Raw genomic sequence first — 111,766 nt, forward strand, 5'->3', positions numbered from 1 at the left:
GAACGTGGCGGTGGTCAGGATCACCAATCCCACGAACAACGCCTTAGTCGCGGCGGCGCCCACATAGCCGATCACGATCTCGATGAAATTCACCGGAGCCGAGAGCAGTTCGTAGATCGTGCCCAGGAACTTGGGGAAATAGATGCCAAAGGACGCGTTCGAGATCGACAGCATCACCACCGACAGCATGATCAGCCCCGGCACGATGAAGGCGCCGTAGGAGACGCCCTCGACCTCCTGGATGCGACTGCCGATGGCAGTGCCAAACACCACGAAGTACAGCGAGGTCGACAGAACCGGTGACAGAAAGCTCTGCGCGAGGGTGCGGAAGAACCGGGCCATTTCGAACCGGTAGATGGCGGCGATGGCGGACCAGTTCATGCGGCATCTCCGGACACGAGGTTGACGAAAATCTCTTCCAGGCTCGATTGCCGGGTCTGAACGTCACGCAACACCAGCCCCGCCTCTGCCACGTCATTCAGCAAAGTGGTGATGCCAGTGCGATCGGCATTGGTGTCGTAGGTATAGATCAGCGCATCGCCCTGCCCGTTCAGCACCAGATTGTGGTGGGCCAGACTGCCGGGAATGTCCGAGATCGTGCGGGTCAGCATGACCTCGATCTGCTTCTTGCCCATCTGCGCCATCAAGGTGTTTTTGTCCTGCACCAGCATCAGTTCGCCCTTGTCGATCACACCGATCCGGTCGGCGATGGCTTCGGCCTCTTCGATGTAGTGGGTGGTCAGAATGATGGTGACACCGGCAGCCTTCAACTCGTCGACGATGGCCCACATATCCTTGCGCAGTTCGACATCAACGCCGGCGGTGGGTTCATCCAGAAACAGCACCCGCGGCTCGTGCGCCAGAGCCTTGGCGATCAGAACCCGCCGCTTCATGCCGCCCGACAATTCCTTGATCGCGTTCTTGCGCTTGTCCCACAGCGACAACTTACGCAGAATCTCCTCGATCCGCGCGCTGTCCTGCCCATAGCCGAACAGACCGCGTGAAAACCGTACGGTGTTCCAGACCTTCTCGAACGGCTCCAGCGCAATTTCCTGCGGCACGAGGCCGATCATGCGCCGGGCTGCACGAAAGTCCGTGAGGATGTCGTGCCCCCCTACTGTGACGGTCCCAGACGTGGGCGTGGTAATCCCGCAAACCGTCGAGATCAGGGTTGTCTTTCCCGCCCCGTTCGGGCCGAGCAGGGCCAGGATCTCGCCCTCTTCGATGTCCAGCGATACGCCTTTCAGCGCTTCGAACCCGCCGGCATAGGTTTTGCGCAGATCCTTGATCGAGAGAATTGTCGTCATGCGTTTTCCCAGTTCTGGCCGGGACAGTATCGCGCCAGAGGATTGCCGAACAGACCAAATCCGCACAGTCCTCTGCGCGCAAACGCAGGTTTCACTCGCGCCCGGTCAGGCGACCCAGCCAGCCTTTCTTTTCCCCCTCGGGGGTGTCTTCGCCGCCCTCTTCTGGCTCTGCAGGGCCTTCAAAATGCTGCTGAAGGTTCGAGAAGAACTGGTCAGCCATCTTTTTGGCAAAGCCGTCGATCAAACGGCTGCCTAGCTGCGCCAGCTTGCCGCCAACCTTGGCGTCCACGTCATAGGCCAGAACCGTTCCACCGCTGTCACTGGCGCTGAACGTGACACTGGCGCTGCCCTTTGCAAAACCCGAAGCCCCGCCTTTGCCCTCACCGGCGATGGTCAGGTTTTGACCCTCAACCATGTCGGACATCGTGACGGTGCCTTTGAACGTGGCCTTTACCGGCCCGACCTTCTGCACCACGGTCGCCTCGTAACCGTCCGTCGGATTGCCCGAAACCTCTTGCGCACCGGGTACGCAGGCTTTCAGCACCTCGGGGTCCAGCAGGGCCGCATAGACATCGGACGGCGCCGCCTGAATTTCACGCGTGTCACTCATTTGCATGGGACCACCCCCCTTTTTTAATTGCCTGGTATTCGACCAAAGACCTATCCACGAACTGCCGTTGCGGCAACCGTGTTCCACACATTATCCGCCGCCCCCGGCATCCTGAGCCCGCATGTCGGCGATCCGTTTCTGCACCAGTTCCAGATGCAGACGGGCATCATACTGCCCTTGCCGGTAGGCCGCTGGCAGCCTTAGGTCCGCCAGCTTTTCGTCCAGCACCTGCAACTGGCCTTGCATCCGCACGAGGTCTTCCGCGGAAGGGTTGTCGGCCAGGTCCTGTTCGATCAGACGAATTTCCGGGTAGTGCTGCCAGACACGCCATCGTTGGAAATAGGCGTAGATGCGCGGCAACAACCGGACCAGCGGAAGGACGATGAAAAAGAACGGCAGGAACAGAAGGAAAACCCGATTGACCTGCGCCGCCACCCAGTAAGGCAACCAATCATGCCAGGTGGATGGCCCTTCAAGTATCAGTTGCCGCGCAGTGTTGTTGAGGGGCAATGCGGTCCCTTCGATCCCCGGAAAGGCCCCGGGGTCATTGATGATGCCCTGAGCCTCGTGCAAGGCTATCGCCGCCATCGTCAGCCGGTTGACCAACGCCGGATGCAGTCCCGGCCGCACAACCAGTCGCGCCTCGAGAGCGATCAGATCTACCGGGCGCGGCGGCAGAACCGGGTTCAGCGACATACCTCCGGTCGGTACGGTCACCACAGTGGCATAGGACAAACGACGCGAAATCGCCTCGACATGTTCAAGGTTCAGCACCTTCAGTCCCGGCACCTCGTACGCGGCCAGCAGGTAGGGGGCTTCGATCGGCGCAACAAAGACGGCGATGTCCAACGTTCCGTCCAGCAAGGCGTCGGCCGCCTGGTCATAGGGCAGTGCAACATGCACGTTATCCTCTTGGGCCAGCCCGACCGCGCGCTCGAAGTCGCGGAATGCGTCCGCGGTGCCGGACCCGGGCGCACCGCTGTTGATGCTCAACCCACGCCATAACGCGGGATTGGGCGGAATCCACGCATCCTCGCGCGCCATGAAAATCATCGGCTCGAAAAACACGGTCCCGATGGCCTGCGCCCGATCCGGGTCAACTTCGATGCCGCCCTGCAAGAAGGCCACATCCACAGCCCCGTCTTCCAGGAGACGCGCATTTTCGACAGACCCTGCGGTTTCGACGATCTCGAGCCGAACCTCATCCTCAGCAAGGATATCGGAGTAGTCCTGCGCCACTTCGATATAGGCACCACCCGCCGGTCCGGCTGCCATGCGCAGGTCGCCGGGCGGGTGCAGCAGAAGGATGATTGCCACCAGAACCGCCAAGACCATGGCGGCACTGATCGTGATCCAAAGACGCATCCTACCCCTCGCTGATCCACCCCGGACAGCACGCTACGCCGCTGGCCCCAAGCTGGCAAGTATTCCGATGTGTTTGCTGGTTTTTCCCGTTCCGGATCAGACCGATGCCAGACGCCGCGTCGCTGCCGGTCGGTCTTGCATTCCTGCTGGGCCCCGGCCAGCATCGCCGCGAGGGAGTGCTGCTCATGCTGAACGGAATCCGTGTTGTCGAAATCGAGGGTCTTGGCCCCGGCCCGTTCGCCGCCATGATGCTGGCGGATCTGGGGGCCGATGTCGTGACCATCCACCGCAAGGGGGGCGCCGTCACACCCGGCATGCCGGACCGATCCGTGCTGGACCGGGGCAAGCGCTCGATCGCGCTTGACCTCAAGGACCCCGGCGACCTCGAAACCGCCCGGCGCCTGATCGCAACTGCCGATGCGTTGATCGAAGGCTTCCGCCCCGGCGTGATGGAGAAGCTGGGCCTGGGGCCCGAAGCCTGCCACGCGCTGAACCCGGCGCTGGTCTATGGCCGCATGACCGGCTGGGGCCAGGACAGCCCGCTTTCCGACACCGCAGGACATGATCTGAACTACATCGCGCTGTCGGGGGCACTCTGGTACGGCTCACCACCGGGCGCCGAGCCGATGACCCCGGCCACGCTGGTCGGCGATATCGGCGGGGGCGCGATGTATCTGGTCACCGGCATACTGGCCGGGCTGCTGAACGCGCGCACAACGGGCACAGGCACGGTGGTCGACGCCGCCATCTACGACGGGTCCGCGCATATGATGAACCTGCTGATGAGCCTGCGCCAGACCGGCAACCTGTCCGACACGCGCGGCCAGAGCCTGCTGGACGGCCCGCATTGGAGCCGTACCTACGCCTGCGCGGATGGCGGCTTTGTTTCGGTCCAATGTCTCGAGCCGAAATTCTACGCCCAATTCCTGGAAATCCTGGGCCTGTCCCAAGACTCGGCGTTCCAGCGACAATACAACAGCACGCACTGGCCAGACCTGACCCGGCGCCTGGCGGAAATCTTCGAAACCAAACCGCGCGACCATTGGGCCAAACTGTTCGAAGGCTCAGACGCCTGCGTCGCACCGGTGCTCAGCCCCGACGAGGCCGCAACCCATCCGATGAACACCGCCCGCCAAACCTGGCGCGCGGCCGACGGCACCCTGCAGGCCGCCGCCGCCCCGCGCTTCTCCGCCCATCAATGGCAGCCGAAACCCAGCCCGACCCGCGGCCAACACACGATCGAAATTCTGAACGAACTTCAGGCTCTCAAAAAGACCTGACACATCCTTCATCTGGCCAACGGCCAAGGGGGGCTGGCCCCCTCCCGCGCCGCCTACCCGCCGCGCACCGTGTCGATCATCAACTGCACGTTCTCCGGGTCGGCATCCGGCGTGATCCCGTGACCCAGATTGAAAATATGCGGCCCCTTGGAAAAGGCGCGCAGGATGCGGCGGGTCTCATCCACCAGCGCCTGCCCGCCGGTGACCATGTGCGACGAGGCCAGGTTGCCTTGCACGCAGCCATCCACCTGCACATGTTCGGCCGCCCATTCCGGCGCAACCGAGTTGTCCAGCGCCACGCAATCGACACCGGTGGCCTTTGCGAAACCGACATAACCCTCGCCCGCCTCACGCGGGAAACCGATGACGGGAATGCCCGGGTGGCGTTCCTTGAGCGCCTGGGTGATGATCCGGCACGGCTCGACCGCATATTTGGTGAAGGCCTCACCTTTCAGCGACCCGGCCCAGCTGTCGAAAATCTTGACCACCTCGGCCCCCGCTTCGATCTGAGCCGACAGGTATTCGATCGTGGCCGCGGTGATCCGGTCCAGCAACGCCTCGAACAGCGCGGTGTTTTCCTCACGCAGGGCGTGGGCAGGGCCCTGATCAGGGGTGCCACGCCCGGCAATCATGTATGTCGCAACGGTCCACGGAGCGCCGGCAAAGCCGATCAGGGTCGTTTCGGACGGCAGCTCGCGCGACAGGATGCGCACGGTTTCATAGACGGGCGACAGGGTCTCGTGAATCGCATCAACCGGCTTCAACGCATCGAAATCCGACTGCTGCGTGATCGTCGACAGGCGCGGCCCTTCGCCGGTGACGAACCAAAGATCGGCACCCAGCGCCTGTGGCACCAGCAGGATGTCGGCAAACAGGATCGCGGCATCGAACCCATAGCGGCGGATCGGCTGCAACGTCACCTCGGCCGCCAGATCGGGGGTGTAGCACAGCGACAGGAAATCGCCCGCCTGTTCCCGCGTCGCGCGGTATTCCGGCAGATAGCGTCCGGCCTGTCGCATCATCCAGATCGGCGGCGTGTCCAGTACCTCGCCCGCCAGCGCCCGCAGCAGTTTCTTGTTCTCGGCCATGTCAGCCCCCACTATTCCGGTTTGCGCAACGGGTCCGCCTTCAGCGGCAAAATGTCAAGCGTGGCCCCCATTGTCAGGGCAATGTGACGCGACTAAAGCTGTGCCCATGACTTTGACCCTGCCCACCCCCGCATCGCCGCTGAAGATCGGCACCCGTGGTTCGCCGCTGGCGCTGGCCCAGGCCCATGAAACCCGTCAGCGGCTGTGCGATGCCTTCGATCTGCCGGAACAGGCGTTCGAGATCGTGGTGATCAAGACCACCGGCGACAACCGCGCCATGATCGACGCGGACCGCCCGTTGAAAGAGATCGGCAACAAGGGTCTGTTCACCAAGGAAATCGAAGAGGCGATGCTGGGCGGGGACATCGACATCGCCGTGCACTCGACCAAGGACATGCCCGTCGAACAGCCGCAGGGGCTGGTGCTGGACACGTTCCTGCCGCGCGAGGACGTGCGCGATGCCTTCATCTCGCCCCGCCTCAACTCGATCCATGACCTGCCCGAAGGCGCGGTCGTCGGCACCTCGTCGCTGCGGCGGCGGGCCCAGTTGCTGCACCGCCGACCCGATCTGAACGTGGTCGAGTTCCGGGGCAACGTGCAGACCCGGCTGAAGAAGCTGGCTGATGGCGTGGCCGAATGCACGTTTCTGGCCATGGCCGGCATCCGCCGCCTGAACATGCAGGACGTCCCTGCCACCGCGATCTCGCCCGACGACATGCTGCCGGCTATCGCGCAGGGTACGATCGGCATCGAACGCCGCGCGGACGACCACCGGGCCGCCGAGATGCTGGAAGCCATTCATCACTCTGAAACGGCCTGTCGCTTGGCGGCCGAGCGCACGTTGCTGGCCGCGCTGGACGGGTCCTGCGAAACTCCGATTGCCGGCCTGGCCGAACTTGCCGATGGGCAGTTGCGCCTACGCGGCGAGGTCCTGCGCCCGGATGGATCGGATGCCATCACCGAAAGCCGGACCGGTTCGACGGAGGACGCAGCGGAAATGGGCCGGGCCGTGGCGGCAGAACTGCTGCACCGTGCCGGGCCCGGATTCTTCGAGTGGAGAAATTTGTAAAAAGTTTCTGCGAATGTGAACTGCTTCACTGTCGCCCCGGTTGAAATCGGGCATCAATGTGTCATCCCGATTGGGAATGTGGATCAGTCTCGAGTGTATCGAAGTTTTAGTTCGTGATTTTGTAGATAGTATTCGAGGGGGCGAGACTGAGAACCCTGTCCGATCGAAACGGGTCGTGCCTTTGAAAAAAGGCGCGGCCCGTTTTGACTCTGCGGCTCGCAATGGGTCCCTGTCATCCCGGAAACCGGTGCACGTTGCCATGATGACTGAACATCGCCTGGCCCGAGCGGATGTCGAACCGGAAATCAGCCGACCTTCCCGGCAAGGCCGCATAGAACGCGCGCAGGCCCGGTTCGACCAAGCCTGCTTGGGCGCTGCAGGCTTCGCTCAAGCGCTGTATTTCGTCGTGAGACCGCCGTGCACGTATCGCAGTGATCAGATCCTGATGCATCTCCTGCAGCTTCTGGAAATCCGCGCTATGGGCCAACGCGCTGTCACCGACCAAAGCAAAAATCGGCTCCAGTTCGGTCTTGCCTTTCAGATGAACAAGCCCTGCTTCGAGCATCGCGAGATCGGCGCCAGCGGCCTGTGAGACTGAGCTTGAGATCAGGATGTCATATTCGACCTGGCGGCAACTTTGCTCGATTCGAGCGGCGACGTTGACCACATCTCCGATCACCGTGTAGTTGAATCGCCGCCGCGAGCCGATGTTGCCGACACAGGCCATTCCCGTGGCGCATCCTGTCGCCAATGCGATCGGAGGATGCCCGCGCATCGTGTCCGATGCGTTGAACTCGGCCAGAGCTCGCCGCATCTGCAACGCAGCCTGCGCCGCCAGAAGCGGGTGCCGTTCCACCGGAACCGGCGCGTTCCAGAACGCCATGACCGCATCCCCGATGAATTTGTCGATGGTGCCTTTTTCGTGCAGGATCCGGTCTCCGATGACCGAGAACAGTTCATTGAGCAGCGCGACCAGGTCCGTGGCCGACACCCGCTCGGACAATGGTGTAAACCCGCGAATGTCCGAGAACATGACCGTGATTTCCTGCGTTTCACCACCCAGTTGCAGTTCGTGTCCGGTTGCATCCATCTCGTCCAGGATCTCGGGCGCGACATAGTGCGAGAAGATCCGCCGGATCACCCGCTTTTCCCGCTCGGTCGATATGAACAGATAACCGGACAACAGCCCGAAATTGGCCATCCCGCCGGCAAGCGGGAAGGTTGCATCGAACAGCACGGACTGGTTCTGAAACGCCAACCAACTGACCCCGACAACCACGGCCGCCGCGATGCCGCCGGCCATGAACGAGGCAACCGCACCAAAACTGGACATGACGACCGTGACGACGACTCCCAGGATGATGAAAGCCAGAAGCTCGAGGGCGGCGGTGACATCCGACCGGGTCAGCATGTCGCCCAGCAGCGCCTGCTCGATGACTTGGGCGTGGATGGAGACGCCGGGAACGGACTCTCCCAACGCAGTCTGATGCATGTCGAACAGACCTGCCGCCGACGTTCCGATCAATACGATCCGGCCTTCGATCTGGCTGCGCAGAACCGAATCGTCTGCGGATTGCAGTATGTCATTGGCCGACAGGTAGAGCCCGGGATCATCCGGTCTGTACCTGACCCAGACCTCTCCGTTTTCCGTTGTGGGCAGGACCAGACCCGCCAATTCGACCGACAGGACGATGCCGGCCTCGCCCTGAGCCCCTTCGATGAAGATCACCGGCTCGCCCGTCGCGACCCTCAGAGCCTCCAGCCCAAGTCCGGGCAGAACACCGCTTGGCCCCTGCCACAAGACCGGAACCCGACGCACCACGCCCGTGCCGCCCAAAGGTGAAACATTCACACCGCCGATCCCGGTTGCATCCCGGTCCAGCGGTGGCGCCAGCGGAGTCCAGTGGGGCACGGACACCAGCCCGGCGGCCGGGTTTTCGCCGATCTCCACGATCCCGGCCTTCGGGGCAATGTCCTGATCCCCCCCGGTCAACCGCGCCGCCACACCCATCACGACGGGCCAGTTCGAAACCTCGGCCCCGAACAAGATGTCATTGTCCAGTTGGGCGGCCTCCTCTTTGGCGCTGAGAATGTCAGCCAGGGCTGGATCACTCAGCAGCCGCGACGGTGAATACCGATCGGGCTCGGCGAACAACATGTCAAAAGCGATTGAAGCGGCGCCATACTCGCCCAAACGTTCGACCATCTGCGTCAACAGGGTCCGGGGCCAAGGCCATTGGCCCCAATTCTCGAGCGACGTTTCGTCGATATCGACGACCCGGACCGGCAAATCGGGATCGAAGGCGCGCGGGGACAACCGCTGCAACACGTCGAAATAGATCAGCCGGGACATGCGGACCGGATAAGGGTCCAATACCCGCAGCAGACAACCAAACAGGATCAGACCCAAGCCCACCAGCCGAAAAGCACGGCGCCGTCCGGCTTTCTCGTGCTGCCTGACACTCACGTCAACCTCTGCTCGCCAGCAACGACATGGACAACGCTCTAGCCATCGCCGCCGGACCCAAAGACACCGCCGCCAGTATCCCGCCGATCATCGGCAGTTTCGGGCCGGTCGCCCGACCTGTCGAACTGCCCGACCGGATCCGGTTGTTCGGGCGGCGCGGCAACCGCTGCCTTGACCTGCCTCTGCGGCGGAGCGGACCGGCGCGGTTCGGGCGCGTCCGATTTTGCGCGCGGCGCAGGTTGGGATTCACCCGAGCAACCTTCGACATCCACCTGCAAAGGCGGTTTGAGGTCTTTCTGCGACTGAATGAAAGGAAAACCGCTGACCACGGCCTTATCATACATCGCCTGGTCGACCGGGCGCCCGACCGCACCACGCTGGCTGGTTGCATACAAGCTGCAAATCCGGCCCGTCGATCGGCAAGAGCCGCCGAGGCCACACATCTGAACCGTGCCGTGCAGCACGAGCATCGCGCTTTGGTTTCCCGGCGCGATCCACATGTCAAATACCGTGCCCCGCACCGCCATGGTGGCCGTCGGCGTCTTGATGGAGTAGGCGCGTTTCCTGCTTTTGCCCGAGATGAACCGGAAGCTTCCGCCCAGCGCCTCGACAGCAAAGCTCTTGGCCTTGCGGTTGCCGCGCAACATCTTCACGTCCAGAACCATCCGCGCATTGGGACCAACCGCGATCTTCGTGTCATCCACAAAGACAAGCTGAACCACGCCATTCGCATCCGTGACGATCGAGTCGCCGGACAACACCTCCATGCCATTTCGCAGGGGCAGAGTTTTGCCGCCACGGGTCACGTCCGCCCCCTGTTTCACGCTGATTACGGTTCCGATATTTGCCCAACTGAGGGCAGGAACGCAAAGAACGAAAAAACCAACCAGAACAATCTTCAACCAAGCCAAAATGCCAGCCCTTCCCCCAAAAAGGTTACTGTCGAGCGCGGATGCGCTCACTGCCCGGCCAGCCTCTGAAACTGTTTTTTGGATCAATCAAAATGACTAAAATCTTAGCAAATATGCATCCATTGGCATGTAATTGGCAAGGTTTCTGTTCTTATGCCTGTTCCGCGGAGAAGCTGAGCCGCCGAGTTTAGTCAAAAGAAACGGCCTTTTCTGCAGGTCAAACCACCTGACACTGGTGATCCAACAGAGCGCGTTCCAACGCCAAAGGCAGGCAACCTCTCCAATTGGTTCAGCCGTTTGCGACACCCATCATTTTGCAGATGCAGTTCCCTACCGCACCTGGCTCGCCAAAATTTTTGTGTCCGATTACGTACTCTGGCTGTGCGTACATTCTCCGGCCAACCGACGTTGGGACAGCGAAACCAAATCGAAGCAGAACGCGAATCCACGCATGGTTCTTGAAAATCCAACAGCAAGACATAGTGACCACGCCTTTGCCCAAGCGGGTGCAGACCCAAGCGATTCCAAGCGTTTTCAAGGGCTTCGCCCAATCCGGCAAAAATTTCCGGTGGTGCAGGAATTGGCCTTGTATTTCCGTCGCTTGCACGGCTATACCCGTCGGCGGAGACGTGGCCGAGTGGTCGAAGGCGCTCCCCTGCTAAGGGAGTAGGCGGGAAACCGTCTCGAGGGTTCGAATCCCTTCGTCTCCGCCACCATCACCATTGCAAAACTTGAAGCGCCCCCGGCAAGCGCCGGAATTTTTCCTGTTTTCAAAGGGGTTTGCGGATTGGGTCCGAACCTCTGAGACGGGCTGCACCCCGGTTTCGGTCTCTGAACCGCCCCGGGTCTCTGGCCGAGCGAACCTCGCGCAATTCGGTTCGGTGTGATTTTCACAAGCGTTTTCAATGCCCTGAGTTTCAACCCCGCCAGAACTTCGCCCCCTGTTTCCAATGCCTACAAGCGGAACATGGCCCGAACAAACAGGAGGCGTAGTGGCTGGGGCTGGTGGCAGGCTCGCGCGTGGCGGAGCGGGGGGCTTGCAGCATGGTCTTTGCTCGGCGACGGCTAATCGCCTCAGTTAAACCTCAAGCGCATCGTTAATACTTTGATGCACGTTCTCCCGTTTAGCCCTGAGTGCCTTGTCACGGTGTTGTATGAGCGGTGTGGCAAAGCGTCGGACGCCTCCTTGATCCGATTTAAGCCAAGCACCCAAGTCAAGGTGGTGAGCCAAGCGAACTCGGCTTCAGCACAGTTTTGACCCTCGCTCGACTGTGCTTGGCTGATCGCATGGCAGCCAGTCAAAAATGGGCGCATTGATATAGCCAGAAAATGGCTTATATCTGATGGCACGAATTGGCTGAGGATGTCGATATGCGCACAGCACACATGGAACATCGGATGCGCCAGCGTGGTATCTCCGAGGAAGAGATCAGCGTGATCCTTGAACTCGGTGAGTGGAACGCTCGCGCAGACCGCCTTGTCTTGTCTGGAGAGGCATGCGCCCGGGAGGAAAGGGCTCTGAGGAAGGAAATTGCGGCGCTCGAACGCAAAGCCAAGAAGCAGCGTGACCTTTGGAGGAATGAAGGATGACCAGCGAAGAAATCGATCGAAAGCGGATGAGACTGAAAGTCCTTGAGCGTCTGCGCCGGGCTGGTGGGGCGACCCTGGTTGTCGGGGATGACGGAGCAACCCAGATCACCGTCTTCCGCAACACCAAACGGTTCCGTTACAATGCAAAGAGATACTCCCGTGGCTGAAGAGCATACTCGGTCCTTCAAGACAAAGCGTGGTGAATTCACAGCCCGCGTTCAGCAGAACAAACTGGCTGAGCATTCAAATGAGGACGTAAGGCACAACAAAAACGAGCGAAAATTCAACATTCGAGTAAAGCAGGATGATCTGTGCCTGCTAGACGCTCTGGCAAAGTCCCACGGAGTGACGCGATCAACGCTGATCAACCAGATCCTGCATGACATCCTGCGAGATGAGCTAATGAGCGTCGAAGAGGATGATGCGCGGGTCCTGTTGGCGCATGTGGCAGACTTGTCCGCATCGTACGATCAACTCTCTCTGCCTTGGGTATATGACGCACTCGGGCCCAACTTTCGACACATGCTTCATAGTATGCTGGAATACAGCAACGCTCATGGCCAACCTCCGGAAGTGAGTATGCCAGCAGGGTATCAGTATACGGAAGAAGACTATCGTAGCCCCACCTATCTCGGCCTGCGTGACAAACTGAAAGGTCTGGCGAAGTGACCAACGGAATTTTGTCAAAACTGATCCATGAAATTGGCGAAACGCAAGCAGATGCACGTGCCGACAGTTACTCTATGGTCAATGTTCGGCCCGGCGATAAGGTGGCGGTAATGCTTGACCTCCTCTCGAAGCTGGCAGGCAAGAGTCCCTCCGCGCTGGTTACTGACGAGATATCGCGCCGCCTGGCCGACTATGCTGCGTCTTCTTCAAACAACGTGGACGCGATCTTGGATGCTGCAGAGCATGCCCTTGAGCGCGAAAATGCCTACGGTTTTCAGGAAGGCAGTGCGCTCGACTATCTCCAGAAGGCTAGCATCCTAGAAATTGAAGACCCCATCAAGAAGCAAATGGGGGAAATCCTCATTTCGTCCAAAAAGAATTGATATCGGGGCGGATATTTCAATGATTCAGCGAGTAGTTTATCCGCCTCTGGCAGAACATCCCCAGCTCCGGCAAAGCCTCACTGAGGGGGAGAAGAAAGTCTTGGATGTCTTTAACAGTCGCCTGCCGAGGGATTGGGAGATTTACATCCAGCCGCACCTCAATGGGCTCAGGCCGGACTTCGTGCTCCTGAACCCAAATGGCGGCATCGCGGTGTTCGAGGTGAAGGACTGGGATCTTCGTGCAATGCGGTATTTCACCAAAAAGGACGAATGGGGATATACACTCTGGGCTGAGCGCGACGGCAAGGAATTCTGCATTCAAAAAGAGAATCCCATCACGAAGGTCAACCTCTACAAGAAGGAAATATTCGATCTGTACTGTCCAAGGCTTCAAAAGGGGAATGGCTGGGCCGCGATCACGGCCGGCGCAATTTTTCCTTTCGCTCGGGCGGATGAAATAAAGAATCTCTTCGAGCCGTTCCTCAAGTCGACATCCGGCGACAGATACGCCAGATATCAGCCCGTGAGCGGGATAGAAGAGCTGTCCTCGGGAGACTTGGAGACTATCTTCCCGGAATCTTCGCGAACGGGCTCGCGAGTGATGTCAGAAGACCGCGCGCAAGATTTACGCGGTTGGCTGGTCGAACCAGATTTCGCTTCGACACAGAGGAAACCATTGGTCCTGGATCGGAACCAGCGTGCCTTGGCAGAAACTCGGACTGAGACGGGATATCGCAGGATCAAGGGCCCTGCTGGTTCCGGAAAGTCCCTAGTGCTCGCTGCACGCGCAGCACGTCTTGCGAATGAAGGGAAATCGGTACTCGTAGCTACCTTCAACATCACGCTGTGGCATTACCTTCGGGATCTCATCGTTCGTGATCTTGACGCCCCTCATCGCATCAGGAACATCCAGTTCACGCATTTTCATCTCTGGTGCAAACACGTCTGCCACAAGGTTGGCTGGGAGCATCGGTATGACGACCTGTGGAAGTCAGTACTTTCGGATGGGCGGAAAGAAGATGTTCTCAACGTTGCGCTTCCCCGCTTGGCGGTGGAAGCAGTCAATCAGCCTGGCGCGAGCAGGTATGACGCGATCCTTGTTGACGAAGGGCAGGATTATCGCCCGCTCTGGTGGAACGTGCTGCGCCAGGCGTGCAAGCCGGATGGTGAAATGCTTCTAGTGGCCGACGCCACTCAGGACGTCTACGGCACAGCAAAGGCATGGACGGACGATGTCATGAAAGGTGCCGGGTTCTCCGGTGGCCGGTGGGCACAACTGAATGTCAGCTACAGGCTACCCCCGGACGCCCTGAACCTGGCACGGAACTTCGCCGAGGCTTTCCTGCCGAAAGAAGTCATTGATCTTCCTGAGCCGGAGCAAGGATCGCTAGACCTGTACCCCTGCCATCTTCGCTGGGTGCAGTGCGAACCAGAGAACGCGGAGAAGGTCTGCTCGGACGAGGTCCTCTACTTGATGCGTCAAACCGGAAAGAACGGTTTGGCCAATGCGGATATCACGATGCTGGCCGGAGATATGAAGTCTGGAGCCAGCGTTGTGAAGCGCCTTTCGGAATATCGCATACATGCAGTTGACACCTATGGCGAAGATCATCGCCGCCGAAAAATGGGGTTCTACATGGGCGATGCCAAGATCAAGGCAACGACCTTGCACAGCTTCAAGGGTTGGGAATCGCGCCTCCTCGTCGTCTACGTCACCGAGGCTGCGCACGCCGATAGCTTGGCTTTGGTATATGCTGGATTGACCCGGCTGAAGAGAAGTCAAGAGGGGAGTTGGCTAACGGTCGTATGCTCGGCACCCGAGCTATCAGAGTACGGGCGGACGTGGCCGCAGCATAAAGACATCACGACGTCAAGAGCATTGGACGAGAATCCCTACATCAAAGCAATGGACGGTATCATCAGGATTGGGTCGAAGACTTAATCTCTTTCGATTTAACGCTGTTGATGCGGTTGTGGATGGCACCTACCTCTTCGGCGCGACGCTGCTCTACAAAGTCAACGCCAGCACGTCCGCGCGCATGAGCGGGCGGCTCGTGCTGAACGGGACGACGGAGATCCGCGGCTCGCGCGGGCAAATCAGCGGCGCGCATGTCTCGGAGGCGACGGCGCTGTGGCTCCAGACGATGGTGCCGCTGACGGCGGGTGATACCGTCGAGGTGCAGGGGTATTTTCGGGTCGCGGACGGCTATTTTTCCGCCGATCATACTTCATTTTGGGGCTGCAAGGTCGGTTAAGAAGGCACTGAGTTGAAGCATCTCAGGATAACTGAGTATTTTTGGCGCCGATTTCGATTGCGGGTTCGTTGGATAGAAGCCATGCCGACAGGCGTTCTGTTGACACAGCGATTTGGTCTGGCTTCCGAAGAGCGCACTCCCACACTGTTGCAACACGCCACCCATCTTCCATTAGCTTCCCTTGAACCGCTTCATCCCTGGCGACATTCGCCTTGAATTTCGCCTGCCAGAACTCGTTGCGGGTGGATGGGGTGGTGGTGTAGCGGCACCCTCTATGACGATGCCAGAAACAGCCATGCACGAAGACAACAGCGCGATACTTCGGTAGAACGAGGTCCGGTCGTCCATAGACTTTCCTCGAATGGAGCCGGAAGCGGAAACCGCGCGCGTGCAGCGCCCGCCTGAGCGCAAGTTCGGGCTTGGTGTCCTTCCCTTGAATCCCGGCCATCATCCGGGACCGGGTCTGCTTATCCACGATATCTGTCACATGCATCCTGGCTTTCGTCTCTGAACCTGGTATACACCGGCTGGATGGAATACGTCAGGAGCCTAATTTGCCTTCGACTTTCGGTATTGTTGATCTTTTTGCCGGGCCCGGCGGACTGGGTGAGGGGTTTGCCTCCCTTGTAGAGGACGGCCACGCACCGTTCCGGATCGGCATCTCGGTCGAGAAGGAGGCATCGGCGCACCGGACGCTTACACTGCGCGCGTTTCTGCGCGAGTACCGGTCACGTCATGGCAGATTGCCGAAACAGTTCATCGATTTCCATGCGGGAGAAATTCCTGAACCGGACTGGTCAGAAGTCGATGCGTCTGCTTGGCGATTGGCCGCCGAGGAGGCCCGCGGTCTCGAGCTCGGCATCGAGGCCGCAGCAACAGCGATCGATGCCGCCATCGAGAAGCTTAAGTCCGGGTATGACGACACGATCCTGATCGGCGGCCCGCCGTGTCAGGCCTACTCCCTCGTTGGTCGGGCCCGGTCCAGGGGAAAGGTTGGTTATGTGCCGGAGGAGGATGAAAGGCACTACCTGTTCCGCGAGTACATCAGGGTGCTCGATAAGCTTCGGCCGGCAGCCTTCGTGATGGAGAACGTCAAGGGCATGCTGTCCTCGACGGTCGAGAGCAGGCTCGTGTTCGAGATGTTGATGGAGGACCTTACCTCCCTCGGCAGCGGCCATGGCCATCAATACGAGCTGCGGGCCATTCGGGTCGAAGACGGCATGGCCAGCCTGCAGGAGGCGATGCGTCCCTCGGACTTCGTCGTGCGTGCCGAACAGTTCGGGGTTCCGCAGCGGCGTCACCGGGTAATCATCGTCGGGATCCGGTCGGACCTGGCTGGCAAGGCGGCGGGTGCCAGCATGGCCGTCTCCGAGCGGATGCGAACGGTCAGTGACGCGATCGGCACGATGCCGCGCCTGCGCAGTGGTATCAGTCGAGGGGCGGACAGCGCGGCAGACTGGCGGCGGGAGGTTGTCGAAGCTGCGAGAATGCTGGAGCGCATTCACCCCGGCAAGGATGGCGAACCGCTCCACGAGGCATTTACTACTGTTGCAAGCCGCTTGGCGAAAGAAGCCCCAGTCAGTCGAAAGGACACACGACTTGGCGAGGGTTATGGAGCTTCGAACGATGAACTGCTGCGTTGGCTGGAGCGTCCGGAACTTCGCGCAATCGCCCAGCACGAGACGCGTGGACACATGGCGTCTGATCTTGGCCGCTACCTCTTCGCCTCCGTGTTCGGGGACGTCCGCGGCTACAGCCCCAAGGCCGCTGATTTTCCGCTTGTGCTGAGCCCGGATCATCGCAATTGGCACAGCGGAAAATTCAACGATCGTTTCAGAGTCCAGCTGGCTGAAGAGCCTTCGACTACGGTGACCAGCCACATCTCAAAGGACGGTCATTACTTCATCCACCCCGATCCTCTGCAGTGCCGTAGCCTGACGGTTCGTGAGGCTGCACGCCTTCAGACATTCCCCGACGACTACATTTTCATGGGCAACCGGACCCAGCAGTACGTCCAGGTCGGAAACGCCGTGCCGCCCTTTCTGGCACGTCAGATCGCGGAGATGCTGCTATCTTGCCTGAGTTAGCTCGGATTGCCCGTGATACATGACTTAGTCTGCGATCGCTTGCCGGAGGATCGTCACGTGGTCAGTCAGTTCTGGCAACGCAGCACAATGCTCAAGAAGGTGGTTCAAGGCATTCCTTTCTGATCGACCAAGTTTGACGTTCCTTTCTCCAATCCTTGTCAGCGCGCGGCTTGACTTTGGTGATAACCAGTTGCGTCCTGCCGCAATCTTGCGGATCTCAACGACCGCAAAGCGGATCGCCTTCTGCGTAGGCCGCTTCGCTTCGACAGGCAGCTCGACGGTCTGCTGCTCAAGTTGGTCGGCCACGCTGGCTGTCGCCGCCTCGTGGTTTGCGACCCTGCTCTCCGGGCATGGCGGCTCAGGTCTGTCTTTCGGCATCTGGCCTCGGAACAGCCATTTCCTGAGTTCCATTGAGTCACCTCGATGGAGAACCAAGGTGTCGGCGACATTAAGAACATGCTCGATGGCAGCTCTCTCGCGCTTCGAAAGTCTAGTGGAGCGAGTCGCAGCCTTGCTCAGAGCTGATGCTGATGCCCGCCAGCGCCTTTGCAATGCAAAGGCTTGCAGCCGTTCCAAGGCCCCCTCGACGAAAGCTTGGTTTGTTTCGGACTCTTTCGTATTTTCTCTTTCCGGCGAGTGCCCCGTAACGCGATGAAAAGCGGGTTTCACCGGCAGTTCGAAGTCGAATTCCTCAAGGCTCCAATCTGCTTCTGTGTGGTCCCAGCTGACCGTGTCCACCTTTTGGAAGGTTCCTCGAGCCGCCTGCCTATGATTGGACTTGAAGAAACACTCTGCTGTTGTCTCGGCTTCGAAGTCGAGGTCTGGAAGAATCTCCGGAAACGCTTCGTATTCCTGCTCTTTGGCGGGCAACTTTGGAGTCTTAGCTTCGGACGGATCATTCACAAGCACATGGGGGCTGACTGACTCAAATCGGTTCCCGGTTTTGGTGGCGATTAGCGCTTCCGCGCGATCGATCTCAAGCTTCGCGCCGGATACCGATCGATGACTTAATCGATGCACCAAGGATTGTAACTTGCGAAGCAAGATCAGCTCTCCATTTGGCCTTTGAGACTAAGTGGCTTTGCAGGTTTCATCGGCGGGAATTCTCTACGCGCTTCGCTGATCGCAACTCTTGAATTGAACCCTGTGGAGAAGGGAAATGCGCAGATCGGACTTTCGTCCACGTGTCTGCACGCTTCGCCACTTCCGAAATCTGCTGGCCCGGCGCGATCCTGTTGAACTCAGCGTTAACTATGACTGCCCAATCCCAGAGCAGATCTCGCAAACCGTCGGAAATACCTTGCCGCATCCATATCTGTTCGAGATCGAGCTGGTCACCAAGTCGATCCGCGACCACCGATACGACATACGTTGCGATGTTTATCCAGCCCTGGCGGAATATCTCCTTGGCTTCCTTGGTCTTGATCATGCTTTCGACCGCTTTGAACAGAATGACCTTTGCGATCACTTCCCGATACCAGCGGCCATCGAGGGGGCTAGGTACAATGGTCGGATCATCATCGAGAGCAGCCATAAATGCTGCGAAGTTCTTCTCGCCTGCCATAGCGACCTGGTTCGGCTTGCAGCGCCACGCTTCGTGGTACTTGGCGACGTCGTTCTTGGTCAGCTTGCGTTTCGGCGGGATCATTTCCTTCAGCTTCCGCCTCTTCGCCGGCGTGGTGCCTTCCCTCAGTAGCATGACGTTGTAGGAGCCAGCTGCTCGCTCGTAGAACCATCTCGTCGCCCCGTCGGGGCACCAGATCTCATTTGCAAGTTTCTCAAGCTCTCGATGGAACGGGCGATTAGCCGAGAGGTCGGACATTTTCACGGCGTTCTGACTATTCGCATAGCGCGACACGTTGCTGATCAGTTTCTCGCGCGATTCGTCCTGTGATCCCTTGAGGATGATGATTTTTGCCGGAACCATGACATGGCTTAGATCAATGGTGCGATCGTCGCGGGATGCGAAATAGATGGTCGAGGTCGTCTGTCCGCCATTCACGATCTGCAAACCCTTCAGAAAGGACAGGCCTAGGTTCCCGTCCTCAGTCCGCTCGAAGGCCGCTTCGTCGCAGACAAGCACAAGGCCATTGTTGAAGGCGAGAAAATGCTCCGGTTCCTTTCGCAACGTTTCGACGATTCCCTTGTTGACCGCGCGCTTGTTCCCCAGAAAGGTTCGAATGTTGGCTTCGAGCAGTGTTGTGCCGTATCGCAGATAGAGATCCCTGATCAGCTGTCCAGGAATTGCAGCAAGGGCATACTCGTAGTCTGCGTCAGGATCGGGGACGTGAACGCAGGGAAGCGCCCGTCCGATCGACTGGACGAAACTGACCGCCAGTTCGTCTCGCGGCTTGCCCTCGGTGTGGCGGTACAGTCGCTCGATATCCATGGCCTCAACGGCCACCATTTTCTGGTGAACCTCCTTGTTCGAGAACCGCTTGGTCTTGGTCTTGCCATCGGTGATTACGAACACGCGAAGCCGGTCGATCTCGCTCCAGCGAGAACGAATGGTGGCAACCAGATCCCTGACCGGATGCGTCGGATCGATCCTTGCTTCGAGATTGCCGCTCGCTGCTCGAAATAGAAAGCGAACGCCCTCGCTGGCGGTCCCGGTGGCATCCGAGTCCCTCAAATCGTTCAGTTCTTCGGTCCCAAAATAGTGTGTCACGAAGAGGTCGAGAGCGGTTTCATCAGAGCTGAGCGCATAGCCTGTAATACGTAGTTTCGCGTTGCCGACCTTGCCGCTCCAGTGGCAAACGGTTGGCGTCTCGCAGATCCCGGTTTCTGCGACGTGCTCCATGACCATTTCTGCAAAAACGAGCTCCTCCGAAGGAAATGGGCCTTCGCCGGCCTCAACACGCTCGGCGATTATGGTCTGCAGGTCGGAGCGAAAGTTGCGGTGAAATTCATCGAGGCTCATGTCAATCCAGTCCAAATTCGTTGATCAACTCTGCAAGTCCGCTCGAGGGAACTTCGAGCGCGTCAAGGTCGAGCACATAGGCAGCCGAACGGATGGCAGCGGGAAGTGCAGTGCGCGTGAGGCGCGGCATGTCACCGTCCGCGCGGAATGCCCTCACGTCCTTCAATGTCAGTGTCCGCTCGTAGAGCGCCGCATGCTCGTCGAGGTACCCCATCACCATGAGCAACGATTCAAACCCGCGCTGAGCTCCCGCCAATCTGAATCTTTCTCTGAGTTCCGTCACCAGATCGACAAGCGTGATCCCATCGGCATTCTCCTCGAAGCGAAAGGCGCAAAGGAAGATGGGAGCTCTATCGCCATCCAACTGCTCGATGCTATTGATCCGCGCAAGGAAGCTGCCGGTCCGAACCGTGCTCTTCACCTCTATCGCGCCACCCCGAACGTGGAAGTCCTGTGCAGCCCGCAACGGTCCCTGCCAGCAGTCGAGTGCACCTGCTCCTAGGGAGGTGTCCGCGAGCAGCCTGAGCATCCAGAGTTCGCCGAGCAGGCCGATCTGCGCATCGGGCGAAAGAGGGCGGTGCGTTCGAGCCATGAAAGCCTGCCACTCCCTCACCCTTTCGAGGAAGGTCTCCATGACATCGCGGCCCGCGCTGTTGGCTGCTGTCTCCAGAGTCCTCAAGACATCAACGACCATGATGGCGAAGATGTCGGGGGAGCCTTCCGGCCGCCTGACAAGAGCAATCGCCGTCTTGCCTGCGAATGCGGACTGACCCTCGATGCAGGTTACATCGAAGCCCTTGCCTTCAGGAAGCCTTGCCGGGTTCACAGGCCACGATCCCGGAAAGGAGACGATCAATGCCTCCCGTCCAAGCGGGAAGTGACACCCCGCCTCGACAGAGACGGCGCCCATATCGGTGAGATGCACAAATCGCCAGTCTTCCGCCGCTTCCTGCCGTGCTAGCGCTCGCCAGGCGCGCGCAATCCCATCTTCAGTCCACCCAGTCATTGAGGCCTCCCCAAAGTACGCTGTTGGCGATGTACCTCGAGTTGGAGACCCTTCTCTCGGAGGTACTTGACGGAAAGCTGATAGCCCAAGCGACGACGGGATCGGCGTCCTTCAGTTCATCGACGCCCGCACCCTCGGGATCGAGCAAATAAAGCATGAGCAGACCGCGTTCCCGGCGAGCAGGGATTCCTGCTTCGGGTACGCCGTATCCCAGAACGTGACGGATTTGAGGGCCTCTCGGTTCGGACGGTGGCTCCTTGCCTTCGTTTCGCTCCGTGTCGTTGCGCCAGGTCTGCTGGCTGAGATCAAGTGCTGCCTTCCATTCCGCCTCGGTCAGATCGATGGCCTGATCGCGCGGCGAGATCAGGGTCTTGATCGAGTATCGATCAGCATGTTCCGTCGTGCGTTTTCGTTGGAGCATGTTGACCGAACAACCGCCTACCGAGCGATACTTGTCGTCCGGGCCGCTGTCCTTGCCGATCAGTGCGACCGTCCAGGTTGTCAGCTCACCATCCTTGTTCATCTCCTCGATGAAGTCCGCGATCAGCGGACTCATGATCCGGAAGCTGGCGGGGTGGGTTCTGTAATCCCGCAGGAACGAGACCACACTCAGGGCGGGTACGTTTCGCCAGAGGTGACCGTTCCATTTCTGACCTCGTGGGATGAATTTCTGATCGTTCAGATCCGTCGAAGGACCGAGCGCGTTGATGAATCGTTCTGTAGCCTTGAAGTTCGCCGTGATGTCGTCCTTGCGGTTGGGAAACACGATGGTCTGAATAAGATCGCCCGAATAGGTCAGTTGCATCGCGCGCGCGTTTCTCATCTTGGCTCGGGAAGTTACCGTGAGTACGGAATGTGATTTCACCCGGAGACCAAACTGCTTTGGCGTGGCGCCGGCCGCAACCATGTTGTCAAACTCCTGGCGAAGCTCTTCTGCGGCGTCGGCGATATGGCCGAACCATTCAACCATTTCCTGTGATGTGTAGAGGCGGCAGACATCCAGATAGCCGTCACGGTAACCGAACCATCGCCCCATTTGCATGAGTGTGTCGTACATGCGCGCGGTCCGAAGGAAGTAGCTCGTGCAAAGACCCTCCAGCGTCAGACCGCGCGCCAATTTGTCGCCGCCGATGGCAATCACCTTGAGGCCGGTGCCCTCATTTTCGGCGTAGTCGAGTGCGTCCTTGGCTGTGCCGTTTATCTCGCGGACGCGAATGTCGGATAGCACGTCGGGGAGGACGGCGCGAATGTCGGACCACGAGAAGTCCTCCAGCGTTTCGCCTTCTACGAGGGCAGAACGGATACGCTGCATCCCTGGCAAAAATGTTTCTTGATACTCCGTGCGCATGAACGGTTCGATATCCTCCAGCCCGATGCCGCGGGTGTAGCGGCCCTTCAGGTCTCGCACGTACTCGGCGACCTGGTTGACGACGGAGTTCTGTACCGAGGTAAAGCGGGTAACATGAACGAGCATCGAGGAGTGTTTGCTGCCTTGTCCGCGCAGTTTCCTCACGGCACAGGCATAGACGAAGGAGCGGATCGCTTCTGCGAGCGAGTCCGGGACGCGGTCCTCCCCTTGCCATCGCGGCAGGTACCCGTTCTTGTGCCGTGGCGGCATCCACGGCTTGAATTCATCGTCCGAAAGCGGGCGCACCAGCGGCAAGTCGTCCGGCGTGCTGGCAGCTGATCCGAAGACACGGCCTGGCCCGACATAATTCGAGGGCGCCGCTAGGCTGGTGATAAAGGCCGCTGGGAAGAGATCCGGCCCGTACTCCTTCGTCTCGCCGCGGTCATGAATGAAAATGTTCGCGAAGGGCGTCGCCGTGTAGCCGACATAGGCCTTCCGCGAGAAATGGTGGAGGATAGATCGGATCAACCTGTTGATCGTCTTGGGCTCATGTTCGAGATCCGGGTTGCCGAATTCGTCCACCACATCTTCACCAGTATCGACCGAACCATGGTCCGACTCGTCGTCGATCACCAGAAGCGGCAGGTTAGTGACTAGCTTTCGACCTGTTTCGGGGTCGACGTGATTGGCCACACGATTGCGGATCCAATGCAGCAGGCGCTCCAGCACCGTCTTGTTCTTCTTGACCACGAACAGCCACGGTCGCTGTTCCGGACTGATGTTCATCTTCGCGGCAACGGCTGTATTGAAGTCGCCCTTGTCGCTGCGGTTTGTCGCAGCATTGGGACGGACCGACATGTCCTTGTCGATCAGTCCGACCCCCACCGCCGGGAGCTCGTCGGCGTCCGCGATGGTGGCAAAACCGAGGAATCCCTCGTCGAGGCGGATCTGGGTCTGTGCTCGCAGGTTGTTGTGCAGGCCGGCGAGCACAATGATGATCTTGTAACCGGCATCAGCGGCCTTGCAGATCAGTCCGGTATAATTGCCTGTCTTCCCCGACTGAACGTGACCCACGACCAGTCCGCGACGGTCCCATGCGTCTTCCCGGAGCGGGTCCTCAAGCTGCGAAAGGACTTCGTCTGTAGAGACGTCAAGTGCGTCGAGGGCCGTCCAGGGGATTCGGGCTTCCATGTATTCCGCGTAGCGCTGCCAATAGGTCCAGCCTTTCTTCCTTTCTGCGTCAAGCCACGCGACATGGTCCTCGCCGCTCGACAGGGTGGCATTCACGCCCACAGTGCGGCTTGAACGGCGGATCAGTTCGTCAACGAGTGCGTCTCGATCTACAAGGGCGAAATCGTCCTCCATCATGATCGACAGCTTGGTCAGTTCCTTCTCGATCATTTCCGGCGTGACGGGGCTCTGAGCACGTTCCGCAGCGAGGCGGAGCATGTTCTGGGCCATGGAAAGGATTGAATCAAAGGCCTTCTGGCTTGAAATCGTCATAGCGCGTCTTTCACTTCAAGGGCTGCAACCAGGTCTAGGTGCTGGTCGAATGGGGGCGTACGGCCGAGCCGCTCGCGCGCCTCGGTCGGGCTGAGCCCACGGAACTTCACCAATGCTTCAAACACTGAAGACAAAGTCTCCATCACTTCTTGGTCGGACGCTCCGGTGAAACCAGTCCTCGGCGTCTCCTTGTCTTCCGCCGTATCCAGCCAGATGCGCTGAACCGGCACGGTCTCTTCTATCAGCCTCAGAAGAGCGAGAATGTCCGGTTTGAGTGGGCCTGCGCGATCGAGAATCGAGGCGACAAGATCATGGTCACGAGCGATCCGATAAGAGGTTCCTTGGGTTGAGCGCCGCACTTGCCAAGCTTCTGCGACCGCGTTCGAGCGCGCCCCTGAAGCCGGGGTGACGTGTCCCCGGTGGGCGAAGACCCGCCGCGCCGTGTCGCGTGTTTCTGTTGCGAGACGATGAAGCTGAGCTCGCAGGCGCACCGGTGGGCTTGCCGTTGATTTTAAGACATTGATCTTCCAATCGGCGTCCGCGCTGTTCGGTATGTCGAGACGGATTCGGGCGAGCCGGTGGGCTTCATCGCGTGGCCATGGTTTGCCACCATCTCCGAGGCCAAGCCATCCTCCAGCTAGAAGGAGACGCTTGTTGCGGTAGACGTAGAAGCCCTCCTGCTGCGTCCATCCTCCTGGTCCCGCAGCCACTTCCTGTTCCGCAGGTTTGAGCATGTCGCGATGCGGAAGGACGTGGCATTGCACGGTCACACCGGTGGTGTGGAGGATCCGATACTCGGGGCTTTCGAGCGCCTTACCGGGATGACCGACGAGGTATGGATCCCAAGGCTTGATCTTTCTGCCATTGAGCGTCAAGCGCAGCATGGGATTTTGGCCATCAATGAGCCGATGAAAAGTCATCGCAAGATGTGCTTCCACGCGATCCGCGAGCTCGATCATGTCAGTGGCCGCGAAGCCATCGGTCACGATACGGTCCAGTTTTTCCCAGAGAACGACGGTGCCATGGGCCATTTCTTCCAGCGGCTCAAGCAGATGCTCTGATCCCGGTGCCGGCCCCTCGAACAGTGGCCACTCGGCCCCGGGTTCCTGACCGATGAGGTCAAGGTCCCAGCGCAGACAGACGACCGGTCCACCTTCCTTCCGACTGGCGACGGTCAAGCGACGAGCCTGAGAGAAGCTGGCCGTCTTCAGGCCCAACCCGAAGCGCCCAAGGTCAGTGGCGGCGCGTTCAGCCCTCGGATCGCGAGCACCAAGACGCATGCCGGCCTCGAGAGCCGCGTCGTCCATGCCGTCGCCGTCATCGACGATTCTCACCCAGCTCTCCGGACCGGCCCACTCAAGATGAACGGCAACTTCGCGTGCATTTGCGGCGATGGAATTGTCGACCAGATCGGCGAGTGCGGTGGGGGGCGCGTAGCCGAGCCCGCGCAAAGATTCGAGCATCGACCCGGCATGCGGGGGAGCATTTCTCACAGTCATTGGCATTGCCCCCTGTCGGATTCTGCTAGACCGAGGCGGCTCAGCTTGCCAATAACTGCATTTCGGCTGGTTCCCCCCAGTTCCTGCGCAATCTCACTTGCGCTCATACCGGCTGCCCAGAGTTTTTTGAGGCGATCCACCCGACTTTCGGACCAAGACGTCAGTGTTTGACTCTTTTCTTTTGGTTCCGCTGAACTTAGCTGCTCTTGCGCGATCGAAGAGGAAGACTTTGACCCGCGTCTGTTGTCGTAGCCCAGCAACTCCTGGAGCCGACGCTTGCGGCCCGGGTGGGAAAGTCGATCGAGGCCCTTCGCTTCGATCTGACGAATGCGCTCGCGCGTCACGCCGTAGATCTGACCGATTTCCTCGAGGGTCATGTCGGTCTCGCGCCCTATCCCGAAGCGCATCCGGATCACATCAGCCTCACGTTCCGGCAAATCAGCCAGTGCTTCTGTCACGATCCTTTCGGTTTCCGCCTGGTCGAAGACATCCACTTCTGAAGGCTCGGGCAGCAGGTTGTCCCAGTCGTCAAGGCTTGCAGGATATTCGGCTTCACGCGGGATGCCGCGGAACTGTCTGACCTCGTCGATTGTCCATTCGAGCTCTTCGGCGAGTTCTAGGTCGGAGACGGCGCCGCCGACCCGAACGTCCAGCCTCTCCAAGGCGCCATCGAGCTTGGTGATCTTCTCGTTCCGATGCACGGGGATGCGGATCGCCGCGCCTTCATCAGCGCGCCATCGCGTGATGGCCTGTCGCATCCAGTAAGTGGCGTAGATGAGGAAGCGATAACCACGTTCGGGATCAAAACGCCTCGTGGAACGTTGCAGCCCCATGAACGCGACCTGGAACACGTCCTCTGGATCCTCACCCTCTTCCACGTTCCGCGAGGCAAAACGCCGGACGTAAGGCAAATGCTCGCGGATCAGGCGCTCGGTGGCGGATTCGGAGATCAGAATTTCGGTTTCCAGCTGACTGGCCGCGGCTTGGCATGCGGGGACCTGTCCCAATCGGCGGACTAACTCCTTTTGGAATGACAGAGACAGATCCAATGCTTCGAGCGCAGCGAGGGCCTCTCTTCGTCGTTTGCCATCCATCACCCGGCCAGTGGTGTGCCATGACCTCAAGGCTTCCACGGCGGCCATTACCTCGGAAGTATCGGCATGGCCCAGGCGCGAGGGAATGATGGTTCTCAGAGAGACCGAGCTGGGGTTTTGCACCCCGTCGCGAATGCTGTCCATGACGTCGAGGATCATTTGGACGGCGATCTCGGAACCCAGGATGCCCAGTTGGAGTTCCTGCTTGGCCCGCATCATGGGCTCCAGCAGTTGCAGCTCGTCTTGTTTGTCCATGACGAAGCGCTGAGTGCCGGGAAGCCGCGTCCGACGTGTGAGTGTAGCCTCGATCGCATTAGTGAGGTCGTCGGGCGAAATGTCCGGGAGGGCGTCCCAGAGACCAGCATCCTGCCCCGGATCGAGGTCGAAGCCCGCTGCTTCGAGGTTGCGCCGGAGATTGGTGCACAGTTCCTCGAGATCACCATTCCCTTTGCAATGGGCGACCAGGCTGTCAATGTCGTCGAGAGAGCACCACCCTTTCGCAAGAATCTCCTCTGCCCAAGTTTGGCAGAGCTCTGGATCGATCGATACCCGCGTGCCGGTCTGGACGACTACTCGTTTGACCGACTGGCGACCGCGGTTGCGGACCTGCAGAAAGGCACTCTCTGCACCATGGTCGGCCGCGGTAGCGGCGGTGGAGCCGATACCCTCCCCGGCGATTGGAGCAGGTGAGAGGTCGAGGTCCCATTCGCCGTCCTCGGCATCCGATACTACGGGAGACGGGCTGACAATCGCTACAAATGTTCCCGATGCCGTGTCGCTCGCGTTTTGATCGAAAAAATCCTCGGGTTCTGCCTCAGCCTCAAAATCCAGCAGGTCATCGAGGTCGTCAGTCATATCGGCTGGCTCCGTCTCCGGAACCACATTGAAACGATTCTCTCGGACTGCATCCGGTCCGACAACGACAGTCTCCACATCAAATGGAACCACGCATTTGTTGACCGACTCCATCTCCGCCGACCCTGCGACAAGCGAATACAGAAGCTGCGCGGCGAGATCGTGGCCTTCGGCGAACGCCACTTCGGCCGGCGTCTGTTGGTCGTGGTTCAGTGCGTCAACGTCGGCACCGGACCGAATGAAGAGATCACAAACCGCAAGGTTACCCATCCGCGCAGCAAGATGGAGCGGCGTATCGCCCTTCGGATCCGCTACGTGGAGGCGAGACGATGCGGCAAAATCGCCAAGTTTCTCGAGTTGCCCTTCTGTGATCAGCCGAATCTCGGAAGGTCCAAGTACATGGCCTTCTCGTGCGCTTGTCTCCCGGTCGCGAAAGCCAAATTTGCGGGACAGTCTATCCATGATTTTCATGAATGACCTCCCGATTCAGAAGCACGATCTGTTGATCCTGCGCCTTTCGCGCCCCCGGATCGGTATCAAGCCCAAGCCGCCGGAGTGCATAATAGAGTAGCGCGCGCCGGACCTTGATCTTCGCCTTGCCGCCGCGCATGCCATAGTCGAGCGCGATGACCTTGGCCTGCGTGTCCGAGAGCTCGGGGTGGGGGCCGACTTCCAGCGTGACCTCAGAATGCCAATCGTGATCATCGCCGGGCGAGACCTCGGCGTCTCGCGAGCCACGGATTTTGAGCATTCGCGAGAGCAGGAAGTCCTTGAAGCACTCGTCGGTCAGGCAATACGCCCGGGCGTGCCAGCGAAAGCCGTCGAACGCTATGGCGTGGGGCGCGATCCAGCGCCAGCTCGGTTCGGGACGGGACAGACTTTGGTATTTCACCTCGATCGCTTCCGACTGGCGAATGGCGCCGACGACTGATCGGAGCGTTGCGGGATTGACGCCGCGAACCGGCGTCGGTGCGGATGCAAACGGCGGAAGCTCCGTGATCCATGCATCTTCACGGTCAAGGATGCCATCGGCGACAGAACGCAGCTGCGCCAGATACTTGCTGGCATCAGGTTCGCTGAAATGGGCCTTGAAGTCTGGCGTGCGGACATAGGTCCGGGCGCTCTTGTCATAGACCATGTTTTCGGGTGCCAGGCCGATGTAGCGGTTCAGGTCGGCGGACGCCTGGTTCACGGAAACTCCGAACTGATCCATCAGGTCGCTGCGGTTCACGCGCCCCTCCCAAAACAGGCGGAACTCGATGAACTCGAGCCGTTGCTCGACGCCCCAGCGAAGCTCCGCCTTGCTGTCTTCCACATCACTCTCCCGGCTTGGCCGATGCGCATGGTAACTATGCGCGCACATTTTCTGTGCTTGAGGCGATGCTAGCGGAGGAGTTGAGCGCAGGCAATCGCAAATCGCGTGATGGGATGGACGCGGCTTGGGTACGTCGGTTCACATAAACCTATGCCATCAAGCCGTTTTTTCGTTATTCTGCGCGTCAGTCACAGAAGGATGGATTTCGTGCCCAACAAGCAGAACGGGAAAAGCACAGGGGCAAATGGCTCCCACCAGATCGGATCAGGTGAGGATGAGACCGGCCGGAATGAGTCGGGAAACGGCAATCGCGACTCATTCGATCGCCTGAAATCGGTACTTGGTCGTGCGTTTTCTGCGCCCGAGGAGGAATACAAGCCGTTGAGCGTTTCTGATGTGATCGCCCGAAATCGCGAATGACCAAATCGGCGTGCTCGAATTGACCTCCCCCGGGTTGTGGGGTCTCCGAGCCGGGGGAGGCGGTCAACCAAGCGGCACACGCGGTTACCCCGCGAAGTCAAGCTCCGCGATCTGATCTCGTGTCCTGCCCAGAAGCATGGCGCGTTCGAACGCCAGGATGTCTTCCAGCCGATACACCACGCGTCCGCCGATCTTCATGTAAACTGGCCCTTCGCAGGCCCACCGCCAGCGCTCGAGCGTTCGATGGCTGATCCTCCAACGCGCCGCCAATTCCTTCTGGTTCAAGCAAGTCGGTTGCATGTGTTACTCCTTTCGCACAACTCGGTTTGGTTGCTCGCAAACCAAGGCGTGAATGGAAAAACGAGTAAAGTCAGAAGTTTGCGCGAATTCCGCATGCTGCCCGAACTTCCGGAGAGGTTGCGAGTATCAGACAACACCCGCCTCGATTCCTCGATTTGTCATCGGCCACCGGTGGCTACGTTGAGACGGGATTTTCGGTATTCCTTCCCCTCCGCCATTACCCATTAATACGGCTAAGATAGTGAAGGGCTTGCTTGCAAGTTCTACTCCTTTGCCGCGCGCCTTCGCCGGTGCTCCGCCAGCTTCAAGCACCGTTTGGCTGATGATCCGCCAACGGGCCTCAACACTCAGCGTTTCAACAACAGAATAAAGAAGATCCCTCCCAAAAGACCCGTGACGACGCCAACTGGGATGTCCTCCGGGGCCATTGCAGTTCTGGCGACTACATCCGCCCAGAGCAGGAACAAAGCCCCAAGAATTGCTGACAGAGGGACGACGCGTCGATAGTCTCCGCCAACAAGGAACCGCACGATATGCGGAACCATCAGACCGACGAAGCCGATCATGCCCGAGAAGGCCACCATGACTCCGGTGATCAGCGCGCCAGCTGCAAAGACACCAAGCCGAAACCGCGCCACCGCAATACCCAGCGAGCTTGCAGTCTCATCCCCGATGGTCATCGCGTTCAGCCTGGCAGCCTGAAACCACAACCAGGTACCGCATGGCAGCAGGATCGCCAGCGGGTAGATCAGGTATGACCATTGAGCCAACCCCAACCCGCCCAACGTCCAGAACACGACCGTATGAGCCGCCTTGGGATCGCCGAGGAAAATCAGAATGTTGGCACCAGCCATGATGGCGAAAGACACCGCCACACCGGTCAGGACCAGGCGGTCCGCGCTTGTGGCGCCGGCCCAGCGGGCAACGCTCAGGACCGTCAGCGTGGCCGCCAGGGCACCCAGAAACGCCATGACCGGCACGGTCAGAAGCCCCAGAAACAAGCCGGTATGCAACAAGGCAAGAATGGCTCCAAACGCGCCGCCGGCCGAAATGCCCAGCAGGTGCGGATCGGCCAGCGGGTTTCTTGTGACCGCCTGGAGGGTGGCCCCGACTATCGCCAGTCCGGCCCCGACCATGACGGCAAGCAAGGCGCGCGGAAAACGGATTTCCCAGATAATCGCGACGCGGCCCTTTGACCATGTCGGCTCGTCCGAGGATAGGCCGGCTTCGTGCAGCAACACTCCCCAGACGGTCTTGGTGGGCACCGAAATGGCCCCCACCGAGATCGCAAAGGACAAGGACACGACCAACACGACCAGCCCCACCAGCATCGCTGCCCAGAGCGGAAGTACCCGGCGCGCCTGCACTACGCGCATTTAGTTGCCGACCGAGGCAGCCGGGCCCCAAAAGCCATGGGCGAGCTTCCGAACCGCCTTTATGTTGCGCGGTCCGGGTGTGGCCTCGACATATTCCAGGACCACGAAACGATCGTTCTTGACCGCGTCCAGATCTGCAAATGCAGGATTATTGACCATGAAGTCCCGCTTCTGCTCGGCGGCGACGTCGCCATAATTGACGATCACAATGAGTTCGGGGTTGCGATCGACGACTTCCTCCCAGGTGACGGTCGCCCAGCTTTTCTCGAAATCATCCATGATGTTGACGCCGCCTGCGGCCTCGATCAGAGCGGTCGGCATGGCATAGCGGCCGGCAGTGAACGGCGTATCCTCGCCGCTGTCATAGACAAAGACACGCAGCGGTTCGTCCGAAGGATTCAGGCTGAATGTGATCTCAGCAAGTTCGGCCTTATATCCCTGGACCAGCTTTTGCGCCCTGTCTTCGACACCGAAGATACGACCGAGGTTCAGAAGATCGTTGTACATGTCGCTCATGCTGGCTTTGGGCTTGTCGCCGATATGGATGCAGCTTTCAGTCAGTTCGTAGACTTTGATTCCGAAAGGTTCGAGCGTCTCTGGCGTCACCTCGCCACCCACTTTCATCCCGTAGTTCCAGCCCGCGAAATAGAAATCGGCATCTGCGCCGACCAGCACCTCTTTGCTGGGATACTTGGCCGACAGCTCGGGCAGCTGCTGCACTCCGGCGCGCATGTCCTCGTCCAACGTCTTCCAGCCGGAAATGCCGGTATATCCCACCATTCGGTCGGCCAGGCCCAGCACCAGCATCATTTCCGTCAGGTTCACGTCGTTCGAGATCGCCGCCTTGGGCGGTTCGTCAAAGGTGACGGTTCGATTGCAACTTTGCACGGTGGTTTCCGCGATCGCGGTATTGGCGGCCAAAGCCAAGCCCAGGACTAGGGTGGTCGGTTTCATTCCAAGCTTCCTTCTGGTTGGGGATTGGGGAGTTGATAGGTCAGGTGAGGTTTGTGACTGAGGCTGAGTTGCTCTTGCCGGGCGGTGACATCGAACGTGTCAGAGACCAGCCTGTCACTCAGCACTGTCTGGGTTGGGCCAAAGCCGCAGGGTCGACCGTTCTTCAGAATCAGAACACGGTCGCAGACATCGGCGGCCAGGTTCAGATCGTGCAGCGAGGTGACGATCGTCAGGTCGAGGTCCCGGATCAGCCGCAACACCTCTAGCTGGTTGCGGATGTCCAGGTGGTTGGTAGGCTCGTCCAGCACAAGAATCCGGGGCTCTTGGGCAAGGGCGCGGGCGACCATCACACGCTGACGCTCGCCGCCGGACAGAGTGGCCAGCCCACGGTCGGCAAACCCGTGCAGATCCATTCGGTGAAGCGCGGACTCGATGATCTGGTGGTCACGACTGCCGGGCGTGGACAGGCCTAACCGGTGCGGCACACGTCCCAACGCCACGACGTCGCGCACGGTCAGCGCGAAATCCGAGGGCTGCTCCTGCAGCACGGCGGCAACCTGACGCGCCAGCGCCCGGGGGGCCATTCTTTTGACGGACACGCCGTCCACCAGAATGTCGCCCGAGGACGGACGGTGATAGCCGTAGATCATCCGCAGAAGGGTTGTCTTGCCGGCACCGTTCGGCCCCACAACCCCCATGACCTGCCCGCGCATCAGCGCAAAACTGGTCTCGTGCAGCACCAACGGCGCTCGTTTTCGCGGCGCCCAGGTGACGGTATCCACCGACAGCAAAGGCGCGCTCATGAGGCGCAATCCGCATTTTCCGAAGACGCAGCCATCGCGGCTGGAATGCGGGCCAGCGTCGCGTGGCGAAGCCCGGCCGGGCGGTCGACCGAGCTGCACCATCCATCGCGCAACTGCTGGTACAGCCGGGCGAATTCCACCAATGCCCCGGTCTCTTCAGACGTCAGGCCGCCAAACAGGTAAGATGCCTTGCCCGGCGCGTGATAGGCGACGGTACAAGGTCGGGTGCACCCGGCCATGCAGGCCGCACCGGAAACGTCAAAACCTGCCAAACCGTCGTCTTCGGCCAGCGCGGCGCGCAATCGTCCGATCAGGTCAGGCCCGGGGCGTACGGCTGCGCTCTTGGGTCGGCAAGATAGGCAAACCGTGATGTGATGTGTTGATTGTCGGTTCATTTCGCCCTCCGCGAAATCGCGGGGCGGAAAGGGAACCAGTCATGTCAGCGGCGTAAGCCGAAAATGCCATCTTGGCCTCCTTCCGGGACACCCCGCCCGGGTTGAGTTGCGTTTGATGATGGCAGGTCTCCTGACTCGCGGTGTATGGCTTGCCCCGCCTTCCCAGACCTATCGGCCCAGTGGCATCCGGGGGTCGCACACCGCCTACAGTTGCGGGGGCAGTCACGGAGTTGGCGTCAGAACGGCGCCGCACCGTATTCCCTTTTACCCGACCGCCGAAACGATCGGGAACCATCAGCGCAAATCTCATCCATGAGTCGGGTTGCACTGTCAACGACGTTCTGGGCGGGTGCGTAATGGAGGTATCCAGGCGACCCTTCGGCACCACCTGAGCGACAGACCGGGCCGCGAATCACGTCGTTTTGACCAACTGGATTAAGATAGCTCGGAAGGTCCCGAAACACGGCGGCGCAAGCGGGCCGACTGCCAAGCCTCCGTGAGCGGCCTCGCCTTTTCCCTTTGAATGCAGAAGCCTATCGTTGGCAAGCGTACAAAATTTACGCGCGGAAAAATCATTGATTTATCCTGTGATTGATTCAAACATACGAATTCGACACAACTTTAGCTTTACCTCCGTTGTTGTCGCTGTCGCCCGTTTCGTCGGGCCCTTCCGACTGCTGGAGTGAGTGCTGGCGGTCGGAAGGCATTTTACGAAGATCAGCGTTGGGAGGACGCAGTGCCGGGATTAAATTTACGAACCCTTCCGCGAAAGTTCGCACCGGCTTTTGCCCGTGATTTCATCACGTCAGCACGCTTTGTTCACGGTCCCGGGGATCGGCAGGATATCTGTCTGCCAGCCATGTCATTGGCCGCAAAATCGGGGACCGCTTAGACGTGAGCACGCAAAAAGGACCACCTATTCCACAAGCATCAGCGAACCCAAGAGGAGAAGAAAATGATTAACAAAGTTATGATGATTTCAGGCGCGACGTGTTTCGTACTGCTAGCGGCGTGTGACGACACCAGCACGTCAAGCGCACCTGCCGAACTGACCCCCGCCCAACAGGCGTGTCTGCGAGACGTGGCCAAAACAACAAACAATTCGCAAGTGGTCGTGCTCTCATCCGCGTTCAGCGAGGCTGGAACACAAGTTACCGTTGGGGTTGGAGAGGATCGGGCTCCGTGGAATTGTATTGCCTACAGTGATGGCGCGACAGCTGGTATCGAGTTCCTCGGCGACGAAGGCGCGTTGTGACCGGTTTGATGCGTAGCCGAAATCAGCTGCGCAGCACTGGCTTGATACGCTGAGGTCCGGCTTGGTCTGCAGAATAACCATCATCGCGTTCGCGACCCTTTACCTGTTGGCGTTGTTTGCGTTTGTGACGGGCACTTTTGGCTGGTTTGGACAGGAACGAGACCCATTGTCCGGCGTATTCCTTTTGCCGCTGGGTCTGCCTTGGGTCCTTGCGGTGGACCTTTTCTCAGAGTCGGCCAAACCGTGGCTCGCGGCGATTGCACCGGTGCTCAACCTGTTGGCACTGGTTTTGATATGCAGATGGGTACGTGGTTTGCGCCAGGAATGAAGGCGGAACTCTTTCCCGCAAAATGGGAGGAAAACATGGGAAAAGTGATCTTGGGGCTTGTGATCGGGCTCATCCTCGGCGTGGTTGGAGCGATGACCTTGGGCGGCGGGGCCGCGATGGGTGTCGGCGTTGCGACAGGCTTGTCCGCCGGTGTGTGCACCACATTGAAGGGAGCTCAGGCCGAGAACCTGATCACCGCCGAGCAAGCAGATCAGATCCTCAATCGCGTGAACTCCGAGATGGCATCATTGCAAGGAATTGAAACGACGGACGAGATCGTCGGCAGCGCACAGGCATGCGATGAATTTCTGGCAAAGTTGCGGGAAGCGAAGTGAGGTTTCTGCTCACCGGAAACACAACATTTACGATAGACCGACAGAGGACCTGCTTATGAAACGCAGTTTTTGGAATCTTTTCACACCCGCACTTGCGATCAGCGGAACGGCCGCCCTGGCCATGTCAGACGCCGACGACGCGTGTATCGACCATCTGCGACAGGTCGGTGGACCGGACGGTCAATCCGGTACGATCGAAAGCTCACAGTTCTCGGAAGCCGGCACGCTCGTCATGCTGCGTGACGCCGGCGGAACACTTTGGCGCTGCATTGCGTACAAGGACGGAAGCATTGGCGAGATGTCGGTTGTCGAGGCGATGGATGATGGTGGCGGAGCCATGGACGGCGCTTCCGGGTCTACAGGTAGCCAGCGCGTCACATTCGATGCCGGATCCACCGGCGCCGAGCTCGTCGGCCAACTCGCGCCAGGGGAATCGCAGCAATACGTTCTTGGCGCGAAGAACGAACAGTTCCTTTACGTCCGCGTTGCTCCCCGAAATGGATCCTTGGACTACGTCATTCGCAACCCCGATGGGTCTGAATTGCTGGGATTGATGTCTACGGACAAGGAGTATCGCGGACAGCTGTGGCAATCCGGCGATCATGTTGTCGAGGTCATCAACCGCGGCAGCTCTGCCGTCGACTACAACGTCATTTTTGGAATTGAGTAGGTGATCGACCTGAAACCCTGAACCGCATTTCCAAAACAATCAGGAAGAACAGATGAAATCCAAGACTCTAGTGGCGATCGGCGCGGTCAGTGTCTCTGTGCTTGCAGGATGCGACGAAAGTGGCGGATCAGTGGAAGCAAGTGCTCCTACCGTGGGCAGTTCCAGCGATCTGTCGTCATTTGAAGGCGCAAGAGCGGGTCAGGCTGAAATGGGCATTCAAAGTCTCGGGTTTGAACTCATCCGAAGCGAAGGGCTGACCTCGTACTGGTTCAACAAGGAGACCGGTGCTTGTGCTCGGATCACGACATCTGAGGGAAGATACTCGGACGTAGCGATGCTGCCGTCAGGTGACTGCTGACACACATTCATCAATCCCAAATCTGCAAAAAGGAGCTCCAACTTGCATTTCGACCTGGCACATGCGGCGATTACCGTTGTCGCGTTGATCATCACCAACCTGGCCTTGAAATCGGCCGGTGTGATCAACGAAGAAAACAAACACCAATGGAACTGGAAAGTTGTTCTGGCCTACTTCGTGGTCGTGCTTATCATCAACCTAGTGTGGCCGATTTAATTCTGGAGGGCGAGAAGCCAACCGCCGACCTGACCTGGTTACCGTGAACGCGCCTCTCCGCGGGATTTCCGGCAGGAAAAGCGTGAGCATCGCCGGCTGAAAACAGAAAGGAATACGCATGCGGTTTTTGACGTCCCTCATATTCATCGGTGTTTTGGCAACTGCGGCGAATTCTGACGTGACCAGTCGAAACGGTGGCCCAAGCAACAGCCAGATGCTCTCTAGGGGCAGCGACGGAGGCGTCGACGGCGTCGCTTTCTTTCGCCCGGTCCTAAGCGGCGTTTTGTACCGCTCTGGCTTCAAGGGCGGCGACAAGGGTCGAACGGGCTTGAGCAACGCTCAGCGCGAAACACTGTGCGATGAAGGGTTTTCGGCCGGGTTTTATGCGGATTTCGGCAAGAACACCGAATACGGCCGCACCAGCTGTGGAAACGGAGCCTTTGACTATCAGAGCGCCAGATCGTCCCGCCCCGGCAGTGTCATGGCCGCCATACACCAGGTGATTGAGGACCCTGGAAAGGGTCCTGTCCTGGTGCACTGCATGTGGGGCGTTCATTCCTCAGGCGCCTTGTCGGCAATGGCGCTTGTTCAGTTTTGCGGCTGGACGGAAGACAGGGCCAAGAAATATTGGAATGATGCCCGAAACGGGGCCCCATGTTCGGGCGGGTGTGACCAGTGGATTGACTCGAAATTCTCAAACTTCAGTGTCGACCCCAGTTTGAAGATCTCCGCCGAACAACAGGCCGCGATTTGCCCCAAATGACATCCGGAGGACTATCCAAATGAGATTCAATCTTCTGGGGTCACTGGCTCTCATTGCACCCACAGCCTTGTGGGCGAGCGACGATGTTCGCGGAGAAGCCACGACATTTGATAGTCCCAATGGTGTTACGGAACGCTGCATTCGGATCGAAAAAGTCCCAACGGGCGAGTACAAGAACAGCGATCTTGAGGAAGAAACTGCCTATTGCGAGATCGATTTCTATGCGCCCGAAATCGCCATTTGCCCAAAAACTTGGAGCACCAGCCCGGGAATGGCCGTCTACGATATTTCGGAAGGACCCTACGTGGGGAACCGCTCTGAGTTCGAGAGAAACGCTTGCAAGGAGGGCAAGTCGGCAAAAGAACTGGCCAATGGCAGAGTGGCCAAATTCAAATCCACCATGAACCAGAAGGGTACAAGCGGAACATTTTCCACCTCGTCACTGCTCTACTATCATTTCTCAAGGTATTTCGACGCGACGGTGAAAGTTCCGGTGGCGGTCTGGCGCAGCATGGACGCTAAGGCGCATCTTACCGAGGTTGCAGAGCCCGGCCTTGCGATTTCCGGCGGATCTCATGGCGGGCGCATGAACCATGAAGGCTGGCGGGTTTTCGTGGCTGCGGATGCCGACCCGAACTCGTACCAACCGACGGATGATCTGTTCACTGCGGATCGAACGCAGATATACGGTGTCCTGCTTGATAGCCCCGGTCATCGCTACGGCTCGGAAATCAACGGCACCCGTAAATCCGGTTGGGGCAAAGGCCAGAATCGCGATTTTCAGGAAACACCCGCTTTCCTGGCCTTGCGGTCGTCAAAACCCTTGCCCGAGGCCATTGCAGAGGGTGTCAGGGAAGGCCGAAAGGACCGGCAGATCAACAAGGACCTTGGGCCCGAAGTCAGCGATCAACAGATGGCATTCTGGATGCAGGAGCTTACGGAGATTGTTCTGCTCGACTTCATCTTCAACCAGCAGGACCGTGTGGGAAATATTGATTTCACACCCTACTGGTATTGGGTCGAAGACGGAAAACTCAAACACAAGAAAACGAAGCACCATCAGCCGAATGATGGAGACGTTCCCGCCGGTGCGATATTGATCCGTCGCAGCAATCTGAACGACAACGATGCCGGTGGGCGGGTCGAATATGCCAACTTCGCGAAATCCACTCAGATGCTGGAGAAAATGCGGCATTTCTCTCCAAACACGTACCGGCGCCTGGTTGCGTTGAACAGCGACCTTCAAACGCAAGGTCCGGTTTACGGCTGGTTGTCACAAAGCTTTGGGCTCTCGGACCCTCAGATTGCGCAGGTTGTCAAAAACACCGCGTTGGCAACATCCATCCTCAAGAGCAATTGCTCAAATGGCGATCTGGTGTTTGATTTGGACCCTGCCGCATTCTTTTTGAACAAAAATACCGAGGCGGAGGGCCTGGACTGCAATGATCCGTAAGCGTTCGATCACTGTCGCGGCGTTCGTTTGGGCGGTCGTGCTCGCCTGCAAAGCGGCCGCTTTGGACGTAATCGTCATATCGGATCTGAACGGCAGCTATGGCTCGGTCAAATACGATGCCCGCATCGAAAAGGCGATCAAACGGATAATCGAGATTGATCCCGATCTGGTGATTTCGACGGGCGATATGGTCGCCGGGCAACGCATCCCCAACCTTTCAGACAAACAGGTCAGAGAAATGTGGAAAGCGTTTCACAAGGCGGTATCCGACCCGCTGGAGGCTGCCGGAATTCCATTTGCAGTCACGCCGGGAAACCATGATGCCTCGGCCTATCGCGGGTTTGAGCGCGAGAGAAAAATATACGCCGAGGAATGGGGCCCCAGAAAACCAGACGTCAACTTCCTGATGTCGGATGACTATCCGTTCTTCTACGCGTTTGAAATGCAGGGGATAACCTTTGCGTCTCTGGATGCCACGACCCTAGGGCCACTATCCGGCGATCAGCAGGACCAACTTGTGCAACTTGGGGCTGGTGGAGACCCGATTGTCACGTTCAGCCACCTCCCGCTGTGGCCGTTTGCGATCAAGCGCGAACGCGAAATCATCGGTGACCCGACGCTTGAAAGAATCTATCTGCAAAGCGGCGTCGTTCTGCACCTGTCTGGACACCATCATGCTTTTTACCCTGGCTGGAAAGACGGCGTGGCCTATGTTTCGCAAGCTTGCTTGGGTGGTGGCCCGCGGCGGCTAATCGGTGATCGCGCCAGGTCACCTCACAGTTTCACGCATGTCACCTTCCAGCCGAACGGAGAGTTTGGGATAGCAGTATATCGAGGGCCGGATTTCGAAAGGTCTGTCGACTTCAAGTCGCTCCCGAAAGAGATCAGATCCCCGAATGCGGTGTTGAAACGTTTAGACCTTGTGAAATGACTAGAAGCTGAGTTTCAACTCGACTTTTTCGGGGACCAAATCGTTTATCATCTCTTCGATGCGGGCCTCGGAAAGTCCACCCGAGGTAATGAAAAGCAATGAAATTCGGGATTTGCCGGGTACATGGTGTTTTCTGATCAGCTTCCAGCCGGCGTCGGCGGCCATCGCTTCAATGGCGCTGCTGACGTTCAATGAGTGCTCCTCGTCCGAAGCTTTGAGCGATATTTCAACGCCCTTGTTTCGCCCTCCGAGCCAAATGAAACACCAACAGACAACCGCCACCAGTGTGGCCATCAGCGGCAGGCCCAATCCGACCGCAAGCCCAAGAACGGTTACGACGATCAATTCGACAGTGTCTATCGGATCATCCAAATTGGAGCGAAATCTGAGCAATGCGCCGATGCCGAAGATAACGAACCCGATCATGGACCCGTGCTGGACGACCAGGAATCCCACCGCCATGCCGATCAGCGCATAGAGGAAGAAGAGCCTGGGCATGACGATGTCGCCGACACTTCTACGGGCTTTACGCCGCACCGGATGATAGACGATCAAGCCGGCCAGAGTGATCGTGACCAGCACATCAAGAGAAAAGAAATACAGTTCCTGTTTGCCGCGAAACTGGATCCATCTGCGTTCGATCAGAATTTCCGATTCCGATGCCCCGGCAAGCATCGTTGCCGGGTCGATTTGCGACATCGCCGCAGCGGGCAACAGCAGCATCAACAACACAGTCACAAACGGGAAAATCGTATTCAAATCATCGTCCTTCCTGCTTGTGCCCAGACAGTACACGTCATCACGCGCAAATCGCGCCCCTTACAAGTCAATCCCAACAAGGAGGATCAGGTAAAGAGTTCAAAGCGCATTCTTCCGACATCGCAGATAAGTTGTGATACGAATGCGATAGAGGGGTGTGTCACACACACGAGAAAATCGAAGGGCAGAAAGCACGTGTTTCCGTCAAAGCCTGAAGTTTCACGGCGCTTCTGCAAATTTGGAAGATCCGCTCTTGCGGCCAGCTTCCTAGCGGCAGCGTTTTTGCCTTGGACTGGCTCTGCCTATGCAAAAAGTGCTGATCTGGTTCTGGTCGATAGATTCAAGGTGGCAGACAAATCAAAAGGATTTTCCGAACCTTCCGGTTTGTCGCTGTCCAACGCTGAAGGCTTCCTGTGGTCTGTAAGCGACGCTGAGCCGAAACTGCACCTACTTGGAATCGACGGAGTTTTGGGAAACTTCTTCCAGTTGCCGCCTTTGGCCGGATCAGATTTGGAGGGCGTCGCGTCGCGAAAAGACGGGTCGGTTTTGCTCCTTCAGGAAACCGATCGATCGATATTGGTCGTTCAACCAACCGACCCTATCCAACTGACAAGGGTTCCACTTGCCTCCCTCAAGGGGTACCCGGCCGCCGTCGAACTGCTTGTCGGCAACCCACTGAACAAGGGGCCTGAGGGCATCACCGTCGATCCGGACACTGGGCGAGTATTCGTTGTCATTGAAGGACAACCGCGTCTGTTGCTGGTCGTGTCACCGGACCTGACTGAAATTCAGGAAGTCATCCCTTTGGATCGTGGATCTGGTTTTGTCTCGGATCGCATGAATGACGATGAACTGGATGTAAGCGGTTTGGCTTGGTCCGTGTCAGGTGTGCTGTGGATTCTCAGCGACAAGGGACGCCAGATATTTTTGTACGATCCAGAGACGAGAAAAGCAGATACGATCGAACTGACGTATATGAAAAACGGAGACCGAAAGGTCGTGAAGCATCCCGAAGGGATTGCCTTGGATGAGGCCAAAGGGCTTCTCTACATCCTCACAGACGATGGCGAGAAGTCGCGCCTGTACGTTTTTAATATCCCTGAGCTTTGATCGCTACTGTACGGAACTCACCCCGAAGGGATGACTTAGCCAAGCAAGCCCGCATTGGGTCTAACTTCCTTGATCCGCGCCACTCAGAACCGCTCGTTCAGGTCCGCTCCCAGGCCACGTTCTTGGCCGTAGGAGCGTCCCGAGCAAAACTGCCGTCAGTTGGGCCGGTTCAGTCATCTTGCGAAGCGACTAGAAATCCAGGTTTTCCACGCTCAGTGCGTTTTTTTGGATGAACTCACGGCGCGGCTCGACCACGTCGCCCATCAGCTTGGTGAACAAGTCATCGGCCTCGACCATGTCATCGACACGCACCTGCAGCAGTGTCCGTGCATCCGGATCCAGCGTAGTTTCCCACAACTGATCGGGGTTCATCTCGCCCAAGCCCTTGTAGCGCTGGAGCGACAGGCCTTTTTCGCCCTCTTCCAAAATGGCGCGCAGCAGATCCAGCGGGCCGTGGATGACCTGCGACCGGTCGCGGCGGACCAATGTGGCCGGCAGGTTGTAGACGTCCTGCAGGCTCTGGGTAAAGCTGCCTGTCTTGCGTGCCTCGCCGGAACGCAGCATCGGACCATCCAGCGTGCGGACTTCCTCGACGCCGCGCAGGATGCGCGCCAGTCGGATACCGTGATCCTGAGTGATCCGGCCCTGCCAGCCGCGCTCGTATTCCAGCGCGATCAAGTCCAGCCGCGCCGCGACCTTGTCGGCCACGCCCTGCAGGTCGGCATCCACCGCCCCGGGCACAAAGGCCCCGGCAACGGCGGCCTGTTCCAAGATGTGACGCGGGTAATGCGTCGGGAAGGCGTCCAATACGCGCTTGAGTTGGCGCGCCTCGTCCACCACACGGGTCAAATCCTGACCCACGATCTCTTCACCCGAGCCCAACTTGAGCACGGCGCCCTCGACACCCTGGTTGATCAGATAGTCGTCAAGCGCTGCCTGATCCTTCAGGTAAACCTCTGACTTTCCTCGTGAAACCTTGTACAGTGGCGGCTGCGCGATGTAGAGATATCCACCCTCGATCAACTCGGGCATCTGACGGTAGAAGAACGTCAGCAACAGGGTCCGGATATGTGCGCCGTCCACGTCGGCATCGGTCATGATGACGATCTTGTGGTAGCGCAGCTTCGAGATGTCGAACTCATCCCGGCCGATACCGGTGCCAAGCGCCATCACAAGGTTGCCGATTTCCTGGCTGGACAGCATCCGGTCAAAGCGCGCACGCTCGACGTTCAGAATCTTGCCGCGCAAAGGCAGAACCGCCTGCGTCAGACGATCGCGACCGGTCTGCGCCGATCCGCCGGCCGAGTCCCCCTCGACCAGGAAAACTTCGCTTTTGGCCGGGTCCTTCTCAGAGCAATCCTTGAGCTTGCCGGCCAGATAGTTAACGTCCATCGCCGTCTTGCGTCGGGTCAGTTCGCGGGCTTTCCTCGCCGCTTCGCGCGCCAAGGCGGCCTCGATGATCTTGCCGACGATGGTCTTGGCCTCGTTGGGGTTCTCCTCGAACCACTCGGCCAGCTTCTCGTTCATCAACCCTTCGACAGCCGGTCGCACTTCCGAGCTGACAAGCTTGTCCTTAGTCTGGCTGGAAAACTTCGGGTCAGGTACTTTGACAGACAGCACGCAGGTCAGGCCTTCGCGCGCATCATCGCCGGTGAAGCTGACCTTTTCCTTTTTCGCGATCCCGCTGGACTGTGCGTAGCTGTTGATCGTGCGGGTCAGCGCCCCACGGAAGCCAGCGACATGCGTGCCGCCATCCCGCTGGGGGATGTTGTTGGTAAATGGCAGTACGGTTTCGTGATAGCTGTCGTTCCACCACATCGCGATCTCGACCCCGATATCGTCGCGCTCGCCCTTGATATAGATGGGCTCGGGCATGGCCGGAGTTTTCGACCGGTCGAGGTATTTCACGAATTCCTTGACGCCGCCCTCGTAGAACAGTTCGGTCTCAAGCCGCTCGGCCGGCCGCTCGTCAATCAGGATGATCCGAACGCCCGAGTTCAGGAAGGCCAGTTCGCGCAACCGCTTCTCCAGCGTCTCGAACGAATACTCTAGGTTCGAAAACGTATTGGTCGAAGCCAGAAACCGCACCTCGGTCCCGGTCCGGTCGCCGCATTCGCCGACCACTTTCAGATGCTCCGAGGTTTCGCCGCCCTCAAACCGGGCGAAATGCTCTTTGCCGTTGCGCCAGATGCGCAGCTCCAGCCAATCGGACAGAGCGTTCACCACCGAAACGCCCACGCCGTGCAGACCGCCCGACACCTTGTACGAGTTCGAGTCGAATTTCCCGCCGGCGTGCAGCTGGGTCATGATGACCTCGGCCGCCGAGACGCCTTCTTCGGGGTGGATGTCCACCGGAATCCCGCGACCATTGTCGCTGACCGAGACGCTGGAATCGGCGTGAATCTTGACGGTCACATGGTCGGCGTGACCGGCCAGAGCCTCGTCAATGCCGTTGTCCACGACCTCGTACACCATGTGGTGCAGACCGGACCCGTCGTCGGTGTCACCGATATACATACCGGGGCGTTTGCGGACAGCCTCCAACCCCTTGAGAACCTTGATGGAATCTGCGCCGTATTCCTGATTTGCCTGTGCGTCTTCGGACATGCCGTCAGTACCTATATTATTTTGGTAAGTTATACGTTCTCTGGTGGGGAATGTCACGTCATCCCCCCAGATTTTGTGCCGGTTCTTTCAGCCGCGAGCCGAGCTGATCGGCCGACCTCAGACGGTCACAATCTATCCAGATCGGCGGCGATATCAGCAGCGATTTGGCGGGCATCGACATCGCCGCGCTCGGCCGACAGGCGCAGGCCCAAAAGGTCGGACTGATAGCGCGTCGCCAGCCGCTCGGGATCATGGTCGAGACCGATCTGCCCCTGCGCCTGCGCCTGCCGGAACAGATCGGCGAAACAGGCCTTCATCCGCGACAGATGGGTCGCGGCCAGTTGCGCCAGATCATGGTCCTTTGCGCTCAACTCGGCATAGGTCTTGGCCAGCATGCAGGCCTTTGCAGGCGCGTTCGCGGCCTCGACCACCAACTGCGGCTGGGTCTTGAGCGCACCCAGCGGCCCAAGCTCCTCGGCCAAGGCTTCAAGCCGGGCAACACCTTCATCCGCATAGCGTTCCAGCGTCAGGGCATACAAGGCGTCCTTTGACCCGAAGGCGGCGTAAAAGCTGCCTGGCTTCAACTTCAGCGCACGCTCGAGATCCTTCAGGGACGTGCCCGCCCAGCCCTGGCGCCAGAACAGGTCTCGGGCCTGCGCGATCAGCGCGTCACGGTCATAGGCAGGTTTGCGGGGCATGTGATCACCAATTCTTGAACGATTACTCAAATATATACTTGAGTGATCGCTCAATAAAGCCTATTTCGGACTCAGCCGCTAGAAAAGGAGACCCGAAATGGCCGATTTTCCCTCACATGACCTGAACACCGCCCCTGAAGGTTCGAAACCCCTGCTCGAGAAATCGCAGGCCGCGTTTGGCCGCCTGCCGGGCCTGCACAAGGTCATGGCCGAAAGCCCACAGCACCTTGAGGCCTACCAGGTTCTGCACCACCTGTTCCTGCAGACCGATTTCGACAATGACGAGAAAACGGTCGTCTGGCAGACCATCAACGTGGAAAACGAATGCCACTATTGCGTTCCGGCCCATACCGGCATCGCCAAGATGATGAAGGTGTCCGACGAGATCACCGAAGCGCTGCGCAATGAAACCCCGCTGCCCTCGCCCAAGCTCGAAGCACTGCGGACGTTCACGGTGCAGGTGATGAACCAGCGCGGCAACGTCACCGACGCGCAGTTGCAGGCGTTTTTTGATGCGGGCTATTCGCACCGCGCCGTTCTGGACGTGATCCTGGGCCTGGCGCAGAAAACCATGTCGAACTACGTCAACCACATGGCCCAGACGCCGGTGGACGAGGTGATGCGTCCCTTCCTGTGGGAACGCAAGGTTGGCGAGCCGGCCTGATCCGCTCAGGCGGGGGTGACGGTCGAGCCGTCACCCGCGTCATTGACCACGAAAGACTGCGCCCGGTCGCCCAGTTCGGCGAACAACTCGGGGCCTGTTCCGGTCATCCAGGCCTGCGCCCCCAGCGCGCAGATTTCGTCATACAACGCCGCCCGGCGGTCCGCGTCCAGATGGGCCGCAACCTCGTCCAGCAACAGGATCGGTGGCGCTCCGACCTGCGCGGCCAGCGCCCGCGCGTTGGACAGAATCAACGACACCAGCAGCGCCTTCTGCTCTCCGGTCGAACATTCACTGGCCGCAACGCCTTTTGCGGCAAAAACCCCATACAGATCCGACCGGTGCGGCCCCACCAATGTGCGCCCCGCCGCCAGGTCGCGGAACCGGCTTTCGGCCAGCGCCTCCAACAGATCCTGCGCGCTTTCGGGCATGTCCCCTTCGGACTGAACAAGTTCCAGTTCCGCCGAGGGAAAGGCGGTCTCGGCCTGTTCCTGCGCCGCGCGCAACTGCGCCAGAGCACCCAGCCGCGCGGTATGAATGCGATGCCCGGTTTCGGCCATCTGAGCCTCGAGCGCCGCGTACCAATGCGCGTCACGCACCTGCTCTTTCAGCAGGCGGTTCCGTTCGCGCATGGCCTTTTCATAGATCAACGCGGCCTCGGCATGGCTCGGATCGAAACTCAGCGTCACCCGGTCCAGAAAGCGCCGTCGGCCTTCGGCGCCTTCGATCCAAAGCCGGTCCATCGCGGGCATCAGCCAGACGACCCGCGCCAGCTTGCCCAGATCGATCTGGCTGGCTGCCTTTCCGTCGATCCGGACCTGCCGCGCTGCGCCCCCCTCGGACCAGGTTTCGATCTCGGACCGGCGGCCCTGAACGTCCAGAAGACCGCTCAGCTTCCAGCCCAGCGCCTCGGGCCGGCGCGTCATCTCGGCGGCACTGGCCCGGCGCATGCCGCGGCCGGGTGAAAACAGGGATACCGCCTCGAGGATATTGGTCTTGCCCGCCCCGTTCGGCCCGTACAAGGCCACCGGCCGCCCGTCCAGCGCCATGCGCGCCAGCTTGTGCGACCGAAAATGCGAGACCGTCAATTCGGTCAGGGCCAAAGCCATGACCCCTCCCTTCATTCTTGCACAAACACGCGCGCCGGACGCACCCCGCGCCCGTGCGATCAGACGCGCATCGGCATCACGACATAGACCGCGCTCTGGTCATTGCCTTCGCGCATCAGGGTCGGGTCGCCCGCCGAATTGAACAGGAACACCGCGTTCTCGCGGTCCACCTGGCTTGCGATTTCCAGCAGGTACTTGGCGTTGAAGCCGATTTCCAGCCGTTCGTCGCCATAGGCCACGGCCAGCTCCTCCTCGGCGGCGCCGCTGTCGGGCGCATTCACCGACAGGACCAGCTTGTCGCCGTCCAGCTGCAGCTTTACCGCACGGGACCGCTCGGACGACACGGTTGCCACCCGGTCGACGGCCTGGGCGAACTCGGCCGCGTCGACTTCCATCTTGCGGGTGTTGTTCTGCGGAATCACGCGGGTGTAGTCGGGGAAAGTCCCATCGATCACCTTCGAGGTCAGCGTGATGTCGGGTGTGGCAAAGCGCACCTTGGTTTCGCTGACCGACACCGCGATGTCCATGTCGTCATCTTCCAGCAGCTTGCGCAGCTCGCCCACCGTTTTGCGCGGCACGATCACGCCGGGCATATCGGCGGCCCCGTCGGGGCAATCCGCGTCGATCCGCGCCAGACGATGCCCGTCCGTGGCCACGCAGCGCAACACCTTGCCGCCCTCGGGGCCATCCGTCACGTGCATGTAGACGCCGTTCAGGTAATACCGGGTCTCTTCCGTCGAGATGGCGAATTTCGACTTGTCGAACAGCCGCCGCAGCAGAGCCGCCGAAGCGGTGAAGTTCGACTGGTACTCCGAGGACGCCATCACCGGGAAATCCTCTTTCGGCAGGGTCGCCAGCGAGAAGTTCGACCGCCCCGCCTCGACCGTCAGCCGGCCAGCCGCGCTGTCGGCGGTCAGCGTGACCAGCGCGCCATCGGGCAGCTTGCGCACGATCTCGTGCAGAGTCGTTGCCGCAACCGTGGTTGCACCCGCCTTTTCGACCTGCGCGGGGGCCTTGTCGACCACCTCGATATCCAGATCGGTCGCGCGGAACAGAACCTGATCGCCCTCTGCCTCGATCAGCACATTGGCCAGGATTGGAATCGTGTTGCGGCGTTCCACAACGGATTGGGCCTGCGAAACGGCCTTGAGCAGCGTGCCGCGTTCGATGCTGATCTTCATACCCTCAATTCCTCTGATTTGAGTGCTTACATGGGCGGGACTGGCAAGTTAGCGGTTCAGCCCTGAGGCACAAGGATTTTTTACCGATTTCTGGTTCGGAACGCGCAAACCGTCAAGGTCCCGAGCGGCCCTGTGCCCCAGTTCCGTGGAAATCGTGGAAAAATGCGCACAGAAAAACCGCCCCCGCGCAGGGCCGGGGCGGTTTTCCGAATTGCAGGGGCTCAGGCTTCGAGCGCCCGGCGCAGCATTTCCACATCTTCGGCGATCTGACCGTCGGTCAGCTTCAGCTCTTCGATGCGTTTGACGCCGTGCATGACGGTGGTGTGGTCACGCCCGCCAAAACGGCGGCCGATCTCGGGCAGCGACCGGCTGGTCAGCTGCTTGCACAGATACATCGCCACCTGACGCGGGCGGGCATAGGACCGCAGGCGTTTCGGACCGATGATGTCGGACAGGCGGATGTTGTAGTAGTCGGAAACCTTGCGCTGGATCTCTTCGACGGTAATCTTGCGTTCCGAGGCGCGCAGCACGTCGGCCAGACAGTCCTGCGTCAGTTCCATGTCGATCTCGCGGCCGACCAGCGAGGCAAATGCGAACAGCCGGGTCAGCGCCCCTTCCAGAACGCGCACGTTGGTCGAGATGCGATGGGCCAGGAATTCCAGCACGCCATCGGCGATCTTCAGGTCGGGATAGGTCTTGGCGTATTGCTGCACCTTGTTCTGCAGAATGCCCAGGCGCAGCTCGTAATCGGTCGGGTGCAGGTCAACCACCAGTCCGCATTGCAGACGCGACTTGACCCGTTCCTCCAGATCCTTGATCTCACCCGGCGCGCGGTCGGCCGAGATGATGATCTGCTTGTTCTGATCCACCAACGCGTTGAAGGTATGAAAGAATTCTTCCTGCGTCGAATCCTTGCCGGCGATGAACTGCACGTCATCGACCATCAGCACGTCGACCGAGCGGAACAGGTGTTTGAAATCCATCATGCGGCGTTCGCGCAGGGCCTGCACGAAGCGGTACATGAACTGTTCGGCCGACAGGTATAGCACGTTGAGCTCGGGGCGTTTGGTCTTCAGCTCCCATGCGATGGCATGCATCAGGTGCGTTTTACCGAGGCCAACACCACCGTACAGAACCAGCGGATTGAATGTGACGGGGCCGCCTTCGGAAACACGGCGCGCGGCGGCATGGGCCAGTTCGTTCGGCTTGCCGACGACGAAGGTGTCGAAGGTAAAGCGCGCGTCCAACGGTGCGGCCTGCAGCGACTCGAGCGCCTCATTGGTTCCGTTGCTTTCCGGTGCCAGCTCGATATTGACCGGCTCGGGCTGGTCTTCGACCGGCTGGACCGCGGCGGCGGGACGCGCCGGTGAGTTGGCGGCCACCCGGAAGGCCAGGCGCTGAACCGACTCTCCGGCCGTGTTCAGCTCGTACAGAATGAGGTCTGCAAAATTTTGACTGACGTAGTTCCCCATGAAGTTGGTCGGAACCGAAAATACGGCCACGCCACCCTTCAATTCCTGAAATTCCAAAGGTTCAATCCAAGTCGTAAAATTGTTCCGGCCCACGGCCTTCAGCAATTTGTTACGCAGTTGTCCCCATTTTTCTTGTGTCATCCAGCGCCTCACGCATCCCAATATTTTTGACCTAATCGGCCTTATGATTGTGACCGGTATCCCGGTTCTTTTGCGTTCACTCGCGCGCAGATATTAGGTCGCCGAAACCCCAAGAATCGGCGGGAATATCAGTGGTCACGACGCTTGCCTGTTTGACGGCGACCAAAAAGTACAGCCGCCCAAACCGCGGTTTGCGCCACGCAGTTCTAGTTTTCGACAGGGCTAAGATCATCGGAGTAGCCGAGATCCGCAGCAGATCGTCAAACCGGTTGGCACCGGTTCCCGACATTCGCCCCTGGATCATTCTGATGCCCGTCAGTCCGATCGCAGGAACAGCCTGTCCCCCCAAGCGAGTGAATCGCTGAAACTGTCGTAGCAAGAGGCAGTGGGGCCGGGCAACGAAACTCTGATATTGACTCGGGTCTTTGGGCGAAAGAATCTCTCGGTTTCGTGAAGGCGCGGCATTCTGGCAACAACGCAAAAGGCGCCGCACGGGGCGACGCCTTCGAAACTGGAATGAACCAGCAAGTGTTGACGCTAGGTCAACCCAGCGCTTTGACGCGCGCCGACAGGCGCGACATCTTGCGGGCTGCGGTGTTCTTGTGGAACACGCCTTTGGTGACGCCTCGCATCAACTCGGGCTGGGCCGCGCGCAGAGCGGCGGTTGCCGCGTCCTTGTCGCCGGATGCGATAGCTTCTTCGACCTTGCGCAGGAAGGTGCGGATGCGCGAGCGACGGGCTTTGTTGATTGCATAACGCTTCTCGTTCTGACGAGCGCGCTTCTTTGCCTGGGGCGAGTTTGCCATGTGTCTCTGACCTTTGTTCGGTACGTTTGTCTAGGGTTGCACGTCACGGAATTACCCGCACCGGATCAGAAATCACGAGTGTGAATCGGGCCAAGCGGGCCGCACGCGCATGTATGGTGGCGGTCAATAGCCAAGTTTTCAGTGTTTGCCAAGCCGATTCTTGGCCTTGTTGCCCGCCATGAAAAAAGGCGGGCAGCGCCCGCCTGATCCAACCGTCTTGTCGGCGTCGCCTATTTGTCGCGGAACTGGGCCGCGCGCTTTTCAAGGAATGCGGCCATGCCCTCTTTCTGATCCTCGGTGGCGAACATCGAGTGGAACACGCGCCGCTCGAACAGCATGCCCTCGCTCAGCGGCACCTCGTAGCTGCGGTTGACCGCCTCTTTCGCGGCCATCGCGGTCAGCAACGATTTCTCGGCAATCTTTTGGGCCGCGCCGGTCGCCTCTTCAATCAGCTTTTTGGCCGGCACCACGCGCGACACGAGGCCCGAGCGCTCGGCCTCTTCGGCATCCATGAAACGCCCGGTCAGGTTCATGTCCATCGCCTTGGACTTGCCCACGAACCGGGTCAGGCGCTGGCTGCCCCCCATGCCGGCGATGACGCCCAGATTGATTTCAGGCTGGCCGAACTTGGCGGTGTCGGCGGCGATGATGAAATCGCACATCATGGCCAGCTCGCATCCGCCGCCCAGCGCATAGCCCGCCACCGCCGCGATGATCGGCTTGCGGATCGCGGTGATCCGGTCGTTGGCGTCGGCGAACAGGTTGGTGGTGTAGACATCGACAAAGCTCATCTCGGACATCTCCTTGATGTCCGCGCCCGCGGCGAATGCCTTTTCCGATCCGGTGATGACGATGCAGCGCACCTTGTCATTGCTGTCCGCGTCCTCGAGCGCCTCGCACAGCTCACCCAGAAGCTGAGTGTTCAGCGCGTTCAACGCATCGGGTCTGTTGAGCTTGATTAGGGCGACGTGGTCTTCGATTTCGACGATGATCGTCTCAAAAGCCATGAGGTCTGAGCTTTCGGTTGTTCCGTTCAGGTCCAATTCCTTACCACGCGGAAAACTCGGATCAAGCTATCTTTGGCATTGCGCGCAATAGAAGGTCGACCGCCCAGACTGGGTGATTCTGCGGATTTCGGCCCCGCAGCCCTCGGTCCGGCAGGGCTGGCCCTCGCGCCCGTAGACGTCGAAACTGTGCTGAAAATATCCAAGCTCTCCATCGGCTTGCCGGAAATCACGCAGCGAGGATCCGCCGGCCTCGATGGCCTCGGCCAGCACCGTCCGGATCACCGGAACCAGGGCCTCGACACGCCCGGCCGAGATCTGACCCGCCTTGCGACGTGGCGACACTCTGGCGCGGTAGAGCGCCTCACAGACATAGATGTTGCCCAGCCCGGCAACGATTCTCTGGTCCAGAAGCGCCGCCTTGACCGGTGTGGCCCGGCCGCGGAAGGCGTCGATCAGATAGGTCTCGTTGAAATCGTTGCCCAGCGGCTCCGGCCCCAGCACGGTCAGCAGCTTGTGCTGCTCGGCGGTGGCCGTGGGCATCAGGTCCATCGCCCCGAACCGGCGCGGGTCATTGAAAGTGATGCGCGCGCCGTTGGCCATATGAAACACCACGTGGTCATGTTTCTGCGGCATCGGGTGATGATGCACGAACTGTCCCAGCGGATCGCCCGACACAGTCATGCGGCCCGACATGCCCAAGTGAATCAACAGGGTTTCGCCTCCGCTCAGATCGGCCAGGATGTATTTCGACCGCCGCCGCAGACGCTCGACCCGCTGGCCGGTCAGCCGTGCGGCCATCCGCTCGGGGAAGGGCCAGCGCAGATCCGGGCGGTTCACGTCCGCCCTTTCGATCACAACACCTTCCATCGCCGGGGCAAGGCCGCGTCTTACTGTCTCGACCTCGGGCAATTCGGGCATTAGACGGCTCCTATTCCAAAGGGCCGCATTGTGCCCCGGTTTCCAGGCCCTATAACAGAGACGAAATTCGACGAACGGCAAGGCTTATGTCCGACAACAGCGACAAGACCACTCATTTCGGTTTCGAAACCGTCCCCGAGGCCGAAAAGGCCGGGCGCGTGCAGGGCGTATTCAACTCGGTCGCGTCGAAATACGACGTGATGAACGACGTGATGTCGATGGGCATCCACCGGGTCTGGAAAGACGCGATGATGGACTGGCTGGCCCCACGCCCCGGCCAGCGCCTGCTGGACGTGGCCGGCGGCACCGGTGACATCTCGTTCCGCTTCCTCAAGCGCGCGGGCCACGGCCATGCCACCGTTCTGGATCTGACCGAGCCGATGCTGATCGAGGGTCGCAAACGCGCCGAGGCCGCACAGATGGCCGACAGCCTGGACTGGGTGGTGGGCGACGCGATGGCCCTGCCGTTCGAGGACAACACCTTTGATGTCTACACCATTTCCTTCGGCATCCGGAACGTGACCCGCCCGCAAGAGGCCCTGAACGAGGCCTACCGCGTGCTCAAGCCCGGCGGCCGCCTGATGGTGCTGGAGTTCAGCCAGTTGCCCAATGACGGGCTGCAGAAACTCTATGACCTCTACAGCTTCAACGTGATCCCGCGCATGGGTAAGCTGATCGCGAATGACTACGACAGCTATCAATACCTGGTCGAATCGATCCGCAAATTCCCAGATCAGGAAACCTTTCTGGGCATGGTGCGCGCCGCCGGATTCGAAAACGCGAAATACCGCAACCTCAGCATGGGCATCGCCGCCCTGCATTCCGGCTGGAAGATCTGACGCATGCGCGGCCCCCACAACATCATCCGCCTGATCCGCACGGGCGCCACGCTGGAGCGCACCGGCGCCATGAACGTGGTGCTGGACGCCTTCGAGGCCCCTCGCGCGTTGCGGATCCTGGCCCACGCTCTGGGCAAACCGTTCCAATGGCTGGGCTACAAGGGCGACCCGTCCATGCCGCCGGCGACCCGGGCGCTGACCGCTTTGGGCCCGGCCTACATCAAGTTCGGTCAGGTCCTTTCCACGCGTCCCGATGTCGTCGGCGAAGAGCTGGCCGAACAACTGCGCGTCCTGCAGGACAAGCTGCCCCCCTTTCCACGCGACGTGGCCATGGCCGAGGTGGAAAAGGAGCTGGGCCAACCTCTGGATCAGATGTTCTCGGAGTTCAGCAAACCGATCGCGGCCGCCTCGATCGCGCAGGTCCACAAGGCCAAACTGGCCAGCACAGGCGAGGACGTGGCCGTCAAGGTCCTGCGCCCCGGCATCGAACGCGCGTTCCGCAAGGATGTTGATGCGTTCTATTTCGCCGCCCGGATCGTCCAGCTTTTCGCCCCCGGTGCGCGCCGGCTGCGCCCGATGGACGTGATCGAGCATTTCGACGGCGTCGTCCGTGGCGAACTGGATCTCAGGCTCGAAAGTTCGGCGGCCTCGGAATTTGCCGCCAACACGCAGAATGACGAAGGCTTCTGGCTGCCGCCCGTGGTCTGGTCCCTGTCGGCGCGCCGGGTCATGACGCTCAGCTGGGCCGACGGCATCCCCTTGGGCGACAACGCCGCGCTGGACGCCGCCAACCACGACCGCCGCGACCTGGCCGAGCGGGTGCTGCGCCTGTTCCTGCTGCACGCCTTGCGCGACGGCTTCTTCCACGCCGACATGCACCAGGGCAACCTCAAGGTCGCCGCGAATGGCGACATCATCGCCTATGACTTCGGCATCATGGGCCATATCGATGAATACACCCGCCGGGTCTACGCCGAGATCCTCTTCGGCTTCATCCGCCGTGACTACAAGCGCGTGGCCGAGGTGCATTTCGAGGCTGGCTACGTCCCGGCCGACCAGGACGTCGATGAATTCGCCCGCGCCCTGCGCGCAGTGGGCGAGCCGATTTTCGGCATGGATGCCACCCATATCTCGATGGGCCGTCTGCTGAACTACCTGTTCGAGGTGACCGAACGTTTCGGCATGGAAACCCGCACCGAACTGATCCTGCTGCAACGCACGATGGTGGTGGTCGAAGGCGTCGCCCGCTCTCTCGACCCGCACATGAACATCTGGGAGGTCGCCCGCCCCGTGGTCGAGGACTATATCAAGCAGTCCATCGGCCCCCGCGCCGCCCTGCGTGATTTTGGTAAAACTGCGCTGGTTCTTGCACGGTTCGGGCCCCGCCTGCCTGATCTGGTCGAAAATGCCCTGATCGCCCAGACCCGCAAGGATGACCCCTCCGGGTCAGATTTCTGGCCCAAGGCCATTCCCGCCGTAATCGGGGCCGCCGCCGGGGCAGTGGCCGTCCTGATCCTTTCGGGCCTGGGCTGACAGGCACCCTCGCTTCATCTGGCTGAAAATATCCTCGGGGGGGAATCGCGCCCCGGCGCGATGGGGGGGGCAGACAGCCCCCCTGCCCAGCCTGAAATCAGAGCCGTTCGATGGCGATGGCAATCCCCTGCCCGCCACCGATGCACATGGTGATCAGCCCCTTCGACCCGCCGATGCGCTCCAACTCGTACAGAGTCTTCAGCGTGATGATCGCCCCGGTGGCCCCCACCGGATGACCCAGGGCGATGGCCCCGCCATTCGGGTTCACCTTGGCCGGGTCCAGCCCAAGTTCCTTGTTCACTGCCAGCGCCTGGGCGGCAAAGGCCTCGTTGCTTTCGATCACGTCGAAATCGCCCGCCGACAGGCCGGTCCGCTCCAACAGGTTGCGCACGGCCGGAACCGGGCCGATCCCCATGACTTCTGGGCGAACGCCGGCATGGGCATAGCCTAGGATGCGCGCCTTGGGCGTCAGGCCGGCTTTTTCGGCGGCACCCGCCGTGGCCAGAACCATCGCCGCCGCGCCGTCATTGATGCCCGAGGCGTTGCCCGCAGTCACACGCCCGTCCTTCTGGAACACCGGACGCAACCCGGCCAAGACCTCGGCCGTGGTGGCCTTGGGATGCTCATCGACCTTGAAATCGACCATGTCGCGCTTGACCTTGACCTGCACCGGCGCGATCTGGCTGTCGAAATAGCCCGCCTCAATCGCGGCCGCCGCCCGCTGCTGGCTGGTCAGCGCGAACGCGTCCATCTCCTCACGCGTGATCTGGTGTTCATCGGCCACGTTCTCGGCGGTGACGCCCATATGCCCGGTGCCAAAGGGGCAGTTCAGCGCGCCCAGCATCATGTCCAGCGACTTGATGTCGCCCATCTTTGCGCCCCAACGCGCCTGCGGAACGATGTAAGGGCTGCGCGACATGCTCTCGGCGCCGCCGGCCACGGCAAATTCGGCATCCCCAAGCATCAGCGATTGAACCGCCGATACGATGGCCTGCGCGCCCGATCCGCACAGCCGGTTCACGTTCATCGCCGGGGTGCCGTTCGGAATGCCCGCCTGCATCGCCGCGACGCGCGACAGGTACATGTCGCGCGGCTCGGTGTTGATGACATGCCCGAACACCACATGCCCGATCTGGTTGCCTCCGACGCCGGATTTCTCAAGCGCAGCCTTGGTCACGACGGTGGCCAGATCGATCGGCGCGGTCGCGGCCAGCGACCCTCCGAACGTACCGATTGCGGTGCGGGCACCATCCAAAATCACGATGTCGGTCATGTCTCTCTCCTCTTGGATTTACGCGCAGTATGCACCCGCAGCATGGGCCTGTCGCGCGGGACGTTCCGTCATCGGCGGAATTGACAATTCGCGCCCGGACGCGCAAGAAATTCCGCCATGACGGAAAATTCAGACGATATCCTGACACGCCTGCCCGCCCGCCTGAAAGAGGCCCGGCGCGCCAAGGGCCTGTCACTGGAAGCGGTGGCCAATCTCAGCGGCGTCTCCCGGTCGATGGTCAGCCAGATCGAACGCGGCGAAAGCAGCCCCACGATCTCGACCCTGTGGAACCTGACCCGTGCGCTGCAGGTCGATTTCGCCGGTCTTCTGGAAGAGTCTGAGACCACCGACCAGATCGAGGTACTGCGTAGCGCCGAAGTGCCCAGCATCGACAATATGGGCCAATCCTGCAGGATCCGCATCCTCTCGCCGCCCGAGGAGGCCGGCGGGCACGAGGTCTATGATATCCGGTTCGACGCGGATGGCGCGCTAAACAGCCAGCCCCATGCCCGCGGCGCGCGCGAACAGCTGACCGTGCTGGAAGGGACCGTCCGCGTCACCTCGGGCGCCGCGACGATGGAACTGCGCCAGGGCGACACGGCCCGGTATCCGGCCGATGTGGCCCACGCCATCGAGGCGCCGGACGGACCTGCCCGCGTGTTCCTGATCGTCAAGAACGCCTGATCCGCGCACATCGGCCGATTTCCGCCTTCACGGATTTTTTTCCGCCATACTGAAAATCTCCTATTTGGGACGCGCGTCCGTTATGTTAGATACGCGACTCAGAAGAAGGAGATCGCCATGGCTGATGCATTCCTGTCCCACGTTTCGGACACCCTCTCGCAGATCAAGGCGGAAGGCCTGTACAAGACGGAACGAATGATCACCTCGCCCCAGGGCGGCGAGATCACGGTGGGCGGACGTCAGGTCATCAACCTGTGCGCCAACAATTACCTGGGTCTGGCCGACCACCCGGTGCTGATCGAGGCCGCGAAGAACGCGATGGAGCCCAAGGGGTTCGGCATGGCCTCGGTCCGGTTCATCTGCGGCACGCAGGACATCCACCGCGAGCTGGAGCAGCGACTGGCCAAGTTTCTGGGCAAGGACGATTCGATCCTGTTCGCGGCCTGTTTCGACGCCAATGGCGGGCTGTTCGAACCCCTGCTGGGCCCCGAGGATGCCATCATCTCGGACAGTCTGAACCACGCCTCGATCATCGACGGGGTGCGGCTGTGCAAGGCCAAACGCTATCGCTACATGAACAATGACATGAACGACCTCGAAGCCTGGCTGAAACAGGCGCGCGAGGACGGGGCACGGCACATCATGATCGCGACCGACGGCGTGTTCTCGATGGATGGCTACCTGGCCAACCTGCCCAGGATCCGCGAACTGGCCGACAAATACGACGCGGTCGTGATGGTCGATGACTGCCACGCCACCGGCTTCATGGGGCCGCGCGGCGCGGGCACGCCGGATCATTTCGGCGTGGACGTGGACATTCTGACCGGGACATTGGGCAAGGCACTTGGGGGGGCAATCGGCGGTTACATCGCCGGGCCGCAGCCAGTGATCGACCTGCTGCGGCAGCGGGCGCGGCCCTATCTGTTCTCGAATTCGCTGCCGCCTTCCATCGTCGCCGCCGGGCTCGAGGCGATCCGCCTGGTCGAAGAGGGCGACATGCTGCGCAAGCAACTGTTCGGCAACGCGAAATACTGGCGCGCCGGGCTGGAGAAGCTGGGGTTCGACTTGCTGCCGGGTGAACATCCGATCATCCCCGTGATGCTGGGCGAGGCGCAGCTGGCGCAGGACATGGCCGCCCGCCTGTTCGACGAAGGCGTCTATGTCTCGGGCTTCTTCTTCCCGGTGGTCCCGCGCGGCCAGGCCCGCATCCGCACCCAGATGAACGCGGCGCTGACCCGCGACGAGCTGGACCGCGCACTGGCCGCCTTCGGCAAGGTCGGCAAGGCGTTGGGGGTCATCTGATGGTTCTAAACTCGGTCATCGATGCGATCGGCGATACGCCCCTGGTCGAGCTGTCCCGGGTTTGCCAAACACTGGATCTGGACGGCCGCATTCTGGCAAAGCTGGACTATCTGCTGCCGGGCTTTTCGAAAAAGGATCGGGCCGCCCGTTCCATCATCGAACAGGCCCGCGCCGACGGCAGCCTGATCCCGGGGCAGACGGTGGTCGAGCTGACCTCAGGCAACATGGGCACCGGCCTGGCGATTGTCTGCGGCATTCTCGGGCACCCGTTCGTGGCGGTCATGAGCGCAGGGAACTCGGTCGAACGCGCCCGCATGATGCGCGCCTTGGGCGCCGAGGTGGTGATCGTCCCTCAGGCCGAAGGCGGCAAACCGGGCGAAGTCTCGGGTGCCGACCTGGCGCTGGTGGATGACGCCGCCTGCCGCATCACCGCCGAGCGCAACGCATTCCGCGCCGATCAGTTCGGCCACGCGGGCAACCCCAAGGCCCATGCCGCCGGGACGGGTCCGGAAATCTGGGCCCAATCAGCAGGTGCCGTGACGGCCTTTTGTGATTTTGCTGGCTCTGGCGGCACACTTGCCGGGGTCTCTGACTACCTGTCACCCCTTGGGGTGCGGTGCTATGCGGTCGAGCCCGACGGCGCTCGTGCCTTGGCCGGTGAACCCGTCCGTGCGCCCGATCATCCCATCCAGGGCGGTGGTTATGCGATGTCGGATCTGACGCATCTGAACGGAGCGAAATTGGCCGGTTATCTGTCCGTCACCGGCGCATCAGCGCGCGACGCCGCCCGCCTGTTGGCCCGCACCGAAGGCATCTTTGCGGGCTTTTCAGCCGGGGCGAACCTGGCTGCCGCCATCGACCTGCTGCGTGGCCCCGAACGGGGTGGCTGCATCGCGATCGTGATGTGTGACAGCGGCTTGAAATACCTATCGACCGATTTGTGGGAGTGATCCGGATGCGACCCAACACGATGAAAGCGCTGGAGAAGTCCAAGCCCGAAGAGGGGCTGTGGATGGTTCAGGCCCCGGTCCCCGAGATCGGCCCCGACGAAGTTTTGATCCGCGTGAAGAAGACCGGGATCTGTGGCACCGACATCCACATCTGGAACTGGGATGAATGGGCGTCGCACACGGTGCCCGTTCCCATGATCACCGGCCATGAATTCGCCGGCGAGATCGTCGAGCTGGGCCGCAACGTGACCGGGTTGAAGATCGGACAGCGCTGCTCGGGCGAGGGTCACCTGATCGGCACCGACAGCCGCCAGAGCCGCGCGGGCAAGTTCCACCTGGATCCGGGTACGCGCGGGATCGGGGTGAACGAACAGGGCGCTTTTGCCCAATATCTCAAGCTGCCAGCCTTCAACGTGGTGCCCCTGCCCGACGACATCCCGGACGAGATCGGCGCGATTCTCGACCCGCTGGGCAATGCCGTGCACACCGCGCTGAGCTTCGATCTGCTGGGCGAGGACGTGTTGATCACCGGCGCGGGCCCGATCGGGATCATGGCCGCCGCGGTGGCCCGCCACGCCGGCGCCCGGCATGTGGTGATCACCGACATCAACCCCGACCGGCTGGCGCTGGCGCAGCATGTCGTGCCCTCGGTCCGGGCGGTGAACGTGACCGAGGAAGAGCTGCAATCGGTGATTTCCGACCTGGGCATGAGCCAGGGTTTTGACGTGGGGCTGGAAATGTCGGGCTCGCAGGCGGCGCTGGACCAGATGGTCGAGGCGCTGGTGATGGGCGGCAAGATCGCCTTGCTGGGCATTCCGCCCGGCAAATCGCCCGTCGACTGGAGCCGCATCGTGTTCAAGGCGATCACCATCAAGGGCGTCTACGGCCGCGAGATGTTCGAGACTTGGTACAAGATGATCGCGATGTTGCAGAACGGTCTGGATGTCAGCCGAGTCATCACCCACCGCTTTGCCGTCGATGACTTTGCGCAGGGCTTTGCTGCCATGAAGTCGGGAAAATCAGGCAAGGTGGTGCTGGACTGGACCTGACCCTCTGGATAGTTGCAAACGCACCTTCTAGACAGGTGCGCACACATGCCGGGGAGGAAATGAAATGGCCGACAAAGCCAAGGGTGACCGCCCGCTGGAACGCGGAATCGAGGACACGCTGGTGACCGATTTCGCGGACACCCACCGCAAAAGCTATGGCGACTTCCTGCAGCTCAAGACCCTGCTCAACCTGCAGAAAACCTTTCAGGATCCGGCCCAACCCGATGAGATGCTGTTCATCATCATCCATCAGGTCAGCGAGCTGTGGCTGAAACTGATGCACCATCAGCTGGTCGAGGTGCGGCGTTTTCTGCAGCAGGACGAGTTCGGCCCCGCGATGAAGAACCTGGACCGGATCAAGGCGATCCAGCGCCAGTTGATCGCCGCGTGGGAAACCCTGCTGACCATGACGCCCGCCGACTATATGACCTTCCGCAAGGCGCTGGGCAATTCATCCGGCTTCCAGAGCTACGGCTATCGCCAGATCGAGTTCATCCTGGGCAACAAGGACACCGCCACGCTGAAGGTGCATGAACACGACCCCGAAGTTATGGATATGCTGACCGCCGCGCTGGTCAAACCGTCGCTGTATGACGAGGTATTGCACATGCTGGCGCGGCAGGGGTTTGACGTACCGCAGGACTTGTTGGACCGGGATTATTCAAAGACCTATTCCGGCGATCCGCGCATCGTGAAGATCTGGGCCGAGATTTACCGGAACACGGGCCGGTACTGGGACCTGTATGCGCTGGCCGAAAAGCTGATGGATGTGGAATCGCTGTTCCAGCGGTGGCGGTTCGACCATGCGACTGCCGTCGAACGTGTGATCGGCATGCAGCCCGGCACCGGCGGCTCCAGCGGCGTGGCCTTCCTGCGCAAGGCGCTGGAGTTGCGATTCTTCCACGACCTCTATGACGTGCGCACCGACCTGATGTACGGCGGACAGGGCTGAGCCATGCTGTATCGCGGATTTACCCAAGCCGAGCTGGAGCGCGAATACGCGCCCAGTTCGATGATCGGCGGCGACCTTGCGCCCTATCTGGCGGCCTATTCGGCGCTCAGCGCGCAGGCGCGGACGCAACTGACGATGCAAGAGACCCTCGGCTATGGCGACACGCCCGCGCAGGTGCTGGATTTCTTTCCCGCCCGCACGCCCGGCGCACCGCTGCATGTGTTTATCCACGGCGGCTATTGGCAGGCGCTCAGCCAGCGCGACTCGGCGATGATGGCGCCCGCGCTGGTCCAAGGCGGGCAGGCCTTTGCGACGTTGAACTACACGCTCGCCCCCGACGCGCGGCTGGGCCAGATGGTCGATGAATGCCGGACCGCACTGATATGGCTGGCCACCCGGGCCAAGTCGCTGGGGTTCGACGCCTCGCATGTCACCCTGTCCGGGCACAGCGCCGGCGCGCATCTGGCGGCGATGGTCATGGCGACCTCGGCCGACCAATTCGCCCGGATCGGCCTGCGGGTGCGCGAAGTCATTCTGATCAGCGGCGTCTACGACCTGGAACCGATCAGCCTGACCCCGGTCAACGATCCGCTGCAGCTGACCCCGGTCGAACTGCACGACCTGTCCCCCATCCTGAACCTGCCCGCGCCGGGGCCGCGCTATCGGGTCACGGTGGGCGAGCGGGACACCGGCGAGTTCATCCGCCAGAGCCGCGACTATGCCGAAGCGCTGCGCAAGGCCGGGCACGCCGTCAGCTTTGACCTGCAGCCGGGCACGCACCATTTCGACATCATCCTCAAGGACGGGACGTTTCTGAACGACCACCCCTGAAGGCGAAAACGGCGGCCCCTGAGGACCGCCGTTTCTTTCGATTTCGGCCAGATCAATCCAGCGTGCGGGTGACTTCCTCGCGCTCGAAGATCTCGATCACGTCGCCGGGGCGGATATCGTCGTAATTCTCGAACGCCATACCGCATTCCTGACCCGACTGAACCTCGGCCACTTCGTCCTTGAAGCGCTTCAGCGTCTTCAGCGTGCCTTCGTGGATCACCACGTTGTCGCGCAGCAGGCGCACGCCGGCCGAGCGGCGGGCAACGCCCTCGGTGACCAGACAGCCGGCAACCTTGCCGACGCCGGTGACCTTGAACACTTCCTTGATCTCCGCGTAACCGATGAACTTTTCGCGGATCTCGGCGCTCAGCAGGCCCGAAGCGGCGGCTTTGACGTCATCCACCAGGTCGTAGATCACCGAGTAGTAGCGGATCTCGACGCCCTTCTGGTTGGCGGTGTTGCGCGCCGACGCGTTGGCCCGCACGTTGAAGCCAAAGACCGGAGCCCCCGACGCTTCGGCCAGGCCGATATCGGTTTCGGTGATGGCGCCGACGCCCGAATGCAGCACGCGCACGCGCACCTCGTCGTTGCCGATCTTCTCCATCGCCTGCACGATCGCCTCGGCCGAGCCCTGCACGTCGGCCTTGACCAGAATGGGCAGCTCGGCCACGTTCTCGTCTTCTTTGGCCTTCTGCATCAGCTGTTCCAGCGTGGTCGCGGCACCGGCAGCGGCGCGCTTGTCCTTGGCAACCTGTGCCCGGTACTCGGCGATCTCACGGGCCTGCGCCTCGGTCTCGGTCACGTTCAGAACGTCACCGGCCTCGGGCGTACCGTTGAGACCCAGCACCTCGACCGGAACCGAAGGCCCGGCTTCCTGGACGCGCTCGCCCTTGTCGTTGATCAGCGCGCGGACCTTGCCGTACTGCTCACCCACGACGAAGATGTCGCCCTGGCGCAGCGTACCTTTCTGGACCAGAACGGTCGCGACCGGGCCACGGCCCACGTCCAGCTGCGCCTCGATCACGGCACCTTGCGCGGCACGGTTCGGGTTGGCCTTCAGCTCCAGAATCTCGGCCTGCAGCGCGATGGCTTCCAGCAGATCGTCCAGACCCTGTCCGGTGATGGCCGACACTTCGACATCCTGAACCTCGCCGGACATCTTCTCGACGATCACCTCATGCTGAAGCAGGTCGGTGCGCACCTTGTCCGGGTTGGCCTCGGGCTTGTCGACCTTGTTGATCGCAACGATCATCGGAACACCGGCGGCCTTGGCGTGGTTGATTGCCTCGACCGTCTGCGGCATCACAGCGTCATCCGCCGCGACAACCAGCACCACGATGTCCGTTACCTGAGCACCGCGCGAGCGCATCGAGGTAAAGGCCGCGTGGCCCGGCGTATCCAGGAAGGTCAGCGTGGTGCCGTCGTTGGTCTGCACCTGATAGGCGCCGATATGCTGGGTAATGCCACCGGCCTCGCCCGCAACGACTTTGGCGTCGCGGATCGCGTCCAACAGCGAGGTCTTGCCGTGGTCGACGTGACCCATGATGGTAATGACCGGCGGACGGGGCTGCAGGTCTTCATCCTTGTCCTCGACATCCGAGATGACATCCTCGACATCCGCATCCGAAACCCGCACGACCTTGTGGCCGAATTCTTCGATGATCAGTTCGGCAGTGTCGGCGTCGATGGTCTGGTTCTGCGTGACCATCATACCCATGTTCATCAGCGACTTGACGACATCGGCGACGCGTTCGGCCATACGGTTGGCCAGTTCCGATACGACGATCGCCTCGGGCAGTTGAACCTCGCGGATCACCTTTTCCCGTTCGACCGAGCCGCCCATGGCTTTCTGCCGCGCACGCTCCTGCTTGCGCTTCATCGATGCCATCGAACGCTGCCGACCACCTTCACCGCCCGACAGCGCCTGATTCAGGGTCAGCTTGCCCGAACGGCGGCCATCATCACGGCCCTTGCCGCGCGTCTGACGCTGTTCGCGGTCCGCCTTGCGCGGTGTTTCCGCTGGCGCAGGCTTGCTGGCTGCGGGGGCCTTGGCCTTGGGCGCCTCTTTCGCGGCCGCGGCTTCTGCTGCGGCGCGCTGAGCGGCTTCTTCGGCCTCTTTCTGCTTGCGCTCTTCTTCCTCGGCTTTCTGCCGGGCTTTTTCCTCGGCCTCGCGCTGTTCGCGCTCTTTGGCCTCCTGTTCGGCGCGGCGGCGTTCACGCTCTTCGGCGCGCGCCTTTTCCTCGGCCTCGCGGCGTTCGGCTTCCTCGACCTCACGGGCCTTGGCCGCCTGCAACGCCTTCAGGCGCCGATTCATCTCGGCATCGGAAATCCCGGCCGGCCGGCGCGAAGGATCACCCGACGGCGCAGCGCCACCGCTGGGCTTGGACGCTCCCGGCTTGGGAACCACCACGCGCTTGCGTTTGGTTTCCACCACGACATTCTTGGTGCGTCCGTGGCTGAAACTCTGTTTCACATTCCCGGGGCGCGCCCCACCACGAAGACCCAATGTCTTTTTGCCGTCACTATCGCTCATAAAGCTTCTTACCCTTCCGCGCGGCCCTTGCCGCCGTCATCCATATCGCGCAAGCCACGCAGGCGCTGCGCTTCCTCTACAACACGTTTGGCGAGTCCGCCAGAGGCGAGCGCCGCATGAATCACCGTTTGGCGCCCAAATGCCGCCCCAAGCTCGTCTGCGGTCAGCCAGCCAATGTATTTCCCGAAATGCGGCGTGCTCAGCTTGGACTTGCCGCGCCCGGAACCATCGACCGCCTGAATCAGAACCCAGGCCTCTTCGCGATCAAGCCAGGACTTGACCTTTTCATACCCGGCGACCGCATCGCCGGACTTTCGCGCCAGGCTGATCAATTCGATCACGCGGCGCGACAATTGACGCTCCACCTCGTCCACAAGGTCCTGCGGTACAGTCACCTGCGCCTTGAACCCGCGTGCAAACAGCTTCTTGCCGACGGCCGTGCCCAGCGCCTTGCGATCCGCCGAGACATAAACGCCCCGACCCGGCAACTTGGACGCGACATCCGGGAAAACCTGCCCATCCGGGCCGGTTACAAAGCGGATCAGCCCGTACCGAGGCTGCACCTCGCCCGTGGCGATGCATTTCCGCTCTGGCCCTTCGGACCGTTCCTTTTGGACGCCACCGCGACCCATGTGTGCCACCCGAGGCCTGGAATCAGGCCTCGGCCTCCTCGTCTGCTGCTTCGTCCTCGACGTCTGCCTCGGGCTGCTCCAGATCGGCGGGGTCGACCCAGCCCAACATGACCCGAGCGGTCATCACCAGATCCTGCGCCTCTTCCAGCGTCACGCCAAAGGGTTCGAGAATACCGTCATCCTTGACCCGCTGGCCATCAACCGTGGTCCAGCCTCCGGCCAGTTCCCAGTCAGCGCAGGTTGCAAAGTCTTCCAGCGTCTTGACGCCGTCCTTGGCAAGTGCCTCAACCATTTGGGGTGTCAGACCCTCAAATTCAATAAGGCTGTCCTCGGCACCCAGGCTGCGGGCGCTGTCCAGCGCCGCCTTGGCCTGCGCCTCGAGGAATTCGCGCGCACGCGCTTGCAGCTCGTTCGCGGTGCCTTCGTCGACGCCATCGATCACCAGCAGTTCGTCCAGCTCGACATAGGCCACTTCTTCCAGGTTGGTGAAGCCTTCCGAGACCAGCAGCTGGGCAAAGAACTCGTCCAGGTCCAGGCTGTCCATGAACAGCTGCGTGCGGGCTTCGAACTCCTTCTGACGGCGCGCCGATTCTTCGGCCTCGGTCATGATGTCGATGTCCAGACCGGTCAGCTGGCTGGCCAGACGCACGTTCTGACCACGGCGACCGATCGCCAGCGAAAGCTGTTCCTCGGGCACGACGACTTCGATCTTGCCGGCTTCTTCGTCCAGAACCACCTTGGAAACCTCGGCGGGCTGCAGCGCGTTCACCAGGAAGGTCGGCTGGTCTTCGTTCCACGGGATGATGTCGATCTTTTCGCCCTGCAGCTCGTTCACGACGGCCTGCACGCGGCTGCCGCGCATACCAACGCAGGCGCCGACGGGGTCGATCGAGTTGTCATACGAGATGACCGCGATCTTGGCACGCGAACCGGGGTCACGGGCCACGGCCTTGACCTCAATGATGCCGTCATAGATTTCCGGCACTTCCATCTTGAACAGCTCGGCCATGAACTCGGGCGCCGTGCGCGACAGGAAGATCTGGTGACCGCGCGTTTCGCGGCGCACTTCCTTAATGTAGGCGCGCACCCGGTCATTGGGGCGATAGCTTTCGCGACCGATCTTGTCGTTGCGGCGCAGAACAGCCTCGGCCCCACCCAGATCGACGATCACGTTGCCGAATTCCTCGCGCTTGACGGCGCCGTTGATGATGGTGCCGACACGATCCTTGAAGTCTTCGTACTGGCGGTCACGCTCGGCCTCACGAACCTTCTGCAGGATCACCTGCTTGGCCGACTGAGCGGCGATCCGGCCCATTTCCACCGGCGGAACCTCTTCCACGAAGACATCACCGATCTCGGGCGATTCCATGTATTGCTTGGCCTGCTCGACGGTCATCTCTGCCTGATAGTTCTCAAGCTCGTCATCCGCGACCACGGTGCGGACCCGGGTAAAGGTCGCCTTGCCGGTCTTGCGGTCGATGGACACACGGATGTCCATTTCCGCGCCGTAGCGGCTCTTGGCGGCACGGGCGAGCGATTCCTCCATCGCTTCGACGACCAGACCGGGGTCGATCATCTTTTCGCGGGCCACAGCCTCGGCGGTCTGCAACAGCTCAAGCTGGTTTGCTGAGGTGATTGCCATCAGTTCGTCTCCTCTTCGGACCCTTCGGTCTCAATCTCGTCGAAAGCGTTTTCGTTCAGGGCGCCGGCATCCTTGCGCTGGCGCAACATTTCCTTGATCAGGTCATCAGTCAGGACCAGCTTGGCATCGCTCAGCCAGTCGAATTGCAGACCGATTGTCACGGTATCTTCGCCGTTGGGGATGTTGATCAGAACCTCATCCCCTTCGACACCGGCCAGTTCCCCTTTGAAGCGGCGGCGGCCGTCGATCAGTTCGGTGGTTTCCAGCTTGGCCTCGTAGCCCTCGAACATCTCGAAGTCCTTCAGCCGCGTCAGCGGGCGGTCGATGCCAGGGCTGGACACCTCGAGCGTATAGGCGTCGAGGATCGGGTCCTCGACGTCCAGCGTGGCGCTGACCGCGTTCGAGATCTCGGCGCAATCATCCACCTCGATGCCGCCATCGGGCTTGTCGGCCATGATCTGCAGCGTAGTCTGCTTGCCGCTCATCAGGCGGATGCGGACCAGCTCGTACCCCAGATCCTCGATCACCGGAGTGATGATCTCGGCCAGTCGTCGGTCGATCGCCGCCTTGGCTATCAGGTCGTTTGTCATATGGTGCTCTACCCTTCAATCGGGCACAAAAAAACGGGCGCGCGGCCCGTCGAATTTTCCGGTGGAGCCTCGGACCAGAAGTCCGACACGCCGCTGTTGCAACTGCATATACGCAGGACGCCCCGAGTCTGCAACCCCTGCCGTCAACCAACGGACAATCCGCGTCAGTTTTCAGGTCGGTCTCAGGCCATCCACCAGCGTTCCGCGATGCGCCCATCGTCCAACGGCGCGCCCCGCCCGATCCGGCGTGGCAGACCCACGGTGCCGGAGATTGCCAGCGACATCTCTGATTCGTTGGGGAAGAACCGCACGCCACCCAGACCGCGCAGCCCTTGAGCCGCCGGCAGCACCGACACGTCCACATAGCGGTCACGCAGCGCCTCGGCCCGCACGGCCGGGTCGGGGATAACGATGATGTCGACCGCCTCCAGCCAGCCGGCCTGGCCATCCTTGTAGTGGCCCGCGACCCGGCGGCCGCGGAAATGGCGACCGTCTTCGGCCCGTTCGACCCGGTAGCACCCGGTGCCGTTCGCCTGCTGCAGCGGAGAAACGCTTTGCCCGTCGCGGGTAATGACGAACCGGGTATCGGCCAGCAGGAACGGCAGGCCGGGATTGGCCTCGGCCAGTTCGATCCGGATGCGGTCCGGCGCCAGCGCTTCGGCGCGCCCGACCTCGGACAGGACCGCCAGAACATCCCCGGCCGTCAGCGCCGCACCGTCGTGAAACACCGCATCGGCACGCAGGTCGAAGGTCCAGACCCGGGCTTCGGAATCGGTCTGCCAGGCGGTCGCCAGCTCGCCGCGCAGAGTGCCGTCCGGCGCGATCTCGGTCAGGGTGTCGAACACCGCACCCCGGGCCAGCCGATCCAGGCTGTCGTCACGCGGTACGGCGATGCGCAGCACGCCGCCCGATTTCGGCGTATCCGCCAGCGAGGCCCCCGTCGCGGCCAGCAGGGCTGCGGCGGCACCCGAGGTGAACAGGGCACGGCGGTCGATGCGGGTCATGCCACCTCCTGCGCGGTTCGGTCCATGATGCGCACAAGTTCGGCACTGATCCCGGGCTCCGACAGGGCGTGACCGGCCTGCCGCACCATCTTCAGCTCGGCCTCGGGCCACTTCTCGGCCAGGTTCCAGGCCGCCTGCGGGGGGCAGATCATGTCGTACCGGCCTTGCACGATATGGCCAGGGATATGTGCGATCCGGTCCATCTGATCCAGAATCTGGCCGTCATATTCCAGAAACGCCTTGTTGATGAAATAGTGATTCTCGAGCCGCGCGAAGGTGCGCGCATATTCGCCGGGGCTTTCACCGACGGCCCCGTTCGTGTGGATCGAGGCCAGCGCGTTTTCCCAGTGCGACCAGGCGCGGGCGTACAGGATTTCGGTCGCGCGATCGCCCGAAAACAGCCGCTTGTTGTAGGCGCCGATGGTGTCGGACAGTTCCGAGTCGCGCAGCAGCGAGGTGAAGCGCGCCCATTGTTCGGGCCAGAACTTGCCGGCCCCGCCGCCATAGAACCAGTCGAGTTCCGCCTGCGTTGCCAGAAACACGCCGCGCAGAACCAGGCGGGTCACCCGGTCGGGATGGGTTTGGGTATAGATCAGCGCCAGCGTGGCGCCCCAGCTGCCGCCGAACACGATCCAGTCGTCGATCTCGAACAGTTTCCGCAGACGCTCGATATCGGCCACCAGGTGCCAGGTCGTGTTGTTCTCGACCGAGGCCGTGGGCCGCGACCGGCCGCAGCCGCGCTGGTCGAACAGAATCACCCGGTAGACCTCGGGGTCGAAATAACGCCGCATGGCCGGGCTGCAGCCGCCGCCGGGGCCGCCATGCAGAACCACCACGGGAATCCCGTCGGGATTGCCGCATTGTTCCACATAGATGCGGTGCCCGTCGCCCATATCCACCACGCGCTGGTCGAACGGATCGACCGGCGGGTAAAGATATTGCACTGCGCGCTTTTGGTCCGGGTACTTGTCCATTATGGCCCTATATAGTCTTACAGCGTAAAAGAGCACACGGAGACAGGAATGCAAGCGCATCCGAACACGGTGGACCCGTCCGAGATCGCAAAATTCGAGGCCATGGCCGCCGAATGGTGGGACCCGCACGGGAAATTCAAACCTCTGCACATGCTCAATCCGTGCCGTCTGGACTATATCACACAGCAGATCGCGGGCGAATTTGACCGGGACCTGACGGCGGCGAAACCGTTCGCGGGCCTGCGCCTGCTGGATATCGGCTGCGGCGGCGGGTTGCTGAGCGAGCCGATGGCGCGGCTGGGCGCCGAGGTCGTGGGCGCCGACGCGGCCGAGCGCAACCTGCCCGTGGCCCGCATCCATGCCGAGCAATCCGGCCTGCAGATCGACTATCGCCACACCACCGCCGAGGCGATGGCCGACGCGGGCGAGCAGTTCGACGTGGTCCTGAACATGGAGGTGGTCGAGCATGTGGCCGATCCGCTGGCCTATCTGACCGCCACACAACAGCTGTTGAAACCCGGCGGGCTGGAAATCTGTTCGACCATCAACCGCAACCCGAAATCCTATGCGATGGCGATTTTCGGGGCCGAGGTCGTTATGCGCTGGCTGCCACGCGGCACCCATGAATGGTCCAAGTTCATCACCCCGGACGAGCTGTTTGACCTGCTACGTCAGGCCGGTCTGAACCCGGTGGACCGCAAGGGATTCGTCTTCAACCCGATCACCTGGAGCTGGTCGATCTCGGACCGGGATCTGAGCGTGAACTATGTCACCGCCAGCGTGAAGCCGGGCTGAGGTCTATTCCTCTTCCAGCTTCATGCGCAGGTCGCGCAGAACCGGCAGGGTCGTGCGCACACGCTCAAGGCCCAGCTCGCCCACGACCCGGTTGATCAGAGGCGCGATGGCCGAGATCGCCTGATCCCGCGCCCGGCGGCCGGCCGGGCTGATCGCCACCATCTTGCGGCGGGCATCGTCCCAATCGGGGCGGATGTGGATGTATCCGGCCCATTCCAGCTTGGCCAAGGTGTTGGTCATCGCCCCACGGGTCACATGGAATGTGCTGGCCAGTTGGGCAGGCGTCCGCTCGCCTCCCACGAACACCAGGTGGTTCAGCACCGAGAAATGCGAGATTTCCATGCCCTTGGGCAGCACCCGGCTCAGCCGGTTCCGCAGCAATTGGTCCGCGGTCAGGATCTCGCTGAACAGCGCGACCGCAAGGGCGTTGGTTTCGTCAGTCATTACCCGGTTCTGGATCAGGGCCCGTCGAACGGGCGAACATGTGTCAAGGACGGCACGCGCCGCCGTGCCTCTGTAACAGACCTATCATCCAGATCAAAAAAGTGAATGCCGGTCTGAGTGCCTGCGTCGATCAGCACCTCGCCCCAGGGCGACACGACCATGCTGTGCCCGTGGGTATGGCGCGTCTTGCCGCGGGTCTTGGGGTGTTCCCCGGTCTGCGCGGGGGCAATGACCCAACAGCCGGTCTCGATGGCGCGGGCGCGCAGAAGCGGCTCCCAATGGGCCGCGCCGGTCACCGGAGAGAACGCAGCCGGAACCGTCAGGATCGTGGCCCCGCCCTGTGCCAGCGCGGCGTGCAGATGCGGGAACCGGATGTCATAGCAGATGGTCATGCCGACCTTGCCGAAGGCGGTCTCGGCAATCACCGCCCGCGACCCGGGCCGATAGCTGGCCGATTCGCGAAAAGTCTCGGTCTCGGTGACCTGCACGTCGAACATGTGGATCTTGTCATAGCGCGCGACGATCCCGCCCTGCGGGTCGATCATGTAAGACCGGTTGGCGAACCGCCCGTCGGCGTCATGAGTCTTCAGCCCCAGCGATCCGATCAGCAGCCACACGCCCAATTCCGCCGCCTGTTCGCGCAGGCCCGCCAGTGTGATGTCGTCTTCCTCGTGCTGCAGCACCTCGCGTTGGCGCGTTCCGCTGGTCGAAACGCAGTTGGTGACCTCGGGCGTCAGGATGAACGTCGCGCCCTTGCCCGCGGCCTCGTCCATCATGGCGCGCACCATGTCCAAGTTCGCGGCCGGGTCGTCCGACGAGGTGATCTGCAGCAGGGCGGTTCTCATCAGGCGGCCAACAGCGGGTCCAGCTTGCCGGCCTGTTCGAGTTCGTACAGATCGTCGCAGCCACCGACATGGGTGTCGCCGATGAAGATCTGAGGCACCGTGCGCCGCCCGCCCGCCTGCTGGATCATCTCGGGCTTGCGTTTGGGGTTCATCAAAACGTCGATTTCCTCGAAGGCGACGCCTTTCTGATTCAGCAGCCGTTTGGCCGCGTGGCAAAAGCCGCACAGCGGCGAGGTATATATGACAACCGGTTTCATGGTCCGTTCCCTTGGATTTCGCGCAATCTAGGGGGAATTAGGCATCCTTGGCAACGCGCGCCAGTACCAACACGGAAATATCATCCGCCCCGGCCGCCCGGCAGGCGCGGGCGCAGGCCGCCAGGGTTGCACCCGATGTCATCACGTCATCGACCAGCAGCACGTGGCGCCCCGTCAGGCGGTCCGCCCGGCGCGGATGCACGGTGATCGCATCGCGCAGCGTATCCGCACGCTCGGCCGCCGTTTTGCCTTCCAGCGGTGGGGTACGCCGCTTGCGTATCAACAGATCCGGACAGACCGGCAGGCCCGCCTCCATTCCCAGTTGGAGCGACAAAAGAGCGGACTGGTTGTATCGGCGCTTCAGCAGCCGCGACCAATGCAGCGGCACCGGGGCGATCACCGTATCCGGTCGAAACAGGGTGCGACCGGCCTGCGCCATCCAACGCGCCGCAGGTTTTGCCAGTTCGGAACGATCCCCGTGCTTCAGGGACAGAACCAGTGACCGCGCCCGTCCCTGATACAGCAATGCCGCGCGCCCCTCGGCCCACGGTTGTGGGCGGCGCAAACAATCGTCGCAGTCGATTCGGTGACCATCATCGCTGCCAGGCACCGGCGCACCGCAACTGTGGCAGACCGTCCCGCCGATGAACGGGGTCTCGCGCCAGCACGGCCCGCACAGGCCGAAATCCGAGGCCGCCATCTCGCCGCAGCCGATGCAGCGTGGCGGATACACGACCTCGATCGCGGTTTGAATCCGCTGCCATATGCGATAATTGCGGCTTATGGATTTGCCAGCACCCAATGCACCCTCGCTGTTCGATCGCAAAGCGCTTGCGGCACACCGCGCGCGGATCAGCGACGAAGCCCTTTTTCTGCACCACGCCGCCATGGACGAGGTGCAGGATCGCCTTTCCATGGTTAACAAATCCTTTACCGCGCCAGCGATCGTAACCCCCTGCCCCGCCATCTGGGCGCCGGTCCTGCCGGGCGCCAAGGTCGTGGCCGATGACGACGTGCTGGACCTCAAACCCGCTGCGCATGACCTGGTGGTTCATGCGATGGCCCTGCATTGGGCCAACGATCCGGTGGGCCAGTTGATTCAATGTATCCGCGCGCTGCAGCCGGACGGATTGTTGTTGGTGATGTGTCTGGGCGGTGAAACCCTGCACGAATTGCGGGCCGCGCTGGGTCAGGCCGAGGTTGAGGTGACCGGCGGTCTCAGCCCCCGTGTCGCGCCGATGGCCGAGTTGCGAGATCTTGGCGCGCTGCTGCAGCGTGCGGGTTTTGCATTGCCCGTTGCGGACAAAGTGTCCCTGACGGCGACGTATCGCGATCTGTGGCACCTGATGCGGGACCTGCGCGCGATGGGTGAAACCAACGCCATGACCCAGCGGTTGAAACACCCGTCGCGCCGCGCGGTGTTTTCCAAGGCCCAAGAGATTTACGCCGCGCATTTCACATCTCCCGAAGGCCGGCTGACTGCCACTTTCGAGTTGATCTGCCTGACGGGCTGGGCACCGGATGCCAGCCAACCCAAGCCGCTGCGCCCCGGTTCGGCCCAGATGAGACTGGCCGACGCCCTTGGCACCAAAGAAGGCAAACTGTCCGATTGACCCGCTGACGGAACCGATTATTTCAGCCTCTAAACCAGAATTCAGGAAGCTCACCATGTTCGATGCCACCCGCCCGGAACACGCTCAGGCAGACCACCCAAAAGTGAAGATGGGCCGTGTCGGCGTTCTTCTGGCCAATCTCGGCACGCCGGATGACTACAGCTATTGGCCGATGCGCCGCTATCTGAACGAGTTCCTGTCCGACCGGCGGGTGATCGACTATCCGGCCTGGAAATGGCAGCCGATCCTGCAGGCCATCATCCTGACCAAACGTCCCTTCAGCTCAGGCGCGGCGTACAAGTCGATCTGGAACCACGACAAGGGCGAAAGCCCGTTGATGACCATCACCAAGGACCAGACTGCCAAGATGCGTGAGGCGATGCAGGAACGCTATGGTGACAAGGTCATGGTGGATTTCTGCATGCGTTACGGAAACCCCTCGACCAAGTCAAAGGTCCGCCAGATGGTGGCCGAGGGCTGCGACCGCATCCTGTTCTTCCCGCTGTATCCGCAATATGCCGGCGCCACGACCGCAACCGCGAACGACCAGTTCTTTCGCGCACTTATGGACGAGGCGTGGCAGCCCGCCAGCCGCACGGTACCGGCCTATTTCGACGAGCCGGCCTATATCGACGCCCTGGCGCAGTCGGTCGAGCGCGCCTATGCGGCCATGGAGACCAAGCCGGACGTTCTGGTCTGTTCCTATCACGGCATGCCGGAACGCTATCTGATGCAGGGTGATCCGTACCACTGCCAGTGCGCCAAGACGTCACGGCTGCTGAAAGAGCGGCTGGGCTGGTCGGATGATCAACTGGTGACCACCTTCCAGTCGCGATTCGGACCCGAGGAATGGCTGAAGCCCTACACTGTCGACCACGTCGCGGAACTGGCCCGGCAGGGCAAAAAGAACATAGCCGTCATTGCCCCGGCATTTTCTTCGGACTGCATTGAAACGCTGGAAGAGATCAACGAAGAGATACGCGAAAGCTTTGAGCACGCCGGCGGTGAAAGCTTTACCTACATTCCCTGCCTCAACGACGAGGACGCGCATATCGCCGCCTTGGGCAAGGTTGTCGAGGACAACCTCAAGGGCTGGCTGGACTGAATCGGCCCGGGATTAAGCACGAAAAAAGGCGGTGGAGATCCACCGCCTTTCTTTTTTGTCGTAGTCCGTTGGACTTAGCCTGCGGCAACAGCTGCGGCAACAACGACCAGCAGGATCAGCGGCAGGATGATACCCTGCGACGAGCCCTGGGTTTCTTCGACGACAACAGGTGCCTCAACAACCGGCTCTTCCAGGTTGCCAGCATATGCGGTCGAAGCAGCAGCGGTCAGTGCAGCAGCGAGTACAAGTTTCTTCATATTAACCTCCAGAGTTTGCGCGATCCCAATTGCGGAACCACACACCTAAGACTTACCTCGTAGTTTTTTCTAATCAGCAAAGCAGAACGAATGCAATTGCAACTTGCAGTGCAAGCGGGTTGGCGCGCGAAAATGTCGTCAAATTAGCAACACTTGCGTCCCGACCTTCGCCATGGCGTACAGCTCTGCGATGTTCTCGTTGAACAACCCGATGCACCCGTTCGACGACCGGCGGCCAATTTTCCGCGTATCGTGGGTTCCGTGGATCCTGTAATACTTCCAGCTGAGATACAAAGCGTGCGTTCCCAGCGGGTTATCGGGCCCCGGAGGGATGTAATCCGGCCATTCCGGGTTTCTTTTCTTCATCGACGGCGTCGGCGACCAGCTGGGCCCTTCGACCTTGCGGATGACACTTGTGCGACCGCGGCGGGTCAGCTCTTCGGTCAGCGGAACCGAGGACGGGTACAGCTTGTAGACGGTCTGATCTTCCGACCAGTAGTGCAAAGCGCGGGAAACGGTGTCGACCAGAATCGCCCCGTTCCGGGTGTTCGAGAAGTAGGGCTGCCACTGCTGCGCCTTGAACCCCGACACGTTGCGGCGAACGGCCGGTTCAGGCTCGGGTGCAGGGCGCAGTGGGTCGCCCGGTATGTATTGGGCGATCGCCGGGCTGGCGAGCAAAGACGATGCGCCTGCGAGGAATCCGCGGCGGGACGAAGAGAAAACGCGTTTCTTGACCATGGTGACAGGTCCTCTGCGAAAGATGTGCAAGAATCCGCTTTATGTTATTGCCAGAATGCTTCAGTCGCAAATCAAACCGGCAGAATCATGCGGGTTCGTGCATTTGAGCCTTTGCTCATGGGCCGCTGGCAGGGTATTGCCAATTGGAAACAAGCAAACCGGACTCATCATGACGCGCATATTTTCCCTGCTCTTGATTTGCCTTGTCGCGCTGGCGGCATGTACCGACGTGAGCGGCACTTCAACCCTTGGTGCGGATGGGCGCCCGCTGCCCAAAGCCTACAAGATCCGGGGAAATCCCGAAAAACTGCAGTTCCGCATGCTTGATTCCGTAAACGCCCTGCGGCAGGCGTCGGGACTGCAGTCGGTGCAGTTGAACGCGCAGTTGAACGCAGCGGCGGCGACGCACGCCAAGGACATGTCGCGGCAGAACCGGCCCTGGCATTTCGGCTCGGACGGATCTTCGCCGCTCGACCGGGTGGCCCGTGCCGGTTATGCGGGGCGTTTCCTGGGTGAAGCGATTTCCGAGACCTACGAGACCGAAACCGAAACCCTGGCCGCGTGGATGCAGGAACCGGGTCCGCGATCGGTGATCATGGACCCGCAAGCAACCCAGATGGGGTTTGCATGGCACCAGGAAAACGGCGGGAAGATCTGGTGGACGCTCGAGATGGGAACCGGCGGTTAAGCATGGCCCCAGACGAAAAAAGCCCCCGAAAACCGGGGGCTTTTTTCTTTCTAACAAGTCTCAGGCAGCTTGCATGGACTGAGCTGTGGTCAGGATCGCATACAGCTTGACCGGATCCGGGTTGGCCCGAAGCTTCGAGCAGACCGCGCTGTCGCGCAGCGTGCGCGATACCAACGCCAAGGCCTTGAGGTGCTCGACACCGGCATCTTCCGGGGCGAACAGCGCAAAGGCCAGATCCACGGGCTGACGGTCGACCGATCCGAAGTCGATGGGCTTTTCGAGCATGACGAACACGCCGGCAACCGAGTCGATCTCGGACAAACGGGCGTGGGGCAGGGCAACACCATGGCCAACGCCGGTTGGCCCAAGGCTTTCCCGCTCGAGCAGGCAGTCTACGATGGTCTGCGGATCAAGTCCGAGTGCGCCCGCGGCGACGTCACCGATTTCCTGAAACAACCGCTTTTTGCTGGACGCTGCAGATAGCACGCGCACCGCTTCGGGCTTCAGTATGCTCGACAAATCCATGTTTTGCTCCACGGCGACGCCCCCAGAATCCGGGGGCCCCGCCCAATTCTTGCCTGTTACGGATCGATCCAGCCGATATTGCCGTCATCCCGGCGATACACGACGTTCAATCCGTCCTTGTTTTCATTCCTGAACACCAGCACCGGGGCGCCGGCCAATTCCATTTGCATGACAGCTTCGCCGACACTCAACGATGGGATCTTGGTTTCCATCTCAGCCACGATGATGGGCTGCAATGAGTCGGGTTCGTCGGCCACGTCCGATTCGTTCGAGGCGAGGATATAAGATGACGCTCCGAAGAGTTCAACCGGCTGAGCCCGTTCACGATGGTGATCCTTGAGGCGACGCTTGTAGCGACGCAGCTGTTTCTCCATCTTTTCGCAGCACGCCTCGAATGCTGCATAGATTTCGGTTGCATGTGCCTTGGCCTGGGCTGTCAGGCCCGTGGACATATGTATGGTGGTTTCGCACACATACTCATGCGCTGAACGGGAAAAGACGACGTTGGCATCCGTCGGTCGCTGAGCATATTTGCTCACGACCTCGCCCAATGCGTCCTGCACGTGTGTCTGCAAGGCTGCACCAATGTCGATCTGTTTGCCGCTGATTTGGTAACGCATGTGATCTCCTTCACAATTCACACCCATTATGACGTCACGTCAGGTGACATGCTTGTTTTTATCGGGTGGGGGGTAGAGACATGTTTCGCGGTTGTCCTCGGTAGGGCCCTTCGGAGAAGGGAGATCGAGATCCAGTCTGGAACCGCGAAAATGCCATGTCCCAATTGAGCCAAGAGGCGGCAGAAGAGTCAATCAAAACAGGAGTGTATATACGCGAATTCTGTCATGCGCCTGGCGCAATCACAGCTAAGCCTATGAAATCTTGAAGTTTTCACCCAAATACACGCGGCGAACATTTTCGTTTTCCACCACCTCGTCGGGCGATCCGGACATCAGCACCTGCCCGTCGTGCAGGATATAGGCGCGGTCCACAATTTCCAGCGTTTCCCGCACGTTGTGGTCGGTGATCAGTACGCCGATTCCACGCTTTTTCAGATCCGCCACCAGATGCCGGATATCGCCCACGCTGATCGGGTCGACGCCGGCAAATGGCTCGTCCAGCAGCAGGTACTTGGGGTCGGCGGCCAGACAGCGGGCTATCTCGACGCGACGGCGCTCACCGCCCGACAATGCAAGGGCAGGCGCCCGCCGCAAATGCTCGATCGAAAAATCCGAGAGCAGCTCCTCCAGACGTTCCTTGCGGCGGTGCACATGCTTCACCGCAATGTCGAGCACGGCCGAGATATTGTCCTCGACACTCAAGCCGCGAAAGATCGACATTTCCTGCGGCAGATACCCGATGCCCATGCGCGCCCGGCGATACATCGGCAGCGTGGTTACATTCTGACCGTCCAACGTGACCGTTCCGGCCTCGGGGAACACCAGCCCGGCAACGGAATAGAACGTGGTCGTCTTGCCCGAGCCGTTCGGCCCTAGCAACGCCACGACCTCGGACCGGTCCAGTGTCATCGACACGTCTCGGATCACGGTCTTTTTGCGATAAGATTTGCGCAGTTTCTGAATCTTCAGACCCTGAGACCCTTCGGCAACGGACAGTTGCGGGCCCGCCATCAATTGCCGCCCTGCTGAAGGATCGTCTTGACCCGCCCCGACATGGTCGCGGTTCCGCTTGTCAGGTTCGCAATCATCTGGTCGCCGCTGATCGTGCTGGGCCCCTGCGTCAGCAGAACGTTGCCCTTCATCACGATCACACCCGAGTCGATGGTGTATTCCGCCCAGTCCCCTTCGGCGGCATCCGGCGGGCTGACAAGCACGACGTTTTCCGATGCCTCCATGCGTTCGATCCCCGACCGATCCTGGTTGTAGATCACCAACACGCGACCGGCGGACAGGCGCATTTCGCCCTGCACTACAATGACGTTGCCAAGAAACTCGGCCGAACCGTCCTCTTGATTGACGTTCAGCGTCTCGGATGTCACTTCGACCGGCAGACTGGGATCGGCTTTCACCGACCCAAAGGCCACCTGCGCTTCCTGCGCGGACGATGGCACCGAACCCACGGCCAGAGCGAAACAAACGAGGACGAAACGAAAATCAAACACAGTCTATCTTTCGGCTTTTTTCGGCTCATATAACAGCTTAACGCCATCTGTAAAAAGAATATGGACCGGTCCACCGTCTTTTTCAGCGCCGAATGTCATCCGCCCGGCCGAGAAATTGCCGATTGGTCCTGTTCCCTGCACCTGACCTGGCGTATCGCCCCGGATCTCGTCCAATGAAGTATTCAACAGGTCTGTCGTCACCCGGATACCGTCCGTGGTGGTGATCACCACGTCCCCCGTGAAGGTGGCCGTCGCCTTGTCCGGTCGGATCGACCCCGAGTTGGAGTCCAGTGTGATCACCCCACCGTTCAGCAGGCCGAACCGGCCACGGAATTCGGTTGCTCTTGGATCGCTGTCGGCAGTTCCCTGGCTGGCCCGCACCGCCTCGACCTGGACATCTTCGCCCTTGCGGGTGGTCCCCCGATAGTTCGGGCGGGTCACAAGCTGCCCCTCAAGCCGTTCGTCGATATCCTGCTGGGTGAACGGACCCGAGACGTTTGTTTCGATGCTGCGCGACAGCAGGAATACCGTGGACAGCAGCAGAATCGCCGCCAGCGGCAACAGAACCTTCAGGAACTGCACCATTCGGGAATAGCGGTCCACCTGCGCCTCCTGTCAGCCCAGCCCGACGCGCAGGCAATCGTGAATATGCAGAAGGCCCTGCGCCAATCCCGGCTGTTCGGGGTCGACGACGAACAACGAGGTGATCTTGCGCGCGTTCATGATCGCCACGGCTTCTTCGGCCAGCGAATCTGGTGCGATCGTGGTCGGATTGCGGGTCATGACCTGAGCGGCCGTATTGTCCAGCAGCCCCTCCATGTGGCGCCGCAGGTCGCCGTCGGTGATGATGCCAGCAAGCTTGCCGTCCGCGTCCGTCACCCCGACCACGCCAAAGCCTTTCTGGCTAATCTCGATCAACGCGTCGCTCATCGGTGTATCGGCAGAAACCAGCGGCACCGCATCGCCACTGTGCATCAGATCGCGTACTGCGCTCAGCTGCGCGCCCAGTTTGCCGCCCGGATGAAAGGCGCGGAAATCCTCTGGTTTGAAGTCGCGATATTTCATCAGCGCAATCGCCAGCGCATCACCCATGGCCAGCGTCAGCGTGGTCGAAATCGACGGCACCATCCCATAGCCGCAGGCCTCGCCCAGAGAGGGGATCAGCAAATGCACGTCCGCCTGTTTCATCAACGAGCTTTCGGGCTTGCTGGACAGGCCGATCAAAGGGATGCCGAACCGCCGGGTAAAGGCCAGAAGATTGGCCAGTTCCGGCGCCTCGCCCGAATTGGAGATCGCCAGAACCACGTCTCCTTTCGACACCATCCCCAGATCGCCGTGGCTGGCCTCGGCCGGATGAACGAAATAGGCCGGCGTGCCGGTGCTGGCCAGGGTTGCGGCGATCTTGTGGCCGATGTGTCCAGACTTGCCGATGCCGCTGATGATGATCCGCCCTGTGGCCTGCAGGATCAGCTGAACGGCTTCGGCAAACCGGTCGTCAAGGCTGTCGGCCAAAACATCCAACGCCCGGGCTTCGTCGGTGATTACCTGACGGGCAACCTTCAGAAAGGATTCATTGTCTGTCATGAGTGCGCAAAAATATCCGTTTCAGGCCATCCGGCCAGATCCAGTCTGGCACGCATCGGCAGGAAGTCAAAACAGGCCTGCGCCATCTCGGCGCGCCCTTCACGCGCCAGCCGCGCGTTCAAGGCATCACGCAAACGGTGCAGATACAGGACGTCGGAGGCCGCATAATCCAGTTGGGCCTCGGTCAGGGTCTCCGCACCCCAGTCGCTCATCTGTTGCTGTTTCGAGATATCGACGCCCAGCAACTCCTGACACAGGTTCTTGAGTCCATGACGATCGGTATAGGTGCGCACAAGGCGGCTGGCGATCTTGGTGCAATATACCGGAGCGGCCAACGCCCCGAAGGCATGATACATCGCGGCAATGTCGAACCGCCCGAAATGAAACAGCTTCAGCACATCCGGGTTTTCCAGCATGGCACTCAGGTTTGGCGCCGAGGTTTGGCCCTTTTCGACCTGCACGATATGGCAATCGCCGTCACCCCCGGACATCTGAATCACGCACAGGCGATCCCGGTGCGGGTTGAGACCCATGGTCTCACAATCAATGGCCACGATCGGGCCCAGATCCAGCCCATCGGGCAGGTCGTTCTTGTACAGATGGTTCGCCACACGTGTTTCCTTCGTTCGGTATCGTCCCCGAAATAGGGTGTTTGGCCTGCAAACTCAACGCCATCCGGACCGATGCCGCGATTGATCTCAGGCAGGCTTGATGCATCCCCATGGGGGGGATAGGGTTAATGCATGAACCCTCACAAGCATTCAACTCATCCGCAGATCATCGCGCGCCTGAAACGCGCACATGGGCATCTGGCCAAGGTCATCGCCATGCTGGACGACCAGGAGCCCTGTCCGGACATCGCTCAGCAGCTTTTCGCCGTGGAAAAGGCGATCACGAATGCCAAGCGGACACTGATCCATGATCATGTCGACCATTGCCTGGCCTCGGGCGACGCCGAATCGGTCGACGCCTTCAAGGCCATCACCAAGTACCTGTGATGCTGAGCGTTCTGCAAAACCGGGTCTATCGTCACCTGCTTGCTGCGCAAATCGTGGCCTTGACGGGCACCGGTCTTGCCACGGTGGCCTTGGGACTTCTGGCCTACGATCTTGCCGGAAGCTCTGCGGCCCTGGTTCTGGGTACGGCACTGACGATAAAGATGGTTGCCTATGTTTCGGTCGCGCCGGTGGCGGCGGCCTTTGCGGAACGGCTGAACCGACGAAAACTCCTTGTGACGCTGGACCTCGTCCGCGCCGCAGTGGCGCTGTGCCTGCCGTTCGTGACCGAAATCTGGCAGGTCTACGTTCTGATCTTCGTTCTGCAATCTGCTTCGGCCGGGTTCACCCCGGCATTTCAGGCCACGATACCAGACGTTCTGACCGACCAGCAGGACTATACCAAGGCGCTGTCGTTGTCGCGCCTGGCCTATGATCTGGAAAGTCTGGTGAGCCCGATGCTGGCCGCGTTCCTGCTGATCTTCGTCAGCTTCGACAGCCTGTTTCTGGGAACAAGCCTCGGCTTTGTCGCCTCGGCCTTTTTGGTCATGTCGGTTACCCTTCCCTCTCCCACGCCCGTCCGGCCGCGCGAGTTCTTCGACCGCACGACCCGCGGTCTGCGGATCTATCTGGCCACACCGCGCCTTCGGGGGTTGCTGGCTTTGAACTGGAGCGCCGCAGCGCTCAGCGCGATGGTCCTGGTCAATACCGTCGTCATCGTGCGTGCAAGCCTGGGGTTGTCCGACAGTGCCGTGGCCATCGCGCTGGCCGGATTCGGCAGCGGGTCCATGCTGGCGGCATTTGCCTTGCCGGCGGTTTTGCGGCGGTTCGAGGACCGCAAAGTGATGCTGGCGGGTGCAACAATTGCCACCGCGGCCATGGCGTTTGCTGCGATCCTGTCTGCAGCTGTACCCATGAGCCTTGCCGGGCTGTCCGCAATCTGGGCACTGGTCGGCTTCGGATACTCGGCAACCCTGACCCCGTCGGGGCGCCTGCTGACCCGGTCGGCCCACGCCGAAGACCGCCCGGCCGTCTTCGCCGCCCAATTCACCCTGTCGCATGCCTGCTGGTTGGTTCTCTACCCGTTGGCCGGATGGGTCATGACAGCGTTCGGTGCGACAGTGGCCATGGCTTTGTTGACCGTTCTGTCACTGTGCGGTCTGGTCGGAACTCTGTTGGCATGGCCTCGCGCCGAGCCGGGCGCGGTCATCCACCAGCATCCGGAACTGCCGGTCGACCATCCGCACCTGTCCGGATCGGCAGAGCACGCCCACCCGATCATCATCGACGACCTTCACCCCCGATACCCGCATCAGCCTTGAGCGCAGGCGCCAAACTGGCATACACCCGAACCATCCCTTCGGAACACGGAGCATCGATGGACCAGCTTGATCGCCGCATCATTGCCGCGCTGCAACACAACGCGCGCGCCTCGACCACCCATATCGCGGCAACGCTCGGGGTGGCCCGGACTACGGTGCATGAACGTATCAGCCGGATGGAGAGAAACGGTGTGATCGCCGGATATTCGGTGATCCTGCGCCAGGCCGAGGACACGCCCAAGGTCCAGGTCGTTGTCCTGCTGGAGGTACAGCAGAAAGAAACCGCCCGCATTATCAAGCGGCTGGAAGCCTATCCAGAGGTCAAGCTGTGCCTGTCGATCAATGGAGAATTCGATCTGTTGCTGTCCGCCGAAGCGCCGCGGATCGAGGATCTGGACATTCTGGTTGATGAGCTAGCGGCGATCCCGGGAGTGCTGCGGACCAACACCAGCGTTGTGTTCGGCCGCCGCATCGATCGGGGCTGAGGTCCCGATAACCCTCTGTAAACCCAAAACTGGCTAGCTTGGCCCGGACACAAGAATCCCCGGACCGGCAGAATGCCAGAGCTCAAGTTTTTCATCTCGATCGCCGTTTGGCTTACCGCCGCCGCGCCTGCCGCCCTGGCATGGTCGGATGGCCACGCGACTGATGTCTGCGACCGGGCCGCGCGCCGGGCGGCAATGGCCGGAGGTGTGCCGCAGGATATCCTGTTGGCCGTCACCCGAACCGAGACCGGGCGCAAGATGAAGGGCCGCCTGACACCCTGGCCCTGGACCGTCAATGTCGAGGGCAAAGGGTACTGGTTCGCCACCGAGACCGAGGCCAAGGCCTTTGTCTTCGACGTGTTCAAAGCGGGTGCGCGCAGTTTTGATATTGGCTGTTTCCAGATCAACTACCGCTGGCATGGCAAAGCCTTCCGGTCCATAGACGCTATGTTTGATCCGGATCTGAACGCAGCCTACGCGGCGCAGTTCCTGAAGTCGCTTTTTACTGAACAGGGTTCGTGGGGGCATGCGGTTGGCGCCTATCACTCGCGTACGCCCGGCCTTGCACAGGCGTATACGGACCGATTTGAAACCATCCTGGCCAATCTCGACGGCGTGCGGCTGGCGCAACCGGGACCCCCGGGCCGCGATCCTTTTTCCCGGGCGGCCGCGCCTTTGATCCCGCCCGGTCGTGGCCGAACCGGGACGGGCCGCTTGGGCTCATTGGTTCCCGCCTCCGCCGCTGCTGCTGCGTTCATCGCGTTCGATCAGGAGTGACGCGTGCCAAAGCTTGACGCCGGATCCCTGTTTTCACCCACCGTTCTACTGGCGTTGGCCTTGATGACGGTGATCGTCATGATGATCCTGCCAATGCCATCCTGGGTGCTGGACATTGGCCTTGCGGCCTCGTTCGCGCTGGCCATCCTGATTTTCACCCTGACCCTGTTCATTGAGCGGCCGCTGGATTTCTCGTCCTTTCCAACGATCCTGCTGGCTTCGCTGATGCTGCGCCTGTCGCTCAACGTGTCGTCGACCAAGCTGATCATCGGGCAGGGCCATACCGGGCCGAACGCCGCCGGTGACGTCATCGAGGGCTTTGCCCAATTCGTCATGAGCGGCAGCATATTTCTGGGCCTCGTGGTATTCGGTGTGTTGCTGATCGTGAACTTCATGGTGATCACCAAAGGTGCGGCGCGCATGGCCGAGGTCGGAGCCCGCTTTGCCCTTGACGGTATGCCGGGCAAACAGCTTGCCATCGACAGCGACATGTCTGCCGGTGCCATCGACCATCAGCAAGCCAAGGAACGGCGCGAGCTTGAGCAACAGGAAACCACCTTTTTCGGGTCGCTGGACGGGGCATCCAAATTCGTCAAGGGCGACGCGATTGCCGGGCTGCTGATTACCCTGCTCAACCTGGTGATGGGGTTGATCATGGGGGTGATCGTGCACAGAATGCCGGTCGCCTCGGCGTTTGAAACCTATGCGATCCTGACTGTTGGTGACGGGTTGGTCACGCAGATACCGGCTGTCATCATCTCTATCGCATCCGCCCTGTTGCTTGCCCGCGGTGGTACGCAGGGTGCAACCGATACCGCCTTGTTCTCGCAACTGGGGCGTCATCCGGCTGCGCTGGCAACCGTTGCGATCCTGATGGTGCTGTTTGCGCTGGTGCCCGGGTTGCCTTTTCTGCCGTTCATTCTCGGTGGCGTGATCCTGGGTTATGCCGCCTTTGTTGTTCACAAAAAACAATCGGCTGCCACAGAGGCGGCGCAGATGCCGGCTTCGGACGCCGAGCCCAAGGCCTCACAAGGCATCGGAGACGTCCTTGACCTCGACGACGTTCACCTCGAATTTGCCCCGGATCTGGTCAGCATGGTGTTGAACCCCGGCACCGGATTGGACGCTCGGATCGCCAACATGAGGACCTACGTCGCGTCGAGCTTTGGATTGATCCTGCCGGAGATCCGGCTGACAGACCGGGCCGACTTGCCGACGGGCACTTACGTCATTCGTGTTCAGGGCGTCGAACAGGCCCGGGGAGTGCTTCACCCCGACCTGATCTTGGCGCTGGTGCAGGACGGGCTGGACCTGTTGCCGGAAGGCAATGACGTCACCGAACCCGTCTACGGCGCGCCCGCCCGATGGATCCTGCCCAAGGATCAAGAGGCCGCCGCGCTGAGCGGCGCAACCATCGTAACCCCGCCCGAGATTCTGGCCACCCATCTGCTGGAAATCATCAAGCAGAACTTCCCGCGCCTGCTGACCCTGAAATCCCTGCGCCGCCTGCTGTCCGAGATGACCCGCCTCAGCGACCCGGTCCGGGCCGAAGCAAACCGAAAGCTGCTGGATGAGCTGATCCCCGACAAGGTTCCGATCGACACCTTGCACGCGGTTTTGCGTCTGCTGCTCGAAGAACGGGTTTCGATCCGCAACATGGCGCTGATCCTGGAGAGCGTCGCCGAAGCGCGGATGACCACGATGCAGCCTGAGGCGATCTGTGAGATCGTGCGCCAGCGACTGGGCTTCCAGCTGGTGGCGGACCTGAAGCGTGGCGACGGCTCGATTCCCCTGATCCAGTTGGCGCCGGAATGGGAGGAGACCTTCTCCACCTACCAGATCGACACTCCGAATGCTGGATTGGATGTGGCGCTGCCCCCCAATCTGTTCAACAAACTGGCCGATGGCGTCGTCACGACGATAACACGCAGCGCGGATCAGGGTGTGTTCCCGGCGTTGGTAACCTCGACGCGGCGGCGCAGGTTGCTGCGTACCATCATGCACGCGCGGGGAATTTCGAACCCAGTCCTGTCGTTCGAGGAAATTGGGCTCGAAACGCGGCCGGCTCTGGTCGGAACGGTGCCGGCGTGATTGGGCTGCCGCCGGACTTGCTGGCTCAGCTGGGGGGCGTCCTGTGGTCCTCGTTTGCGGTTTTTCTCAGGGTTTCAGCGGTGGTTTCCCTGCTACCAGCTTTCGGGGAGCGCAGCATTCCAACCCGCGTAAAGCTGGGGGTCGCAATGGCATTCACGCTGGTCGTCGCGCCGTCGGTTTCCGTTGCCGAGCCCGACAGTGGCCTGATGCCGCTGGTTCAATTGATACTGACCGAAATCCTGATCGGCCTGACCCTGGGGATCGGACTTCGGCTACTGGTACTCGCCCTTCAAACCGCCGGGTCGATGGCCGCGCAAGCCACGTCGTTGTCGCAGATCCTGGGTGGCGCCGCTGCGGATCCGGCCCCGGCGATGGGACATTTTTTGACCCTGTCCGGGTTGGCCCTTGCCACACTGATGGGCGTTCACATCCGGGCGGCCCAATTCCTGATCGACAGCTATTCACTTTTTCCGGTGGGTGCGGCCCCAACAGCGACCGATCTTTCCCGTTGGGGGGTGTCGCAGGTATCGCGCAGCTTTGCATTGGCCTTTGGACTGGCCATGCCGTTTGTCATTGCATCATTGATCTACAACCTGGCCCTGGGTGTCATCAACCGGGCCATGCCTCAACTGATGGTCGCCTTTGTAGGCGCGCCGGCAATCACCTTTGCCGGTTTGTTCCTTCTGTTCGCGGGAGCGCCGATCATCCTTGCGGTCTGGTCTGACGTTCTGTTCCAGTACTTGCTTGATCCGACCGGAGCACCGGAATGAGCAGCTCGGACGATGACACTGACAAGTCCTTCGAGGCGACACCGCAGAAACTGCAGAAGGCTCGGGAAAAGGGTGAGGTCGTCAAATCAAATGACCTTTCCGCCGTTGCCGCCTATTCCGGCCTGACAATCGCTCTTTTGGCGGTCGGGCAGTTTTCGACCGAACATTTGGGATCATCCCTGATGGTTATGATTGATCAGGCCCCGGAACTGTCACGGTTGTTGACGTCTGGCAGCGCGGCTGCACCGGTCGGCGGGCTGATGGCAAAGGTTGCCGTTTCCGCGGGCATTCTGTTGGCGGTTCCAGCGGCGTTTGTGTTGCTGAACCTCTTGGCACAACGCGCCCTGGTGTTTGCCCCAAGCAAACTGACGCCGAAGATGTCCCGCATTTCAATCCCATCCAATGCCAAGAACAAGTTCGGTCGTGCCGGACTTTTTGAGTTCCTCAAAAGCTTCATCAAGCTGGTGATCTACAGCATCTGCCTTGCCGTGTTTTTGAAATCCAACCTAGCGGACATCCTGACGGCTGCAGCCAGCCCCGCACGAGCTTCCATCCCGCTGATGATGAACCTACTGTTTCGGTTCCTGTTCATCGTCGTCGCCGTCACGCTGACCATCGGGGTCATCGACTACCTGTGGCAGTATTCCGAGCACATGCGCAAAAATCGAATGTCGCGCAAAGAACTGCAGGACGAGACGAAGGACTCGGAAGGCGATCCGCATGTCAAACAGCAGAGACGCCAGCGCGCGCAAGAGATTGCGACCAACCAGATGATGGCCGAGGTTCCAAAGGCCGACGTGGTCATCGTCAACCCCACCCATTTTGCGGTGGCATTGAAATGGACCCGCGCCCGTGGAACCGCACCCGTCTGCGTCGCAAAGGGCGTTGACGAAGTTGCCGCGACAATCCGCCGAACAGCGATGGAGTCAGGAGTTCCGATTCATTCGGATCCGCCGACGGCGCGGGCCCTGCATGCGACCGTCGAGATCGGAAAGGAGATAACGGAAGACCTTTATCGCCCGGTCGCTGCGGCCATCCGATTTGCCGAAGCCATGCGAAAACGCGCGAAAGGAGCGGTCGGATGACACGCGCGATGCTAAGGGATCTAGCGGCGGTCACGGCGGCTTCTTTCGAAAGAGAGTTTCAGAAACTGAAACCGATACTTGAGGCCGAAAGCCGCATTCAGGCACAGATCAGCGCACTGAACGCGCAGGTCGCCCAAACGGCGTCGGACGCCGCGCAAACCCCTGGGTACCAGATCGCTGGCGCGGACGTCTTGTGGCACGGGTGGGAGTCCAGAACCCGGCGTAACCTCAACACTGAATTGGCGCGCGTCAGATCCCGGAAACTGGCAATGATGGAGGACCTTCGCCGAGCATTCGGCCGCAAACAGGCGGTTGAGTCGTTGCAGCGCGATCAAGAAACCGCGCTGCGCATTGCACGCGCCAGGAAACTGATGAACCAGTAAACCGAAAGCTGAAGCCCGACCTTTGGCGTCAGGTGTCCTGGCGGCTCACGCTCATGATCAAAACACGGGACACGTCATCGCCAAGGTCCTTTCGGGCAACCTCCAACAGAGACCTTCGCAGCACCTCAAGATTGTCCGATTGCGTGAATTCGCCGTCGAACCCACCAATATTCGCGTGATCAAACAGCACTTGAAGAAACCCGTCCCGCAGTTTCGGTTCGATTTCGTAGAACTCCTCCGAGATGCCCGGCCGGGTTTCCAGGCTCAGCGACATGGTCACCAGAGCAGAGATTTCGTTTTCTTCGACGACCGGAACGACGAACTGTTTGGTCAACTTGAGATACTCATAGGGACCAGCCTTGCCCGATGTCTCACTATGGCCGGAGGTTTTGTTCGCCTTGTCTGCCTTGGCGGTCTCCTCGGCGTGAGGCTCCGGTGCTTTGGCATCGGCCACGGTTTCCGCTGGTCCCGGTGTCAAAAATAGCCCAGCCGCAGCGCCGGCCCCGAGACCTGCAATCAAAAAGAGAACGGGGAGCAGTTTCTTCATCATTTGAACACCTTAGAACGGCAACAGCGCGTCCAGCACCTGTTGCCCGTATCGTGGCTGCTGAACATCCGTGATCTGGCCGCGGCCGCCATAGGACACCCGTGCAGACGCAATCTTGTCATAGGTAATCTCGTTCTGGCGCGAGATGTCCTGCGGACGCACATAGCCAGACACCAGCAGCTCGCGAAGTTCGAAATTCACCCTCAGTTCCTGTGTTCCGGAAATCGACAGGACGCCGTTCGGCAGGACATCGATCACCGTTGCGGCGACGCGCAGTGTCAGCTTTTCCTTGCGTTTCACCGACCCCTTGCCCTTGCTGACTGACGCGGAATCGATCGAAACCGCCTCGTCCAGTGACGCACCATCTGGCAGGTGTTTCGCTGCGCGCTGGGGCAACCCCAAGAGGCCGGGAACCTTGAGATCTTCCGAGCTGCCGCGCGACCGGTTTGTATCGTTCGAGATTTCGGCCTTTTCATCAAGCTCGATCACGACAGTCAGAATATCGCCCTTCTTGATGGCGCGCTGATCACCCAGCAGAGACTGCTGACCCCCACTCCACAGAGACGCGCCGTCCACGGCGCGCTGAGATTGAGTGTGCAACGGCAAACCCGGCCACAACATCGCCACGTGTTCCGGAGTTTCCGTAGTTGGCGACAGTCTGGGCGGTTTGCCCAGATGGTCCAAACGCCCGCAGGCGGAAAGGGACAGGATGGCCAGCAACAGGGATCTGGACAGTTTCATGATCAAAATACCTCGATTTGGCCGTCGGAACGGATTTTTCCGGTTACCGTCGTTCGTGACGACAGGTTCATGACTCGGATGCGATCACCGGCGGCTCCGCGGCCCAGCGCGCGCCCTTCGACCGCGATGGACAGTCCGCCTTTCACGAAGACAAGCGTCACCAGATCGTTCCGATCGACCAGGGCGGGAGGGCCGACACTTGCCTTCAGAATTGGCCGACCGGGATACAGAGCGGTCTTGGCTTCCTGCCCGATCAGGTCTGCAGGATCATTTACCGCGCCGGGTGCCTCACCGGATTTCACCTGAAGATCAGCGGATTCAATGATCTCCTTGGCCCGGATCGTTCTGGTTGGCACGACTATGTCAGCGAAGGCGGCAACCGGAAGAAGCCACAGGGATATGAAGGCCACGACCCGCATCAGCGTACCTGTGTCGTCGCGCCCATCATCTGGTCGACGGCCGAAATCACCTTGGCATTCATTTCGTAGCCGCGCTGTGCCTCGATCAGTTCAGTCACCTCGCGTACCGCATCGACCGAGCTGTCTTCCAAATAGCCTTGACGCAGCATCCCGAGCCCGTCCTCGCCTGGGGTGCCCACGATCGGAGCGCCCGAAGCCTCGGTTTCCTTGAACAGGTTGCTGCCGATGGCCTCGAGGCCCTTGGCATTGGAAAAGCTGGCCAGCGTGAATTCCCCCAGCAGTTGCCCTTCCGCGGTGTCGTCAAAATAGGCGTAGACCTCGCCGGACGCGTTGATGGAAATCGACCGCGCGTCGTCCGGGATGGTTATTTCGGGGGCCACCGCAAACCCGTCCGACGTGACGATGAGGCCTTCGGCCGATCGCTTCAGACTGCCGTCACGGGTATAGGCCGACTGGCCGTTTGGCAGAACCACCTCGAGATATCCGCGCCCTTCGATCGCGATGTCCAGGTCACTGCCCGTCGCGGACAACGCGCCTTGGGCCAACTCGACGGTCACGGCCGCGGGACGAACACCCAGACCAAGCTGTATTCCCGTCGGCAGGACAGTCCCGTCCGCAGCGTTCACCGTGCCGGCGCGAGCCATCTGCTGGTAGTGCAGATCCGCAAATTCAGCTCGCCGGGCGTTGTAGCCCGTAGTCGACATGTTCGCCAGGTTGTTCGAGATCGTCTCGACCCGCATTTGTTGCGCCGCCATTCCAGTCGCGGCAATTTTCAGGGCTCGCATTTCGGTTTCTCCTGCAGTTTCAGATCAGCGCATCAAAGTCTTCAAGGCGCCGCGGACCCTTTCGTCTTCGGCGTCAAGAAAACTCTGCCCCAGTTCGTAGGCACGCTGGATTTCGATCAGCCGGGCCACCTGGCCGATGGCGTCGACGTTCGAACCCTCCAGAAACCGGTTCAGAACCACTGGCTGCTCGACCGGCTCGACCTCGCCTTCCGGTTTGAACAGGGTGCTGCCTTCCCGCACCAACTCGGTGCCTTCCGCGGGCTGAACCACCCCGATCTGCCCCAAAACCTGTCCATTCACGCTGAGCGTCCCGTCGCCGCCCACATCAATGGTTGCTGCGTCCGGTGGGATGAAGACCGGGGCCCCGTTGCTGTCCAGCACGCGGTGCCCATCCATCGTCACCAGATCGCCATTGGCGTCCGGTGAAAAGCTGCCCGCCCGGGTCAGACGGTTACCGGACCGAGTTTCAACCAAGAAAAACCCACTGCCTTCGATTGCAAAATCGAATTGCCCACCGGTTTCCGTCAACACGCCCTGTGCAAAAGACGTGTTGCGCGCTTGAGCACGGCTCATGGACAGAGAGGGGCTGCCGGGAAGGTCCCTCACAAACTCGGAAAACACCAAACCCTGCTGGCGGTAACCCGTCGTGTGCGCATTGGCGATATTGTTCGCGACCAGGCGCATTTCGTTCATCAGCCCGGTTTGACGGGACAGGGTGACGTAAGCTGTATCCATCAGCGGCCTCCTGCAATCAGCGGAACCAGTGTCGAGGTGAAGAATGTGACCAGCGTCTGCGTCATGAATCCCATCGAGACCCAGAACACGATGACGATGGCCACCAACTTGGGAACGAAGGTCAGGGTCATCTCCTGGATGGATGTCAGGGCCTGGAACAGGCCCACGGCCAAACCCGTGACCAGCGCAACCGTCAGAATCGGAACTGACGTGATCACCGCAATCCACAGGGCCTGACGTACGACGTCATAGAACAGACCTTCGCTGAGCATCGTTCAGACCGGCATCCGCAGAATTTCCTGGTAGGCCTCAACGACCTTGTTGCGCACCACAACCGCTGTTTCGACCGCAAGTTCGGTCTGGGCCAGTGCCTGCACGAGGGCATGTGGGTCGGCTTGGCCAATCATGGCGGCATTGGCGACCTCTTCGCTGTGTTTCAGGGTTGCCGCAAAGTCCTGAAATGATGCGCGCAGCCCTTGTGCCGCGCCACTTGTTCCCGGATCTGCTTGGGTGGCCGGGCGGGCATGCGCATAGCTCTGAGCCGCGGTGATTGATCGGATATCCATTCTGGCTTTCCTTTATTTTCTCAACAATTCTATGAGGCTGGCCGACATCTGTCGGGTCTGGTCGAACATCTTGAGGTTTGCTTCGTAACTGCGTTGCGCTTCACGCGCGTCGGCGATCTCGACCATCAGATCGACATTGGACCCTGCGTAGTATCCGCTGGCGTCCGCCATCGGGTGACTGGGATCATAGATCCGGGGCAACGCCCGCCGGTCCAGCCTGACCCGACCGGTCTGAACCAGATCAGTGCCGTCCTTCTGCACCGTCTCGAAAGGAACCGATTTGCGCCGGTAACCCGGAGTATCCGCGTTCGAGATGTTTTCCGAAACATGGCGCAGGCGCGCAGCCTCCGCCCGCAGCGCGCTGGCGGTGACGGCAAGGGACTTGGAGAAATCGCTCATGACGGCCTCCTCACGCCTTGCCCAGACTGGTACGCAGGATCCCGATCGAGGACTTGTAGATGGCCAGCGCGCGGTCATGCTGTCGCTTGACCTCGACCGCATTCAGCATTTCTTCTTCAAGCGAAACACCATTGCCATTGGGATCGACGGCGCCGCCGCGCATATGCTCGGCCCAAGTCATGCCGCCCGGCCCGACACCGTTCAAATGACCGTCGCGGGTCGCGCTCATTGCGCTGGTGGCACTGGATTTTTCAAAGGCTTCCGCGAAAGGCTCAATATCGCGAGCCAGGTAGCCGGGCGTATCCGCATTGGCCATGTTGCGCGAGATGACGGCCTGCCGTTGTCCGGCGTGGGTTGCCAGGGCGTACGCAACTTTAAAGACGTTCAGGTCCGAGAACATCGGGGCTTCTCCCTCGATCAATTTCAATCAAGGCTTAACCCCGATTCCTTTAGAAACCGTTTTCAGAAACCAATTGGAGCCGACGCCATGTCCGACCTCGATCCCTCGATTCTGAAGTACCAGTTCGAACGGCTTTCTCCAGTGCGGCACATGGGTCTGGTCGCGGGTGTTTCCGGTGGGGTGATCGAGGTCGAAGGGCTGGCGGAACACGCGCGCATCGGCGACCATCTGATTTTGCGGCGACGCGACGACCAGCCCTTGGCTGGCGAAGTGTTGCAGGTCGAGGCCGGAGCCGTTCACATGCTGCCTGGCGCAGCCCCTGACGGCGTTCGCCTGGGGGACAGGGTCTATCTTGAGCCGACTCCGGTTTTTGCACCCGGTTTGCATTGGCTTGGTCGCGTGGTCGATCCGTTCGGCAAACCGCTGGACGGCAAACCACTTCTGCCCGGGACGCAGGCCCGCAACGTGATGTCCGCGCCCCCCCGGGCCGTCGACCGCAAACCGCTGGGAGACCGTATGGCCACCGGGTTGGCGATTTTGAACACCCTGCTTCCGATCGTCCAGGGGCAGCGCGTCGGCCTTTTTGCGGGGTCGGGTGTGGGAAAATCAAGTTTGCTGGCAACGCTGGCCAGATCCATGCAAGCCGATGCAGTGGTCGTCGCGCTGGTGGGCGAACGCGGGCGCGAAGTGAATGAATTCGTCGAGACCGCGTTGGGCGCCGAAGGTATGGGGCGCTCGATCGTGGTTGCGGCCACGTCCGACCAATCAGCTCTGGCCCGCCGGCGCTGCGCCTGGTCTGCGATGACAGCGGCCGAGTTTTTGCGGGATCAGGGTCTGAGCGTTCTGTTCCTGTGCGACTCTGTCACCCGGTTCGCCGAGGCGCATCGCGAGATCGCCGTCGCCATGGGTGAGGCCCCGTCCCTGCGGGGTTTTCCGCCTTCGGTCACACCGATGATCGCCGGCCTTTGTGAACGCGCCGGCCCGGGAACCGCCGATCAGGGCGACATCACCGCCGTGTTCAGCGTTCTGGTCGCGGGTTCGGACATGGATGAACCGGTGGCCGACATCCTGCGCGGCGTTCTTGACGGGCATATCGTGCTAAGTCGCGAGATCGCCGAGCGAGGGCGCTTTCCAGCCATCGCGCTCAGCCGGTCGGTCTCGCGCTCTTTACCGGCTGCGGCGACACCCGAGGAAAACAAGCTGATCGCCGAAGCCCGCCGGCTGGTCGGAAGCTATGAGCAGTCCGAAGTGATGATCAAGGCGGGTCTGTACACGCCGGGCACGGACCCGCTCCTGGATCAGGCGGTTCGCATCCATGACGAGCTTGACGGCTTTTTCGGCAAACTCGATCCGGATGGAATCCAGAACAGTTTCAACCGCCTTTCGGTCATCCTGCGCCGGGCCAACGCCGGGATGGTCCAATGAGGGGTCGGCAAAGGTCTGAACAGTTTTAGATATTAAGCCGCCCTTAATCCGCGCGCTGTTAATCCAATGAGTGGGTGAAAAAGGGTGGTTTAGATGGGTGCGCAATCAAATGCGGCGCCGATCATCATCAAGAAGAAGCGCGTTTCGGGTGGCGATGGCCATCACGGCGGCGCCTGGAAGGTCGCGTATGCGGACTTCGTGACGGCCATGATGGCGTTCTTCATGTTGATGTGGCTGCTGAACGCAACGACCGAAAAGCAACGCAAGGGTTTGGCGGACTACTTCTCTCCGACAATTCCGATCAATCCCGTTTCCGGCGGGGGCGACGGGGCCTTTGGAGGCGACAACATGTTCTCGGAGAAAACCATGGTGATGGACGGCTCGGGAGCGACGAACAAGAACCCGACCGAGGCCAAACGCGCACGGGGTTCGACCGGTGTGGATGCCGATGGCGGCGGGCGCGGCGCGTTCGAAGACTTCTCGTCTCTCGAGGCGCGGCTGCTGGGGCGGTCAGGCGAAAGCATGGTGTCCAAAAAGGCCTTGAAGCATATTGTCACTCGAGTGACGGACGAGGGTCTGATCGTCGAGCTGTTCGATACCGAAGATGAGCCGCTGTTCGAGAGAGGTTCCGATTCTCCGACCCAAATGATGCGTGCACTGGTGCTGTTGGTTGCACGTTCATCGGACATGGTGACCAATTCCATCTCGGTCGAGGGTCACGTGCATTCCTCTCCGGTGGTTCTGGCCCGAAATCCGTCATGGGATCTGTCGACTTCGCGCGCGCAGGTGGTACGGCAGATGCTTCAGGACAAGGGGGTCGGCGCCAAACGGCTTGAACGGGTCACGGGTCATGCCGATCGCAAGCTGGCGGTGAAAAACCCGATGGCGGCCCGCAACAACCGGATCGAGATCGTGTTTCTACGCAATCCCTGAGATCGGAGGATATCTGGCATTTTACTTGTTAGCGCGCTGTTAAGGCCCAGCGCGTTAGCTGTTGCGGGAACGATTGACGCAACAGAAGGGCGTGCCGATGACAATTTCCTCTTCGCTGAATGCCGGTGTGGCCAGCTTGAAGGCCAACGCGAACAGGTTGGCGACCATATCGGACAATATCGCCAACTCTTCGACCTACGGTTACAAGCGGGTTGAGACGGATTTTCATTCGATGGTGACGTCGGGCCAGGGCGGAAGCTATTCGGCGGGCGGCGTCCGGACCACCAGCCAGCGACTGATCGATCAGCGTGGCTCGCTGGTTACCACCAACAACTCAACCGACCTGGCCGTGCGCGGCCGGGGCATGCTGCCGGTTCGCCCAAGTTCCCAGATCGGAACCGATTCAAACGAAATGCTTCTGACCACCACCGGATCCTTCCGAACCAATGCGGAAGGGTATCTGGTTACCGAGTCCGGACTTGTGCTGCTGGGCTGGCCCGCCAACGCCGATGGGTCCATTCCCAACGTTTCGCGCGACACACCCGCAGCGTTGCAGCCGGTTCAACTCAGCGTCAATCAATTGTCCGGCTCGCCGACCACCGCAATGAACCTGCGCATGAACCTGCCCGCCACGGCCACCGATGCCGGCGCACCTGGTGACACGCAGCCCTTGTCCGTCGAATATTTCGACAATTTGGGCAAACCCGAGAATGTCGATATCGAGCTTGTCCCGACGGTGCCGGCCGCCGGGTCCAGCAACGAATGGACGATGATCTTGCGCGACTCCGCTTCGGGCGGTGCCGTGATCGGTGAATATACGCTGACATTTACGGACAGCAGAACCGCAGGCGGTACCCTTGCCAGTGTGACCACCGTGTCCGGTGGCACCTATGATCCGACCACCGGCAGCTTTGTCGTCAACGTCGCCGGCGGCCCGATGGAGGTCAATATCGGTCTGATCGGTGACAGCGATGGAATCACTCAACTGTCCGACACGTTTGCGCCGGTTTCGATCACCCGGGACGGATCCGCAGTCGGGACCATGTCCAGCGTTCAGGTCGATGAAAACGGATACGTCTACGCGCTGTATGACACGGGCGTCACCCGTCGGATGTACCAGATACCGCTGGCGGACGTCCCCAACCCGAATGGGCTGACCGCACTCGACAGCCAGACATATGCGCCGTCTCGCGACAGTGGAACTTATTTCCTGTGGGATGCCGGCGAAGGTCCGACGGGCGAATTGATTTCCTTCGCGCGCGAAGAGTCGACGATCGACGTTGCGACTGAACTGACGTCGATGATCCAAACCCAGCGCGCCTATTCGTCAAGCGCAAAGGTGATCCAGACAGTCGACGAGATGTTGCAGGAAACAACCAACATCAAGCGCTGATCTGAACCTGCAAAGCGGAAAGGAACGGCCTCATGAGCATGTCAACGGCCCTGAATAACGCGCTGGGTGGGCTGGGCGCGGCAAGACGCGGCGCCGCCGTCGTCTCGGGCAACATAGCCAATGCGCTGACGCCCGGCTACGCCAAGCGGACGTTGGAGCTGACCACCAACTCTATTTCCGGCAACGGCGTCAGGGTCGTGGGAATCACCCGCCATCAAGATCCTGTTCTGATGGCGAACCTGCGCGCGGCAACGGCGGATAACGCGGCGGCCTCGGCAATCTCGGAGTTTTACTCGCAATTCGAAGCATTGGTCGGTACCCCCGATGACGGCAGATCGATCGCGGTATCTTTGAGCGCATTCGAGAACAGCTTGATCACGGCCGCAAGCAATCCCGGCTCGGTCGAGCGTCTGGATCTGGCGGCGCGCGCAGCTGGGGATCTGGTTGCCGATTTGAATAAGGCGTCCGACGGCCTCAGCAAGATGCGTTCTGACGCGGACCGAACAATCGGGACGTATGTCGAAACACTGAATACAAACCTGAAAGATATCGAAGCGTTGAATGCCAAGATCCCGGCTGTTGAGAACGCGGGCGGCGATATCAATGGGTTGCTGGATCAACGCCAGGTTCTCATTGACCAAGTCAACCAGCTGGTTCCGGTCAATGTCGTGACGCGCGACAACAACCGCGTCTCACTGTATTCCGACGGTGGGCTGATACTGCTGGAAGGATCCGCCGCAGAGTTCGCGTTCTCGGTTACCGGTGATACCAAACCGCACATGACCGTAGGGAACGGACTGCTCTCCGGGCTCGAGCTCAATGGACGGCCAGTCCGCACATCCGGTGATTCCGCACAGATCCGCGGGGGCGCTCTGGCAGCCCAGTTTGACATTCGCGACGTGTTGGCCATCGACGCGCATGAGGACCTAGATGCAGTCGCGCGCGATCTGATCGAACGGTTCGAAACTGCCGGCCTGGACCCGACCGCGATGCCGACTGATCCGGGTTTGTTCACCGATGCCGGCGCCCGTTTCGATGCCACGGCGCCGGCGGGGCTCGCGTCCCGTCTTAAGCTCAACCCGATTGTCGATCCTGATGCCGGCGGCGACAGTTGGAAACTGCGTGCGGGGTTGGGGGCCGTTGCACCCAACGACCCCGGCGAGGCAACCCAGCTGCAGGATTTTGGCGCCGTTTTGACCACGCCGCGCCCTGCCCCGGCTTTCGGTACAGGGGCTTTGCGGGCCAGTGAAGTGTCGGTGGCGCTTTTGTCCAAAGCTGGCACAGCAACCCATACCGCTCAATCGCGCCAAAGCTACGCATCCAACGCGCAACTTCAAATGGAACAGTTAGTGGCCGAGCAAGGCGTGGACACTGACACCGAGTTGCAGCGCATGATGCAGATTGAACAGGCCTATGCCGCCAATGCGCGGATCATCACCGTTGTCGACGAATTGATGGATTTGCTGCTGAGGATGTAACCATGACCTTGAACTCGATTGGTGATCTGGCCCGCGGTCTGACCTTGCGCGCGCGCAGCACCGAGATCAAAACGCAGATCGAAACCCTGTCCTATGAAATGTCCACGGGAAAAACCGCTGACATTTCTGGACGTCTCAATGGCGATTACTCGCATTTGCTGGACCTGGATCGAAAAATTGCACAGCTGGACGCCTTCTCTTCGGCGACCGCTGAGGCAAATCTGTTTGCTGATGCCACTCAGATCAGCCTCGAGACGTTTGAAACCTCGATTGGCGAGGTTTCGGCTTCTCTGCTCGCGTTTGGGACATCCAACCAAGCAACATCGCATGCTCAGGCCTCGGCTCAGGCGCGCAACGAACTGGACACGATGATTTCTTCATTGAACACGCGGGTCGGTGGCCGCAGCTTGTTCGCGGGAACCGCCACGGATGCCTCCCCGCTGCAGTCGACGGACACGCTACTGGCTGCGCTGCGAACCGAATTGGCAGGGCTGACAACCCTGAACGATATTCGCCAGGCGGCCGAAGATTGGTTCAATGATCCTGCCGGGTTTGAGGCGGTCATGTACAACGGTTCCAACACGACCCTCGCACCTATGCAGATTTCGGAAACCGAGCGGGTGAACATGCAGTTCACGTCCAATGATCCGAAACTTCGGGATGGATTGCGCGATGTCGCGCTTGCGGCGCTGGCAACGGAGGGCGCGCTGGGATGGCCACCAGACCTGCAAACTGCCTTGTTCACCGATCTGGGCGTGGCTCTGGCCAACACCAAGGATGACGTCGTGACGATGCGCGCTCAGATCGGAGCGGCGCAAGCCCGCATCGAACAGGCCGAAACACGAAATGCGGCGGCCAGGACCAGTTTTGAATACGCGCGCAACGAACTTGTCGCCGCCGATCCCTACGAAACTGCGGCACACCTGCAGACCGTGCAGTTCCAGCTTGAAAGCCTCTATTCGGTCACCGTCCGCAATTCGGCCCTATCATTGGTGAATTTCCTGAGATGAGACTTCTGGCCTTACTTCTGATCATGCTGCCTTCGGTGGCGGCTTCCGGGGCTGTTCGGCTCAAGGATCTGGTGAATTTTGACGGTGTACGCGGCAATGATCTGGTGGGATATGGCCTTGTCGTTGGACTGAACGGAACCGGTGACGGGTTGCGCAATTCCCCGTTCACCGAAGAAATCATGTCGAACATACTTGAACGGTTGGGCGTAAACGTCACTGGCGAGGACTTTCGCCCCAAGAATGTCGCCGCCGTTCTTGTCACCGCCACCCTTCCGCCCTTTGCGCGGGTTGGTGGGCAGATCGATGTGACCGTTTCGGCGATCGGAGATTCCAAAAGCCTGCTGGGCGGCACCCTCGTCATGACACCCTTGAATGCCGCAGATGGGCAGATCTATGCAGTTGCGCAGGGCACAGTTCTGGCAGGTGGTGCAGTCGCCGAGGGCGACGCTGCATCGGTTGTTCAGGGGGTGCCGACATCCGGTGTCATCCCCGCCGGGGCGCGGGTCGAGCAGGAGATCGATTTTGAACTGTCAGGTCTTTCCCAATTGCGGTTGGCCCTGCGCGAGCCGGACTTTACAACCGCCGGTCGGATCGAAGCGGCCATCAACCGCGAGTTCAATCGCGCCGTTGCGGTCATGCGCGACTCGGGCACGGTGGAATTGAGCATCCCGGAAACGCGGGCTCCTTCCACCGCGCATGCGATCGGCCGGATCGAAAACATCCTGGTTGAACCTGAAACCAAAGCGCGGGTGGTTGTTGATCAGCGCTCCGGCACAATCGTCATGGGGCGGGAGGTCCGAATTTCACGTGTCGCGGTTTCCCAAGGCAATCTGACACTTCGGGTAGAGGAATCTCCGATCGCCGTTCAGCCCAACCCCTTTGCCAGAGGGGAGACCGTTGTTGTGCCGCGAACCATCGCAGGGATTGAGGAGGACGCCGGCACCGGGTTGGCAGAAATACCCGAAGCGACGACGCTGTCTCAGGTGGTTGCGGGCCTGAACGCGTTGGGCGTGTCTCCGCGGGATATGATCGACATTCTCAAAACCATCAAAGCCGCCGGAGCCCTTCACGCCGAGTTTGTCGTCAGATAGCGGTCCGCATAGGCAGGAAGCCGACTTTCAGACAAATTCCCGGTTTCGTTCTATTTTGACTTCCAACTGTCCAGCCAGCGCCGGAAGCTGGACCTTCGTTCGTCGATCGCATCCCCAGCGGCGTAGAGACCATCCTCGACGCTTTCAAGCATGGGGTCGATGCGGGCTTCGCGGAACCTGCGCCAACGCACCCAAAGCGCCCAGACGCTGGCAAAAAACACGGTCAGGAAAATGATGTTGAACCAGGGAATGATGCGGACGTCCGGTCCTTCGACATGTTTGATGAAGATGGCATTCGGGAAGATCGACAGAAACTCGTTGCGCCAGCCGTAGTGGGTCACGACAACCCAATCCGGATCATCCTTGTCCGAGATCGCGTCGTTGGCTTCGGTGTAAAGGTTGGCGGTATCGAACTTGAAGTAGGGTGGCCAACCCCAGCTGGTATCTTCGTTCCGATAGACGATCGGCTTGCCGTTCGCCCGCACGGCTTGGATGAACTGCACATCGCGGTTCGAAAGGCTGGTCGACTGATCATCGGGCTCAGACCAGAAAATGCGGGTCCAATCCGTCAGATCCTGCCGCTCTTCGTAGGTGTTTACGATGCGGACAATGTCGTGCTGCGGCAGCGAGTATTGCAGGATCGCACCCAGCGTGATCCAGAAAATCAGGATGAACGCCCATTTGATGTAGACCATTCCCAAAACCTCACATGTAGTTCACGACATAGATCAGCGCAGCGATCGCCACCCAAGGCACGATATAAACACCCAGGATCAGTTTGCGACGGAACGAATTGTCATAGACATGCAATCCGCGTTCGACAAAGGCTTCCTTGTTGCCGGTCTTGCCCTTCTCTTCCCACCACGTCTCAAGCTTTTGTCGCCGGACGCGACGCGAGTAAAGAGACAAGGCAAAGTAGGCAATCGTCTGAACGACGAGCAGACCGAGAAACAGGCGCATTGCTCCGAACATATCACTCTTTCCTTACCGCGCCCCAAGGGCCGACCCGTGCGATCACCGCCTCGCTGACCCGGTCTTCGCCGCTCATGTCGGGTTCATGCCCGAACAGTGCGGCGCGGGCCCCGGCCTTGTCCACTTGATATTCACGGGCAAGAAACTCGGCCACATAGGCCTTTTTCGGCTCCGACCAGCCACCATAGGTACGGTAGAACAGTTCCTTGTGGCAAATGAACATCTGGCGCGGGTCCAGCGGGGCAAGCTCGGCCAGCAGCATATTCACAAGATCGCGGTTTGGGGTATTGGCGGCGCGCAGCGAATAGAAATAGGCCGGATGATCCGAAGTGATACGCGGCCAAGGCCCGCCATCGGTCGCCCAGCGCAACAATTGCGCGAGGCCATGATAGGCTTCGGGCAAGCGATCCGCGTGGTTGCGCGCCAAACGCCGCATGTCGCTGCGGTCCAGCCCGGTCAGATCAATGCCCGCATCCGCGGCGGCGTCAACGGTCAGAAAGTCCATCTTCTGTTGCAGAATCGCGGCGGCATCCACGCCGCGGGCCTTGACGATCGGCTCGACCAGATCGTTGTAGTTCAGAAATTTGGCAATCTGGTTTCGCTGCGACGGATCAAAGACATATTTGATAGGCAAATCCACTGGCCTTTCACCCATGCAGATCGCCGCCGGGTGATCCAGATCCGTGAACAAATACATGCCGCCGAAATGCGCCGTCCAGAAGTTGCGCTGTTCAAACGCCGTGTGGCGCAACCGGACAGGGTTGCGGGTGACGTCGCCGGTTTCCTTAGCGGTTTCGATCATCTTCGCGATCAGCAGATCATCGAACCAGGCGTCTTCCTCGGTCTTGAACCGTTCGACCATGCCAGCCAACTGATCGGCCTTGCGCAGGGTGCCGCCCACGGTGTCGGCCTCGATCTCGATCTTGCGCAGGTTCAGCAGGTCGCGCGGGGTGGTGAGTTTGAAGACCGAGTTCACCAGCTCTCCGGCCACCGCATCGGTGGCGGTCAGAGCGAACAGCTGCGCCTCGTTCATCTCGATGAATTCGCGCAGGATATCGCGCGAGGTCGAGAATTTGACGTTCAGCAGAGGCGCGCGTTTCTGCTCGGTCGTCAGCAGGATGAACTGCCGGTTGACCCCGTTGGGGTTGAGATAGAGCGGGTCGTCCAACTCAATCCCCACCTCCGGCGAATAACCCGAGATATCGACATGGAAATCCGTCAGCGCCGTGGTCTTGCCCGCCAGATGTTGCAGCGCGCGGTTATACCGCTCGACCAGAGCCGGACTGGAGATGTGGACGAGATTGCCGAACATCAGGCCTTTTTCGATGAGGCGGATCATGAAGCGAGCCTTTGTTCAGTTGGCAGCCAATCGATTGATGACAGATAGCTATCCATCATGATGCAGCTCTGTTCTCGACGAAAGCCACTTTGAGCCTTCGTACCAAACCATAAAAAGTCACTGGAATCCAAATAAGTATCGCCCAAACTGACCAACCGAATTTTTCCAGAATCGGACAAGGTAAGCCGCTTGTGAGGGGGTCGCCACAAGTCTCCGAGACAGCGAAACCCGTTGCATAAAGAAGGGCGATGACAGTCAATACAGACATAAGCGAGATCGTGATCACGACATCGATTACCAATGCCAAAAGAATATGTAGCCTTTCGAGCGGCTTGAGCCAAAAGAGAGAGAGACAAATATAGCTCAATAGAGAAAGTACTAATAAAGCAACGAAGTAGGGTAAGAAAAAGCTCCAAAAGCTCACCCCTGCCCCTCCAGATACCGCCGCTTGGCCTCTTCCATCCGGCCCATCTCACGCACCGCGTTCTCAATCGCGACCTCGTCACTCTTGTCGGCATAGCGGAACTCGCTGTCGGCGTAGCGGTTGATCTCCTGGATCACCATCTCGACCGTGATCGGCTGGCGCAGCTCCTCGATCATCGCCTTCTTGGTGTCGTAGTCGCGGAACAGGAACAGGTCGGGGTTTTCCATCCACTCGTCGGGCAGTTCGAAATCCATCGCGCGGACCTTGACTGCGTCGGTGATGTTCTTGATCGCGCGGCCGGTGAACCGCTCATCCGCCTGCTGGATCGCCTTGAGGTAGGTGCCCAGCTTGGCGATCGTGTCCATCTGGCCGATCTCACCAGAAACACGCTCATAGACCAGCAGCAAAGCATCCTCATGCGGGCGCGAGTGGCTTTCGAAACTGGCGGCGACGGCCTTCTTGATTTCCTGCGCGGCATAGGCGTCGTGCTCGCCCAGCGGGATGTCGTGGTTGCGGCCCATCAGCAGGTGCAGAATGTCAATGTAATCCTCACGCGTTTGCGGCCCGTCCACCAGGAACCGCGCGCCTGCCCGCTGGCGCAGGGCGTCGTCCACATTCTCGGGGTAGTTCGAGAACATGCCAAAGGTGCAGTTGCCGCGCACGACGGTGTTGGCGCCCGCAAAGCTCTCCATCAGCACGGCGGTGATCTCCAACTGCCCGGCGCTGGACTGCCGGTCGCCGCGTTTGCCGGCCAGCTGATCGATATCGTCGATCGTGCCAAAGCCGATGACCGAGGGGTCGATGATCGTGTTGATGAACGCCTTGGCGTTCTGGCCGGATTTGCCCTGATAGCTGTCGATATTGTCGGTGCTCAGGTTCTGATAGCGGAACGGATAGCCTGCATTCTGGCAATAATCATTGATCAGCCCGGCCATCATCTGGATCAGAGTGGTCTTGCCGGTGCCCGGTTTGCCGTCGCCCATGAAGGTAAAGATAAACCCGCCAAGCTCCGCGAACGGGTTCAGGCGACGGTCAAAATCATAAGCCATCAGCATTTTGGCCAGCTTCATGGCCTGATATTTGGCGATATGGTTGCCCACCACCTCGTTCGGTTTCTTGAACGTCATGGTGAGCGTGGTGGATTTGGCTTTCGACGCGGGCTCAAATCCCCGGATCGTCAGATCGTCGGCCTCGATATGCCAGGCGGCGTTCTGGAACGGGGCCAGATGGCCAGCCGTTTGCGCGCGCAGAGCAGCTTTTTCCATCAGTTGCTCTGCATAGGCACTGGTGGCCGCGATCAGATGGGCATCATCGGGCGCGTGCTTGGCCAGAACCTGATCCAGCTCCCAAAGGGCACCGTGCAGGGCGAGTTGGCCGTTGTCTGTCAGGACCTCATCGATTTCACCGATTTCGACCGTGGTCTCACCCAGATGCGAGGACATCAGATAGGCCAACGCATTGCCGCAGGTGTGCAAGGTGATCAGTGCTTCTGCAGTCAGTAGATCCGAGAATTCGGTCTTGCGCGCGGCGGCAAGATCTCCGGCCAGATTCGCGCGTTTCAGATCGGCCAGCGGGGTCTGGTCCGCATAGGTTTCGGCCACCGCCAAAGCGATGGCAATCGCCCGGCGGATCGCCTGCTGTGTGGTCGCCTGCTGTGGGGACACCAGCGCGTCGCCGTCATCCGCGGCCTCGATCCGTTCGACCAGATGCACCCCATCGGCTCGCGCAGTGCGGCGGGTTACCAACCCCGGCGTGGTCGACCGGAACCGCCGCCCCGTCGACACACCCGGTGACCGTTCGACGGCGGCCTCGGCGGGTTTGGCTATGCGCGGCGCATGCTCGAACCCGTTCAGCAATGCGGTGGCGGCAGGATAGTGCTTGCGAATATCGTCTTCGCGCAATTCCATCTGGTCTGACGTCAAACTCATTTCAAAATCGCCTTTGTATTATCAATATCGCAACACCTGCCCGGACTTGCTGACCACAAACTTGCGCACATCCGCAAAGCCCGGCGGATTGCGTTCGGCCAGAACCTGGAACGGACGCTGGGGAAGGATGATCGAGCGCTGGGTGCGTGTGGCCCCGGTCTCGGCCCCCTGTCCGCCGAAGGGGTCCAACGCAAAGACCTCGCGCTCGACGGTCGAGAACCATCCGGCGCGTTCTTCGATGACCTCTTCGCTGTGCAGTTCTTCGGTGGTCCAGGCCAGAGCCCAATCCTGCCCCTCGGGGGCTTGCGCGTCCTCCAACACCTGCCGCAGGGGGCCGGATTGCTCGGTATAGGCCGAGGAATACATCGGGCCCACATGGATGCGGCGCAAATGTTTGGGGTGCAGGTCGTCGAAATCCTGGTCGAAGCCTTTGGCGATGGTCACCAGTTTCAAGCCACCAAGCGACTGCGCCATCAGATGCGCCTGCACTTCGGGCCAGCGACGCTGGTCCTTGGGCAGGGCCGTTTTACCGCTGTCCTCCAACTGCATCAGGTAGATGACCGGCAGGTTGATCTGGCTGTCATAGACCGCCCAATGAATCAGGAACTTCCGCCGCTCGCCCTCGGTCTCGATCCAATGGCACTCCGGGTCATTGCGGGCCCAGAACAACTGACCTTTCAACAATTCCTTGTAATAGAGCCTTTGGGACAGCGCGAATTGCAGCTTGGTGGGGATTTCCCTGTCGCTGATGATCGTCCGCACCATCTCGGTTTTCAGGTCCTCTTCCGAGGGCATATTCGCCAGATGCACCTGCGCCTGCTGCGCGTCATTGGCCATGGTGAGCAACTCGGCCGCCACCGGAAACCCGCTGTCGCGCTTGTCCATGGCGAGGCTGCCAAAGAACCGCCCGGTATCACGCCCGACCAGCAGGTATTTCATGCTCAGCGCGCGGAAGGTGTAGAGCAACCCCGAGAGGTAACGCGAAATAATCCGCACCTCTTGCTTGCTGATCGCGCCCTCCGCCTCCATCGTCGCGGCCACGCGCAGGAGGTGGACGGTGATCACCTCGAATTTGCGGAAATAGCGGCGCGAGGCGAAGGTGTCGGTCAGACCGACATGGTCTTGGGTGGGGTTAGTCATTGGCGGCTCTCAGCAGCATTTCACCTATTGAAATCACTGCAGTTCATCCTTGACGGAAGGCACTCTTCCTAACGCATCGAGTTCAAAGAAACTAAAGACCATATTGGCCTCCGATTGGTGCGCATTGAAAAATTTTGGCTCTCGGCTCATAATTGTGTGAGCAGTCATGGAAAACAGCGCTCGCGCGAGATTTCCGAAACACCCAAGCAAAATAAACAGAAGTGTTAGAAAGAGTATCGCGACCAGAATTCCGTTTATGCCGTCCTGACTGGTGATAAGAAATGGTGCGTCAGCACCAATTTTCGCCAAGGAAACACCGTCGTCAGAGAACAGTGAAACTAATCCCCCTGCAACCGTGATCAAAATGCCTGAAAGGCCAAATTTACGAAATACTTTCCAGTTCCACATTAGGGGTTATCCCCCATACAAATTCTTATCATGCTTCTCGACAATCGAGGCAAACCGGCGGGCAAAGCGTTCGTCCGCCTTGGCCTTTTTCTCCAACACGTCGCGGGCAAAGACCATGTGATCCTCGTGCGCCTCGAGCATGTCGGCCATCTTCTGGTTGGTCGCGGTGCCGATGGCGGCCATGGCGGTTTGCGCCTCCTGATCCGTTTGCACACCGATCTCGTTGATGCGGTGGGCCACGTCCTGCTGCTGCGCGGTTTTCAGCGATTTGGTCAGGGCGTCATACAGCACCACGCGCTGTTGCGTGTCTGTCTGCAGCTTGTTGATCAGCACCATCTGCGTCGCCGCCTGGTTCTGCAGTGAGTCGACCCAGGTCTTGCCCTTTTCGATATAGCGCTCCAGCGTCTGGGACTTGGCCAGCTTGACCTGCTCTTCCTGAACCTTCGCGTTGTATTGCTTGTTCAGTTCGGCCAGTTCGGTTTCGAGCTTGGTGCGCGCGGCGGCGTCCTGCTCGACACTGATCTTGTTTTCAAGCGTGATGATCGCCGGGTCCATGCCCTGAATCTGGGTACGCAACGCTTCCAGTTCGGCCACGGTCGCCTCGCGGTCGTCCAGCGTGACGGTCAGGTTGTTCTCAACCTTCACGCGCTGCTCTTCCAGCACGGCCAGTTGTCCTTCCAGCAGCTTCACGATCACGTCTGATTTCGCGATCAGGTCCTGCAGTTTGTCGTCGATATTGGCTGAGCGCATCCGTTCTTGGCGCATGGACTCGGATTTACCCTTCGAGAAGATGCCCACTAACGATTCCCACCCGGTCTTCGAGCGCATTTGGTCGAAATCCTTGGAAAACGCGCTGGTGACGTCGTCCAGCCCCATGATCAGTTCGGCGATGTTCGCGTTCATCACCTCGGTGTGGGCGTGCACGTCTTCAAGCGTGGCATTTTCGATGTCGATATCCGCTTCGGCCGTTCCGATCTTGGCGCGTGCGGCCTCGATCCGCGAGGTCAGCCCTTCGATCTGCGACTGGCTTTCACGCACCTTGGCCTGGGTTTCCTCGATCAATGCTTCGAATTGCTGGTTCGACATCTGTCCAATCCTTGTTTTTCTTATCTACCCAACAAGATAGGAAATGTTATAACGATTTACATCCCCCTGGGTCTCTCAAATCACCGGAACTTTGGCAAAACCCTATCGAAAAAGATAGGCGTCAAAACCAACAGCTGGCTGGCTTTTGATGCTTTCCGGCCCTTGCATCGCACGCCGATCTATTTTTTGATCAAATCTGGATTGATTGACGCCCCCGGGTGGCCCTAGACATGTTCTGCGCCACCTGATTGGGTACGCGCAAATTCTTTCCCTGCCCGGAGGCCGACCCATGCTGGATACCACGACCGACCTGAAATCGCTTTTGAAGAACCCCGACCTTCTGGTCACCAAGGCCTATATCGGCGGGCAATGGGTCGATGGTGACAACGGCACCTTTGCCGTCACCAATCCGGCCCGCGGCGACGTGATCGCCGAGGTCGCGGATGTCAGCCGCGCCCAGGTGGCCGGTGCCATCGCGCAGGCCGAGGCCGCACAGAAGGAATGGGCCAAGCTGACCGGCAAGGAGCGCGCCGCGATCCTGCGCCGGTGGTTCGACCTGATGATGGAAAACGCCGAGGATCTGGGCAAGATCCTGACCGCCGAACAGGGCAAGCCCCTGGCCGAGGCGGTGGGCGAGATCGCCTATGGCGCGTCCTTCATCGAATTCTTCGGCGAAGAGGCCAAGCGGGTCTACGGCGAGACCATCCCCGGCCATCAGCGCGACAAGCGGATCATGGTGCTGAAACAGCCGATCGGGGTGGCGGCCTCGATCACGCCGTGGAACTTCCCCAACGCGATGATCACGCGCAAGGCAGGCCCGGCACTGGCCGCCGGCTGCGCCTTTGTCGCGCGCCCGGCCACCGAAACGCCCTTGTCGGCGCTGGTGCTGGCGCTGCTGGCCGAACAGGCCGGCGTTCCGGCGGGTGTGTTCAACGTGGTGCCCTCGTCACAGGCCAGCGAGATCGGCAAGGAGTTCTGCGAGAACCCTGGCGTGCGCAAGCTGACCTTTACCGGCTCGACCGAGGTGGGCCGGATCCTGCTGCGCCAGGCCGCGGACCAGGTCATGAAATGCTCGATGGAGCTGGGGGGCAACGCGCCGTTCATCGTGTTCGACGACGCCGATCTGGATGCCGCCGTCGAAGGCGCGATGCTGTGCAAGTTCCGCAACAACGGCCAGACCTGCGTCTGCGCCAACCGCATCTATGTGCAGGCCGGTGTCTATGACGCCTTTGCCGCCAAGCTCAAGGCCGCGGTCGAGGCATTGAAAATCGGCGACGGCCTGTCCGATGGCACCACGACCGGCCCGCTGATCAGCGACGAGGCGGTGGCCAAGGTGCAGGAGCACATCGCCGATGCCACGGCCAATGGCGGCGCGATCCTGACCGGTGGCCTGCCGCACGATCTGGGCGGCACCTTCTTCCAGCCGACGATCATCACCGACGTGACCCAGGACATGAAGGTCGCGCAGGAAGAGACCTTTGGCCCGCTGGCGCCCCTGTTCAAGTTCGAGGACGAGGACGAGGTCATCGCCATGGCCAATGACACGATCTTCGGCCTCGCCTCGTATTTCTACGCCAAGGATCTGAGCCGCGTGTACAAGGTGGCCGAGGCGCTGGAATACGGCATCGTCGGCATCAACACCGGGATCATCAGCTCTGAACTGGGCCCGTTTGGTGGCGTCAAGCAATCCGGCCTTGGCCGCGAAGGCAGCCACCACGGCATGGAAGACTATCTTGAGATGAAATACATCTGCATGGCGGTCTGATCGGACGGACCATGAGACAAGGGCGCCTTTGGGCGCCCTTTTTCTTTTCAAGCGTCATGAAAAAACCCCGCGTCCGGAGGAACGCGGGGTTGTGCGACAACCGAGGGAGGAGACGATTATCGCCGCTTGGGCGGTCTCAGCCTCAGTTCACGGGCTTGGCGTCAACCACGTCCTTTTCGATCGCCTTGGTCGAGGTGATCTCGATCCGGCGCGGTTTCAGCGCTTCGGGCACCTCGCGCTTCAGGTCGATGTGCAGCATGCCGTTTTCCAGGCTGGCGCCGGTCACGCGGACGTGGTCGGCCAGAGCAAAACGACGCTCGAAGGCGCGGGTGGCGATGCCGCGATGCAGATAGGTGCGCTTGGTGTCTTCGGTGGCTTTCTTACCGGCCACGACCAGCGCGTTTTCCTTGACTTCGATCGTCAGGTCATCTTCGGCAAAGCCGGCGACTGCGATCGAAATGCGATACGCATCGGCATCGGTTTTTTCGATGTTGTACGGGGGATAGCTGGGTTGTGACACTTCGCTGGTCATGACCCGATCCATGATGTCGGCAATCTGGTCAAAGCCGACGGTTGCACGGTGCAGTGGTGCAAAATCAAAGCTACGCATGTTCGTTATCCTCATGTTCAGAGCGATTTACGAGTTTTGCCCTCCGATTGGACGGGCGTTGGTGATCGTCGGACCCCGGTTTGGCTGCCCGACACACATGAGATGGGAAAGAAACTGGCTGAGTTCAAGACCCGCCGGAGCTGATGAATTTCGCGCCCGAGCTGGACTTGCCCGAGCCGACCTGCAGCCGCCGGATCTTGGCCTTTGGCTGCGGCGCATCCCGCCGCATGATGGCCTTGAGCTCCGAGACGATCCCCTCAAGTTCCATGCCAAACCCGACCTTGCGACGGCCGTCGGTACCAACCGCCGATACCACAGAAAGGATCTGCCAACGCGGCCCGTTTCGCGCCAGAATAGCCGAACCGGAAGATCCGAACGTGACATCGCAATTGAAGGTAATCAGACCTTGGCGCCGCTCCAGAATCCGGCAGGACCGCTGGCGCGTGATTGCCTCGGATCGGCCGCGCCCGTACGAAGCGATGCTGATCTCATCCCCAGCGACCCGGCCACTGTGCAACGCAAATGGGTTGGCGACGGTGTACGGGATCGGTTGATCCAGTCGCATCAGGGCGACATCGACCCGGACCATCTCGGGTGACAGGCCAACCCGGGGGTCATAGTCGGGAGGAACGGCGATCTGCACGACCGTGCCTTCGGCAAGCGCATGTCCATCGCTCAGGCCTGCGCGAAAGGTGACTTCGCCGGGCGCATAGGTCCGGCCGGTGGCCTTGTCCGTCGCACAATGGGCTGCGGTCAGAACAAGATCCTGCGCGATCAGCGTACCCGTACAGAACGAGCGGTCTCCGATGTCCAGCCGCCCGATCGCCTCCCAACCATACAGGTCGTCCCGATCGGTCAGCCGGCGCTTGCCACTGTCCTGGGCCACCGCCGACGCAGCAATCCCGGCCAAAATCAGGGCCAATGTCACGATACGGCAGGTCATGGCCGGACAAACCTTGCGCCAACGTTCTTCCCAGGCTCGATCGTCTTGCCGGACGCGCCAAATCCATTCCCTGCGGACAGCTCGGTGAGCAGCACCTCCAGCGACTCTTCCAGCGCTGTTCCCAACGATACCCGCCGGCCTTCCAATTCGGCCTTGGCGGACACGACCGATACGATCCGGGGGTGATCCCCTGAGAACGAGAAGATCGGCGCGCCGGACGCACCCAAATCCACGTCACAGGACATGACCAGCACCCCCGAATGCTGCGCCATGACCGAGCAGACCTGTTGCAGCGAAGGGGCTTCTGCGCGGTTGTGGGCGTACGAAACCACTCCGACATCCTCGCCACGCGTTGGCCTGTAGCCGGTTTCAAACGGGATCACGGTCGTATTTCGGATCGGCTGCCACAACTCGATCAGCGCGACGTCGTGGCGCACGCGGCTGACGGATGCGGCGCGGTCATACTCGTATTCCGGATGAATGACCGCCTGGCGCGCCGTGCGATAGGCCGATGCGCGGCCATGTCGCCACCCCGCCAGAAACTCGATTTGGCCCGGATCAATTCGTTGGCGGGTTGCTTGGTCGAACAGGCAATGCGCTGCGGTCAGAACAAGGGTGGGTGAGATCAACGCGCCAGTGCAGAAGCCGGTGCCGTTGATGTTCAGCCGTCCGACCGCCATCCATTCGCGCCCGGAATCCGAGGTTTCAAGGCTTTGCAGCCCAGTATCCTGCGCCGTGGCTGCCAATGGCAGAACACATAACGCTATCGCCCTGATCCATGTGCGCACGCGGTTCTCCGGCATGAGGTATCGGCCAATCTACTTACGCGTGGCGTTTGGCGAAAATAGGGCAGAGCCGGACCGGGCCTAATCCGCACCAGACTGATGCGTCGGCGCATCAGGCCCGATCACCGCAGGATCGGCACCGTATCCGCAGGCTGTTCGTCCCGATCCAGCGCAGGGGGCCGAGGCCCGCCCGTGGCCCAATCCAACAGCTCGACCGTATGCACGATGGGCAGTCGGGTGCCCGACCCGATCTGCATCATGCAGCCGATGTTACCGGCCGCGATCAGATCGGGGTTCCTGGCCTCGAGCGTACGCACCTTGCGCTGTTTCAGCTTGGCCGAGATCTCGGGCTGCATCAGGTTGTAGGTGCCGGCGCTGCCGCAGCACAGGTGGCTGTCGGCGGGTTCGACCACCGTGTACCCCGCCTTTTTCAGCAGGTTCTTGGGATAGGTCTTGATCTGCTGTCCATGTTGCAGCGAGCAGGCCGCGTGATAGGCCACCGTCAGCTCCTTGTCGTCACCCTGTGGCAAGTCCAGCTGCATCAGGATCTCGCTGACATCCATGGCAATGCCCGACACCCGCGCCGCGTCCTCGGCCAGCGGATCGTCGCGGAACATGTGCCCGTAATCCTTGACCGTGGTGCCGCAGCCCGAGGTGTTGATGACGATTGCATCCAACCCCTTGCCGTCCATCTCGCGCGTCCAGGCGCGGATATTGGCGGCGGCGGTGGTATGGCTTTCGCGGGTCTTGCCCATGTGATGGGTCAACGCCCCGCAGCAGCCGGAGCCCTCGGCCACAACGACCTCGCAGCCCAGCCGGGTCAGCAGGCGGATCGTGGCATCGTTGATGTCGGTGTTCAGCGCCTTTTGCGCACAGCCTGTCATTAGAGCCACGCGTTTGATCGCCTGCCCCTTGGGCGCAAAGTTTTGGGGGTCGTCATTGCGGCTGACCGGCGGGATGTGTTTCGGCGCCATGTCCAGCATCGCCCGCAGGCGCGCGTCGGGCATCAGAAAGCGGAACGGCCGCCCCAGCTTGGCCCCGATCAGCGCCCAGCGAAACCGCATCGGATAGGGCAGGATCCGTGCCAGAACCCACCGCAGCGCCCGGTCCGAGAAGGGGCGCTTGTAG

At 60.5% G+C, this 111,766-nt stretch carries 115 protein-coding genes, 1 tRNA gene and 1 riboswitch (2 of these 117 running past the window's edge); of the genes, 47 read left to right on the forward strand and 69 right to left on the reverse strand.

The genetic code is table 11. The features are described 5' to 3' along the window. From ACR0BA_RS13845 to ACR0BA_RS13860, 4 genes are all read right to left on the reverse strand, one after another. On the reverse strand, positions 1–381 hold the start of the coding sequence (locus ACR0BA_RS13845; RefSeq protein WP_480728455.1) for an ABC transporter permease. The gene continues 381 nt to the left of window position 1, outside the view; 381 of the gene's 762 nt are visible here — the first part of the coding sequence; the start codon lies at positions 379–381; the stop codon falls past the left edge of the window. Beyond that, positions 378–1,307: an ABC transporter ATP-binding protein gene (locus tag ACR0BA_RS13850; protein WP_170343068.1), complete on the reverse strand. Its 930-nt coding sequence runs from the start codon at positions 1,305–1,307 to the stop codon at positions 378–380. Before ACR0BA_RS13850 ends, ACR0BA_RS13845 begins: the two co-directional genes overlap by 4 nt. 91 nt (positions 1,308–1,398) lie before the next feature. Next, positions 1,399–1,923, reverse strand: coding sequence for an SRPBCC family protein (locus ACR0BA_RS13855; RefSeq protein WP_480728456.1), 525 nt, complete (start codon positions 1,921–1,923; stop codon positions 1,399–1,401). Between the two features lie 84 nt (positions 1,924–2,007). Further along, positions 2,008–3,282: a TAXI family TRAP transporter solute-binding subunit gene (locus ACR0BA_RS13860; protein ID WP_480728458.1), complete on the reverse strand. Its 1,275-nt coding sequence runs from the start codon at positions 3,280–3,282 to the stop codon at positions 2,008–2,010. 185 nt (positions 3,283–3,467) lie between these two features. Here ACR0BA_RS13860 and ACR0BA_RS13865 point away from each other — a divergent pair, with 185 nt between their 5' ends. After that, positions 3,468–4,562: a CaiB/BaiF CoA transferase family protein gene (locus tag ACR0BA_RS13865; RefSeq protein WP_480728637.1), complete on the forward strand. Its 1,095-nt coding sequence runs from the start codon at positions 3,468–3,470 to the stop codon at positions 4,560–4,562. Between the two features lie 53 nt (positions 4,563–4,615). On the opposite strand, the gene hemE is transcribed toward ACR0BA_RS13865, so the two are convergent. Continuing rightward, a complete protein-coding gene (gene hemE / locus ACR0BA_RS13870) occupies positions 4,616–5,650 on the reverse strand; it encodes a uroporphyrinogen decarboxylase (protein ID WP_170372378.1) in 1,035 nt (344 codons plus the stop codon). Positions 5,651–5,756: 106 nt separating this feature from the next. Between hemE and hemC the strand changes: the two genes are divergently transcribed. Continuing rightward, positions 5,757–6,719, forward strand: coding sequence for a hydroxymethylbilane synthase (gene hemC, locus ACR0BA_RS13875; RefSeq protein WP_480728459.1), 963 nt, complete (start codon positions 5,757–5,759; stop codon positions 6,717–6,719). A gap of 232 nt (positions 6,720–6,951) precedes the next feature. Here hemC and ACR0BA_RS13880 read toward each other — a convergent pair whose 3' ends face one another. Continuing rightward, positions 6,952–9,186 carry a CHASE2 domain-containing protein gene (locus ACR0BA_RS13880; protein WP_480728460.1) on the reverse strand — a complete coding sequence of 745 codons (2,235 nt, stop codon included), beginning with the start codon at positions 9,184–9,186 and terminating at the stop codon, positions 6,952–6,954. A gap of 38 nt (positions 9,187–9,224) precedes the next feature. Then, positions 9,225–10,010 (reverse strand): FecR family protein, encoded by a 786-nt coding sequence (locus ACR0BA_RS13885; protein ID WP_260063961.1) that lies wholly within the window; start codon positions 10,008–10,010, stop codon positions 9,225–9,227. A gap of 710 nt (positions 10,011–10,720) precedes the next feature. On the opposite strand from ACR0BA_RS13885, the gene ACR0BA_RS13890 reads away from it, so the two are divergent. From ACR0BA_RS13890 to ACR0BA_RS13920, 7 genes are all read left to right on the forward strand, one after another. After that, a tRNA-Ser gene (locus ACR0BA_RS13890) sits at positions 10,721–10,810 on the forward strand. 658 nt (positions 10,811–11,468) lie between these two features. Next, entirely contained in the window at positions 11,469–11,687 is a 219-nt protein-coding gene (locus tag ACR0BA_RS13895; RefSeq protein WP_480728463.1) for a hypothetical protein, read from the forward strand. Then, entirely contained in the window at positions 11,684–11,854 is a 171-nt protein-coding gene (locus tag ACR0BA_RS13900; protein ID WP_480728464.1) for a hypothetical protein, read from the forward strand. The genes ACR0BA_RS13895 and ACR0BA_RS13900 overlap by 4 nt, the downstream gene beginning before the upstream one ends. Next, the gene (locus ACR0BA_RS13905) at positions 11,847–12,356 is read left to right on the forward strand and encodes a hypothetical protein (RefSeq protein WP_480728466.1); all 510 of its coding nucleotides are present in this window, start codon (positions 11,847–11,849) and stop codon (positions 12,354–12,356) included. The genes ACR0BA_RS13900 and ACR0BA_RS13905 overlap by 8 nt, the downstream gene beginning before the upstream one ends. After that, on the forward strand, positions 12,353–12,739 hold the full coding sequence (locus ACR0BA_RS13910) for a hypothetical protein (protein WP_480728467.1): 387 nt from the start codon (positions 12,353–12,355) through the stop codon (positions 12,737–12,739). The genes ACR0BA_RS13905 and ACR0BA_RS13910 overlap by 4 nt, the downstream gene beginning before the upstream one ends. Before the next feature lie 19 nt (positions 12,740–12,758). Then, on the forward strand, positions 12,759–14,681 hold the full coding sequence (locus ACR0BA_RS13915; RefSeq protein ID WP_480728468.1) for a nuclease-related domain-containing DEAD/DEAH box helicase: 1,923 nt from the start codon (positions 12,759–12,761) through the stop codon (positions 14,679–14,681). A 31-nt stretch (positions 14,682–14,712) separates the two neighbouring features. Beyond that, positions 14,713–14,994 carry a hypothetical protein gene (locus tag ACR0BA_RS13920; RefSeq protein ID WP_480728470.1) on the forward strand — a complete coding sequence of 94 codons (282 nt, stop codon included), beginning with the start codon at positions 14,713–14,715 and terminating at the stop codon, positions 14,992–14,994. A 22-nt stretch (positions 14,995–15,016) separates the two neighbouring features. Here the strand turns inward: ACR0BA_RS13920 and ACR0BA_RS13925 are convergent, their stop codons facing one another. After that, complete coding sequence (locus ACR0BA_RS13925; RefSeq protein ID WP_480728472.1) at positions 15,017–15,481, reverse strand: very short patch repair endonuclease; 465 nt, start codon at positions 15,479–15,481, stop codon at positions 15,017–15,019. A 67-nt stretch (positions 15,482–15,548) separates the two neighbouring features. Here ACR0BA_RS13925 and ACR0BA_RS13930 point away from each other — a divergent pair, with 67 nt between their 5' ends. Further along, positions 15,549–17,081 carry a DNA cytosine methyltransferase gene (locus ACR0BA_RS13930; RefSeq protein WP_480728473.1) on the forward strand — a complete coding sequence of 511 codons (1,533 nt, stop codon included), beginning with the start codon at positions 15,549–15,551 and terminating at the stop codon, positions 17,079–17,081. A gap of 24 nt (positions 17,082–17,105) precedes the next feature. Here ACR0BA_RS13930 and ACR0BA_RS13935 read toward each other — a convergent pair whose 3' ends face one another. From ACR0BA_RS13935 to ACR0BA_RS13965, 7 genes are read right to left on the reverse strand one after another with little or no spacing between them, the layout of a single operon-like run. Further along, the gene (locus ACR0BA_RS13935; RefSeq protein ID WP_480728475.1) at positions 17,106–18,125 is read right to left on the reverse strand and encodes a hypothetical protein; all 1,020 of its coding nucleotides are present in this window, start codon (positions 18,123–18,125) and stop codon (positions 17,106–17,108) included. 46 nt (positions 18,126–18,171) lie between these two features. Beyond that, positions 18,172–20,001, reverse strand: a complete 1,830-nt coding sequence (locus ACR0BA_RS13940; RefSeq protein WP_480728477.1) for an AIPR family protein — start codon at positions 19,999–20,001, stop codon at positions 18,172–18,174. Position 20,002: 1 nt separating this feature from the next. Then, a complete protein-coding gene (locus tag ACR0BA_RS13945) occupies positions 20,003–21,007 on the reverse strand; it encodes a PD-(D/E)XK motif protein (RefSeq protein WP_480728478.1) in 1,005 nt (334 codons plus the stop codon). Then, positions 20,991–23,858, reverse strand: coding sequence for a Z1 domain-containing protein (locus tag ACR0BA_RS13950; protein ID WP_480728479.1), 2,868 nt, complete (start codon positions 23,856–23,858; stop codon positions 20,991–20,993). The genes ACR0BA_RS13945 and ACR0BA_RS13950 overlap by 17 nt, the downstream gene beginning before the upstream one ends. After that, positions 23,855–25,321, reverse strand: coding sequence for an ATP-binding protein (locus tag ACR0BA_RS13955; protein ID WP_480728481.1), 1,467 nt, complete (start codon positions 25,319–25,321; stop codon positions 23,855–23,857). Before ACR0BA_RS13955 ends, ACR0BA_RS13950 begins: the two co-directional genes overlap by 4 nt. 32 nt (positions 25,322–25,353) lie before the next feature. Beyond that, the gene (locus ACR0BA_RS13960) at positions 25,354–27,777 is read right to left on the reverse strand and encodes a sigma-70 family RNA polymerase sigma factor (protein WP_480728482.1); all 2,424 of its coding nucleotides are present in this window, start codon (positions 27,775–27,777) and stop codon (positions 25,354–25,356) included. Then, positions 27,761–28,621, reverse strand: coding sequence for a BrxR family helix-turn-helix transcriptional regulator (locus tag ACR0BA_RS13965; protein ID WP_480728484.1), 861 nt, complete (start codon positions 28,619–28,621; stop codon positions 27,761–27,763). Before ACR0BA_RS13965 ends, ACR0BA_RS13960 begins: the two co-directional genes overlap by 17 nt. 207 nt (positions 28,622–28,828) lie before the next feature. Here ACR0BA_RS13965 and ACR0BA_RS13970 point away from each other — a divergent pair, with 207 nt between their 5' ends. Next, a complete protein-coding gene (locus tag ACR0BA_RS13970) occupies positions 28,829–29,041 on the forward strand; it encodes an addiction module antitoxin (RefSeq protein WP_480728486.1) in 213 nt (70 codons plus the stop codon). Positions 29,042–29,125: 84 nt separating this feature from the next. Here the strand turns inward: ACR0BA_RS13970 and ACR0BA_RS13975 are convergent, their stop codons facing one another. The 5 genes from ACR0BA_RS13975 to ACR0BA_RS13995 all read right to left on the reverse strand — a co-directional run bounded on the left by ACR0BA_RS13975 (position 29,126) and on the right by ACR0BA_RS13995 (position 32,869). Then, on the reverse strand, positions 29,126–29,341 hold the full coding sequence (locus ACR0BA_RS13975) for a helix-turn-helix transcriptional regulator (RefSeq protein WP_480728487.1): 216 nt from the start codon (positions 29,339–29,341) through the stop codon (positions 29,126–29,128). 347 nt (positions 29,342–29,688) lie between these two features. Further along, positions 29,689–30,717, reverse strand: coding sequence for a FecCD family ABC transporter permease (locus tag ACR0BA_RS13980; protein WP_480728489.1), 1,029 nt, complete (start codon positions 30,715–30,717; stop codon positions 29,689–29,691). Beyond that, positions 30,718–31,671, reverse strand: a complete 954-nt coding sequence (locus ACR0BA_RS13985) for an ABC transporter substrate-binding protein (protein ID WP_480728491.1) — start codon at positions 31,669–31,671, stop codon at positions 30,718–30,720. After that, positions 31,668–32,474 carry an ABC transporter ATP-binding protein gene (locus tag ACR0BA_RS13990; protein ID WP_170359961.1) on the reverse strand — a complete coding sequence of 269 codons (807 nt, stop codon included), beginning with the start codon at positions 32,472–32,474 and terminating at the stop codon, positions 31,668–31,670. The genes ACR0BA_RS13985 and ACR0BA_RS13990 overlap by 4 nt, the downstream gene beginning before the upstream one ends. Continuing rightward, complete coding sequence (locus ACR0BA_RS13995; RefSeq protein ID WP_170448608.1) at positions 32,471–32,869, reverse strand: DUF1636 family protein; 399 nt, start codon at positions 32,867–32,869, stop codon at positions 32,471–32,473. Before ACR0BA_RS13995 ends, ACR0BA_RS13990 begins: the two co-directional genes overlap by 4 nt. Before the next feature lie 103 nt (positions 32,870–32,972). Beyond that, positions 32,973–33,180, reverse strand: a riboswitch (cobalamin riboswitch). 644 nt (positions 33,181–33,824) lie between these two features. On the opposite strand from ACR0BA_RS13995, the gene ACR0BA_RS14000 reads away from it, so the two are divergent. From ACR0BA_RS14000 to ACR0BA_RS14030, 7 genes are all read left to right on the forward strand, one after another. Continuing rightward, positions 33,825–34,124 carry a hypothetical protein gene (locus ACR0BA_RS14000; protein ID WP_093963780.1) on the forward strand — a complete coding sequence of 100 codons (300 nt, stop codon included), beginning with the start codon at positions 33,825–33,827 and terminating at the stop codon, positions 34,122–34,124. A gap of 363 nt (positions 34,125–34,487) precedes the next feature. Further along, entirely contained in the window at positions 34,488–34,787 is a 300-nt protein-coding gene (locus tag ACR0BA_RS14005) for a hypothetical protein (protein WP_170445390.1), read from the forward strand. A gap of 55 nt (positions 34,788–34,842) precedes the next feature. Next, complete coding sequence (locus ACR0BA_RS14010; RefSeq protein WP_480728492.1) at positions 34,843–35,457, forward strand: hypothetical protein; 615 nt, start codon at positions 34,843–34,845, stop codon at positions 35,455–35,457. A 52-nt stretch (positions 35,458–35,509) separates the two neighbouring features. Next, entirely contained in the window at positions 35,510–35,815 is a 306-nt protein-coding gene (locus ACR0BA_RS14015) for a hypothetical protein (RefSeq protein WP_170343103.1), read from the forward strand. 42 nt (positions 35,816–35,857) lie between these two features. Continuing rightward, a complete protein-coding gene (locus ACR0BA_RS14020; protein ID WP_170391758.1) occupies positions 35,858–36,031 on the forward strand; it encodes a hypothetical protein in 174 nt (57 codons plus the stop codon). Between the two features lie 782 nt (positions 36,032–36,813). Next, positions 36,814–38,247: a hypothetical protein gene (locus ACR0BA_RS14025; protein WP_480728494.1), complete on the forward strand. Its 1,434-nt coding sequence runs from the start codon at positions 36,814–36,816 to the stop codon at positions 38,245–38,247. A 61-nt stretch (positions 38,248–38,308) separates the two neighbouring features. Beyond that, positions 38,309–39,178 carry a metallophosphoesterase family protein gene (locus ACR0BA_RS14030; RefSeq protein ID WP_480728495.1) on the forward strand — a complete coding sequence of 290 codons (870 nt, stop codon included), beginning with the start codon at positions 38,309–38,311 and terminating at the stop codon, positions 39,176–39,178. Here ACR0BA_RS14030 and ACR0BA_RS14035 read toward each other — a convergent pair whose 3' ends face one another. Continuing rightward, positions 39,179–39,937, reverse strand: coding sequence for a DUF4956 domain-containing protein (locus tag ACR0BA_RS14035; RefSeq protein ID WP_480728496.1), 759 nt, complete (start codon positions 39,935–39,937; stop codon positions 39,179–39,181). A gap of 195 nt (positions 39,938–40,132) precedes the next feature. On the opposite strand from ACR0BA_RS14035, the gene ACR0BA_RS14040 reads away from it, so the two are divergent. Further along, complete coding sequence (locus ACR0BA_RS14040; RefSeq protein WP_480728498.1) at positions 40,133–41,047, forward strand: SdiA-regulated domain-containing protein; 915 nt, start codon at positions 40,133–40,135, stop codon at positions 41,045–41,047. A gap of 189 nt (positions 41,048–41,236) precedes the next feature. Here the strand turns inward: ACR0BA_RS14040 and gyrB are convergent, their stop codons facing one another. Both gyrB and ACR0BA_RS14050 read right to left on the reverse strand, forming a co-directional pair. Next, positions 41,237–43,654 (reverse strand): DNA topoisomerase (ATP-hydrolyzing) subunit B, encoded by a 2,418-nt coding sequence (gene gyrB / locus ACR0BA_RS14045; protein ID WP_480728500.1) that lies wholly within the window; start codon positions 43,652–43,654, stop codon positions 41,237–41,239. Positions 43,655–43,779: 125 nt separating this feature from the next. After that, on the reverse strand, positions 43,780–44,352 hold the full coding sequence (locus ACR0BA_RS14050) for a TetR/AcrR family transcriptional regulator (RefSeq protein WP_170406942.1): 573 nt from the start codon (positions 44,350–44,352) through the stop codon (positions 43,780–43,782). Positions 44,353–44,449: 97 nt separating this feature from the next. On the opposite strand from ACR0BA_RS14050, the gene ACR0BA_RS14055 reads away from it, so the two are divergent. After that, positions 44,450–45,016 (forward strand): carboxymuconolactone decarboxylase family protein, encoded by a 567-nt coding sequence (locus ACR0BA_RS14055; RefSeq protein WP_170343112.1) that lies wholly within the window; start codon positions 44,450–44,452, stop codon positions 45,014–45,016. 5 nt (positions 45,017–45,021) lie between these two features. Here the strand turns inward: ACR0BA_RS14055 and recF are convergent, their stop codons facing one another. The 6 genes from recF to mutM form a co-directional block, all read right to left on the reverse strand. Further along, positions 45,022–46,122 (reverse strand): DNA replication/repair protein RecF, encoded by a 1,101-nt coding sequence (recF, locus tag ACR0BA_RS14060; RefSeq protein WP_170359936.1) that lies wholly within the window; start codon positions 46,120–46,122, stop codon positions 45,022–45,024. A gap of 59 nt (positions 46,123–46,181) precedes the next feature. Continuing rightward, on the reverse strand, positions 46,182–47,303 hold the full coding sequence (dnaN, locus tag ACR0BA_RS14065; RefSeq protein ID WP_170342392.1) for a DNA polymerase III subunit beta: 1,122 nt from the start codon (positions 47,301–47,303) through the stop codon (positions 46,182–46,184). A gap of 221 nt (positions 47,304–47,524) precedes the next feature. Next, positions 47,525–48,916, reverse strand: coding sequence for a chromosomal replication initiator protein DnaA (dnaA, locus tag ACR0BA_RS14070; protein WP_170342394.1), 1,392 nt, complete (start codon positions 48,914–48,916; stop codon positions 47,525–47,527). Between the two features lie 542 nt (positions 48,917–49,458). After that, entirely contained in the window at positions 49,459–49,722 is a 264-nt protein-coding gene (gene rpsT / locus ACR0BA_RS14075; RefSeq protein WP_093963612.1) for a 30S ribosomal protein S20, read from the reverse strand. Positions 49,723–49,952: 230 nt separating this feature from the next. After that, the gene (locus ACR0BA_RS14080; RefSeq protein ID WP_170461140.1) at positions 49,953–50,729 is read right to left on the reverse strand and encodes an enoyl-CoA hydratase; all 777 of its coding nucleotides are present in this window, start codon (positions 50,727–50,729) and stop codon (positions 49,953–49,955) included. 66 nt (positions 50,730–50,795) lie between these two features. Next, positions 50,796–51,647 carry a bifunctional DNA-formamidopyrimidine glycosylase/DNA-(apurinic or apyrimidinic site) lyase gene (gene mutM / locus ACR0BA_RS14085; protein WP_480728504.1) on the reverse strand — a complete coding sequence of 284 codons (852 nt, stop codon included), beginning with the start codon at positions 51,645–51,647 and terminating at the stop codon, positions 50,796–50,798. Positions 51,648–51,733: 86 nt separating this feature from the next. On the opposite strand from mutM, the gene ubiE reads away from it, so the two are divergent. Both ubiE and ubiB read left to right on the forward strand, forming a co-directional pair. Then, on the forward strand, positions 51,734–52,486 hold the full coding sequence (gene ubiE / locus ACR0BA_RS14090; RefSeq protein WP_480728505.1) for a bifunctional demethylmenaquinone methyltransferase/2-methoxy-6-polyprenyl-1,4-benzoquinol methylase UbiE: 753 nt from the start codon (positions 51,734–51,736) through the stop codon (positions 52,484–52,486). Between the two features lie 3 nt (positions 52,487–52,489). Continuing rightward, complete coding sequence (gene ubiB, locus ACR0BA_RS14095; protein WP_480728507.1) at positions 52,490–54,019, forward strand: 2-polyprenylphenol 6-hydroxylase; 1,530 nt, start codon at positions 52,490–52,492, stop codon at positions 54,017–54,019. A 97-nt stretch (positions 54,020–54,116) separates the two neighbouring features. On the opposite strand, the gene ACR0BA_RS14100 is transcribed toward ubiB, so the two are convergent. After that, positions 54,117–55,292, reverse strand: coding sequence for an acetyl-CoA C-acyltransferase family protein (locus ACR0BA_RS14100; RefSeq protein ID WP_480728509.1), 1,176 nt, complete (start codon positions 55,290–55,292; stop codon positions 54,117–54,119). Positions 55,293–55,409: 117 nt separating this feature from the next. Here ACR0BA_RS14100 and ACR0BA_RS14105 point away from each other — a divergent pair, with 117 nt between their 5' ends. The 6 genes from ACR0BA_RS14105 to ACR0BA_RS14130 all read left to right on the forward strand — a co-directional run bounded on the left by ACR0BA_RS14105 (position 55,410) and on the right by ACR0BA_RS14130 (position 61,060). Next, positions 55,410–55,976, forward strand: a complete 567-nt coding sequence (locus tag ACR0BA_RS14105) for a helix-turn-helix domain-containing protein (RefSeq protein ID WP_480728510.1) — start codon at positions 55,410–55,412, stop codon at positions 55,974–55,976. 117 nt (positions 55,977–56,093) lie between these two features. Further along, positions 56,094–57,278, forward strand: a complete 1,185-nt coding sequence (locus ACR0BA_RS14110; protein WP_480728512.1) for a glycine C-acetyltransferase — start codon at positions 56,094–56,096, stop codon at positions 57,276–57,278. Beyond that, positions 57,278–58,228, forward strand: a complete 951-nt coding sequence (locus tag ACR0BA_RS14115) for a PLP-dependent cysteine synthase family protein (protein ID WP_480728513.1) — start codon at positions 57,278–57,280, stop codon at positions 58,226–58,228. The genes ACR0BA_RS14110 and ACR0BA_RS14115 overlap by 1 nt, the downstream gene beginning before the upstream one ends. A gap of 20 nt (positions 58,229–58,248) precedes the next feature. Next, on the forward strand, positions 58,249–59,277 hold the full coding sequence (gene tdh, locus ACR0BA_RS14120; protein ID WP_480728639.1) for an L-threonine 3-dehydrogenase: 1,029 nt from the start codon (positions 58,249–58,251) through the stop codon (positions 59,275–59,277). A 64-nt stretch (positions 59,278–59,341) separates the two neighbouring features. Continuing rightward, the gene (locus ACR0BA_RS14125; RefSeq protein WP_480728515.1) at positions 59,342–60,229 is read left to right on the forward strand and encodes a tryptophan 2,3-dioxygenase; all 888 of its coding nucleotides are present in this window, start codon (positions 59,342–59,344) and stop codon (positions 60,227–60,229) included. A gap of 3 nt (positions 60,230–60,232) precedes the next feature. Continuing rightward, entirely contained in the window at positions 60,233–61,060 is an 828-nt protein-coding gene (locus ACR0BA_RS14130) for an alpha/beta hydrolase (RefSeq protein WP_480728517.1), read from the forward strand. Positions 61,061–61,112: 52 nt separating this feature from the next. On the opposite strand, the gene infB is transcribed toward ACR0BA_RS14130, so the two are convergent. The 6 genes from infB to pip all read right to left on the reverse strand — a co-directional run bounded on the left by infB (position 61,113) and on the right by pip (position 68,435). Then, complete coding sequence (infB, locus tag ACR0BA_RS14135; protein WP_170359920.1) at positions 61,113–63,593, reverse strand: translation initiation factor IF-2; 2,481 nt, start codon at positions 63,591–63,593, stop codon at positions 61,113–61,115. 8 nt (positions 63,594–63,601) lie between these two features. Beyond that, positions 63,602–64,225: an RNA-binding protein gene (locus tag ACR0BA_RS14140; protein ID WP_170456629.1), complete on the reverse strand. Its 624-nt coding sequence runs from the start codon at positions 64,223–64,225 to the stop codon at positions 63,602–63,604. 22 nt (positions 64,226–64,247) lie between these two features. Next, on the reverse strand, positions 64,248–65,867 hold the full coding sequence (gene nusA, locus ACR0BA_RS14145; protein ID WP_093963624.1) for a transcription termination factor NusA: 1,620 nt from the start codon (positions 65,865–65,867) through the stop codon (positions 64,248–64,250). Next, positions 65,867–66,457 carry a ribosome maturation factor RimP gene (gene rimP, locus ACR0BA_RS14150; protein ID WP_170343129.1) on the reverse strand — a complete coding sequence of 197 codons (591 nt, stop codon included), beginning with the start codon at positions 66,455–66,457 and terminating at the stop codon, positions 65,867–65,869. The genes nusA and rimP overlap by 1 nt, the downstream gene beginning before the upstream one ends. A gap of 182 nt (positions 66,458–66,639) precedes the next feature. Further along, positions 66,640–67,461: an ABC transporter substrate-binding protein gene (locus ACR0BA_RS14155; RefSeq protein WP_170373227.1), complete on the reverse strand. Its 822-nt coding sequence runs from the start codon at positions 67,459–67,461 to the stop codon at positions 66,640–66,642. Then, positions 67,458–68,435 (reverse strand): prolyl aminopeptidase, encoded by a 978-nt coding sequence (gene pip, locus ACR0BA_RS14160; RefSeq protein ID WP_170343131.1) that lies wholly within the window; start codon positions 68,433–68,435, stop codon positions 67,458–67,460. The genes ACR0BA_RS14155 and pip overlap by 4 nt, the downstream gene beginning before the upstream one ends. A 48-nt stretch (positions 68,436–68,483) precedes the next feature. Between pip and ubiG the strand changes: the two genes are divergently transcribed. Continuing rightward, complete coding sequence (gene ubiG / locus ACR0BA_RS14165) at positions 68,484–69,230, forward strand: bifunctional 2-polyprenyl-6-hydroxyphenol methylase/3-demethylubiquinol 3-O-methyltransferase UbiG (protein ID WP_480728519.1); 747 nt, start codon at positions 68,484–68,486, stop codon at positions 69,228–69,230. A 3-nt stretch (positions 69,231–69,233) separates the two neighbouring features. On the opposite strand, the gene ACR0BA_RS14170 is transcribed toward ubiG, so the two are convergent. From ACR0BA_RS14170 to ACR0BA_RS14185, 4 genes are read right to left on the reverse strand one after another with little or no spacing between them, the layout of a single operon-like run. Next, a complete protein-coding gene (locus tag ACR0BA_RS14170) occupies positions 69,234–69,674 on the reverse strand; it encodes a MarR family winged helix-turn-helix transcriptional regulator (protein ID WP_170343133.1) in 441 nt (146 codons plus the stop codon). Between the two features lie 14 nt (positions 69,675–69,688). Further along, complete coding sequence (locus ACR0BA_RS14175) at positions 69,689–70,519, reverse strand: carbon-nitrogen hydrolase family protein (protein ID WP_170367537.1); 831 nt, start codon at positions 70,517–70,519, stop codon at positions 69,689–69,691. Then, positions 70,519–70,776 (reverse strand): glutaredoxin 3, encoded by a 258-nt coding sequence (grxC, locus tag ACR0BA_RS14180; protein WP_480728522.1) that lies wholly within the window; start codon positions 70,774–70,776, stop codon positions 70,519–70,521. The genes ACR0BA_RS14175 and grxC overlap by 1 nt, the downstream gene beginning before the upstream one ends. 37 nt (positions 70,777–70,813) lie before the next feature. After that, the gene (locus tag ACR0BA_RS14185) at positions 70,814–71,518 is read right to left on the reverse strand and encodes a double zinc ribbon domain-containing protein (RefSeq protein ID WP_480728641.1); all 705 of its coding nucleotides are present in this window, start codon (positions 71,516–71,518) and stop codon (positions 70,814–70,816) included. Between the two features lie 40 nt (positions 71,519–71,558). Here ACR0BA_RS14185 and ACR0BA_RS14190 point away from each other — a divergent pair, with 40 nt between their 5' ends. Both ACR0BA_RS14190 and hemH read left to right on the forward strand, forming a co-directional pair. Next, a complete protein-coding gene (locus ACR0BA_RS14190) occupies positions 71,559–72,389 on the forward strand; it encodes a methyltransferase domain-containing protein (protein ID WP_480728523.1) in 831 nt (276 codons plus the stop codon). 55 nt (positions 72,390–72,444) lie between these two features. After that, positions 72,445–73,494: a ferrochelatase gene (gene hemH, locus ACR0BA_RS14195; RefSeq protein WP_480728524.1), complete on the forward strand. Its 1,050-nt coding sequence runs from the start codon at positions 72,445–72,447 to the stop codon at positions 73,492–73,494. 74 nt (positions 73,495–73,568) lie between these two features. Here hemH and ACR0BA_RS14200 read toward each other — a convergent pair whose 3' ends face one another. Together ACR0BA_RS14200 and ACR0BA_RS14205 are read right to left on the reverse strand one after the other, a co-directional pair. After that, positions 73,569–73,751 (reverse strand): hypothetical protein, encoded by a 183-nt coding sequence (locus ACR0BA_RS14200; protein WP_005979327.1) that lies wholly within the window; start codon positions 73,749–73,751, stop codon positions 73,569–73,571. Positions 73,752–73,889: 138 nt separating this feature from the next. Beyond that, positions 73,890–74,489: a L,D-transpeptidase gene (locus ACR0BA_RS14205; RefSeq protein WP_170365582.1), complete on the reverse strand. Its 600-nt coding sequence runs from the start codon at positions 74,487–74,489 to the stop codon at positions 73,890–73,892. A 169-nt stretch (positions 74,490–74,658) separates the two neighbouring features. Between ACR0BA_RS14205 and dalA the strand changes: the two genes are divergently transcribed. Then, complete coding sequence (gene dalA, locus ACR0BA_RS14210; RefSeq protein ID WP_093963636.1) at positions 74,659–75,177, forward strand: divisome-associated lipoprotein DalA; 519 nt, start codon at positions 74,659–74,661, stop codon at positions 75,175–75,177. Between the two features lie 60 nt (positions 75,178–75,237). Here the strand turns inward: dalA and ptsN are convergent, their stop codons facing one another. The 7 genes from ptsN to ACR0BA_RS14245 form a co-directional block, all read right to left on the reverse strand. Beyond that, complete coding sequence (gene ptsN / locus ACR0BA_RS14215; RefSeq protein WP_093963782.1) at positions 75,238–75,702, reverse strand: PTS IIA-like nitrogen regulatory protein PtsN; 465 nt, start codon at positions 75,700–75,702, stop codon at positions 75,238–75,240. A gap of 56 nt (positions 75,703–75,758) precedes the next feature. Beyond that, positions 75,759–76,322, reverse strand: a complete 564-nt coding sequence (gene hpf / locus ACR0BA_RS14220) for a ribosome hibernation-promoting factor, HPF/YfiA family (RefSeq protein WP_170342438.1) — start codon at positions 76,320–76,322, stop codon at positions 75,759–75,761. A gap of 252 nt (positions 76,323–76,574) precedes the next feature. Continuing rightward, positions 76,575–77,333 carry an LPS export ABC transporter ATP-binding protein gene (gene lptB, locus ACR0BA_RS14225; protein WP_093963638.1) on the reverse strand — a complete coding sequence of 253 codons (759 nt, stop codon included), beginning with the start codon at positions 77,331–77,333 and terminating at the stop codon, positions 76,575–76,577. Then, positions 77,333–77,824 carry an LptA/OstA family protein gene (locus ACR0BA_RS14230; RefSeq protein WP_170359910.1) on the reverse strand — a complete coding sequence of 164 codons (492 nt, stop codon included), beginning with the start codon at positions 77,822–77,824 and terminating at the stop codon, positions 77,333–77,335. Before ACR0BA_RS14230 ends, lptB begins: the two co-directional genes overlap by 1 nt. A 3-nt stretch (positions 77,825–77,827) precedes the next feature. Next, entirely contained in the window at positions 77,828–78,427 is a 600-nt protein-coding gene (gene lptC / locus ACR0BA_RS14235) for an LPS export ABC transporter periplasmic protein LptC (RefSeq protein WP_170359908.1), read from the reverse strand. A gap of 12 nt (positions 78,428–78,439) precedes the next feature. Continuing rightward, complete coding sequence (locus ACR0BA_RS14240; RefSeq protein ID WP_170342439.1) at positions 78,440–79,408, reverse strand: KpsF/GutQ family sugar-phosphate isomerase; 969 nt, start codon at positions 79,406–79,408, stop codon at positions 78,440–78,442. Beyond that, positions 79,405–80,019 (reverse strand): ribonuclease D, encoded by a 615-nt coding sequence (locus ACR0BA_RS14245; protein ID WP_170359906.1) that lies wholly within the window; start codon positions 80,017–80,019, stop codon positions 79,405–79,407. The genes ACR0BA_RS14240 and ACR0BA_RS14245 overlap by 4 nt, the downstream gene beginning before the upstream one ends. A gap of 132 nt (positions 80,020–80,151) precedes the next feature. Here ACR0BA_RS14245 and ACR0BA_RS14250 point away from each other — a divergent pair, with 132 nt between their 5' ends. The 8 genes from ACR0BA_RS14250 (at position 80,152) to ACR0BA_RS14285 (ending at position 87,316) form a co-directional block, all read left to right on the forward strand. Then, on the forward strand, positions 80,152–80,406 hold the full coding sequence (locus ACR0BA_RS14250) for a metal-sensing transcriptional repressor (protein WP_170359904.1): 255 nt from the start codon (positions 80,152–80,154) through the stop codon (positions 80,404–80,406). Beyond that, positions 80,406–81,725 carry an MFS transporter gene (locus ACR0BA_RS14255; protein WP_480728526.1) on the forward strand — a complete coding sequence of 440 codons (1,320 nt, stop codon included), beginning with the start codon at positions 80,406–80,408 and terminating at the stop codon, positions 81,723–81,725. The genes ACR0BA_RS14250 and ACR0BA_RS14255 overlap by 1 nt, the downstream gene beginning before the upstream one ends. 56 nt (positions 81,726–81,781) lie before the next feature. Continuing rightward, on the forward strand, positions 81,782–82,210 hold the full coding sequence (locus ACR0BA_RS14260) for an Lrp/AsnC family transcriptional regulator (RefSeq protein ID WP_093963783.1): 429 nt from the start codon (positions 81,782–81,784) through the stop codon (positions 82,208–82,210). Between the two features lie 72 nt (positions 82,211–82,282). Further along, positions 82,283–82,987 (forward strand): lytic transglycosylase domain-containing protein, encoded by a 705-nt coding sequence (locus ACR0BA_RS14265; RefSeq protein ID WP_480728527.1) that lies wholly within the window; start codon positions 82,283–82,285, stop codon positions 82,985–82,987. A 63-nt stretch (positions 82,988–83,050) separates the two neighbouring features. Next, a complete protein-coding gene (flhA, locus tag ACR0BA_RS14270; RefSeq protein ID WP_480728643.1) occupies positions 83,051–85,078 on the forward strand; it encodes a flagellar biosynthesis protein FlhA in 2,028 nt (675 codons plus the stop codon). Further along, positions 85,075–85,848 (forward strand): flagellar biosynthetic protein FliR, encoded by a 774-nt coding sequence (locus ACR0BA_RS14275; RefSeq protein ID WP_480728529.1) that lies wholly within the window; start codon positions 85,075–85,077, stop codon positions 85,846–85,848. Before flhA ends, ACR0BA_RS14275 begins: the two co-directional genes overlap by 4 nt. Then, positions 85,845–86,933, forward strand: coding sequence for a flagellar type III secretion system protein FlhB (flhB, locus tag ACR0BA_RS14280; RefSeq protein ID WP_480728531.1), 1,089 nt, complete (start codon positions 85,845–85,847; stop codon positions 86,931–86,933). Before ACR0BA_RS14275 ends, flhB begins: the two co-directional genes overlap by 4 nt. After that, complete coding sequence (locus ACR0BA_RS14285) at positions 86,930–87,316, forward strand: hypothetical protein (RefSeq protein ID WP_480728533.1); 387 nt, start codon at positions 86,930–86,932, stop codon at positions 87,314–87,316. The genes flhB and ACR0BA_RS14285 overlap by 4 nt, the downstream gene beginning before the upstream one ends. Before the next feature lie 28 nt (positions 87,317–87,344). Here the strand turns inward: ACR0BA_RS14285 and ACR0BA_RS14290 are convergent, their stop codons facing one another. Genes ACR0BA_RS14290 through ACR0BA_RS14330 form a run of 9 tightly spaced genes read right to left on the reverse strand, consistent with a single transcriptional unit; the run spans position 87,345 to position 91,908 of the window. After that, the gene (locus ACR0BA_RS14290; RefSeq protein WP_480728534.1) at positions 87,345–87,866 is read right to left on the reverse strand and encodes a flagellar basal body-associated FliL family protein; all 522 of its coding nucleotides are present in this window, start codon (positions 87,864–87,866) and stop codon (positions 87,345–87,347) included. A gap of 9 nt (positions 87,867–87,875) precedes the next feature. Beyond that, the gene (flgH, locus tag ACR0BA_RS14295; RefSeq protein ID WP_480728535.1) at positions 87,876–88,604 is read right to left on the reverse strand and encodes a flagellar basal body L-ring protein FlgH; all 729 of its coding nucleotides are present in this window, start codon (positions 88,602–88,604) and stop codon (positions 87,876–87,878) included. Positions 88,605–88,606: 2 nt separating this feature from the next. Beyond that, positions 88,607–89,023, reverse strand: coding sequence for a flagellar basal body P-ring formation chaperone FlgA (flgA, locus tag ACR0BA_RS14300; protein ID WP_480728536.1), 417 nt, complete (start codon positions 89,021–89,023; stop codon positions 88,607–88,609). Continuing rightward, positions 89,023–89,808 (reverse strand): flagellar basal-body rod protein FlgG, encoded by a 786-nt coding sequence (gene flgG, locus ACR0BA_RS14305; RefSeq protein ID WP_480728538.1) that lies wholly within the window; start codon positions 89,806–89,808, stop codon positions 89,023–89,025. Before flgG ends, flgA begins: the two co-directional genes overlap by 1 nt. 24 nt (positions 89,809–89,832) lie before the next feature. Then, a complete protein-coding gene (locus ACR0BA_RS14310) occupies positions 89,833–90,543 on the reverse strand; it encodes a flagellar hook-basal body complex protein (protein WP_480728539.1) in 711 nt (236 codons plus the stop codon). After that, positions 90,543–90,815, reverse strand: a complete 273-nt coding sequence (locus ACR0BA_RS14315) for a flagellar biosynthetic protein FliQ (protein ID WP_093963653.1) — start codon at positions 90,813–90,815, stop codon at positions 90,543–90,545. Before ACR0BA_RS14315 ends, ACR0BA_RS14310 begins: the two co-directional genes overlap by 1 nt. Positions 90,816–90,818: 3 nt before the next feature. After that, complete coding sequence (gene fliE / locus ACR0BA_RS14320; RefSeq protein WP_170541240.1) at positions 90,819–91,109, reverse strand: flagellar hook-basal body complex protein FliE; 291 nt, start codon at positions 91,107–91,109, stop codon at positions 90,819–90,821. Between the two features lie 12 nt (positions 91,110–91,121). After that, positions 91,122–91,508: a flagellar basal body rod protein FlgC gene (flgC, locus tag ACR0BA_RS14325; protein ID WP_480728541.1), complete on the reverse strand. Its 387-nt coding sequence runs from the start codon at positions 91,506–91,508 to the stop codon at positions 91,122–91,124. A 10-nt stretch (positions 91,509–91,518) separates the two neighbouring features. Beyond that, the gene (locus ACR0BA_RS14330; RefSeq protein ID WP_480728543.1) at positions 91,519–91,908 is read right to left on the reverse strand and encodes a FlgB family protein; all 390 of its coding nucleotides are present in this window, start codon (positions 91,906–91,908) and stop codon (positions 91,519–91,521) included. 87 nt (positions 91,909–91,995) lie between these two features. On the opposite strand from ACR0BA_RS14330, the gene ACR0BA_RS14335 reads away from it, so the two are divergent. From ACR0BA_RS14335 to ACR0BA_RS14360, 6 genes are all read left to right on the forward strand, one after another. Beyond that, complete coding sequence (locus tag ACR0BA_RS14335; RefSeq protein WP_480728545.1) at positions 91,996–93,333, forward strand: FliI/YscN family ATPase; 1,338 nt, start codon at positions 91,996–91,998, stop codon at positions 93,331–93,333. A gap of 93 nt (positions 93,334–93,426) precedes the next feature. Next, positions 93,427–94,266, forward strand: coding sequence for a flagellar motor protein MotB (locus tag ACR0BA_RS14340; protein WP_170369932.1), 840 nt, complete (start codon positions 93,427–93,429; stop codon positions 94,264–94,266). Between the two features lie 97 nt (positions 94,267–94,363). After that, positions 94,364–95,659, forward strand: a complete 1,296-nt coding sequence (locus ACR0BA_RS14345; RefSeq protein ID WP_480728547.1) for a flagellar hook protein FlgE — start codon at positions 94,364–94,366, stop codon at positions 95,657–95,659. A gap of 38 nt (positions 95,660–95,697) precedes the next feature. After that, entirely contained in the window at positions 95,698–97,137 is a 1,440-nt protein-coding gene (flgK, locus tag ACR0BA_RS14350) for a flagellar hook-associated protein FlgK (RefSeq protein WP_480728644.1), read from the forward strand. 2 nt (positions 97,138–97,139) lie between these two features. Further along, positions 97,140–98,147 carry a flagellin gene (locus ACR0BA_RS14355; protein ID WP_480728548.1) on the forward strand — a complete coding sequence of 336 codons (1,008 nt, stop codon included), beginning with the start codon at positions 97,140–97,142 and terminating at the stop codon, positions 98,145–98,147. Next, positions 98,144–99,238, forward strand: a complete 1,095-nt coding sequence (locus ACR0BA_RS14360) for a flagellar basal body P-ring protein FlgI (protein ID WP_480728549.1) — start codon at positions 98,144–98,146, stop codon at positions 99,236–99,238. The genes ACR0BA_RS14355 and ACR0BA_RS14360 overlap by 4 nt, the downstream gene beginning before the upstream one ends. Positions 99,239–99,288: 50 nt before the next feature. Here ACR0BA_RS14360 and ACR0BA_RS14365 read toward each other — a convergent pair whose 3' ends face one another. From ACR0BA_RS14365 to ACR0BA_RS14395, 7 genes are all read right to left on the reverse strand, one after another. After that, positions 99,289–99,933, reverse strand: coding sequence for a DUF1523 family protein (locus tag ACR0BA_RS14365; RefSeq protein WP_480728551.1), 645 nt, complete (start codon positions 99,931–99,933; stop codon positions 99,289–99,291). A 10-nt stretch (positions 99,934–99,943) separates the two neighbouring features. Beyond that, positions 99,944–100,210 carry a hypothetical protein gene (locus ACR0BA_RS14370; protein WP_093963662.1) on the reverse strand — a complete coding sequence of 89 codons (267 nt, stop codon included), beginning with the start codon at positions 100,208–100,210 and terminating at the stop codon, positions 99,944–99,946. 1 nt (position 100,211) lies between these two features. Beyond that, positions 100,212–101,549 (reverse strand): DUF6638 family protein, encoded by a 1,338-nt coding sequence (locus ACR0BA_RS14375; protein WP_480728553.1) that lies wholly within the window; start codon positions 101,547–101,549, stop codon positions 100,212–100,214. Positions 101,550–101,969: 420 nt separating this feature from the next. Continuing rightward, entirely contained in the window at positions 101,970–103,901 is a 1,932-nt protein-coding gene (locus tag ACR0BA_RS14380; RefSeq protein WP_480728555.1) for an AAA family ATPase, read from the reverse strand. A 21-nt stretch (positions 103,902–103,922) separates the two neighbouring features. Continuing rightward, positions 103,923–105,041, reverse strand: a complete 1,119-nt coding sequence (locus ACR0BA_RS14385) for a hypothetical protein (RefSeq protein WP_480728557.1) — start codon at positions 105,039–105,041, stop codon at positions 103,923–103,925. Between the two features lie 33 nt (positions 105,042–105,074). Further along, positions 105,075–105,449, reverse strand: a complete 375-nt coding sequence (locus ACR0BA_RS14390; protein WP_480728559.1) for a hypothetical protein — start codon at positions 105,447–105,449, stop codon at positions 105,075–105,077. Between the two features lie 6 nt (positions 105,450–105,455). After that, complete coding sequence (locus ACR0BA_RS14395; protein WP_480728561.1) at positions 105,456–106,535, reverse strand: hypothetical protein; 1,080 nt, start codon at positions 106,533–106,535, stop codon at positions 105,456–105,458. 289 nt (positions 106,536–106,824) lie between these two features. Between ACR0BA_RS14395 and ACR0BA_RS14400 the strand changes: the two genes are divergently transcribed. Continuing rightward, positions 106,825–108,300 (forward strand): NAD-dependent succinate-semialdehyde dehydrogenase, encoded by a 1,476-nt coding sequence (locus ACR0BA_RS14400; RefSeq protein ID WP_170342490.1) that lies wholly within the window; start codon positions 106,825–106,827, stop codon positions 108,298–108,300. 142 nt (positions 108,301–108,442) lie between these two features. On the opposite strand, the gene ACR0BA_RS14405 is transcribed toward ACR0BA_RS14400, so the two are convergent. The 4 genes from ACR0BA_RS14405 to glcF all read right to left on the reverse strand — a co-directional run. After that, complete coding sequence (locus ACR0BA_RS14405) at positions 108,443–108,910, reverse strand: Hsp20 family protein (RefSeq protein WP_170342492.1); 468 nt, start codon at positions 108,908–108,910, stop codon at positions 108,443–108,445. Positions 108,911–109,034: 124 nt separating this feature from the next. Then, entirely contained in the window at positions 109,035–109,853 is an 819-nt protein-coding gene (locus ACR0BA_RS14410; protein ID WP_480728563.1) for a trypsin-like serine peptidase, read from the reverse strand. Further along, a complete protein-coding gene (locus tag ACR0BA_RS14415; protein WP_480728565.1) occupies positions 109,850–110,641 on the reverse strand; it encodes a trypsin-like serine peptidase in 792 nt (263 codons plus the stop codon). Before ACR0BA_RS14415 ends, ACR0BA_RS14410 begins: the two co-directional genes overlap by 4 nt. Positions 110,642–110,760: 119 nt before the next feature. Next, positions 110,761–111,766 carry the 3' portion of a glycolate oxidase subunit GlcF gene (gene glcF / locus ACR0BA_RS14420; protein ID WP_480728567.1) on the reverse strand. The gene runs 317 nt beyond the window's last position, so the window shows 1,006 of its 1,323 coding nt (coding positions 318–1,323); its start codon lies off the right edge, out of view — the gene reads right to left on this strand; its stop codon occupies positions 110,761–110,763.

This window comes from Ruegeria sp. CI5 (assembly GCF_056536885.1).

Bases quoted from the DNA above. Each gene is read 5' to 3' on its own strand.
- ACR0BA_RS14010 (WP_480728492.1), top strand. From the start codon at position 34,843: ATGAAACGCAGTTTTTGGAATCTTTTCACACCCGCACTTGCGATCAGC.
- ACR0BA_RS14050 (WP_170406942.1), bottom strand. From the start codon at position 44,352: ATGCCCCGCAAACCTGCCTATGACCGTGACGCGCTGATCGCGCAGGCC.
- ACR0BA_RS14100 (WP_480728509.1), bottom strand. From the start codon at position 55,292: ATGACCGACATCGTGATTTTGGATGGTGCCCGCACCGCAATCGGTACG.
- ACR0BA_RS13990 (WP_170359961.1), bottom strand. From the start codon at position 32,474: ATGAGCGCGCCTTTGCTGTCGGTGGATACCGTCACCTGGGCGCCGCGA.
- ACR0BA_RS14260 (WP_093963783.1), top strand. From the start codon at position 81,782: ATGGACCAGCTTGATCGCCGCATCATTGCCGCGCTGCAACACAACGCG.
- ACR0BA_RS14335 (WP_480728545.1), top strand. From the start codon at position 91,996: ATGTCCGACCTCGATCCCTCGATTCTGAAGTACCAGTTCGAACGGCTT.
- ACR0BA_RS14125 (WP_480728515.1), top strand. From the start codon at position 59,342: ATGGCCGACAAAGCCAAGGGTGACCGCCCGCTGGAACGCGGAATCGAG.
- ACR0BA_RS13950 (WP_480728479.1), bottom strand. From the start codon at position 23,858: ATGACGATTTCAAGCCAGAAGGCCTTTGATTCAATCCTTTCCATGGCC.
- ptsN (WP_093963782.1), bottom strand. From the start codon at position 75,702: ATGGATTTGTCGAGCATACTGAAGCCCGAAGCGGTGCGCGTGCTATCT.
- ACR0BA_RS14105 (WP_480728510.1), top strand. From the start codon at position 55,410: ATGACGGAAAATTCAGACGATATCCTGACACGCCTGCCCGCCCGCCTG.
- ACR0BA_RS13895 (WP_480728463.1), top strand. From the start codon at position 11,469: ATGCGCACAGCACACATGGAACATCGGATGCGCCAGCGTGGTATCTCC.
- ACR0BA_RS13985 (WP_480728491.1), bottom strand. From the start codon at position 31,671: ATGAAACCGACCACCCTAGTCCTGGGCTTGGCTTTGGCCGCCAATACC.
- ACR0BA_RS13900 (WP_480728464.1), top strand. From the start codon at position 11,684: ATGACCAGCGAAGAAATCGATCGAAAGCGGATGAGACTGAAAGTCCTT.
- ACR0BA_RS13940 (WP_480728477.1), bottom strand. From the start codon at position 20,001: ATGAGCCTCGATGAATTTCACCGCAACTTTCGCTCCGACCTGCAGACC.
- flhA (WP_480728643.1), top strand. From the start codon at position 83,051: ATGACGGTGATCGTCATGATGATCCTGCCAATGCCATCCTGGGTGCTG.
- ACR0BA_RS14015 (WP_170343103.1), top strand. From the start codon at position 35,510: ATGAAATCCAAGACTCTAGTGGCGATCGGCGCGGTCAGTGTCTCTGTG.
- ACR0BA_RS14410 (WP_480728563.1), bottom strand. From the start codon at position 109,853: ATGACCTGCCGTATCGTGACATTGGCCCTGATTTTGGCCGGGATTGCT.
- nusA (WP_093963624.1), bottom strand. From the start codon at position 65,867: ATGGCAATCACCTCAGCAAACCAGCTTGAGCTGTTGCAGACCGCCGAG.
- ACR0BA_RS13855 (WP_480728456.1), bottom strand. From the start codon at position 1,923: ATGCAAATGAGTGACACGCGTGAAATTCAGGCGGCGCCGTCCGATGTC.
- ACR0BA_RS14330 (WP_480728543.1), bottom strand. From the start codon at position 91,908: ATGTTCTCGGACCTGAACGTCTTTAAAGTTGCGTACGCCCTGGCAACC.
- ACR0BA_RS14365 (WP_480728551.1), bottom strand. From the start codon at position 99,933: ATGGTCTACATCAAATGGGCGTTCATCCTGATTTTCTGGATCACGCTG.
- ACR0BA_RS13975 (WP_480728487.1), bottom strand. From the start codon at position 29,341: ATGCAACCGACTTGCTTGAACCAGAAGGAATTGGCGGCGCGTTGGAGG.
- ACR0BA_RS14170 (WP_170343133.1), bottom strand. From the start codon at position 69,674: ATGACTGACGAAACCAACGCCCTTGCGGTCGCGCTGTTCAGCGAGATC.
- ACR0BA_RS13850 (WP_170343068.1), bottom strand. From the start codon at position 1,307: ATGACGACAATTCTCTCGATCAAGGATCTGCGCAAAACCTATGCCGGC.
- dnaA (WP_170342394.1), bottom strand. From the start codon at position 48,916: ATGACACAAGAAAAATGGGGACAACTGCGTAACAAATTGCTGAAGGCC.
- ACR0BA_RS14155 (WP_170373227.1), bottom strand. From the start codon at position 67,461: ATGACCCGCATCGACCGCCGTGCCCTGTTCACCTCGGGTGCCGCCGCA.
- ACR0BA_RS14250 (WP_170359904.1), top strand. From the start codon at position 80,152: ATGAACCCTCACAAGCATTCAACTCATCCGCAGATCATCGCGCGCCTG.
- ACR0BA_RS14240 (WP_170342439.1), bottom strand. From the start codon at position 79,408: ATGACAGACAATGAATCCTTTCTGAAGGTTGCCCGTCAGGTAATCACC.
- ACR0BA_RS14400 (WP_170342490.1), top strand. From the start codon at position 106,825: ATGCTGGATACCACGACCGACCTGAAATCGCTTTTGAAGAACCCCGAC.
- ACR0BA_RS14205 (WP_170365582.1), bottom strand. From the start codon at position 74,489: ATGGTCAAGAAACGCGTTTTCTCTTCGTCCCGCCGCGGATTCCTCGCA.
- mutM (WP_480728504.1), bottom strand. From the start codon at position 51,647: ATGCCCGAATTGCCCGAGGTCGAGACAGTAAGACGCGGCCTTGCCCCG.
- ACR0BA_RS14310 (WP_480728539.1), bottom strand. From the start codon at position 90,543: ATGGATACAGCTTACGTCACCCTGTCCCGTCAAACCGGGCTGATGAAC.
- ACR0BA_RS13960 (WP_480728482.1), bottom strand. From the start codon at position 27,777: ATGAAAATCATGGATAGACTGTCCCGCAAATTTGGCTTTCGCGACCGG.
- ubiE (WP_480728505.1), top strand. From the start codon at position 51,734: ATGTCCGACAACAGCGACAAGACCACTCATTTCGGTTTCGAAACCGTC.
- grxC (WP_480728522.1), bottom strand. From the start codon at position 70,776: ATGAAACCGGTTGTCATATATACCTCGCCGCTGTGCGGCTTTTGCCAC.
- flhB (WP_480728531.1), top strand. From the start codon at position 85,845: ATGAGCAGCTCGGACGATGACACTGACAAGTCCTTCGAGGCGACACCG.
- ACR0BA_RS14315 (WP_093963653.1), bottom strand. From the start codon at position 90,815: ATGCTCAGCGAAGGTCTGTTCTATGACGTCGTACGTCAGGCCCTGTGG.
- ACR0BA_RS14395 (WP_480728561.1), bottom strand. From the start codon at position 106,535: ATGTCGAACCAGCAATTCGAAGCATTGATCGAGGAAACCCAGGCCAAG.
- ACR0BA_RS14375 (WP_480728553.1), bottom strand. From the start codon at position 101,549: ATGATCCGCCTCATCGAAAAAGGCCTGATGTTCGGCAATCTCGTCCAC.
- recF (WP_170359936.1), bottom strand. From the start codon at position 46,122: ATGGCTTTGGCCCTGACCGAATTGACGGTCTCGCATTTTCGGTCGCAC.
- rpsT (WP_093963612.1), bottom strand. From the start codon at position 49,722: ATGGCAAACTCGCCCCAGGCAAAGAAGCGCGCTCGTCAGAACGAGAAG.
- infB (WP_170359920.1), bottom strand. From the start codon at position 63,593: ATGAGCGATAGTGACGGCAAAAAGACATTGGGTCTTCGTGGTGGGGCG.
- ACR0BA_RS14080 (WP_170461140.1), bottom strand. From the start codon at position 50,729: ATGGCTTTTGAGACGATCATCGTCGAAATCGAAGACCACGTCGCCCTA.
- ACR0BA_RS14355 (WP_480728548.1), top strand. From the start codon at position 97,140: ATGACCTTGAACTCGATTGGTGATCTGGCCCGCGGTCTGACCTTGCGC.
- dalA (WP_093963636.1), top strand. From the start codon at position 74,659: ATGACGCGCATATTTTCCCTGCTCTTGATTTGCCTTGTCGCGCTGGCG.
- flgG (WP_480728538.1), bottom strand. From the start codon at position 89,808: ATGCGAGCCCTGAAAATTGCCGCGACTGGAATGGCGGCGCAACAAATG.
- ACR0BA_RS14200 (WP_005979327.1), bottom strand. From the start codon at position 73,751: ATGAAGAAACTTGTACTCGCTGCTGCACTGACCGCTGCTGCTTCGACC.
- ACR0BA_RS14130 (WP_480728517.1), top strand. From the start codon at position 60,233: ATGCTGTATCGCGGATTTACCCAAGCCGAGCTGGAGCGCGAATACGCG.
- pip (WP_170343131.1), bottom strand. From the start codon at position 68,435: ATGGACAAGTACCCGGACCAAAAGCGCGCAGTGCAATATCTTTACCCG.
- ACR0BA_RS14265 (WP_480728527.1), top strand. From the start codon at position 82,283: ATGCCAGAGCTCAAGTTTTTCATCTCGATCGCCGTTTGGCTTACCGCC.
- ubiB (WP_480728507.1), top strand. From the start codon at position 52,490: ATGCGCGGCCCCCACAACATCATCCGCCTGATCCGCACGGGCGCCACG.
- ACR0BA_RS13860 (WP_480728458.1), bottom strand. From the start codon at position 3,282: ATGCGTCTTTGGATCACGATCAGTGCCGCCATGGTCTTGGCGGTTCTG.
- gyrB (WP_480728500.1), bottom strand. From the start codon at position 43,654: ATGTCCGAAGACGCACAGGCAAATCAGGAATACGGCGCAGATTCCATC.
- ACR0BA_RS13980 (WP_480728489.1), bottom strand. From the start codon at position 30,717: ATGCGCGTAGTGCAGGCGCGCCGGGTACTTCCGCTCTGGGCAGCGATG.
- hemH (WP_480728524.1), top strand. From the start codon at position 72,445: ATGTTCGATGCCACCCGCCCGGAACACGCTCAGGCAGACCACCCAAAA.
- ACR0BA_RS14005 (WP_170445390.1), top strand. From the start codon at position 34,488: ATGGGAAAAGTGATCTTGGGGCTTGTGATCGGGCTCATCCTCGGCGTG.
- ACR0BA_RS14340 (WP_170369932.1), top strand. From the start codon at position 93,427: ATGGGTGCGCAATCAAATGCGGCGCCGATCATCATCAAGAAGAAGCGC.
- ACR0BA_RS14025 (WP_480728494.1), top strand. From the start codon at position 36,814: ATGAGATTCAATCTTCTGGGGTCACTGGCTCTCATTGCACCCACAGCC.
- ACR0BA_RS14140 (WP_170456629.1), bottom strand. From the start codon at position 64,225: ATGGGTCGCGGTGGCGTCCAAAAGGAACGGTCCGAAGGGCCAGAGCGG.
- ACR0BA_RS13955 (WP_480728481.1), bottom strand. From the start codon at position 25,321: ATGCTCGAATCTTTGCGCGGGCTCGGCTACGCGCCCCCCACCGCACTC.
- ACR0BA_RS14360 (WP_480728549.1), top strand. From the start codon at position 98,144: ATGAGACTTCTGGCCTTACTTCTGATCATGCTGCCTTCGGTGGCGGCT.
- ACR0BA_RS14055 (WP_170343112.1), top strand. From the start codon at position 44,450: ATGGCCGATTTTCCCTCACATGACCTGAACACCGCCCCTGAAGGTTCG.
- ACR0BA_RS14290 (WP_480728534.1), bottom strand. From the start codon at position 87,866: ATGATGAAGAAACTGCTCCCCGTTCTCTTTTTGATTGCAGGTCTCGGG.
- hpf (WP_170342438.1), bottom strand. From the start codon at position 76,322: ATGCGTTACCAAATCAGCGGCAAACAGATCGACATTGGTGCAGCCTTG.
- ACR0BA_RS14000 (WP_093963780.1), top strand. From the start codon at position 33,825: ATGATTAACAAAGTTATGATGATTTCAGGCGCGACGTGTTTCGTACTG.
- ACR0BA_RS14110 (WP_480728512.1), top strand. From the start codon at position 56,094: ATGGCTGATGCATTCCTGTCCCACGTTTCGGACACCCTCTCGCAGATC.
- ACR0BA_RS14370 (WP_093963662.1), bottom strand. From the start codon at position 100,210: ATGTTCGGAGCAATGCGCCTGTTTCTCGGTCTGCTCGTCGTTCAGACG.
- ACR0BA_RS14385 (WP_480728557.1), bottom strand. From the start codon at position 105,041: ATGACTAACCCCACCCAAGACCATGTCGGTCTGACCGACACCTTCGCC.
- ACR0BA_RS13865 (WP_480728637.1), top strand. From the start codon at position 3,468: ATGCTGAACGGAATCCGTGTTGTCGAAATCGAGGGTCTTGGCCCCGGC.
- ACR0BA_RS14405 (WP_170342492.1), bottom strand. From the start codon at position 108,910: ATGCGTAGCTTTGATTTTGCACCACTGCACCGTGCAACCGTCGGCTTT.
- fliE (WP_170541240.1), bottom strand. From the start codon at position 91,109: ATGGATATCCGATCAATCACCGCGGCTCAGAGCTATGCGCATGCCCGC.
- ubiG (WP_480728519.1), top strand. From the start codon at position 68,484: ATGCAAGCGCATCCGAACACGGTGGACCCGTCCGAGATCGCAAAATTC.
- flgH (WP_480728535.1), bottom strand. From the start codon at position 88,604: ATGAAACTGTCCAGATCCCTGTTGCTGGCCATCCTGTCCCTTTCCGCC.
- ACR0BA_RS14255 (WP_480728526.1), top strand. From the start codon at position 80,406: ATGCTGAGCGTTCTGCAAAACCGGGTCTATCGTCACCTGCTTGCTGCG.
- ACR0BA_RS14380 (WP_480728555.1), bottom strand. From the start codon at position 103,901: ATGAGTTTGACGTCAGACCAGATGGAATTGCGCGAAGACGATATTCGC.
- ACR0BA_RS14345 (WP_480728547.1), top strand. From the start codon at position 94,364: ATGACAATTTCCTCTTCGCTGAATGCCGGTGTGGCCAGCTTGAAGGCC.
- ACR0BA_RS13915 (WP_480728468.1), top strand. From the start codon at position 12,759: ATGATTCAGCGAGTAGTTTATCCGCCTCTGGCAGAACATCCCCAGCTC.
- ACR0BA_RS14115 (WP_480728513.1), top strand. From the start codon at position 57,278: ATGGTTCTAAACTCGGTCATCGATGCGATCGGCGATACGCCCCTGGTC.
- hemC (WP_480728459.1), top strand. From the start codon at position 5,757: ATGACTTTGACCCTGCCCACCCCCGCATCGCCGCTGAAGATCGGCACC.
- ACR0BA_RS13945 (WP_480728478.1), bottom strand. From the start codon at position 21,007: ATGACTGGGTGGACTGAAGATGGGATTGCGCGCGCCTGGCGAGCGCTA.
- flgA (WP_480728536.1), bottom strand. From the start codon at position 89,023: ATGCGGGTCGTGGCCTTCATATCCCTGTGGCTTCTTCCGGTTGCCGCC.
- flgK (WP_480728644.1), top strand. From the start codon at position 95,698: ATGTCAACGGCCCTGAATAACGCGCTGGGTGGGCTGGGCGCGGCAAGA.
- flgC (WP_480728541.1), bottom strand. From the start codon at position 91,508: ATGAGCGATTTCTCCAAGTCCCTTGCCGTCACCGCCAGCGCGCTGCGG.
- rimP (WP_170343129.1), bottom strand. From the start codon at position 66,457: ATGACAAACGACCTGATAGCCAAGGCGGCGATCGACCGACGACTGGCC.
- lptB (WP_093963638.1), bottom strand. From the start codon at position 77,333: ATGGCGGGCCCGCAACTGTCCGTTGCCGAAGGGTCTCAGGGTCTGAAG.
- ACR0BA_RS14285 (WP_480728533.1), top strand. From the start codon at position 86,930: ATGACACGCGCGATGCTAAGGGATCTAGCGGCGGTCACGGCGGCTTCT.
- hemE (WP_170372378.1), bottom strand. From the start codon at position 5,650: ATGGCCGAGAACAAGAAACTGCTGCGGGCGCTGGCGGGCGAGGTACTG.
- tdh (WP_480728639.1), top strand. From the start codon at position 58,249: ATGAAAGCGCTGGAGAAGTCCAAGCCCGAAGAGGGGCTGTGGATGGTT.
- ACR0BA_RS14190 (WP_480728523.1), top strand. From the start codon at position 71,559: ATGGATTTGCCAGCACCCAATGCACCCTCGCTGTTCGATCGCAAAGCG.
- ACR0BA_RS14390 (WP_480728559.1), bottom strand. From the start codon at position 105,449: ATGTGGAACTGGAAAGTATTTCGTAAATTTGGCCTTTCAGGCATTTTG.
- ACR0BA_RS14175 (WP_170367537.1), bottom strand. From the start codon at position 70,519: ATGAGAACCGCCCTGCTGCAGATCACCTCGTCGGACGACCCGGCCGCG.
- dnaN (WP_170342392.1), bottom strand. From the start codon at position 47,303: ATGAAGATCAGCATCGAACGCGGCACGCTGCTCAAGGCCGTTTCGCAG.
- ACR0BA_RS13995 (WP_170448608.1), bottom strand. From the start codon at position 32,869: ATGAACCGACAATCAACACATCACATCACGGTTTGCCTATCTTGCCGA.